A 97652-nucleotide genomic window follows, 5' to 3' on the forward strand; every position below is an offset into this window, starting at 1 on the left:
GGTGGCGCTCGCCGATGCCGAAGGCATGGCCCTGGACCTGAGCCTGACGGTGTCGGCTTACCAGCATCAACTGCGCGACCTGATACCCGCCGAGCGACTGGAACACCTGAAGCCCGCACAAGAGCCCGAACAGGAACGCGTGCCGGCATGCTTCAAGCTGGATGCCCAACAGCTGAGCGTGCAAAGCCGCGACTTCCACCATCGCAACCTGGTGGCCATGCTGCTGAACAAGACCCTGGAAAGCCTGTACCCGGCCGATGCGCCTGCCGTGGAGCTGGCCGAATTCCGGCTGGGCACCGAGCGCCGCGGCCCCGCCCTGTCGCCGTCCGAGTCACGCTTCCAGGCCCTCACCCACGAAGACTACTCCCCCAACGGCGCCCGCCTGGCACAGCGACTCGACCTCGCCAAGTACCTGCGCTTCAACAGTGAACGCGATGAACTGGAACGGCGGATCATTGCGATGCGCAACCAGGCCCTGCAAGCCAGCAACGACCATGACGCCTGGCTCCGGACTGCCGAACCCCAGCATGTCGACAACTACTACAGCCTCGCGGCGGCCCTGGCCTGTTACGACCGCAACGAAATCGCCTCCGCCCGCGGGCTGGAAATTTCACTGGCGCTGTTGATTCAACCGATGGGCCAGCCGGCGCCCGGTACCGAAGAACAGGATCAGCGCTTCAAACGCCTTGAACAGTGGCTGGATCAACACGACAGCCCGCTGTACACCGCCCTGGCACCGTTCAACCCGTTCAAGGACAAAGCGGACGCGATCGGTAGCCTGTTCGGCGCCAGCGACAACGTGATCGAAGGCCTGGCCGGCCGCTTCCCGGCTATGGCCGGCATCACCGACCTCACCGCCCAGACGGTAAGCACCGTGATGCTCAAGCGCCTACGCGGGCAGACAAGGTGGGATGCCAGCCATGGCCTGCGTCAGCAGGTGTTGCTGGCAGCGCGCGAGGGTAATGCCGAGAAAGCTTTGGGGCTGCTGGCGGCGCGCTACCGGATCACCGGCCAGGCCATCGCGGAGAATCCCTTCAGCGAAGAGGTACAGAAGTACCTGAAAAGTGGCATGGCGCAGGTTGAAGAGATGAAACAAATCCGCATCTCGGGAAGCCGGACGGTGTCCATCGAAATCACCACCACTGCGCGCGCGAAACCCAACTTTCTCGGGTTGCTTACCACGGGGGTTGGTGGTGGTTTGAACGCGGGGATGCTGTGGTTCAACGTGATTTCGCTCAAGGCGGCTTACAACAGCCTGCAGCAGAGCGATTCACCGGAATACACGATGGGTTTTGCTTCTTCGATTTTTGGGGTAATTGGTGCAGCATCGGCGACGCTGGTTAGCGTGCGGGCAACGCAGAAAGCCTTAATGTTGAGATTGAGTTCAACTGCACCTGGGATGGCTTTTGGTAACGGTATCATTAATTTTTTAACGAGTAATCTCTTTGCGCGAGTTTCAGCCTACCCAGCGATAGCAGCGGGCTTTTTCTCTGATGGATATAAAGCGTTACGCCAGTGGCAGAACGGCAATCTTACCTCGGGGATATATACAGCGACTGGCGGTAGTTTAACGGGTTTGGGTTCTGTTCTAACTCTAGAAGGAACCCTTGCCATCGCAGGTAAGACGGTTGTTATTCCTTTTGCAGGCTGGACCGCAGCGGGGCTTGTATTGGTAGGAGCCGCTTTGATCGGAGCAGGTCTATTTTTCCACTCAAAGGCACATTCCCGCCTTCACAGCCCTATGGAACTATGGGCATGCAGAAGCATTTTTGGCACGAGGAAAAATGACGGTGAGGTACGAGAAAATATACATCTTGACTTCGAGAGAAAATTACCGCCCTTTCAAAATCTCCACGAAGAAGTCAAAGCATGGCAGATAGGATTTTTTTCACCAATAACTTTATCAGCATTGCAATCCGAGCAGCTCGGCATAACCGGTCTCACGACTGGATTTAACACACATAGCGATTGGTCGACGCCTGATTGGACAACAATAGTACACACACACGTCACTAATGAAAGCTCAACTGCTGAACTCACTCTTCTTTTACCAGGCTTTGCACTGGGCCAAAGTGAATGGTCGGGAACGCTTATAAGTCACAGCTTCGAAAAACACGAAAGCCGCTCTCCTGCAACACCGAAATGCCACATGACACCCGCTGGTTTAGTACTTCACTACAAGGTTGAATCCAGAGGTATCAGAGCTTTCACGCTCACGCTTGATTACGATAAAGACAGAGGCCTGGATAACGACACATATTCTACTACCAAATTTTATCTGGAGCGCTAAGTCCATGGCGACCACTTGGCTTTTCAATCCATCGCATAAATCAGGGATCCCCCCTAAAATCTCTGGACAACTTGTTCAGGCATACAAATCAAGCTTATGCTTGCGAAACCCCTGGGTCTCTGACTCTGTATTCATGGGGAAGATCTACATCGCAATGTTTTTGTCTACTTGTATATTCTCTTTCTCCAACCTCACGGATAGCAATATAGATTACTCACTCGACGGCGGTTCGATTTTCATTGCCATGCTAATTTTAGCGCCTTTCATTTTCACCCCTTTTTTAGTATATAGGATACTTTTCATAAAAAATCTTTCACACATTTTCCTGAATCGGCTAACAAAAAAAATCTATTACAAACGAATGAACAAACTCATAGTCTTCGATTGGAACAACATTGGAGGCGGTGTATTCAAGCGTACTGAATTCAGTGGTTCTGCCTTCACCACCAGCTACGCCCTCGCCTTCGCCCCACGCCGCGAGGACGGCAGCCTCCACCAAAAAGACTGCCTATGGGTCGACAGCAATGAACCCACCGATCCCGACACCCGACACGTCGCCGAAGTCTGGGAATACCTCCGCCACTTCATGGACCACGGCCCGGACAAGCTCCCACCGCCCGGCGAACCCAATTGGTGGCACAGGCCACTGCACGCCATCTGCCTCACTCCAGCAGAAGCCTGGCGCCACTACGCCCCTTGGCGCACCGGTGAACCGGGTGAAATGCAGGGCAAGAAGAACTGGCAACTGCCGTTCTGGGCAGTACTGTTCCCGTACAACATGACGGTCGCCATCGCTTGGTACTTCGTCTGCAAGCTTTTCAATGTCCGTGCAGCGCCACCACCCGCCGAGGCTTTCGAAGGAGCGCCTGTTAGCCCCGAATAACCACCACCTCCAGGTACTCACTCGGCACCACCAACGAAGAAGGGCCTGCGATGTTGCTCTCATCCAGCAACTGGGTCAGGTCCCTTTCCAGCGCACCGGCGGCCTCCGGCTCCAGCGAAGCAAATGCCTTGTGCACCGGCCCATACCAGGTGCGGAACACGTCGATGAAGTGCGCCGCTGAGCGGTAGCGGAAGTTGAACTGCTGGCGGCTGACATGCAGTTCACCAAGCGTGCCGTCGAACATTAGCCGCAACTGTTCCTCATCACCCCAGCGTGATGGCGGCAAGGCGCCGGCTGGCGGCGGCACGTGCCGCCCGAGGGTCTTGAACATCTGCCCGACGAAGCCTTGCGGGGTCCAATTGGCCAGGCCAATGCGGCCGCCGGGCCGGCATACCCGGGCCAATTCACGCGCAGCCTGTGGCTGGTTGGGGGCGAACATTACGCCAAAGGTGGAGAGCACCGCATCGAAGGTGCCATCAGCAAACGGCAGCGCTTCGGCATCGGCGGCCTGAAACAGCACGCTCAGGTGTTCGGCCCGGGCACGTTCCTCGCCGCGCTTGAGCAATTCAGGTACATAGTCCGTGGAGGTGACGCGGCAGCCGCGCCGGGCAGCAGCCAGGGTGGCGTTGCCATTGCCGGCAGCTACATCCAGCACCTGCTCGTCCCAGCGCAGGTCACAGGCTTCGGCCAGCCGTTCGCCTACCAGTTGCAGGGTGGTGCCGATTACCGCGTAGTCGCCGCTGGCCCAGGCGGCTTGCTGGCGGGCTTTGAGGGCATTGGTGTCCAAAGGGGTGCTCATGGTCTGCGCCTTCTTGTCGTGCGCGGCCGAGGTCCTTCTGGCGGTGTTCGCGCCGTGGGTTCAGGGATGGGTGCAACACAATACGCGCTCGGCGGGCGAAGCGGCAAGACCCAATGGGGATAGGGGCAAAAGCGAAGTGATATATAAAGACGGCCGGCCTCATCGCCGGCAAGCCAGCTCCCACAGGTATTGTGTGGTTTTCAAGCTCACACGGTAACCTCTGGGAGCGGGCAAGCCCGCTGCCTCAGAGGCCTGTATCGCGCAGCCGCTATCAGGCAAACTTGGCCCGGGCCGCGTGCAGCTTCTTGTAGCTCTCGATCAAACGCAGATGCCGGTCGAGGCCTTCGAGTTTCAGGCTGGTCGGGGTCAGGCCATGGAAGCGCACGCTGCCGTCCACCGAACCCAACACCGCGTCCATGCGCGCGTTGCCGAACATGCGGCGGAAGTTGGCTTCGTAGTCTTCCAGCTCCAGCTCGTCATCCAGCTGCACTTCCAGCACCACGTTCAACGCCTGATAGAACAGGCCACGCTCGACGGTGTTGTCGTTGAATTGCAGGAACGCTTCGACCAGCTCCTTGGCCTCCTCAAAGCGCTGCACGGCCAGGCAGATCAACAACTTCAGCTCAAGAATGGTCAACTGGCCCCACACCGTGTTCTCGTCGAACTCGACGCCGATCAGTGTGCTGATGGTGGTGTAGTCATCCACATCGCAGTTGTCCAGGCGCTTGAGCAGCAGCTTGAGCGGCCGGCTTTCAAGGTTGTGCAGGTTAAGGATGTCGGCACGGAAGGACAACGCACGGTTGGTGTTGTCCCAGATCAGGTCCTCGACCGGGTAGATTTCCGAGTAGCCCGGCACCAGGATGCGGCAGGCGGTGGCGCCGAGGTTGTCGTAGACCGCCATGTACACTTCCTTGCCCAGATCTTCGAGGATGCCGAACAGGGTCGCGGCTTCCTGCTGGTTGGAGTCCTCGCCGTGGCCGGAGAAGTCCCATTCGACGAACTCGAAGTCGGCCTTGGTGCTGAAGAAGCGCCACGACACCACGCCGCTGGAGTCGATGAAGTGCTCGACGAAGTTGTTCGGCTCGGTCAGCGCGTGGCTTTCGAAGGTGGGTTGTGGCAGGTCGTTCAGGCCTTCGAAGCTGCGGCCCTGCAGCAGTTCGGTGAGGCTGCGCTCCAGCGCCACTTCAAAGCTTGGATGGGCGCCGAACGAAGCGAACACGCCACCAGTGCGCGGGTTCATCAGGGTCACGCACATGACCGGGAACTCGCCCCCCAGCGAAGCATCCTTGACCAGCACCGGGAACCCTTGCTCTTCCAGGCCCTGAATACCGGCAACAATCGCCGGGTATTTGGCCAGCACGTCCTGCGGTACGTCCGGCAGGCACAGTTCGCCCTCGAGAATTTCGCGCTTCACCGCGCGCTCGAAGATTTCCGACAGGCACTGCACCTGCGCTTCGGCCAGGGTGTTGCCAGCGCTCATGCCGTTGCTGAGAAACAGGTTTTCGATCAGGTTGGACGGGAAGTACACCACCTGCTGGTCGGACTGACGCACGAACGGCAGCGAGCAGATACCGCGTGCCGTGTTGCCTGAGTTGGTGTCATACAGGTGCGAGCCGCGCAGCTCGCCGTCCGGGTTGTAGATTTCCAGGCAGTGTTCGTCGAGGATTTCGGCTGGCAGCGCATCGCGCGGGCCGGGCTTGAACCACTGCTCGTTCGGGTAGTGCACGAACGCCGCGTTGGCCAGGTCCTCGCCCCAGAACTGGTCGTTATAGAAGAAGTTGCAGTTCAGGCGCTCGATGAACTCGCCCAGTGCCGAGGCCAGCGCGGCCTCCTTGGTGGCGCCCTTGCCGTTGGTGAAACACATCGGCGACTGCGCGTCGCGCACGTGCAGCGACCACACGTTGGGCACGATGTTGCGCCACGAGGCGATCTCGATCTTCATCCCCAGCCCGGCGAGGATGCCCGACATGTTGGCGATGGTCTGCTCCAGCGGCAGGTCCTTGCCAGCGATGTAGGTGCTGGTGTCCGACACCGGCATCAGCAGGCCCTGGGCATCGGCGTCGAGGTTGTCAACCACTTCGATGACGAACTCGGGGCCGGTTTGCACCACTTTCTTGACCGTGCAGCGGTCGATGGAACGCAGGATGCCCTGGCGGTCCTTTTCGGAAATGTCCTCGGGCAGCTCGACCTGGATCTTGAAGATCTGGTTGTAGCGGTTCTCGGGGTCGACGATGTTGTTCTGCGACAGGCGGATGTTTTCTGTGGGGATGTCGCGGGTCTGGCAGTACAGCTTGACGAAGTAAGCCGCGCACAAGGCCGAAGACGCCAGGAAATAGTCAAACGGGCCTGGGGCCGAACCATCGCCTTTGTAACGGATCGGTTGGTCGGCGATCACCGTAAAGTCGTCGAACTTGGCCTCGAGACGGAGATTGTCGAGAAAATTGACCTTGATTTCCATGCGGGATTACCGTGATTTAAACGTGCAAAACGAAATTGGCCGGCATTATCCGGGTTTTTAAGCCAGAAGTCCTGTTTGCCTCACTGGCCCTATCGCCGGCAAGCCAGCTCCCACAGGTACCCCACAGTTTCTCAGGACTATGCAGTACCTGTGGGAGCTGGCTTGCCGGCGATGAGGCCTGGACTGACTTGCGCATTCCACCGGATTACTTGCCCGATCCTCTTAACCTGCACCCGCCAGCAGACCGGCGGTCGCCCCCCTGTGCTAGCGTTTCCAGATTGGGGAACAACGTATTCCTCACACGAGAATACACAGCGACAGCAACCGATGACTGGCAGGTGAACCATGGAACTACGCATCAACCAGAAGACCTATCAGGTCGAGGCGGACGCCGACACGCCCTTGCTGTGGGTGATCCGCGACGACCTCGGTTTGACCGGCACCAAGTATGGCTGTGGCCTGGCCCAGTGCGGCGCCTGCTCGGTGCTGGTGGATGGCAACGTGGTACGCGCCTGCGTCACCCCGGTAGCCGGCGTGGTCGGGCGCGAGGTCACCACCATCGAGGCGATCGAGGCCGATGCCGTCGGCAAACGGGTGGTCGCGGCCTGGGTGGAGCACCAGGTAGCCCAGTGCGGCTACTGCCAGTCCGGCCAGGTAATGGCCGCCACGGCGCTGCTCAAGCACACGCCCAAGCCCAGTGATGCGCAGATCGACGCCGCCATGGTCAACCTGTGCCGCTGCGGTACCTACAACGCGATCCATGCCGCTGTGCATGACCTGGCGCAAGGGGAGCAGGCCTGATGAATACGCCCGTCGATAGCCCTGCCGAACTGCTCAAACTGCAGCTGGGCGAAACGGTCAACCTGTCGCGCCGGCGCTTTCTGGCCGGCACCGCTGTCGGCGCCCTGGTGCTGGGCTTCGGCCTGCCCCTGGGTTCGGCGCGTGTGCAGGCAGCGGCCGCAGCAACGCCAGCGCGTGGCACACAGGTACCGGCATTCTTGGAGATCCGCCCGGACGGTACGGTGCGCCTGCTCAGCCCGTTCATGGAAGGCGGGCAAGGCCCGTTCACGGCCATGGCGCAGATCGTCGGTGAAGAACTGGACGTCGACCCGGCCCATTTCGTGGTCGACAGCGCACCACCAGGCGAAGCCTATGTGGTGATGGAAAACGGCATGCGTATCACCGGCGGCAGCATGTCGGTGCGCATGAGCTACCCGACCATGCGCCGCCTGGGCGCCCTCGCCCGGGCCATGCTGCTGCAGGCGGGCGCCGAACAGCTGGGCGTGCCGGTCGAGGAACTGACCACCACGCCGGGCAACGTAGTACATGCCACGACAGGGCGCTCCGTACCCTACGGCGAGCTGGCCGGGCGTGCCATGGACCTGCCAGTGCCCGACCCGGCCAGCGTCAAGTTGCGCGACCCCAGCCAGTTTCGCTGGATCGGCAAACCCGTACGGCGCCTGGATGCCTACGACAAATCCACCGGCAAAGCCCAGTACTGCATCGACATCAAGGTCGACGGCATGCTCCACGCCGCCGTGCAGCACGCGCCGCGCCTGGGCATGGCCGTGGGTAGCCTGCGCAACGAAGAACAGGTAAAGGCCATGCAAGGCGTGCACTCGGTGCATCAGTTGCCGGGCGCCGTGGCCGTGGTCGCTGAACGCTGGTGGCATGCCAAGCGCGCGGTAGAAGCCATTCAGGTGGACTGGAATGAGCCAGCCGCCGATAGCCCGCTACGGCCGATGCCGGCGGACTTCTCCAGCGACGGCTGGCGCCAGCACCTGGCCTCGGTCGACGGGCCGGCGCGTGACGAAGAGAACGACGGCGATGTCGCAGGTGCCTTGGCCAATGCCAAGACCAAGGTCGAGGCCAGCTACCACAACCAGTACCTCAACCACGCACAGCTGGAACCACCTTCTGCCCTCGCCCGCTTCAACCCGGACGGCACCCTCGACGTGTGGCTGCCCAACCAGGCACCGGACATGTTCCGTGACGACATTGCCAAGCGCACCGGCCTGGAAACCAGGCAAATCAACCTGCATTCGCCCCTGCTGGGCGGTTTCTTCGGCCGCCACTTCCTCTACGACTCGGCCAACCCTTACCCGCAGGCGATTGCCCTGGCCAAGGCGGTTGGCCGACCGGTCAAGCTGATCTGGAGCCGTGAGGAGGAATTCCTGCGCGATGTGCTGCGCCCGGTCGCCGTGGTGAAGTTCCGCGCCGGGCTGGATGCCGACGGCATGCCGGTGGCCATCGAAGCGGTGAGCGCCACCGAAGGGCCGACCGAGGCCCTCGCCGGCAAGCAAGGGGACAAGATCGACCCGACCGCGCTTGAGGGGCTGTCGGGCAAGTCGTACGCCATCGCCAACAAGCGCATCGCGCAGATCTACGTCAAGGGCCCGGCCATGCTCGGCTACTGGCGCTCGGTGGGTAACTCGCTGAACGACTTCTTCTACGAATCCTTCCTCGACGAGCTGGCTGACAAGGGCGGCAAGGACCCGTTCGAACTGCGCTTGCACCTGCTGCGCGATAACCCGCGCCTGACCAACCTGCTGAACGCCGTCGCCGAGTTGTCCGGTGGCTGGAAACGCGGGCCGTTCACCGCCGAAGACGGCAGCAAGCGTGCACGCGGCGTGGCGATGGCGTCTCCGTTCGGCTCGGAGGCGGCTGTCATCGCAGAAGTGTCGATAGAGAACGGCGAGGTCAAGGTGCACGACATCTGGCAGGCCATCGACCCGGGCAGCATCGTCAACCCGGCGATCATCGAACACCAGGTCAACGGTGCGGTCGCCCTGGGCCTGTCGCAGACGCTGGTGGAGGAAGCGGTGTACGTGGATGGCAAGCCGCGCGCGCGCAACTACGACCTGTACCCGATCCTGCCGCCTGCGCGCATGGCCCGGGTACATGTGCGCATTGTCGAAAGCGGGGCGAAGATGGGTGGCATCGGTGAGCCACCGCTACCCGCGGTGGCTCCAGCCGTGGCCAACGCGGTCGCGCAGCTCACCGGCCAGCGCGTACGCAGCTTGCCAATGAGCCGCCACACCTTCAGCTAGCGCACAAGGAATGCCCCATGACCCATCGTTTCGCAAGAACCGCGGGCTGGCTGGCGCTGCCGTGCCTGGTCGCGGCTGGCCTGCTGGCCTGGTATGTCACCCGCGAGCCCGCCTCGCCGTTTCCCGATGTGCAGGCCAGTGCTGCCGACCCGGCGCTGGTCAGCCGTGGCGAGTATGTAGCGCGGCTCAGTGACTGCGTGGCCTGCCACAGCGTGCCGGACGGCAAACCGTTCGCCGGCGGGTTGCAAATGGCCACCCCGCTGGGGGCGATCTACGCCACCAATATCACTCCCGACCAGGGCACGGGTATCGGCAGCTACAGCCTGGCCGACTTCGACCGCGCCGTGCGTCACGGTGTTGCGCCCGCCGGCCGGCGGCTGTACCCGGCCATGCCCTACCCGTCCTACGCCAAGCTCAGCGATGACGATGTCAAGGCGCTGTATGCGTTCTTCACACACGGCGTGCAGCCGGTCAAGCAGGCCAACCGGGCCAGCGACATCCCTTGGCCGCTGAACCTACGCTGGCCCGTCGCAATGTGGAACGGCCTGTTTGCAGCGACCACGCCCTACGCCGCTCAAACCGGCCAGGACGCGCAGTGGAACCGGGGTGCCTACATTGTCCAGGGCCCCGGCCACTGCGGCAGCTGCCATACGCCACGCGGCCTGGCCTTCAACGAGAAAGCCCTGGATGACAGCGACAAGCCGTTCCTCGCCGGTGCATTGCTCGATGGCTGGTACGCACCCAGCCTGCGCGGCGACCACAACACCGGGCTGGGGCGCTGGAGCGAGGCTGACATCGCCCAGTTCCTGAAGACCGGGCGCAACCGCCATGCGGTGGTGTTCGGTTCGATGACCGAAGCGTTCAATAACTCCACGCAGTTCATGAGTGACGATGACCTGGCTGCCATTGCCCACTACCTGAAATCACTGCCCGGCGACCCGCAACGTGATAGCGCACCCTGGCAGTATCAGGCGCAGTCGGCAGCGGCACAGCTTGATAGCCCCGGCGCGCATACCTACGTGACCCGCTGCGCGTCATGCCATGGCCTGGACGGCAAAGGCCAGGCCGAGTGGATGCCGCCATTGGCCGGCGCCACTTCGGTACTGGCCAAAGAGGACGCCTCGGCGATCAACATCACCCTTAACGGGTCGCAGCGGGTAGTGACTGCCGGGGTGCCGGATGCCTACCGCATGCCGTCGTTCCGCGAACAGCTGGGGGACCAGGAGATTGCCGAGGTGCTGAGCTTTGTGCGTTCGGCGTGGGGTAATCACGGCGGCGCGGTGAGTGCGCAGGCGGTGGGTAAGTTGCGTGGCCATACCGACCCGGCCAGTAGCAGCCCGATCATCTTGCACATGCGCTGAAGCACTGGGTGCCTGTGCTGGCCTCTTCGCGGCTAAAGCCCACAGGTTCACTCCCGGTGGGAGCATCTGTCTTGTGTTGCCTGCTCAGGCCTCATCGCTGGCAAGCCAGGCTCCCACAGGCATTGCACAAGGCTTGAGTCAATGCAATCGATGTGGGAGCGGCTTTAGCGGCGAAGAGGCCGGTACAGCCACCACTGAACATCAGGATCAATGGAGCCCTCAATGGAAAGCATCGACCTGCTGGTCCTGCGCACCACCCGCGACTGGCTAGCCGCCGGCCACCGCGCCCTGCTCGCCACGGTCGCCCGCACCTGGGGCTCCTCGCCGCGCCCGGTCGGCTCGATGATGGCCCTGCGCAGCGATGGCCGGGTGGTGGGCAGTGTCTCTGGTGGCTGTATCGAGGGCGACCTCATCCACCGCTACACCCGTGCCTACGGCGGCCCCGGCATGCCTGCCGGCCTGCCCCAGGTGGTGCGCTATGGCGTCAGTGCCGACGAAGCCCACCGTTTCGGCCTGCCCTGCGGCGGTACCCTCGAGCTGGTGCTGGAGTTCTCCCCCTCGCTGGCGCACCTGGAACAACTGCTGGCCTGCCTGGACAGCGGTAGCCTGGTACGCCGCAATCTCGACCTGCGCAGCGGCGCAGCCAGCCTGACCGCCACCGCCACACCTGAACTGTTCAGTTTCGATGGCCAGCGCCTGCTTAGCACCCTCGGCCCTGGTTACCGTCTGCTGCTGATCGGTGCCGGGGCACTGGCCGAGTACCTGGCCATCATGGCCCTGTTCAACGGCTTCAGCGTCTCATTGTGCGACCCGCGCCCAGAATACACAGCGGGCTGGAGTATCGCCGGGGTTACGCTGCTGCCGGGCATGCCGGACGACGTGGTCCGCGCCTTCCGCGCGGACGTTCGCAGCGCCATCGTCGCCGTCAGCCACGACCCCAAGCTGGACGACCTGGCCCTGCTCGAAGCCTTGCACAGCCCGGCCTTCTACATTGGCGCCATCGGCTCGCGGCGCAACAGCCAGCTGCGCCGCGAACGGTTGATTGAACATTTTGGTGAAAGCGAAGCGTCGCTGCAGCGCCTGCACGGGCCGATTGGCATCTATATCGGCAGCAAGACCCCGGCCGAAATTGCCGTCAGTGTCATGGCCGAGATCCTCGCTGCGAAGAATGACGTCCGTTTGCCCAGCGCAGTCAACGTGACACGTGCCAAGGAAGCCGAACAGCTCGCGCGGACCGAGTAGCAGCGGGTTTACCCGCGAATACAGATTATGCAAAGGCCGCAGGCATCAGCAGTAGCCGCAGCGCCTTTGCTCAACCCACCGACTTCAATGGCACACGCCCGCTTAACCGTTCCAGCATGGTCACGCAGTACCAGTCATCGAACTGGCACACACCGTTCTCGGCATTTTCCGAAAATGGCCCCGGTTCATAGGCCGGTGAAGAAACGCCCGCATGGGTGCCCTCCACCAGGCGTCGATCCTGGTCGTTGGTCGCCAGCCACACCTTGGTCAGGCGATCGAGGTCGTAATCCACCCCCTCCACTGCCGACTCCGGCACCAGCCATTTGGTGGTCACCAGCGTTTCACCAGGGCCAATCGGCAACACGCGGAAGCTCAGCGCATGGTCACCCAAGAAGTGGTTCCAGGTAGACGGGTAGTTGAAGTACAGCAACGCACCGATGTCCGCTTCGCCACTGTTGTCCAGCCGCCCATTCACCGCAGGCTTGCCGTCCATGGTGTAGCTGACCGCACCCGCCGACAACGGGATGCGGGTCATACGGAAGCGCCCCAGCGGGTCCATGACCAGGCGGCTGGGCATGCCGGCAGTTTCGCAGCGGGTCCAGTGAGCAACCAGATCGGGGTCGTCATCGCCACCCACGCCGGCCACCGACAGGTTCTCGACGAACGAGTTGAGCAGCTCTGGGTGGGTGCCGTCGCAGTGATAGCACTCGCGGTTGTTCTCGAACACGAGCTTCCAGTTGCCCTTTTCGATCAGGTTGGATTCGAAGGCGACCTTGCAGTTTTCCAGGCCGTGCGGGGCAATAAACGGGCTGACCGCAGCACGGAAACTGGCAAAGTCTGGCGCTTGCTGCGCGACGCACACGTAGATGTAGGTGTGCACGACTTGCACATGCACGGGCTTGAGGTTGTGTTGCGTCTTGTCGAAGTCCGCACCCATGTTACCGGCATAGATCAGGTTGCCGTCCAGCTCGAAGGTCCACTTGTGGTAGGGGCAAACCAGCTTGGCCACTTTGCCACTGGCGTGTTCGCACACTTTGGCGCCACGGTGGCGGCAGGCATTGTGGAACGCGCGCACTTCGCCATCCTTGCCCCGCACCACGGCTACCGGGTAGTCACCGATCTGCAAGGTGAAGTACTGGCCCGCCTTGGGGAGTTCAAAGGTATGGCCGGCGAACACCCAGTCCTTGTGCCAGATCTGTTCCAGGTCCTGACGGTAAACTTCGGGGTCCAGGTATAACTCGCGGGGTAATACATGCCGTGGTTTACGCTGCTTGATCAGACTCATGACGGATTCATTGCTATTCATTATTATCCTCCAGCCACACGGTGCGCTCGACGACCGCGGACAATTACCAGACCTTTATTCTTTTTGAACAACGCGTTGCCACTTCTTAGCAACTTAAGCCACTGCCTTCCTCGCTACAAACGACATTTTCAAAGGCCATTGCATAAGGCGTCGTTATGCATTGATCAGTTCAAACTCTCCAGCCGCTAAACTTTGAAAGCACCCAGTCGCGCACTCGCCCACACGCGTCATGCTCGGTATTTTCCCTGCACGCCAGGTAATGCAGGCTATTACGCAAGGTCACTTGCTCACGCACCGGCCTGGCCAGACGACCCTGCTCCACCAGTCCCTCCACCAACTGGTTCCAACCCAAAGCCACGCCTTGGTCGGCCAGCACCATGTTGATGATCAGGCTGTAGTCATTGGCGTGAAACAGCGGAGGGCTGCCGGCGTTACGCTCATCGATGTCAACGTTGTAGAACGCCAGCCACACGCTCCAGTCCACATGTTCGGCCACACCGGCCCGGCCGAACGGGCTCAGGTCGAGCAGCGCGCTGCTGCGCAGGCCCTCCAGGGTGCCGATCTCGGGGTGGCGTGCAAGGTATTGCGGCGAGCACACCGGGTAGATCACGTCATGGCACAGCGGGTAGATCGTGTAGGCCTCGCCCACATTGGCAAACTTGGAAATGATCACATCCGGCTCAACCCCTGGCTCACGCGTCAGAAAGTTATGCGTGGTGATCAGGTTGAGTTCGATATCCGGGTTGTTGGCACGAAACTCATTAAGGTGAAGCGATAACCAGAACGCCGAAAACGCCGGCGAGCAACAAATAGTCAGGACGTGCTTGTCCTGTGGGGTATGACGAATGCGCTCTGCCGCCTGGGCAATATTGACGAACGACAACTGCGAGGCCTCGAAAAACACCGAACCCGCGGGTGTTAGCGAAACGCTACGCCCCACGCGTTCGAACAACCGCGCCCTCAAGTAAGTTTCCAGTTCGCGAATCTGCCGGCTGATAGCCGCCTGCGAAACACACAATGCCTCCGCCGCCCGGGTAAAACTCTGGTACTTGGCGGCGGCTACAAAAGCTTTGACGGCACGTAACGACGGCATGCGAAGTAACAAGGTATCGGGGTCAACTTGCCGCTGCAACATCCTGGTCTGTTCTCCTCGTTCCGCGTACTTGACAATTGAATCGTACACGGAACACCGAAAAACACATCGGCACTAAAATTACTTTACGCATAACCCAGGGTTATACGAAAAAGCGGCCCGCTCACCGATAACACTGGGTTATTGAAGAATGCATTGAAATGTCGTTGGACTTGCCACTGTTACACACTTACATTGAGCCCCGTCCCGTACACCGTAGCCCTCTTCGGAAGGCCTGAACACTGTTCGTCAGCCGAGCCTCAGGTATCGGCCTTGGGTGCCCCATGACAATAACTACAAGAGCGTTCAGCCACACCTTCAAGGAGCGCAACCTGGGCTTCATGGCCCAATCGGTTGCCCGCCCCCAACCTTCCCGGGTGGGTTTTCTGTTGCTGGAAAACTTCTCCCTGCCCAGTTTCACCCAGGCGCTTGACGTGCTGGTCACGGCCAACCTGATTGCCCCCGGTTCGATCCGCGTGCACACCTTCAGCCACAACCACAACGAAGTGATGAGCGACCTGGCGATCCCCATCAGGCCAGACACGCCACTGACCGACGTGCGCCTGTGTGACCTCGACATCATGGTGGTCTGCGGCGGCCTGCGGGCTGCGCGTACCGTACCGGGCTGGTTGACCGCGCTGCTGAAGCGGCTGGCCAGGTTCCCGGTGGCGCTCGGCGGCTTGTGGAACGGTGCCTGGTACCTGGGCAGCGCCGGGCTGCTGGACGGCTACCGCTGCGCCATCCACCCGGAACAACGCATTGCCCTGGCCGAGCGCGTGCCGCACGCCCAAGTCACCCATGATGCCCTGGTGCTCGACCGCGACCGCCTGACCGCCGCCTCGCCGGCAGGCGCCTTCGAAATGATGCTGCAGTGGCTGAACATCGGCTGCAACCAGGCGCTGGCCGATGCCGTGCTCGACACCCTGGACCATGACCAGAGCAAGTTCCGCAGTTTTCAGAAGCCACTGCAACCCAAGGTCAGCCGGCCCCTGCGCGAGATCATCAAGCTGATGGAGGCCAACCTTGAGGAGCCGCTGTCGCCCGGTCAGTTGTGCCAGGCCATTGGCCTGTCGGTGCGCCAGGTGCAGCGGCTGTTCAAGGACCAGCTCGATACCACGCCACAGAAGTACTACTTCCAGCTACGCATTACCGAGGCGCGGCGCCTGATCCAGAACTCCAACGCATCGATCTTCGATGTCTCCATTGCCTGCGGGTTCGTCTCGTGCACCCACTTCAGCAGGTCTTACAGTGCGTTCTTCGGCCACCCGCCATCGAAAGAAGTACGTTATGAAATCTGAGCGACAAGGCGCTCACTGTTCACGCTATCACCGGCACCGAAAATAACAATAACCGTATAGCCATCGATCACTGAAATTTCGAGATGGCTTCACGGCTCCGTCTTGGGAGTCGCGCTGCCCCTTTGCCTCGAAAACCCTATCGGGAGACAACAATGACAAGTCCTAATATCTCAGTCGAAGATCTACCGCTTAACAGCTTTCACAAACTGCTCACCCTGCGTTCTGGCGGCGGCTCGTTCGTCGATGGCTATGTGTTGAGCATTATCGGTGTCGCTTTGGCGCACATCAGCATGGCCTTGTCACTGGACAGTTTCTGGCAAGGCTTGATCGCCGCCTCGGCGCTGATCGGCATTTTCTTCGGCGGCTTTCTGGGCGGCTGGCTGACCGATCGGCTTGGCCGCAAGCGTTTGTTCTTCGTCGGGCCTACGCTGTTCATCGTCGCTTCGCTTGGGCAGTTCTGGGCCGACTCGGCACTGGCCATCTTCCTGTTGCGCCTGGTAATCGGTATTGCGGTGGGTATCGAGTACCCGGTGGCCACCTCGTTGCTGGTCGAGTTCATGCCGAAAAAGTACCGTGGCCCACGCCTGGCCATGCTTACCATTTTATGGTTTGCCGGTGCCGCAGCCGCCTACATCGTTGGCGAACTGCTGCTGCGTAGCGGCGACGAGGATGCCTGGCGCTTGGTGCTGGCGAGCTCCGCCATCATTGGCCTGGCACTTTTCGTGGTTCGTATCGGTACACCCGAGTCGCCTCGCTGGCTAATCAGCAAAGGCCGTCGCGCCGAAGCGGAACACGTGATCAAGGCGGTATACGGCAAGGACTTTTCCCTGCGCAACCTGCCCGAGCAAAGCGTCAGCCACAAGGTGAACATCTGGAGCCTGCTGTATGCCGGCTATGGCAAGCGTATGCTGTTTGTCATCGTGTTCTGGACCTGCTGCATTATCCCGCTGTTCTCGGTGTATGCATTTGCGCCCAAGGTGCTGGCGGCGCTGAACGTGAAAGGTGACAGCGCCTCGATCGGCTCGGTGCTGATCACGCTGTTCTTCGTGGTCGGCTGCATACTTGCTACCCGCCTGATCAACGTGATCGGCCGCCGCAACCTGCTGCTGTACAGCTTCCTGGTCTCGGGCCTGGCCTTGCTGTGCCTGGGCGCGTTGCACAGCAGTGCGGGCATCTGGATCCTGCTGTTCTTCGCCATGTATGCGTTGTTCATCGGCGGCGCGCAGGTGTTGACGCTGGTGTACCCGAACGAGATCTTTCCTACCGAGATCCGCGCTTTCGCCGTCGGCATAGGCACCTCCATCTCACGCATCGGTGCAGCGGTGGGCACCTACCTGGTGCCGATGTCGCTGGACGTACTGGGCATTGCGCAGACCATGTACGTGGCCGCTGCCATCACGTTCTTCGGCCTGCTACTGTCCTGGCTGCTGGCCCCGGAAACCCGCTCGCTGAACCTGCAACAGGCGGCTGCCCTGGGGTAGATCGCCATGTGTGGTGCTTGCTGCATGCCAGGGATGGCAAGCATGATGGGCACATTGCCCTTACGCCATGGATATGCCGATGACCGCTGCACCCTTCACCCTTACGGAGCCAGGCCGCTGTAAACGCTTGAAAGCGGCCAGCAGCCGGGACCACGACAGCGTCGATCAACTGGTGATGGCGGCCCGGCCTTTCGAGAGCCGCGAACGCTATGGCCGGTTCCTGCAGGTGCAGCACCGGTTTCATGGCAGCTTGTTGACGTTGTATCAGGATCGGCAACTGAATCTGCAGCTGCCGGGGCTGCTGGCGCTGTCACGCTTTGCGGCGGTCGAGGCCGATCTGCGTGCCCTGGGCTGGCCCTTACCGCCGCGCCCCCAACCGGTTTGCGCCAGCCCGGCCCAGGCCCTGGGCTGGCTGTACTGCAGTGAAGGGTCGAACCTGGGGGCGGCGTTTCTGTTCAAGCTCACCCAGCGCCTTGGCCTGGATGGCACCCTGGGCGCCAGCCACCTGGCAGCGCACCCGGATGGCCGCGCGCTGCATTGGCGCGAGTTCGTTGCCAAGGTGGATGGTTTGCGGCTGGATGAGTGGCAAGAGGCAGAAGCGGTGGCTGGGGCCATAGCTGCGTTCGACAGCTATCGGGGCCACCTGCGCGAGGTGTTTGCAGACGGATGATTGCGCGCATGGCACCGGGTTTGCCGGTGTTCGCGGCTTAAGCCCCACAGGGGCGGCCCTTTGCACCGAGCAAAGTTCTACAAGTTATTGCTGCCGCGAACTTTTTCCCGATTGCCGGTCTATGTGAAAGGCACAGACAGGTCGCGGCATGCGAGGCAAGGTTCGCTCCACACCTGCTGGCCAGATGGCTCAATGGTTATCAGAGGTTGGCTTCGCTCATGAAAATACATGTCGCAAGGTTGATGCTGCTCGGCCTGTTCTCGTTCGCGGCGGTGGGCACAGCATCAGCAACACAAATGAAGGCGCCTGGGCCAGTAGCGCCGGCCGTTCAAGCACCGTTGCAAGCGGCCGGCAACCCTTGGTCGAGGGTGGCCAACGTGGCCGTTGAACAGCCAGCCACGCTGCTGGCCCACGATGACGACCGCTGGCACGACCACAGAAGCGACTGGCGCCGCGAACAGTGGCGGCGTGAGCAAGCCCGGCGGGACTGGGAGCGGCGGCGCGACTGGGAACGCCGCCGGGACTGGGAGCGCCGCCATGAGCGCGCGCTGCACCAGCGGCACCATGATGAGCACCGCTACTACCGGCGCTAAAGCCGATATGCCCTTTGTAGGAGCGGCCTTGTGTCGCGATCGGGCCGCAAAGCGGCCCAGGCGATATCTGCTTGAATGCTGAAATCGAGGGGCCGCTCTGCGGCCCGATCGCGACACAAGGCCGCTCCTACAAGGTTCGCGTCAGTCGACCAGCGGCCGCGTCAGTCGGCCTGTTGTGGAACATCCCCCACCGCCTCGGCCTCCAGCTTCAACCGGTCAGCCTTGCAAATATACTTGGGCTTGCGCGGTGCCAGTTTGGCACTGGCTTTTTTCTGATGCGCCTGCAACAGCTGCTTGATCTTCTTACGACGGTTCATGGTCCACTCGGCCTTTCAGTACGGTTTCGCTATCGCCATCATACCTTTGCTGGCCTTGCTGCCAAATACAGTGGCCATTTGGCTCGCCGCCTTGACGTTATTTTCACAGTCTGCAGATTAGCGTCTCGCCCTTCCCGGCCACGCGCACATTCGCTGGCTGCCAAGGTACGACGAGGCATACGTGTCACACACTACACCCCCTGTTGCGCACAAGCGCGTGGACTGGGCCGGCCTGGGCTGGCTGTTTCTGTTTTTCTGGTACTTCTCCGGCGTGACCCAGGCGTTGCTGCTGTTCAGTGGCACCACCGGTTTTGCCGGTTTCCGTGATGCGTTCTTCCTCAGCAGCCTGTGGCTGGTCCCGGTATTGCTGCTGCCGCGCTTTACGCGCGCCACGGCGGCCATCATCGGCCTGGCGCTGTGGGCTGCATCGCTGGTCGGCCTGAGCTACTTCGGCATCTATCGCCAGGAATTCTCGCAAAGCGTCATCTTCGTGATGTTCGAGTCCAATACGGCCGAAGCGGGTGAGTACTTCAGCCAGTATTTCAGTGTGTGGCTGGGCCTGGCGCTGCTGCTGTACAGCCTGGTGGCCGTGGTGTTGTGGCGGCGCGTGCGCCCGGTCTACCTGCCGCTGCGCGGTCGCCTGCCGGTGGTCGTGCTGTTACTGCTGGCCAACCTGGTGCTGCCCTTCTACAAGCAGATGGTCACCCAAGAGCGTAACTTTGCCGACGCCGTCGAAAAGGTGCAGCAGCGCATGGAGCCCGCCGTGCCCTGGCAATTGCTGGTCGGCTACCGGCAGTACCGCCAGCAGCTGGACAACATGCAGGAGCTGCTGGCCCAGAACGCGGCCCTGCCCCCGTTGCAGAACCTGCGTGACAGCAGCGGTTCGGCGCCCCGCACCCTGGTACTGGTGCTGGGCGAGTCCACCACCCGCGAGCACATGCACCTGTACGGCTACAACCGCGACACCACGCCCAACCTCGACGCGCTGGCCGCCAACGACAAGGGCCTGACCGTGTTTCGCGACGTGGTATCGCCACGCCCCTACACCATCGAAGTGATGCAGCAAATCCTTACCTTCGGCGATGAGCAGAACCCGGACCGCTTCCTCACCGCCCCGTCGCTGATCAACCTGATGAAACAGGCAGGCTACAAGACCTTCTGGATCACCAACCAGCAGACCATGACCAAGCGCAACACCATGCTCACCACCTTCTCGCAGCAGACGGACGCGCCGGTGTACCTGAACAACCAGCGCAACCAGAATGCCAGCCAGTACGATGACGTGGTGCTGGCACCGTTCGAGAAGGCCCTGCAAGACCCGGCACCGAACAAGTTCATCATCGTCCACCTGCTGGGCACGCACATGGACTACCGCTACCGCTACCCGGACGACTACGCGCACTTCAACGACAAGCAGGGCGCACCGGGCGCACTGACCGATGACCAGGTGGAAACCTACAACTTCTACGACAACGCAGTGCGCTACAACGACTTCGTGGTGTCGAGCCTGATCAAACGTTACTCGGCGGGTAACCCCAACGGTTTCCTGGTGTACCTGTCCGACCATGGTGAAGACGTGTACAGCTCTGGCAACCACGACCGCCTGGGGCGCAACGAAAGCGCACCGACCCGGCCGATGTACACCATCCCGTTCCTGCTGTGGACCTCGCCAAGCTGGCAGGCCGAGCACCCACGCGACTTGCAGGCGATGGCCAACCGCCCGTACAGCAGCTCGCACCTGATCCATACCCTGTCCGACCTGGCCGGGTTGAGCTATGACCGCTTCGAGCCGGCCAAGAGCCTGGTCAGCCCGCAGTTCGTGATGGCTCCGCGCTGGATTGGTGACCCGTACCGCAAGGACGGCTTGCGTGAGTTCGACCAGTTGCCGGTCGACAAGGCCGAAGCGGTGCAACAAACAGCGAGCAGTGGCGAGGAGCAGAGTGGCAAGCGCTTGAACTGACCGTTTTTGGCTTGAGATCTTTGGGGCTGCTGCGCAGCCCCTCGCCGGCAAGCCAGCTCCCACCCCGATCGCATTGACCTCAAGCCAGGTGCAGTACCTGTGGGAGCCTGGCTTGCCAGCGATGAGGCCAGAACTGACAACAAAGACAGCTGCTCCCACAGGGTATGCGGACAGCTTGCGAACTCACTCCTTCACCACATAAATTAAATTTAAATTGATTTTAGACTAAGCCTGCGCCACCCTCTGCCCATACCTTCACGCGCAGAGCCCCCGCCATGTCCACTGCCCCCCGTGAACCGCGCAAGGACGGCGCCGTCACCCGCACCCGTATCCTCGAAGCCGCCGGCGAGCTGTTCGCCGCGCTCGGCTATGCCGAAACCAGCAACAAGGCAGTCGCGGCCAAGGCCGAGGTCGACCTGGCCTCGATCAACTACCACTTCGGCAGCCGCAACGGTTTATACCTGGCGGTGCTCGACGAAGCCCGGCAACGCTTCCTCGACCTCAGCGACCTGCAACGCATTACCCAAGGCGCGCAAGCGGCCGAGGACAAACTGCGGGCGTTGGTGGAACTGGTCGTGCACAAAGCTACCTCGGCCCGCGACAACTGGCACCTGCGGGTACTGGCCGCAGAAATCCTCGCCCCCAGCCCCCATGGCCAGGCTCACCTGCAGGCGGCAGCACCGCTGCGCCTGTCGCTGCTCAAGGCGCTGTTCAGCGAAGTCAGCCAGATTCCCGCCGACGACCCTGCGCTGACCCGCTGCATCCTCTGCGTCACGGCGCCGTGGGCAATGTTGCTGATTGGCCCGCGCGGTGGCGCTGGCGCGCTGCACGAGATTCTGCAAATGCCGGTCGAGGCAGTTGCAGCGCAGTTGTACCGCTTTGCCCTGGCAGGCCTGCAGGACGCCGGCCGACAGCATGCCCAGGCCCACGCCACACATCGTTGAGGTCCGCCCCGTGCAACCGATACCCACAAATACCTCCCCTGCCGCAACGGACGCGCAAACCTCCATCCCGCTGCTGCTGGCCGCGCTGATGCTGGTGATGTTCCTGGCCGCCCTCGACCAGACCATTGTCTCGACCGCGCTGCCGACCATCGTCAGCGACCTCGGCGGGCTGCGCTGGCTGTCGTGGGTGGTCACCGCCTACCTGCTGGCCTCCACGGTGGTGGTGCCGCTGTATGGCAAGTTCGGTGACCAGTTCGGCCGCAAACGCGTGCTGCAGGTCGCCGTCGTGCTGTTTCTGCTGGGCTCGGCACTGTGTGGCGCGGCGCAGACCATGGGCCAGCTGATCGCGTTTCGTATCTTGCAGGGGTTGGGCGGTGGCGGCCTGATGGTGGTGGCGATGGCCGCCATCGGCGATGTCATCCCGCCTGCCGAACGTGGCCGCTACCAGGGCTTGTTCGGCGGCGTGTTCGGCCTCGCCACGGTGGTCGGGCCGTTGATCGGTGGTTTTCTGGTGGAACACCTGTCATGGCACTGGATCTTCTACATCAATCTGCCGCTGGGCCTGCTGGCGTTGCTGGTGATCGGCAGCGTATTCCGCCCACATGTAGCCCTGGTGCAGCATAAGGTGGATTACATCGGCGCGTTCTTCCTTACCGTGGCGCTGGGCGCAGTGGTGCTCATCACCAGCCTGGGCGGCAGCCTGCTGGCGTGGCAATCGCTGGACATGCTGTGCCTGTCGCTGTTTGCCCTGATCGGCCTGGCCGGCTTCGTCCTCGAACAACGTCGCGCCGTCGAACCGATCATGCCGCTGCACCTGTTTCGCCACCGTACCTTCGTGCTCGCCGGGTTGATCGGCTTTATCGTCGGGGTGTCGCTGTTTGGCGCAGTCACCTTTCTGCCGCTTTACATGCAGGTGGTAAAGAACGCCACGCCGACCAGTGCCGGGTTGCAGATGCTGCCGCTGATGGGCGGCCTGCTGGTGGTGTCGGCAGTTACCGGGCGGCTGATCAGCCGCTGGGGGCGCTACCGGATGTTCCCGATCCTCGGCACGTTGCTGCAGGTGGTTGCCCTCGGCCTGCTGAGTCGGCTTGACCTGGACACCCCTATGGCGTTGATGAACCTGTACATGGGCCTGCTCGGTGCCGGCCTGGGCATGGTCATGCAGGTGCTGATCCTGGCCGTGCAGAACAGCGTCGAGCCGCGCCACATGGGCGTGGCCACATCCGGGGCAACCTTGTTCCGCTCGATTGGCGGCGCCATCGGCGTGTCTCTGTTTGGCGCATTGTTTTCACATGCCCTGCTCGGTGGCCTGGCCAGCGACTTCAGCGCCAGCGCCGGTGGCCCGGCGAGCCTGTCGCCAGCCGCCGTGCACGCGTTGCCTGCGGCCCTGCAGCATAGCTACCTGGTCGCGTTTTCTAGCGCCATGCAAGGGGTGTTCCTGCTGGCCGGCGGTATTACCAGTGTGGCCTTCGCGCTGTCCTGGCTGTTGCGCGAAGTGCCGCTGCGCCGGGCCACGCAGGCGTGAACAGAGGTTTGGGCTTTTGGGGTGCTTCGCCACAGATGGCTTGCCGATTCTCAGAACTTGGCCAGCTCTTCCCGGCAAAAGTCGACGAACAACTGCGCCGGTTTGGTCAGTTGCACCCGCTTCAACCACGCCGCAGCCAACCCCGACAGGGCTACCGGCTCGGCGATATCCAGCATGACCAAGCGCTGGCCGTCGTAGGTGTATTCCGTATGCGGGCGTGTGACCAATAGCGAGAACCCGAAGCCTTGCCCGACCATGCCGCGCACCATCTCGATCGACGGCGAGCTGAAGACGATGTTCGGCGTCAGCCCCATTTCGTTGAACAGGCTGACGAAGTAGGTGCGGCTGGGCGCCACGTCCAGGAGGATCATCGGCTCCGGGCACAAGTCGCGCAGTGAAACCTGGGACTGGCCGGCAAAGCGGTGGTTCTCCGGCAGCAGCACGTAGGGCTTCTGCGGCGGCATCAGCGGTTCGGCCTCGATGGTACCATCCAGGTCATGGTCGTAGAGAAACGCCAGGTCGAAGGTGCCCGCCGTCAGGCCCTGAATCAGGTCCTGCTGCTCACCATCGCGCAGGCGGATATCCACGCCCGGATAACGCTGGCGAAAGCCGGCGATCAGCCGCGGCAGGTACAACGGCGCCACGGTTTCGAAGCAGCCGATGTCTATCTGCCCGGCCACGGTGTCGTTGTCGGCCAGCGCGTTCTGTTCAAATTCATGGGCCATCTGCAGCAGTGACTTGGTCTTGGCATAGAAGCGCTTGCCACTGGGCGTCAACGACACGCCTTGGGCGTGATGGCGGATGAACAGCTGCACACCGAAGCTTTCTTCCAGGCTTTTGATTGCCGTGGAAATGGACGGCTGGGCGATGTACAACTGGCGCGAAGCCTCGGCAACGCTGCCGGCCTCCACGGTAGTGACGAAGTACTTGAGTTGTCGCAAGGTATAGGCAGCCACGGGTACCTCTGGGTCGCCGCTATCGGCGCACGGGGATCATGCCTGACACTTTACCCCTGGCAGCGGCTCGAGGGGGGCCGGCTAATGAAGGATTTACCTATGGCGTGAGCAGCTTTTTTGTTGGCGCACACCTTACTGGTCAAATACGCCCGAACGTCTTTACTGATACACATCGGCCCCAGGCATACGGTGTGAGCTTATGAAGATCGTGGTCACCAGCATCCTCGTCGACGACCAGGCCAAGGCCCTGGCATTCTACCATTACGTTCTCGGTTTCGAGCCCAGGCACGATATCCCCATGGGCCGGCACCGCTGGTTAACCTTGACCTCGCCCAACGACCCCAATGGCGTCGAGCTGTTGCTGGAGCCGGACGCCCACCCGGCGGCCAAGGTGTACAAGGCTGCGCTCAGGCAGGATGGCATCCCCGCCACGTCCTTTGGCGTACGTGACATCCAGGCCGAATACACCCGGCTGTGTGCAGCGGGTGTTCAATTCACCCAGCCGCCCACGCCCATGGGCCCCGTTACCGTGGCCGTCTTCGATGACACCTGCGGCAACCTGATCCAGATCGCCCAGAAACATTAGCCGGTTGCCCTTTCCCAAAATGCGCACCAATAAGGAAAACAAATGCGCCACGAATTCAGCGAAGTGCTAAACGACCTGGTCGACTACTTTCTGCTCGGCGATATCCAACTGCTCGAGCGCTTCAAACAGGACCATCAACTGCCCGACGACCTGGCCTATGCGTTCACCCACGACGACTGCGGCGACCAGGCCGTGCGCGAAGGCGTGGTGCTGCCGCTGGCCGGGGTCGACAACCTGCCCTACCGCATCCTGTTTACCCTCGATGGCTACACCCCGGCCCTGCGCGAAGCGGGCAGCCGCCTGAAGCACCGGCGCAATGGTTATGTACTACGGGTCGAGCATGGGGCGCTGATGCTGTACACCTGGCGCATCCTGCAGCACTTCACGCCCAAGACCCTGGGTGACTTGATGGCGCGCTACCAGGTGCCGGGGCGGCCGGTCATCGAGCTGGACAATGGCTGGTATGACGTGGAGGTACTGGCGGGGGCGCTGGTGCGTGACGGGTTGTACGAGCCGGCGTTCGAGTTCGTGCTGAAGAAGCGCTGGAGCCGGGGTGAGGCGGCGGAGGTTGATACGGGGTATGCCTTTGGGCTGCGTGGGTATTTTGATTGATGAGCTGCCTGTGCCGGCTATTCGCGGCGGTTCGACGCCTCGATGAACCCGCTCCTACAAGGGGCCAGCGTTCCTTGTAGGAGCGGGTTAATCGAGGCGTCGAACCGCCGCGAAGAGGTCCGCAGAGGCAACCCCAATCTTCAGGTGTGATTGATATCCCGATCCTTGGTCTCCGGCAGGAAGAAAATCCCCAGCACCGCCGTCATCACGGCAATCACGATCGGATACCACAAGCCGTAATAGATATCCCCGGTCGCCGCCACCATGGCAAACGCCACGGTTGGCAGGAAACCGCCGAACCAGCCGTTACCGATGTGGTAAGGCAGCGACATCGAGGTGTAGCGGATACGCGCCGGGAACAGCTCCACCAGCCAGGCGGCAATCGGCCCGTAGACCATGGTCACGTAGATCACCAAAATGGTCAGCAGCAACAGCACCATCGGGTAGTGGATCTTGGCCGGGTCGGCCTTCTCGGGGTAGCCCGCCTCTTTCAACGCACCGCCCAGGGTTGCGGTAAAGGCGTCGTTCTGCGCCTTGAAGTCTGCCGCCGCCAGGCTGCTGCCGTCGAAGCTCGGCAACACCCGCTCACCGATGCGGATCTGCGTCACGCTGCCAGGCTCTGCCGCTTCGTTGGTATAGGGGATGGCGCGCTTGGCCAGCAGGCTCTTGGCGATGTCGCAGGAGCTGGTGAATTTGGCCTTGCCCACCGGGTCGAACTGAAACGCGCACTGGCCAGGGTCGGCCACCACCACCACCGGGTTCTGCTCCTGGGCAACGAATACATCCGGGTTGCCGTACTCGGTCAGCGCCTTGAAGATCGGGAAGTAGGTCAACGCGGCGATGATGCAGCCGGCCATGACGATCTTCTTGCGGCCAATGCGGTCGGACAGGCTGCCAAAGAAGATGAAGAACGGCGTGCCGATCAGCAGCGAGCCGGCAATCAGCAGGTTGGCGGTTTGTGGCTCGATCTTGAGCATCTGCAACAGGAAGAACAACGCATAGAACTGCCCGGTGTACCAGACCACGGCCTGGCCGGCGGTGCCGCCGAGCAGCGACATGATCACCACTTTGAGATTGTCCCAGCGGGCAAACGATTCGGTCAGTGGCGCCTTGGATGCCTTACCTTCGGCCTTCATCTTCATGAACACTGGCGACTCGTTCAGTTGCAGGCGGATATACACCGAAATCGCCAGCAACAGGATCGACAGCAGGAACGGTATGCGCCAGCCCCAGGCTTCGAACACCTCCGTGCCCATGGCCGTGCGGCAGGCCATGATCACCAGCAGCGACAGGAACAGCCCCAGTGTGGCGGTGGTCTGGATCCAGGCGGTGAAGAAGCCGCGACGGCCCTTGGGCGCGTGCTCGGCCACGTAGGTGGCAGCGCCACCGTACTCACCGCCCAAGGCCAGGCCCTGCAGCAGGCGCAGGGTAATCAGGATGATTGGCGCGGCCACGCCGATCGAGCTGTAACTGGGTAGCAGGCCCACTACTGCGGTGGACAGGCCCATGATGATGATGGTGATGAGGAAGGTGTGCTTGCGCCCGATCATGTCACCCAGGCGGCCGAACACGATGGCGCCGAAGGGCCGCACGGCGAAGCCGGCGGCAAAGGCCAGCAAGGCGAAGATGAACGAAGTGGTTTCATTGACCCCGGCAAAGAAATGCTTGGCGATGATCGCGGCCAGGGAGCCGTACAGGTAGAAGTCGTACCATTCGAACACCGTGCCCAGGGATGAAGCGAAGATGACCTTGCGCTCCTCCTTGGTGATGCCGCGTTGGGGCGCGCTACTGCCCGTGGATGCGCTGTCGAGAACCGCCATGGGTAACCTCCGTCATGTCTTCATGCAGGCCGGAGTACCTCATAACATTTCACCGTCGCACCCAGGCCCTAGGGCTTGCTTTGGTTGCGCGAAGCACGACGAGGCGGGCCGCCTCGGATCGCAGCAAGGTAACTGAAGCATAATTGGCTTTGCCGGGATATCCACTCCAACCCGGCCCTCCTGCTTTTGCTCCTGCTTTTGCTCCTGCTTTTGACTTTGCTTCTAAGCGCGCGATAGCCCAGGCGACACAGAGTGCGACTTCAGGAGGCCGAGCGAAGGGCTTGCGGAGGGAGGTGACGGGCATGGATGCCCGTCAAGCGCTGAGGCCCCATGGATGGGGCCTGCAGCGCGTACTCCCGGGAGCAAGCCCGTAGCGAGGGAACCCCGGAGCGAAGCGCAGGGGCCGGATGATGGGAGCGCAGCGTTTTTTGGTTACTTTTTGCCGCGTTTGGCAAAAAGTGACTCGCCGTAAGGGCGAAAAGGTGAGTACGCGTCGCCATCGCAAATGGAGTTATCGCTTTATCAAAACAGGCGCTTAAGCTTTTGAGGGTGGGCATTCACACCGAGTAGACATTCATTCGCGCTGGTGGCGCCAAGTCACCCTTCCGCCCTTACGGCGGGTTACTTTGGTCTTGCCCAAAGTAACCAAAGGCGCCCGCTCCCATCATCCGGCCCCTACGCTTCGCTCCGGGGTCCCCTCGCTACGGGCTTGCTCCCGGGAGTACGCGCTGCAGGCCCCATCCATGGGGCCTCAGCGCTTGACGGGCATCCATGCCCGTCACCTCCCTCCGCAAGCCCTTCGCTCGGCCTCCTGAAGTCGCAATTTGTGTCGCCTGAACTATCGCGCGCTTAGAAGCAAAAGCAAAAGCAAAAGCACGGCACGCGCTGGCACCCACTCCTGTGCGAACAGCTTGCCTTGTGCGGTATCGACCCAGTGTTCGCGGCTGTGCAGGTTGCTCATGCCACCCCCGCAGTCGGTATCGGCCCTTTCAACTCGACCTGGTTGCCATCCGGGTCATAGCAGTACAACGACAGCCCCTCGCCTTCGGCGCCATAGCGCTTCTCGGCAGGCTCCACTTTCACCCCGGCAGCTTGCAGGTAGGCGGTCAACGCCGGCTCATCGAACGGCTCGATGCGCAGGCAAAAATGATGCAGGTTGCGCCCCTCGGTGCCTGGCGCCGCACCGCCGGGCTTGCCCAGCGGGCCATCGAGGGTGACCAGGTCGATCATTGCCGTGCCCGTGGCCAAATGAACCATACCCAGATCTTCGCGCACGCGGCTAACCGAGCAGCCGAGTAATTCGGTGTAAAAGGCAACGCTGCGCGGCAGGTCACTGACCCGCAGTACAAGGTGGTCGATGTGCTTGATGGCGAACGGTCGCATGTCGGGGCTCCTGTGGATACGCGTACCCTGGGTGTTCGCGGCTAAAGCCGCGCCCACAGAGGTTGGGGTTTGCGCAGCCACCATAGCCCAGGTGCGCAAGGCGTGACCAGAATCAGCTACTCGTTCACCAAGCGTTGCAGAACACCCCCTTCATGCCGCGCGAGGAGGCGCAGCAATTGATCGACCAGTGCCCGGTCCGGCGCATCCAGGTGGAAGTGGTGCCCACCCGGGTGCCAGGAAATTTTCGCCTGCCTGGGCAAGGCGGCTTGGCGCCGGGTGAAGCCTTCGCCGGTAAATGCACCCTGGCGGCCAAGCAGCAGATAAAGCGGGCAGTGAATCTGGCTGAGCAGGTCGCAGGCTTCGCGCTCGGTCAGCGGCATCGGTTCGGGCAGCACCAGGCGCGGGTCGTGGCGCCAGCAATAACCATCGCCCAACTGCAGCAGGTCGCGCAGCGCCAGCAGCCGTGCGGCACCTTCCGAAAGCTCGGTATCCAGGCGTTCGCGGCGCTGGGCCAAGGCAGTGTCGAGGTCGTCGAAGCGGCCGACGTCCGGCTCGGCAAAACCTTGCAACTGGCTGCGCTGGACCATGCGCTTGAGTCGGTAGGCCCGCGCCAGATGCTGCACGCGGTCATCCTCTGCCACGGTGAACGGTGCGCCCATGCCGTCGAGGAAGGTCATGCTGGCGATGCCGCTGGTCATCGCCGCCAGCAGCGACGCTACGCCGGTGCCCATGCCATGGGCCAGCACATGAAACTGCCCCAGGCCCAGGCTTTCGGCCACCGCCAGCATGTCCTCGGCGTGCTCCCACAGGTAGTAGCCACTGTCGTGGCGGCGGTGGTCGGAACGACCGTGACCGACCAGATCGGGGGCCACCACGAAACAGCCATCGAGCATCGGTGCCAAGCGCTCGAACGAAGCGGCATTATCCAGCCAGCCATGCAGGGCCAGCACCGGGATGCCGTCTTCCGGCCCCCAGCAACGCACGGCAATTTCAATGCCGTTCAGGTCTAGCAGATGATCCTTGGGTGTCGATGCAGAACGCATGGGTACGCTTCCTGACTTGCAGCCTGGTACGACCACACCAGGCCAAATACGCCGCCGGCCCCTTCGCCTGCTGTCGCCAGCGGCAACCCTTGCGCCGGGCCGCAAGGGGCTCCGACACGTTACCTTGGCGTAACGTCAGGCATCCCACTGGCCCGTCACCGACCGTGACTTAACCGTCACCGACCCTCACTGCCCGCGCAGGTCATCGAAAAAGGCCTGCTTGCCATCCACCTGGCCCGACGCCCGTGGGGCCGCTGCGGGTTCGCCATTGGCGGCCTCAACATGCCAGTAGCAATGCTGCACCGCACGGGTCACCGCCACGTAGGCCAGGCGCTGCACTTCTTCTTTCTGCGCGGTATCGAACGGTTGGGCATCACCGGCCTTGCCCAACCCGGCCTGGCGGTACACCTGGTTCTTGTACGGCGAGCTGGTCAGGTACTGGCAGTCACCGAGCATGAACACCGCGTCGGCCTGCAAACCCTTGGCACTGTGGTAGGTCAACTGGCGCAGGCGGCGCTGCTCGGCCGGCAGTGCCGCTTCGGCATGCAGCACGCTTTGCAGGTGCTCGGCCATCAGCGCCCGGTCGCCCCCTTTGCGGTACAACATCATCACCGTCTCGCCGCGCTGGTAATGCTCGATCAGCGTTTCACCCAGGACCGCCTCATCACGGTCGAAGACCTTGACCGGCGAGCCCGGCAGCTCGGCTGCTGGGCCACTGGCCCGGGCTTTCTTGCCGGCAATCGCCGGGGTGCCCTTGACCAGGTGCTCGGCAGCGTCGATCACCTGCTGTTGGCAACGGTAGTTGTCGACCAGCATCACCCGGGTGTTGGCCGGCGACAGGAAGGCTTTGCTGAACTCCATGAAGTACTTCGGCGAGCTGCCGCGCCAACCATAGATCGACTGCCAGTCATCACCCACGCACAGCAGCGACGAGTGCTGGGCATGGCGACCGGTGTGCATGGCCGGGCCACGCCGGCGGATTTCCGCAAGGCTGGCGCGCAGCCAGCTGACAATCTGCGGCGACACGTCCTGGAACTCGTCGATCATCAGGTGCGCCAATGGCCGCAACAGCGGGTCAGGCAACAGGCACAGGTTTTCCGGGTTGTTCTCGCCGAACAGGGCGAACATGCGGTTGTAGCTCATTACCGGTGGCGACTGGTCCAGCAGGTGCGCCTCCAGGGCCTTCCAGTACAGGGCCAGGGCCTCGAAGAACAGCGCGTCGCTGTCGCCCGACGGAAAGCTCATTGCCGCCACCGCCGTGTTCACATCCAGGCCGAGGTTCTCGATGAAGTTGGCCGCCGCGACGAACGCATCCAGCAGCGGTGCCGGGGCCAGCTCGCCCTTGACCTTGTATTCAAAGCCGGGCCCGGCCACTGCATCACCGGCCAGCGAGGCCGCCAGGCGCCGGGCCATGGCGTAGTTGTCGAGCCAGATCAGCGGCCTGTCGCAGAACGCCTGCAACAAGGTGCGCTTGACCGCCCATTCACCACGCACCGCCAGCTTGGCGCCGGGGCGCTGGTACTGCGCGCTTTCGGCAGGGTCAAAGCCCAGCACCACCAACGGCCCGTTCCCCGCCAGGCGCCCATGCACATGGAAACGGCTGCCACGGATTTCGACGGTTTCGCGGCACGGTTCGATGCCCTTGATCGGCCAGGCGCCGGCGGCGAACCACAGGTCCTCGATCACGTCGCACAGTTCTTCGTCGCGCTGGGCAGCCAGCTGGGTCACCTGGGCGCGCTTCTGCACGTCGGGGTTATTCGGGTCCAGGGGTTTGAGTTGCAAGGCTTCGCTGCGCAACTGGCCAACCAGCTCGGCAAAGCGCGGGTTTTCGCCCAACAGGCTGCTGTAGCACAGGTTCAGTTGCTGGCGCTGGGCATCGTTGAGGCGCAGGTCAAATGGGTTGCTGTCGGCCTCGGCTTCACGCCCGGCAGGCATCTCGTTGCCCAGCGTTTCGAAGGCACGCACCTGGTCGAACCCCGGCAGGCTGCGCACCAGCGGCAGGATGCGCGAATGGAACGTGCGCACCAGCTCGCGGGCCTGCGGCGCTTGCAGGTTGATCTGCCACAGGGCGAACACTTGCAGCAGGCGCTTGATGAAGTCCTTGCGCGACTCGCGGGTGAAGGTAACCACGGTCATCGCGTCCAGCTCGTAGCCCAGGTAGTGGCGCAACAACAGGATGCGCAGCACCAGCGAGGTGGACTTGCCCGCCCCGGCCCCGGCCACCACGCAGGTCGATGGCGTGTCGCTGAATATCAACTTCCACTGTGCGGCGCTGGGCTGTGCTTCGGCCGGCAGGCGCGCGGCGACATCGGCCTTGAAGCGCTTTTTCAACTCGGCGGTCAGCGGCAGGCGCCAGTCGTCGAACAGGTTGTCGTCCTGCCCGGGCACGGCGGCGGTGTCCGGGCGGGTATCGCGGATCACCAGCACCTGGCGCCCGGCCTCATAGCCCTCCACCCGCCCACGTTCGAAGCCGTCACGCAAACCGTCGGCATGGCCACTGCGCTGGCCCGTGGCATGGCCAAGGAACCAGGAATCACGGTGCTGCGCCTGCAGACGGGTCAGGCCACGCCCTAACAGGCGAGCGGCCAAGCGGCGCAACCAGGGCAGTTGGGCGGGCGGGGTAAGGTCGGCGGGGGCCAGGGGTTGCTCGTGGGCCACGGTCACTCCGTTGAAAAACAAAATCAGCCGGCATGTTCGCCCCATCGACAGAAAATCGCCAGCGAATGCTTGCAGATCAGTGCATTAGGCGATGAAGCGGGTAAATGCATGCGTTAAAAACATTCAACATACTGATTGTTTTAAGCCGATATTTACGCTTATTTTCGATGTTTCTTTAGCGCATCATGGCCTCATTCCACTGATTCAAGGAGCACGACCATGCTGCAACTGCGACCGTTCGACAGCCTCGGCCACGCCAACCACGGCTGGCTCGACGCCCACCACCATTTCTCGTTTGCCGAGTACTACGACCCGGCGCGTATGCACTGGGGCAACCTGCGGGTCTGGAACGACGACCTGATCGCAGCCGGCAGCGGCTTCCCGCCGCACCCGCACCGCGACATGGAAATCATCACCTATGTGCGTGAAGGCGCGATTACCCATCAGGACAGCCTGGGCAACAAGGGCCGTACCGAAGCCGGTGACGTGCAGGTGATGAGCGCCGGTACCGGCATCGTGCACAGCGAGTACAACCAGGAAGACGTCGATACCCGTATCTTCCAGATCTGGATCGTGCCGGAGCGCACCGGTGAAGCACCGCAGTGGGGCACCCGGCCGTTTCCCAAAGGTGAGCGTGGCGAAGGCTTTGTGACCCTGGCCAGTGGCCGTGCCGATGACGAAGACAGCCTGCAGATCCGCGCCGATGCGCGGTTGGTAGCCGCCACTTTGAAGGCGGGCGAAACCGCCGAGTACCGCTTCGATGCCGCCCGCCGGGGCTACCTGGTTCCGGCCAAGGGCCTGGTCGAAGTCAACGGGCTGCGAGCCAAGGCACGTGATGGCGTGGCGATCGAGCAGGAACAAGTGCTGCGGGTAACCGCCATTGAAGACAGCGAGATCGTGCTGGTGGATGTGGCCTGATCACCGTTGGCCTTCAGAGCGCAATACCTGTACAGGCTGTGTGAAAACCCCCGTCACTTTTCGATGATCGCGCTCGTACGTGAAATCTGAAAAGAGTTGGCTGCTCAGCAGACCCAGATTTTGCGTAAGAGCGCGATTTTTAGGATGTTTTTTGAACAGCTACATCGGTCGGGAGGTTTTCACACAGCCTGTGTAGGAGCGGCCTTGTGTCGCGATCGGGCCGCACAGCGGCCCCTCGATTTCAGCCATGCTGCTGATATTGATGGGGCCGCTGTGCGGCCCGATCGCGACACAAGGCCGCTCCTACAAAAAAACCAGCCAAATGCTAAACCAGCCAAACACCGGCCCCATGTAGGAGCGGGTTTACCCGCGAAGCAGGCAACGCGGTGCCTGGCACCGGCTTTGCCGGTGTTCACGGCTAAAGCCGCGCCTACGATTGGCGTCATCGCCCTCCCTGCACTAGCGTTGTGCTACCAGCCAGCCCCAACGTTCATGCGGAGCCTTCACCCATCATGCCAGACCTGCGCCCGAACCCGACGCTGTGCCTGGAATACCGTGCCGAGCAGCCGATTCATCAGGCCTTCCTGCAACAGGCCCAGCGCTGCCCAGACGCCAGTGCAATCATTACCCCGCACGCCACGTGCAGTTACACCCAGCTGGCACAGATCAGCCAGGGTATTGCTGCCCATCTGCTGGAACATACCGGCAGCAGCACTGATCGTGTATTGATCGTCGCCGAGCGCTGCGCCGCGATGGTCTACGCCATGCTCGGCTGCCTGCGTGCCGGGCGGGCGTTCAGCGTGGCCGACGCCGCCTACCCCGCCGCGCGTATCCAGCTATTGGCCAGCACCTTGGCGCCTGCCGTAATCCTGCGCTGTGGCCAGGCAACCGTCGAAGCCGGGCAGACCCTGGTTGTGACGGTGCCGGAGGCACCCGCCGAGGCACTGCAGGCCTTCCCCCGGCAAGCTGCGACACTGCCCGCCGTCAGCCCCGAACAACCGGCCTACATCACCTTTACCTCGGGCAGTACTGGCGAACCCAAGGGCATCGTCACTCACCACGCGCCGCTGGTGCACTTCGTCGACTGGCATGTGCACCAGCACGGTTTCACCCAGGCCGACACCTTCTCGTTGCTGTCCGGCTTGGGCCACGACCCGGTGTACCGCGATGTATTCACGCCACTGTCACTGGGTGCGACCATCGCCTGCCCGGCCCAGTCGACCCTGACCGACCCTGCACGGCTGGCCGACTGGATACACCAGCATGACGTGAATGTAATCCACCTCACCCCACCGCTGGGCAAGCTGATCGAAACCGGCGCGCAGATGATTGGCCAACGGTTCGAGCAACTGCGCTACCTGTTCTGGGGCGGCGATGCGCTCAGCCAGGCGTTGTTCCAGCAAATCCGCACCATTGCGCCAAACGCCGTCAACGTAAACTTCTACGGCACCACTGAAACCCCGCAAGCCATGGCCTTCCACAGGCTCGACCCAGACGCGGACAACACCCGGGTGCCGCTGGGCAAAGGCATCGCTGAAGCCCAGTTGCTGGTGGTCAACCCGGCCAACCAGCTGGTCAGCGTGGGTGAAACTGGCGAAATCCTGATCCGCAGCCCTTACCTGTCGCGCGGCTACTGGGGCGACCCGGCGCTGACCGAGGCCAAATTCATCGCCAACCCGTTCAACGCGGACGCAACCGACCGTTGCTACCGTACAGGTGACCTGGGCACCTACCTGGCCAATGGCAGCGTCAGCTTCCTCGGCCGCGCTGACGGCCAGGTGAAGATCCGCGGCCATCGCATCGAACTGGCAGAAATCGAAAACGCCATCTGCCGCCACCCGCACATCGGGCAGTGCGTAGTCCTGGCCAACCACGACAGCGCAACGCCCCGTCTGATTGCCTACTGCGTCGTTCGCCGGGCCACCCACGCGACTGAATTGCGCCAGGCAATCGCTGGCCAGTTGCCGGACCACATGGTGCCGGCGCTGTTCGTGTTCCTCGACGCCCTACCGCTCACGCCCAACGGCAAAATCGACAAGCGCGCACTGCCTGCACCGTTTGACGACAGCGCAAGCCAACCCTTGTCACCGCTGGCTGAAAAACTGAGTACGGCCTGGGCGCGCATCCTCCAGGTACCGCGCCTGGATACCAGGTTGAGCTTTGTCGAGCTGGGCGGTGATTCGCTGTCGTTCGTACAAGCCTCACGGGTGCTGGAGGAGCTGATCGGCCACTTGCCGGAACGCTGGGAAACCCTGCCGGTGTATCAGCTGGCCGAACTGAGTGCACCGGCAAAAAGCGCATGGCGGGCCATGGAGATGCCGGTGTTCATGCGTATGCTCGCCATCATCCTGATTGTCGTCGGCCACCTGAGCGAGTTCGACCACTGGCTGATCGTCGGCGAAACCTCGGTGCTGTTTCTGGTTTCTGGCATCAGCCTGGCACGCTTCCAGCTCAAGGCCATCGAAGCACGGGGTGATGCACGCACGCTGCTGCCGTCACTGGCCGCCATCGTGGTACCGACCCTGTTGTACACCGCCCTGCTGCAACTGGTGTTCGACCGGCTGCACTGGCAGTCACTGCTGCTGGTGTCCAACTGGTTCCCGGCCAGCGAGGTCAGCCTGTTCAATTACTGGTACATCGAAGTGCTGGTGCAGCTGATCGTGATCATTGGGCTGCTGCTGTCGATCAGGCGCGTGCGCCAAGCCGTCAGCGCCGACCCGTTCCGCTGGCTGATCCTGGCTACCTGCACGCTGGTAGCGCTGGATGTGCTGCTCAACCGTTTCGTGTTTGACGCCAGCCCCCTGCTCCACCGGGTGCCGCAACACTTCCTGGCGGTGATGGTGCTGGGCATGGCCGTTCATCACGCCGATACCACCGCGCGCAAATGGGTTGCCAGTGCAGTGGCCGTACTGGTGGTTGGCGAACTGGACCTGATGGCGGTCGCCGGTATCGGCTGGGAGGCATTCACGCGCTATGTCGACATTGCCTTGCCGGCGATGCTGGCACTTATCTGGTTCCGCTCGGTACCCGTGCCTGCGCTGGTCGCACGGGCGGGTGCAGTGATCGCCTCGTCGACCTTGTATATCTACCTGACGCATTTCCAGTTCCAGTCAGTGGCAGTCCCTATTTTCCATCACCCGCTGTTCGAAGTGGCCCTCGCCCTCGCCGGTGGGGTGGCGGTGAGCTATTGCTGGAATACCGTGCTGCGTCTGTTGTTCTCCCGCTGGCGCAAGCGCAATCAGGCAGCCGATGCGGATGCTGACGCGCGGGCCAGCTCCGTGTGAGCCGATTTGCCCTGCAGGAGCAATGACGAACGCCTCGACGCGTTCGTCAGCAACCTCTCACCCTACCGGCCAGGCTGGCTGCGTTGCGCACCTGGCGTAGCCGGGCTGCGCATCAGCGGCACCTTCAGGCTCGCTGATACCGAGCAGATACTGCGGGCCCTGACCACGTCACTGCCGGTTCAGGTACATACCCGTACCCGTTACTGGGTAACGATCACCGCGGCGTAAATCTTTTTAAATAAATGGGCGACACCTGATCACTTTGGCGCGGCTTATCCGACTCATAGGTAACCCGACACTTACCTACAAGAGATATCGCATACATGACCCGCCGCTTCAACACCAGGCCTCTCACTGCGCCAGGCCTGCGCACCTGCCTGATGCTGGCTGCCCACAAAGGACGTTTACTACGGCATTGTCGAATGCCGACCTGAAGCCCGATACCCTGCTGACCTTCGGCATCAACAACCAGGCCACCACCCCGCGCGGCTCGTCCTGGACTGGTAACCCGACGTACTTCTCCGACGGCAGCCGCACCGACTTCTCGCGCTCGAATAAATGTAGGAGCCACTGTCCTGCATGAGCCATATCGCGCGTACGAGAGGTCAACTTCGAAGCACAGCAACTGACATTTTTGCCAGGTGACAAACTTTCAGATCTGCATGAAGCTAAAGGCTCAAAAGCATTCTACTTGCAATACCGGCCATTCCACATGTCTATCCCAGCGCCTAGGCTCTGGGTGAAAAGTATGGAGACGCAGGTCTGGCCAGGCGAAAACAAACCAGGAACGGCCGGGGTTGCGCCCGACTCTACGGGTTTTAAGTGAGCATTTCTAGGCTGTTTTCAAAGCAGCAATATCGAGTATCAAGGCTTTTCACCCAGCGCCTAACACCCTTTTACCAACGGTGATCACCAAGGACAGCTCAATGGGACGTTTCTCAGAAACATTCAAAACAGGCTACAACAAAGAAGTCATCGAAAAAGCCAAACTAAAAAAAGGCGACGAAGTCACAATTGAAGCCCTGTATACAAACGCCAGTGCTTTTTGGAGCGTAGAGAGCGACGGAATTACAGCCGCTCAGGACTCCCAACGAAAATACCCCAAACGTTTTGTCTTTGACGAATCCGCATTGGGCCCAGCGCACACGGAGCTTCTAAAGGGCATCGATGGCATTGGACCCGAGATCATCACGCTCTATAGCAGCAACCCTGAATTTTACAAAAGTCAGGAAGCTGTTTACGACGTATACGTATCGACAATGATTGAAGCGGGCGCTTCGATAAAAACAATTGCCGACCTCCCACTGCTCGCCCTCAGCCACACACCCGTACTGATTGAACTTAAACACCCTGTCGAACACGTGGCAGCACAGCATGAACGTATCGACGAGCGCAATTATGTGCACAACCAATTTAGCTCCCTTGCTCATCGAGCGCTGAAAAACTATAGCTTACTTGGCTATCTTGATAATAACCCTCCTTCCCTGCCAAGCACACCACACATCACCGTATCGACAGACAAAATACTCCGAGACGTCAAAACAAAATTGGCGGGGCAATATCCTCTACTGAATTACTTCACTGCACCTCACATCGACTACGACTACGACTATGACTATGACTATGACTATGACTATGACAACGACAACGACAACGACAACGACAACGACAACGACATTGAAATCTCTGTTCAGGACATCCGCACAATCTATTCACTCGCGGCCGTAGAAGGTTTCAAATCAGTAACGGATGCCCGCGCAACAAAAAAAACATTGATTGTTGTGCCTTCAGACGCGCAGGCATTTGAACCATGGCCCCCGACTGCACAGCAGGATCTTTCCGCCAGCGCATTAAATAACGACATGTTGCCCGACATGACAGGCTTCGATTACAGTGCATTAGGCACAGGTGATTGCGTTTGGGCAAGCCCCTGCCATGTGCTGGCGGACCGGGACCTGCAGTTGAACGAAAGCATTCACGTCTGGGCGATCGACCCCATCGACGGGCGCGTGCTGAAAACCGTCTCGCTCAAAGCGACCGAAGCCAACAAGGCCCGCGTGGCCTGGCCGGTTGCGTTGGTCAAGGCAATCCAGGCCGACGACACGCTGGTCGACGGTTCGGTGCTGCTCCAGGCCGGGCACCTGTCGGACGACGCCGAACTTACCGAAAACGCCGATGCCCCCACCTCGCTAACCTTCACTGGCTACAACAACGTCCAGAAAAGCCAAGTCGACCGTTTGTGGGCGTTTGATTCGCATTGCAAGCTGCTCAGCAACCTGCCGTTCAAGGCTAATCAGGTCTGTGCACTCACGCTTCCAGATGCAGCGCCGCCTTTGGAAGAGCGTGCTTGCATCCAAGTACGCCACAGGACCAGCCAGCACCTGTACGAATCCCATTTTTTCCAGCCCGACGGGAACAGCACCGGCGGGAGCTGGAGCAAACAGATGTGCGAGTTTCTCAACCAGCACAGTGCGATGCTTCGGGCCGGCAAGCGCCAGGACGATGGCATCAGCATCACCCCTGCGCAGCAGGGTAACCAGCTCTGGATACCGCAACTGTCTGACCTTTCTGTTCAACTTGAATCCGTCAATTGGCTTGAACATGCGTCATTCACCGTGAACGCGGACCTGGCCTTGGGTAGCAAGGTGATGATTGCGGTACACGATGATGTAACGGGCGCACCGCTGCCGGGATCACCGTTCACGTTCAGCCCAAGTGTTGCAACGCAGGCGCAGAAACAATGGCCCAGCGCGTTGGCCAGCCAGTTGGCTGTCAGCCCCTTGGCACCCTACATCAGACTGGAACAGGCAAGCGGCAGCGGCACGGCCCCTGCTTCGACATGGCGTTGCCTGCGTGCAGCGGTGCCACTTCGCATCTGGATGAGCGAACCCTTGGCGTCACCTGCATGGTCAAGCCGCTCCAGCGAGGACATTGATGATGTGCTTGACGCCTGTATTGGCGACAAAAGTATTCAGTTGCTTATTGAGAGCCGTGATACGCGCACTGGGTACCTCTGCCACGCTTCAACCATTACCTTGTGGGCGACGGCATTTTCGATAGATCAAGCAGAAGAGCGGGCCAAGCGAGCAAAAACGCTTGAAGATCACTTGAAACAAAACGGAGTTGTCTGGCTTGAACTCAGCATCGACGCCAATGTTTCTGGGACCTTTCTAAACAATTGGGAAGTGCGCGAGGCAGCTATTCTCCAGCTACAAACAACACTGAAAAAAAATATTTCAACCCCTGTGGATACTAGCAACCAAGACATTATCCCCTTACCCTTTCACATCGATAAACGCACTGTGAAAGGACCCATTCAGACATACGGAACCCGCCATCTCCGCATCGACATCGACACGAACAACATAAATCACATGTATTCTGCATTTCTTGAAATGACTGCACGATCACCCGAAGCCGACAGCGCGTTTGAGTTGCTGAGAGAATTACTCCAAAAAAATTACACACAGCTCAATGTACACCTATCAGAATCATCATTACACAAAAACTCCACAAACTCGATTGATATCTCTAACGCCAACAAATTCTCCAAGCTTATAATCTCAACTGACACCTACGGAATAGCAAACTTACGCCTTATCTCCGACGACATGAAATCCGCCACACATGCGGACTACGTTGATATTTCCCATGATCTTAGGCACGCACTGATTCACTTGCAGTCCAGTAATTACAAACTACTTCATGCCATCCTTAAGGAGTTCAAATATAACAGATATCTTATCAAACAGACCCTGTCAAACATAACAACCACCCAATGCCACCTCGCGACTATCGACATCCAGACCTCCTCATCACGCGAGCAACTCTGCATTGTGCTTAATGCTCAAACCATCGATAGACGCTTTTCTCTAATCTCCTGTAACCGAAATGACTACGGATTTTCACTCGACCTCAACAATCCTTTCGAACCAGACGAACATAGCGCTTCTGCAACAATCCTGATCGGCATCTTATCGCCTAATTTTCTTTGGGAAAAAATTCAAAGCTGCATCACAAAAAAAGAAGCAAACAGGGAACTACCTGCGATCGACACACTGTGTGCCGACATGGGAAATACCGACGGGTCCGAGCTTTTTGCCTCTAGCGGCTCGCAGCTTCATGGCGTCTCGCCCCAGACCGGCCTGTTCCACTTCCATCACCCAATTGCAATGCTCTCCAGCCTCTCCGGAAACACGCCTGCGATTCCACTGGCGTTCAACTATTCGCCGTTACGTGCCAACGAAAGCGCCCTCGGCGATGGCTTCGCGTTCACCGGCTTTTCAAGTTACGACAACCGAAAGCGGCGCCTAGTACTGGGCAACGGGACCGTGGCTAAGCTCAGCATTGAGGATATCAAGAAACTGATTAATGGTGAGCCGATAGTAGGCCTTGGCTATACCCTCAAAGCGGGCCAAGGGACTACTCATGAGCTGAGCGCTGAAGGTAGTAAACGAAAGGTCTATCACTTGACGGCCTTCACGATCGAATATCTGAACGGCCACGAGGAAATACTTGGCTTGCCCCAGACTCATGACAACTTAGAAAGTGGCGGGGCGTTTAAAGATAACACTAAAAGCCAGATCAATGAAGTTATCGCGAAGGTCGATAACGCACTGGAAGAGCTGAAAACGCCCTCAAAAGATAAACCGCCGATATGGACCATTATCGGTGGCTTGTTGGCTGGAAGCGTAGGTCTTTTGCCTGGCGCAAAAATGGACGAATACGAAAAAACCCGAGGCATACAACTCTCTTCCATTGTCGCTGGCTGTGTCAGCACCTTATGGGGCGCCGACTTAGTAGGTAAGGATTTGGAAAAACTCAAACAGGTCCCCGCGAATAAAACAGAACTGGACAAACTGAAAGCCGAAATGACGCTGGCACTCGCCGAAGCCGAACGCAATGCGTTGATCCTGGTCCCCCTGCAACTCAAGGCCGACAGCCGAGCGCTGCAACTGGCCTGGCAAGGCGTGAAGGGCCATGTCCGCTTGAATAGCATAAAGGATGGTGTCAACGTTCTGCTCAAGGCAGAACACTCCGCCGAGCCGATGCTAAAGGGTAGCGTAAAGAGCGTTTTCACCCTCTGGCCAGAGACTGATGAGCGCTGCTGCATCACCCTGGACATCAGGGACTGCCTGCTCAGGCGTTTGACTCGATCCAGCGCCCCCCAGACGGACAAACCCGACCAGCGCCTGCGCTTCCAGTACACCAAGACGCCAGTGCTGGATAATATATTGTGCTGCGTTGCCGAGGACGATGGTTCACGGGAAGTGGTCGCCTACGACTCGCTACCTTTCCATTCATTACCTCGCGTCGCTCTCCACACCTTCGTCCCCGGTGGCCAGCAACCCAATACCCACCACGCCTGGGCCTGGGAAGGTGGTTGGAAGCAAATCACCGCAGCCACCCGCTACGCGCACGCCCCTGTCGGCAGCGACCTGGCACAGGTCCCCTCCACCCGCTGGGAGTGGTCCCACAGCGCCGACGGTGCCACGCAACTTGCGCGCCTGATCGAGAAGGTCCCCGGCGAGCAGCAGCGCATCACGCGCCATGTCTATCAGACCGACGACACCGTGCCCAGGCCGCTGCGCCAGCCGCGGCAAACAGAGCAGCACATCACCGTCGAAGATCTCCGCGTCGCCGCCACTACCGAGGAGCAGCAGCCATGACCAGCACGGATCAGACCACCTCCAGCCCCGCGCCCACCGTTCCAGCGACTTCGCTTACGGAAACCGCGCTTACCCGTTACCGCCCAGGCGGCCTTGAGCCTATAAAGTTCATCACTGACGATGGCTTGCACACACGGCTCTGGTACTACGAAGCCGACGCCCATCCACTGGCTATCAGCAAGCTGGTTGCAGGGCTGACCTTGGCCAAGACCACCGCCGGTACCAACGCGACCCTGGGCAGCACCGGCAGGACGCTGGCCGATGCCGCCCAGCTCACCTGCACCCAGCGCCCAACGGCGGGTAAAGGCCTGCTGCCATTGTGCGCGCAATACCAGTACCTGCTACTGCCCGACGGTACCCGCCAGGCCCCGGTACTGACCCTGTTCGGCTACGCCCTGAACCAGCGTGACGAGCACGGCACCCTGCTGCCCAACACCGTGCTGACCTTCGAAGGCTTCGAAGCGTTTGCCGACAGTGACACGCTGGAATTGAAGGACGTGAAGCTGGCCAAACCGACGGGGCTGTCGGTCTCCCTGGTACAGGCCAACTACCAGCACCAGGCCGGCGCGGTCCGCAGCAGCGAACGCATCGCCACCCAGTGGTACCAGAACGACAATGTCCGCAGCACCCAGACCGTGACCGAGGTGGTGAGCACCGGCCAACAAGCCGCCACTTACCAACTGCTGCGCACCACGCCCTACGGGACCGCAACGGCCATTCTGCAACGCCAGATCGTGTCGGCGCGCACTGGCCGCCTGCTGCGAGAAACCCAGCAAGACAGTGAGGGCAAGGCCATAGCGTTCACCTGCCATCGGTACGATAGCCTGGGCCGAGGCCTGCGCAGTGACACCTATGCGTTCGATGAAAAAGCCTTTACCACTGGCGTGGTGACCTCGCTAGCATCTACCCACTCGCAATCCATCCACTACGCGCAAGACGGCAAGGGCAACTGGGTCAGGAGTTGCGACGCCCAGGGGCGTCACCAGCAGTGCTATTACGATGGTCAGCAACGCCTCGTGCGCCGTGAGCTGCAACGCGTGCCAGGGCTCGACCACGGTGCCGCCAATTACTGCACGGTGGAAACAACAGTCTGGGACAGCGATGGGCAAATGGCCAGCCAGGTGATGCTCGACTACCTGCCGGGTGGCCTGCGCATCGACAACGTCAAAGCACTGCCCGAGCGGAGCAAGGACTGGTTCTGGCAGGCCCACGGGCATGACCCGGTGGTTACCGACGCACACCAGAATGTATCGTTGGCCACCCGCTCCACCCTGGGGCTGATCTCGCAAGGCGCACTGACCACACAACAAACCACCCAGCGCAACCTGGCGGATGGGTCGGTCACTCTGACGCACGAAGCGTGGAAAGGCCTGGAAAAACCTGCCGCCGGTGCTGCCATCACGACCACCCAGACCCTCAACCAGAAAGGCCAGCGCACCCAGGTGACCGAGGACATTCCCGGCTATGCCAAGCAAGCCAGAACCTGGGATATCAGCTACGACGGCCTGGGGCGCCCAGAGAAACTGACCCAACCGGACAAATCGATCATTGCCTGGGCCTATGAAGGCTTGAACGACGCCCCCATCCGCATGAGCGTGAAAAAGTCGGCGACCGCGCCGGAACGGGTACTGGCCAGCCGCACGTTCAAAGAGGGCGCCGTGTCAACGCTGGTGAGGGGCAGCGATACCAGTCAAACGCTGCGAACCCGACCAGACGGTTACGTGAAGCCAGACGGCACCAACCTTTACCATGCGCGCAACGACGATGGCAGCCGGTCCTGGTATGCACAAAAAGGCAACAGTACCGCTAGCAGGGTACCTTTGGTGACCTTCAAGTTGAACACCGTCACACAGACCTTGCAGGCCGAACGCCCGGTGCAGGGTGATCATCAAAGCCTGGTCACCAGCGAAACCTTGCAGCCGCTGCTGCTGGGCACCTGGCGCTTCAACCGGACGGTGCACGGACAACAGCAGCGCGATGAGGCCTCAGCCACCCTGCGCGGCGCCTTGACTGGCACATGGAACAACAATGCCCTGCCCCTGCAGGCCTGGGAGAATGCCCAAGGCTACCGCAGCCGGTTGCGCCGCGGATCCCTCGAATACCATTACACGTACACGGCACTGGGCCAGTTGGCCTGCCTGACGGTGCAAGACCTGCGCAGCGGCCAACACTTGCAGGTGCTGCACGACTACGATGCCTTCGGCCGCGAAACCACGCTCCGTTATTCGCTGAACGGCCAGGAAAAGGTGCGCTACGAGCAAACTTGGTCACCGGCCAGCCAGTTGCTGAGCAAAACGCTATACCGTGACGGCAAGCGGGCAAGAACCGAGACATTCGTCTACTACACCAGCGTGACCGGCACCAGCGATGAACTGCAGCAGTGGACGGTGGACGCACTGGATGGCGAGCAGGTCAAGGATGAAGAAGGGCATGCCATCAAGAAAGAGACGTATCAATACGACGAACTGGGCAGCATGACCCAATGCGCGACCACACGTAGCAACAACGACACGCGGGTACGCAACTATGCCTACAACGATGCGCTGCATCCCACTCGGCGTACCGCGATGACCTGCATCACGACCCTTGCCGGCAAGGCCATTACCCGCACAGTCACCCTGACGTACGACGCCAACGGCAACCTGGCAACCAACGAGCAGGAACAGTCCCTGGCCTACACCGACAGCGGTCGCCTGCGGTCAGTGACTGACAAGGGTTGCACAACGCCGCTGACCTATTACGAGTACGACGAACATGACCGGCTGATCGCCCAGTGTGATGTCGTCAACAACCAGCGGCGAATCCTCAATTATGGCCCCAATGGCCTGAGTGGGGAAACCTGGTTGGATGGTGCAGGCAAGGTGCTCAAGCGCCTCACGCTGGATGACCAGGCAGGCCTTGCGGTGGCCTTGGACGGTCAATGGCTGTTCGTACTCGGCGACCCGCAGACCGGTGGGGGTGATGAATACCAGTTCAAAGACGGCGTCTGGGTTCGCCATTCGGTCACGTTCACGCCCTGGGGCGTCACCCATCTGGCCACCCTCAATGCTCAATCGGTGGGCGTCGGTTACAACCGCCAGCGGGTGGATCGGGTGACGGGTGGTTTCCATCTGGGCGACGGTTACCGCTGCTACGACGCCCAGCAAAAAGTATTCTGCCAGCCCGACGACTGGAGCCCCTTGGGTGCAGCCGGCCCGAATGACCGTGCCTACTGCCCGAAAGCCGACCCGGTCAATTTCGCGGACCCCAGTGGCCACATCATGCTCAACCGCCAGGCCCAGGCAGCCAGCCTGGCAAGGTTCGATAACATTATTGCCGCGCTGACGCCCAGCACGGAGACGGCCCCGCCCCAGGCTGCCAGCGTGGGGGATTGGCTGTTGTTCGCTGGCGTAACGATTTTTGGCGCACTGATGATCACAGCTTCAGCGGGCACCCTCAGTGCGCCGGTGATCGCAGGCCTGATGATCGCCTACACAGCGGGTGCCGCAGTCACGGCGACGGGGATGGCATTGCGGCAGTCGGACCCGGAGCTGTCGCAGATATTGGAACCTGTGGGGCACGTGATGATGGCACTGGCCAGTGCACCGGCATTCGGCTCGCAGATGGCCGGCGTGGCGAAGGCGGTGATGTATGGATCGACGCTCGCGTATGCCGGTTTGACCATCGCTCAGGTATCGGTGCAACAGACCAACCCTGAACTGGCAGAGAAACTGGGATGGGCGGCGATGGCTGCTGGCCTGATAGGCTTGGCTCATAGCGGAGCCAGATATCTGGGACGCACACTTGGGAAATTGGGTTCAAAAGCGTTGACCACCGTACGCACCCTGCGCCTGTCAATTCAGTCCAATAGCATGAGTAGAATACTGGGGCGCTCGCGTAGCTGGATGTACGCGCCGGGTGCTATAGCTCGCCCCAGCCTTAACCAAAGAATGGGAGCATCCCTAATGAAAAAACTGGGAATGCGCATGCCGCAAAGAGTCAACGGCAAGATTGGCTATCCTGCGGGGGGAAGTGGAAAACCCCTACCCGGTGGCTCCGGCCAAGTTCCCCCTGCTGCGACTCCACCCTCGAACGATTCATCTTGGTTTTCCGGTGCATTTACTACCGCCAAAAAATCACTCATGCCCGGCACTCAAAAGCCGCCGATGGAGGCGATCCCAAACCGCACTGCGCTTGCCGAACAGCTGATAAATGCCGAAAGCAACAGACCTTTCAGCCAAGCAGTCAATTTGGTGAACTCAAACTTGGCTTCCAACGGAGCTGCCGATATTTCAACAGCGAAGCTAGCGCAGTACGTACAACTCACGCAGGACGTAGATGCCGGAAAAATCAGTAACACTACAGCATTCTTCGAGTCAGCCGGTGGATGGGTAGGCGATAAGACTTCGTCGGTCCCTGACCGAGTGGTCGGCGCATTTTTAAACTTTGGAGCCGGCATATTTTCAGGTCCACAAGATGCTGGCAACCTGAAGAAAGGACTCATTTTCACAAGCCCTCCGAAATAGTGTTCATAGCTTTTCTCGCTCTGGCGCCGGCACCGGCCTTATCGCGGAAAAATCCGCGATAAGGCTCTGTACGAAAAGAGTTACCGCAAACACCGCATGGAACAAGCCAGTGAAACCGTAGCGGCATAGCTTTTCGCAAGCTTGTCGAAGCGTGTCACGATCCTGCGATTCTCTTTCAGCCAGCCAAACATGTGCTCAAGGAAGCGCAACGGTGTCCCGTTGGCGTCGCAGAGCATGTGGATTTTGGTTGTCAGGCCGCCTCGGCTGCGGCCTAGAGCGTGATCGGCAGGTTCGTCAGGCCCCTTTTTTCCCGGCGCCAGATGAGGCTCGGGTTGCGCGTACTGCGGTTGAGTCGATCATCCAGGTTTACAAATCGATCAAGCCTTGCTCATTCAATCTCAGGGGCAAGCGTTTGAGCCCTCCCGGGCTGCGCTGTCGCGCAGCAAACATGGGGTGCATGACTTCAGATCTGCAGCGACGCTGACATTTTGAAAAAGAAAAGGCAGCTGGCCCGATAGGGCCAGCTGCCTTTTGCTTTGTTAGTGTTCGTGTGCGCGGGACAGAGAGCGTAGCCCGCACTGGTGTGTGTCCGCACACCCGCGTAGGAGAGTGATCCGCACGGTATCGGCGTGAAGTCCCTGTAGGCATTAGCTGAATCAGCTAATGACCACGTATGACAGAGTGAACCCTTTCGCCACCGTGTGCCCCGCGCGCGCCTATCCTCCGAGGATTCATCATGTCGCGCAAGTTTTCCAAGCAACGCTTCACCGTCGTTCACCCCGATTGCGCTGCAATTGACCTCGGCGGCCGCGAACACTTTGTCGCGGTCGATCCCCGCCATGACGACCCTGTTCAATCGTTCACATCTTTCACTGATGACCTGCAGAAGATGGCCGACTGGCTTGAAAGGCTGAGCATCAAAGTGGTCGCCATGGAGTCCACAGGCGTGTACTGGATTCCGATTTACGAAATTCTCAGCGAGCGCGGCTTCGACGTTTACCTCGTCAATGCCCGAGCCACACGGCAGATCACCGGCCGCAAATCAGATGTGCTGGATTGCCAGCAATAAAGCCTTACGCAGCCCGCATCGAAGCGGCGTCCAGCAGGCAGCCTTACACCAAGCACTGTGGAAAATTCTGGGGATCGACCTAACTGCAATTCCAACCATTGGGGTGGACACCGCATTGGTACTGGCGGGCGAGATCGGATCGGATCTGTCACGGTTCCCCTCATCGCAGCACTTCTGTTCTTGGTTAGGGCTGGCGCCACCTACGCGTATTTCTGGCGGTCATCGGTTGGCAGGGGGCGGGCCCAAAATAGGCACCGGCTGCGCCGGTGTTCGCGGCTAAAGCCGCTCCTACACAGGCTGTGTGGGAGCTGGCTTGCCGGCGATGGGCTGCGTAGCAGCCCCAGTAACGTGCGGTCAACCCGCCTGCACAATAATCTGGCTCTGCAGATCGCGAATCATCGCCTCCAGCGCCGGCTTCATGGCGCTGAAGTCGTCAGGCGTGCACACCACGTTGGCCGGGCTGAACTTGAAGTGCCGTTCCACCACCACGGCATTACCGTCCTGGGTTTAGCGCGCGCTGTAGTCGACATCGCCGTCATGCAACTTCACGGGTTTGGGGATCGCCAGCACGTTGACCTGGGCCGGGAACTCGAAGCGCGAGGTTTCCACCGTGTCGTTGCCAATGCACACGAAACTCTGGCTGCGTTCCTTCTCCAGGGTAAAGCTGTACACGTTCTGCGAGATACCACCGGCCAGGCTGGTAAGCGTCGCTACGCCAACCGGCCCGGGCAGGTTGGCCAGGTTTTTCGTGCGCCCATCCACGGTGCTGACAAAGTCGCCGTCGGCAGCAGGCGGCACAATCTTGAACGAGCCGCTGCCACGCTGACCGTAAGCCGCCAGCACTTTTTCCACCAACATGTCGCGGTCTGCCGGTTTCATCAGTTTCAGGCTGAAGCGGCTGATCTCGCTTGCCCAGCCTTTCACTGTGGAAACATGGGGTGAAGTCGGCGCCACCATCGGCCTTGACCTTGAACAGCAAGTCACTGGACACCTGGTTCAACTGCATGGCCGGGGTTTTGCCGAACTCGCCAGTGGCAGTCAGCAGCACCCGCTTGTTCAAAACGGTCAACGGCAGGTACCCCGCGGCAATCGACGGGTCAGTCGAGTCCAGGTACAAATCCAGGCTCGGCACATAAGTGATCACATGGTTCAGCACACCTAGGGTCGGCACCTTGGGGAACACATAGGCATTGCCCTGGTTGACCATCGCCGGCGTGCTCTTGATGCCTGCCGCACTCTGCAGCGCTACCAGCAACGCAACGTGGTCCTTGCAGTCGCCGTAACGGTTGTCCAGCACGGTCTGCGCGGCATGCGGCACTACCCCGCCAGCGCCGACATACACCGCCACATAGCGGATGTTCTGGCGTACCCAGTCACTCAGGGTCAGGGCCTTCTCCCGCGCCGTGGGCAAACCGGCCGTCAGGCGCTGTGCCAGCTCGCGGATCTGCAGGGTAACTTCGACCGTGGCCCTGGCATGGTAGGCCTGGGCGAAGTCTTGAAGCCTGAGAACGTCGACACCGCCAGGTAGTGGCCGTAATCCAGGTACGACACCGCCCCGGTCTCGATCCGCGCCCGCGCCGCGGGTTGGTAGACCCAGCGATATACCGTGCGGCCATCAACCGTGGCAGGCGGCGGGGCCTTGAAGCTGCGGGCATCGGCCTGCAGCGGCATGCCCTGCGGCAGGTCGTAGGTCAGCGAGAACTGCCCGACCGGGTGGAATCTCGGTACGGTGATGTCTTCAAACTGCCCGGGGAACAACGGCGCAAAGCGCTTGCGCTGGTAACGCAGCACCAACCGGTCGCCCACCGCCACCTCGGGGAAGATGACTGTTCAGCGAGTCCTGGAACATCGGCGCCTGGGCCGACGCGTGCTCCTGCTGCTCCTTGATGTGCGCGGCATCGACCGGCACCTTGCGGCCATCGGGCTTCTGCGTGTACGCCTGCAGCACGTCCAGCGTTTCCAGCGAACGGTTGTAGCCAAGCGGCTGCTCGGCATTGGCCTTGATGGCGCGCTCTTCATTGATCAGCAGCACGCTGTCGACATCAACGCGATAGCTACCATCCTTCTGCACGACAAAAGCCTGTTCGATCTCTTCCAAGGTGACGGAACCGTCGGTGCCATCGGTAAAGGCATGGGCAAGGCCACACCAGGTGATTGTGACCGGCAGCAGAACAGCTGCCAGGCGAGGCATTTTCAGCATGGAGATCCTTCTCGATCAGCGGACAACAATCGACAATGATATGCATTGGCGCCGCTTGATGGCAAAGTGATTACATGCGTTAGCGGTCCTCGGCAAGTTCCGCCAGCACCTCGGCCGAGGTGGCGACCTGGCGAAAGTGGTGCTGCCACAGTTGGATGCCCAGTTTGCCCGAGCGGTCCAGCGAAGAGCCTACCGTCATGTCGGTGACCAGGGTCGGCGTCAGCCCGGCATCGAACAGCGCAAAGCCGGCAGCCAGCACGCAGGTTTCGGTCTGCAGCCCACACACCAGTACCCGCTCCACGCCCAGCTGGCGGATGTACGCGATCGCCTCGGCGCTCTGCCCGTAGCCATGCTTGACGAATACCTGGTCGGCCTCGACCAGGCTCTCGTCTTCGGCCGCCGGGTGCCAGCCCAGCTGGCGCTCAAAGGGCGTGACCTGTTCGTCATGCAACTCGACCGAGGCAACGGTGGGGATGTTCGCCGACAACCGGCGCAGGCCATCAACCAGCCACTCGGGAGGGCTGAAGGTGGACTGGACATCGACGATGAGCAAAACCTGGCGCATGAGCGGATTCCGGCAGGGGCAAAAGGCGCGGAGTATAACGCGGGGCCAATGCCGTGGTCGCCCGGCACGCTAGGGCACGATACTTCTAGCCAGCCCTGCAGCCCATGCAGCGGCCATTTTCGCGCCCACTTCATCAAACGCTGGATGGCTGCGCCGGTAGGCCGACATTTCTGCCATTGCCTGCGTCATGCCAGCCTGCACCCTGCCCAGCAACTCATTGCAGCGAGCTTCAGTAAGGTTGCAGGCGGTACGCCCGAATTGCACCAGCAACTTGCGCTTGGGCCAGGCTTTCGAGCCCCCCAGCAGCAGCCCCATGATATCGTGGCTGCTGTACACCGTGGTGGTCACCAAGTCATAGGCAGGTGCGAGCCAGATGTCTGCGTCTTCGGCGCAATGCTCATAGAGCAGGCCGAAGTTCTTCAAATGCGCATCACCGTTCTGGATGCCCGCACACAACGCTACCAGGGTGAAAAAGTCTTCCAGCGCGCGTGGTACTCGGCTGGGCGTGACATACAGCTTGATCAATTGCGCACAGCCTTGGTAGCTGCCGTCGTACTTCTTGCGTGTGCCCCACCCCGACAGCACGCACATGTCCTCAAACCCGAGGTAGGCGTTTTCGCCGATGTCAAAGCGCTGAACCACCAGAAACCTACCCTGCTGGCTGAGCTGGAATTCAGGCACTTCAAGGCCACAATGCAACGCCGCCCGCATGCAGAAAAATTCGTTGGCCGCCAACTGCGGAAAGTCTGATTCGTTGAATGCCTTCACCAGGTGCGTGGCGCCACGGTGGGTAAGCCGGTCAACAGCATGGGCGGCAGCATCGACATCCCGCACCAGCACTTTGGGCTGAACGCCCGACACGCCGGAGTATGCCGCATAGGTGCCTAACAACTCGGCGAACAGGCCTTCGGCACCGTCGTGAACCAACAGGTTGGACAGCGTTATCCCCGGCATCGGGTCGTCGCCTGCCTGCTGGGCGACGCTGATTCGACCCAGCTGGTGGGGGCCGACGATGCCCAGCAGCGCGAAATCATCAAACCCGCGCACCGACTTGCTGAAGCGCCGCATGAGCTCTTCTTTCAGGTGCCCTTCAGGCAGGTTCATCTCGAACAAGGGGTGTATCCCATACTCCCACTTGTAGCTCTCCAGTCGCGTCGGCATGGTCAACGAGACGGCTTGAGCTCCTTCAGCTGCGGGGTTATAGGTGAAGACCGTGTCACGCGGGTTCTCGTCACTGCGCCCCAACGTGCCGACAGTGCTGCCGCCTGCACCGATGTACAGGCGATCATTCGGCCTGATCATGGATACCCCCGGCTTTCAGTTCATCCAGTGTCCTGCGCCGGCGCTTGGGCGTAGCGGTCAGTTCATAGCCCAGGCCCTCCAGGATCGCGACAACCTTGCGAATGCCGACTTCGGGGATCGAATTGTTTTCGATCCCCGAAATGGTTGCCCGGCTCATGCCGTGACGTTGCGCGAGCTGGGCCTGAGAAAGCCCGGCGTCTTTACGCAGTCTCTTGATCAATGCGCCCAAATCATTCATACACCACTGCACCATATACGATGCATTTCTGGTAAAAACCACATAAGTGCATCGTATTTGATTCAATAAAGGCTGTATAGGTGTTTCTCGAAGCAAGGTGTTCGGCGTGATTCTCGCTTGCATAGGCGCCCAACATAGGTCAGGTCGGCGTTGATGCGGATCTTGCCGCGGCGGTGCGCCCAGCAACCGGTGGATACCGCAACACCAATGGTCGAGGGGTGGCGTGCCGAAGACTCTATGTTCACGCCCATCACGCTGCTATTGCCAGTCAGGCCCTGCGGGCCGATGCCGATTTCGTTCAGGCCGTCTTCCAGCAGCTTTTCCATCATCGCCGCGCTTTCGTTCGGGTGGCTGGAGTCCACTTCGCACATCCTCTCCCACGAAGGGGTGATCCTGTGAAGAGCTCTGTGAACAGCCCTGTGAAAAAGATCATCAGCACCCCCATCAGCGACGAAGACCTGGCCAGCCTCAACGTGGGCGATGTGGTTTACCTGACCGGCCAGTTGGTCACCTGTCGTGACGTTGCCCACCGCCGGCTCATCGAGCTGGGCCGCGAGTTGCCGGTGGACCTGCGTGGCGGCGCAATTTTCCACGCCGGCCCCATCGTCAAGAAGAAAGAGGATGGCAGCTTCGAAATGGTTTCCATCGGCCCGACGACCAGCATGCGCATGGAAAAGTTCGAAAAGCAGTTCATTGAACAGACCGGTGTGAAGCTGATTGTCGGCAAGGGCGGTATGGGCCCGGAAACCACCACGGGCTGCCTGGAGAACAAGGCCGTGCATGCGGTATTCCCCGGCGGCTGCGCGGTGCTGGCGGCGACCCAGGTGGAAGAGATCGAACGCGCCGAATGGCAGGACCTGGGCATGCCGGAAACCCTGTGGGTGAACCGCGTGCGCGAGTTCGGGCCGCTGATCATCTCCATCGATACCAAGGGCAACAACCTGTTCGAGCAGAACAAGGCCCGTTTCAATGAGCGCAAAGGGGCAGTGATCGAGAAGATCAACAGCCAGGTGCGGTTTATCAAGTAACCGAACCCTACGCGGTCATTTGTAGGAGCGGCCTTGCGTCGCGATAGGGCCGCATAGCGGCCCCAGCATTTCAGCGTTAACACATGAATTGCTGGGGCCGCTACGCGGCCCTATCGCGACGCAAGGCCGCTCCTACAAAGACCGCGTAGCCGCTCATGCTTTTGTCAGCTCACCAATCTTCTCCAGCCGTGCCCGCACGATGTTGCGGCTGATGTTGAGCAACCGCCCTGTCTGCAACTGGTTCCCATGGCAGTACCGATACGCTGCCCTGAACACCGTCTCCTCGATATGCTCATACAAATTCGGCACATTCTGCTCGAACAATGCCAGCAACGCGCCTTCCAGATCAGGCGCCGCCACGCCGGGCGCCGGCAGGTGCGGATGCGCAGCTTGCGCGGCTACGGCAGGCCGCATATCCACCAGGTGCAGGTCCGCCGGCGCCACCACCTGGTAGCGGCACACCAGCAACGCATGGTGGATGGCATTCTCCAGCTCACGGATGTTGCCCGGCCAACTGTGCGCCAGCAACTTGCGCTCGGCATCCGGGCTCAGCGACGCACGTTCGTAACCCAGGCGCCGGCAATGTTCCTCGATGAAGAACTCCGCCAACGGCAGGATATCGCCCGGTCGCTCGCGCAGCGGTGGCAGGCGGATGGTCGCCACATGCAGGCGGTAGAACAAGTCTTCACGGAAATGCCCCGCCACCACCGCATCGGCCAGGTTGACGTTGGTCGCCGCCACCAGCCGCACATTGATCGGGATCGGTGTACGTGACCCCAGGCGTACCACTTCGCGCTCCTGCAGCACCCGCAGCAACTTCACCTGCATGTTCAGTGGCAAATCGCCAATCTCGTCGAGGAACAGCGTGCCGCCATTGGCCGCCTCGAACCAGCCGACCTTGTTGGCCGTGGCGCCGGTGAACGCGCCTTTCTCATGGCCGAACAGCTCGCTCTCCACCAGGGTTTCGGCAAAGGCCCCGCAGTTGACTGCCACGAAAGGCTCACGCCCTCGGCGGCTGAGGTGATGGATATGCCGGGCGACCAGTTCTTTGCCGGTGCCGGTTTCGCCAATGATCAGGGTGTTGGCCTCGCTGGGCGCCAGGCGCTCGATACGGCTGAGCAGTTCCTGCGAGCGCGGGTCCTTGAACACGAGCACGGTGGCACGCACCGACTTGGTCAGCTCGCGGGCATTGGGGTGGGTGATCAGCGACATAGGGGCATTCCTGGCAGTTGACGCGCTGGCCCATAGTGCATGAAACAAATTAGATCAAAAAATTATTAATTAATATTTAGATATTCCAAATTAGGAATATTTGATTTTTCAGCAGCGCCCTGCTGCTCCAGCAGCAACCCGCCAACACTCACCTGCCCGCCGATCAGCAGGCCCGCCTTGTCTCATCCCCGCCGCCGTTGACTGAAAGCCACGTAAACAAAGGCCTACAGCCAGTTTTGAAGGGGCTGGCATGCATTTCGCTCCTGGCCTGTAGAACCTTTTCCTGGAGCTGCACATGAACAATCCCTGGCGTCATGCCCTCGCCCTGCTGGGCGGCCTGTTCCTCAGCCTGGCTGCGCTGGCAGCCGAGCCACCGGCGGCGGTGCGCATCGCCATCGTCGCCTTCACCCAGGGCGGTGCGCCGGTATTCGGCGGTATCCCCGGCCGGGTGATCGAAGAAGGCTGGCTGGAACAGCAACTGGCCGCCCGCGGCGTAAAACTGCAATGGACCGCCTTGCCACATGCCGGCGCCGGGCCGCAGATCAACGAAGGCTTCAGCAACGACAACCTGGACTTTGCCGTGCGCGGCGACCTGCCCTCGGTGATCGCAGGCGCCGGCCAGGTGCCGGGCAAGCTGGTGGTGCCAGGCGGCAGCGGCAACAACATCTACCTGGTCGTACCCAGTGACTCCACCGTGCGCAGCATCCACGACCTCAAGGGCAAGCGCCTGGCTATCCACCGTGGCCGGCCCTGGGAGTTCGCCTTCAGCAACTTCCTGCAAAGCCAAGGCCTGCAGTTGAGCGATTTCAAGATAGCCAACCTCAACCCGCAAGTGGGCGCCGCAGCGGTGTCCGCCGGCAAGGTCGATGCCGCCGTGCTGCTCAACGAAGCTTATGCCCTGGAAGACAAAGGCGTGGCACGCATTCTCTGGTCAAGCAAACAGGGCGCCAACGACTGGCGGCTGGTCTCGGACCTGTGGGGCACCGACCGCTTCGTGCAGCAGCACGCCGACCTCACGCAACTGGTGGCCACCGCCTGGGTGCGCGCGGCCTGGTGGATCTCCCAGGAACAGCACCGCGACGCGTACTACGCGCTGTCATCGCGTGCCGGCGTTAGCGAAAGCGTGCTGCGTCGCGACGACCAGGACGACCCGGTGGCGTGGCAGGCGCGCTGGGCGCCGAAAAGCGATGCCCAGCTCAAGGCCCACTACGACGCCCTTGGCCAGTACGCCCTGGCCAATCGGCTGATCCGCACGCCTTACGACATCACCCACGACCTGGCCACCGGCTTTACCCGCCAGGCGCTGATCGACCTGCAACTGACCCACTACTGGCCGTCCCTCGACGCCCAGATCAGCCAACAACCTTGAGAGCCTTACCCATGAAACTGCCTGCTTCGCTCGTCTTCGGTCTCAGTGCCCTGGCCCTGTCCATCGGTGCCATGGCCGCCGAAACCTATGCCCCCAAACCTGACACGCAGCAGGGCGATGGCCGCGTCTCGGCCTTCTACACCTGGAGCAAGGCCATCCCCGCCACGCCCGGCAAGCTGCTGCGCAGCGAACCGCTGGAGCAGGCGCTGAGCCTGCCCCACGCGGCCAGTGCGCAACGCATTCTCTACACCTCGCTGGACGGCATCGACGGCAAGACGCCGATCGTGGTCTCCGGCGCGCTATTCATTCCCAAGGGCAAGGCACCGGCTGGCGGCTGGCCGGTCGCCAGCTGGGGCCATGGCACCGTCGGCGTGGCAGACATCTGCGCACCGTCGTGGGCCGGCCGCAGTTACCGCGATGTGCAGTACCTCAACCGCTGGCTGGACGAGGGCTATGCCATTGTCGCCACCGACTACCAGGGCCTGGGCGTGCCCGGTGGCCACCCGCTGCTGAACAACCGCATGGCCGCCTACGGCATTCTCGATGCCGCCAAGGCCGTGGTCGCCGGCGTGCCGGGGCTGGCCGACAAGGTGTTGATCATCGGCCAGTCTCAAGGCGGTGCCGGCGCCTTTGCCGCCGGAGCTTATGCGGCCACTTATGCACCAAAACTGGGGGTCAAGGGCAGCATCGGCACCGGGGTGATCTACACCGTGGGTTCGAAGAACGTCGGCGAGCAGGACCAGAACAAGGTCGACCCGGCCCTCGCCTACGGCTTCTACACCCTGCTTGCTGCTCAGCAGTACGACCCGAGCATCGACCCACGCGATTTCTACACCGACCAGGCCCTGCCGCTGTTCGAACAGGCGCGCAGCAGCTGCCTGTCGTCGCTGGTCAGTGATGTGGTCGGCACCGGCCTGACCCCGGCCAACGCCAAGAAGGACTACCAGGGCGACCAGCTCAAGCCATGGCTGGCACAGGTGTCGTACCCGACCCTGAAACTGGCGCAGCCGATCTTCATCGGCACCGGCGCCGAGGACAAGACCCCAGCTGCCGCCACCCAGGTGGCGCTGATGCAGGACGCCTGCAAGGCCGGCTCGGTGGTACAGGGCCACTTGTACAAGGGCCTGGGCCACAGCGAAACAGTGAATGCCTCGCTCAAGGACTCGATCCCCTTCGCCCGCCAGGTCATCAGCGGCCAGCCGGTTACACCCAACTGCAGCCCAAGCGTTCAGTAAGGAGCACACGCCATGAGCATCGAATTTTTCACACGCCTGCCCTTGCACGGCGAAACCCAGTTCCTGCCCGGCGACCCGCGCAACCGTGGCGACTGGCACGCCGGAGGCCCCAGTACCGGCGCAGTATCCGGCTTTGCCGTCGGGGATCATTTCACTTACATCGACTACCTCGGGCAAATCGCCCGTGCCGCTGAAATCAACGGCTTCGGCGGCGCGCTGATGGTCAACGCACCCACCGGAGAAGAGCCCTGGACAGTGTGCTCGCTGCTGGCCCGGGAAACCCGCACGCTGAAGTTCGTCACCGCCTTCCAGCCCTACCACTACACGCCTTGGGTGGCCGTGCAACAGGCCGCGACCTACCAGCGCGCCACCGGCAACCGCCTGGTGTGGAACATCATCAATGGCGGCTCGGATGCCATCCAGCGCCAGGTCGGCGACGTTGAGGACCACGACCAGCGCTACGCCCGCGCTACCGAGTTCATGGACGTGGTGCGCGGCTATTGGCACAACGAGCAGTTCCACTATGAAGGCGCCTATTACCGGGCCGAAGGCGGCGGCCTGCGCGGCCCGCTGAAAAAGGCCGAATTGCCGCTGATCTGCACGGCCGGCTCGTCGGTGGCGGCGCGCGAGTTCGCCGCCAAGCATGCCGACTTCTACCTGATGCGCGCCGAGCACCCGGACGAGATCGCCGCGCTGATCGCCGATATCCGCGCTCGCGCACTGAAGTGGGGGCGCAGCGACATCCGCTTTGGCCTGTCCATCGACATAATCGCCCGCGACAGCGAAGAAGCGGCGCGGGCAGAGGCCAAGCGTTTCTTCGACGAAGGCGTGGCCAAGGGCACGGTCAAGGCCCGCGCCGCCCACGCCGGCCTGCGCACCGCGCGCAAGCTGAGCTACGAGCACGGCTACAGCGACCAGGGCGAGGCAAAGGCCTTCGACGACTTCTTCATCCACCCCAATGTGTGGACCGGTTTCGGCTACATCGGCATCCCGCCGGGCTGCGCGCTGGTGGGCAGCTACGCCAACGTGGTGGCGCGCATCCGCGAGTACCACGGCATCGGTGTCGACCTGTTCTTCCTGGCGGGCTACCCGCACCTGGAAGAAGCCTACCGGATTGGCGAGCACATCCTGCCGCACTTTCGCGAGCAGCGTGCGCCCTTGGCCCGCCAGCCCGTCGCCCCCGTGCAACTGCACGCCAGCAACGGGGCCTGACGCCATGGCCCGGGACGGTTACCCACTGAGCCGGCGCAGCTTTCTCGGCCACGCCGGCGTACTGGCCGGCGGGGTGCTGGCCGGCTGCGGCCCGGCCGACAGCCCGACCCACGGCGCAGCCGACCAACCGCGCCATGGCGGACGCTTGCGCCTGGGCATCATCGCCGGCAACCAGAGCGGCAACCTCGATGCCCACAAACCGATCGGCAGCGGCATCGTCCGTGGCTTTGCCCTGTACAGCAAGCTGTGGGAATGGGACGAGCAGATGCAACCGCGCCTGGCCTTGGCCGAGTTCGCCGAGCCCAATGCCGATGCCAGCAGCTGGACCCTGCGGCTGCAGCCCGGGCTTGAGTTCCACCACGGCAAGACCATCGACGCCGACGACCTGATTTTCTCCATCCGCCGCCTGACCGACCCGCAACTGGCCTCGCCCTACGCGGCACTGCTGCATTGGGTCGACCGCGACAACCTGGTCAAGCTCGACGCACGTACCGTGCGCCTGGGCTTCCGTGACGGGCGCAGCTACCTGCCCCTGCCGGAAACCTGGGTCAACTTCGGCGGCATCGTGCCGGTGGACTACCACCCGGTGACCAACCCGGTCGGTGCCGGGCCCTATAAACTGAAAAGCTTCACCCCCGGCCAGCGTTCGCTGTTCACCCGCTTCGACAACTACTACAAACCCGGCAAGCCCTATGCCGATGAACTGGAAATCATCGATTTCAAGGGCCAGACCGGCCGCCTGGCGGCGCTGCGGGCCGGGCAGATCGACATGGCCAATGTGATGTCCACCGAGCACCTGCAAGTGCTGCAGGCCGACCCTCGGTTGCGCCTGCTTAAGTCGGTGAGCGGCAACTGGCTGTCGTTCGACATGAACACTGCCAAGCCGCCGTTCAACGACCCACGGGTGCGTGAGGCGTTTCGCCTGCTGGCCGACCGCGACGAGCTGGTGCGCCGTGCGCTGAACGGCCAGGGCCGGGTGGCCAACGAGCTGTACGCACCGTTCGACCCCACCTTTGACCACAGCATCGGCCCGCGCCCGCATGACCCGCAGCGTGCTGCGCAATTGCTGCGCGAAGCCGGTCACGCGCAGTTGCAGGTGGAGTTGGTGACCACCCCAGGGCCGGGGCTGGCTTCCGCCCTGGTGCTGGCCGAACAGGCGCGGCGCATCGGCGTCACCGTTAACGTGCGCCAGGTCGACCTGGCGACCTTCCAGGGCCCGCAGCGTGATGACTGGACCTTGAGTACCGGGGGCAGCATCGGTGCCCCGTTCCTGGCCAGTGCCATCCATACCGACGCGCCGTTTGCCGTGGCCAACAAAACCCATTTCAACGACCGCGAATTCAGCGACGCCTTCCTTGCCGCCATGGCCCAACCGGACCTGGAGCAACGCAAGGCGCTGGTGCACCGTGCGCAACGTATCCAGTACGAACGTGGCGGCATGCTGATCTGGGGCTTTGCCGACCTGCTCGACAGCGTCAGCACCCGCGTGGGTGGCGCACAGGCCGAGCAGTCGCTGTTCAGTACCTGGCGGTTCGAGAGTTTGTGGCTCAGAAGTTGACCTGCAAGCCTTGCATCGCCTGTCCTGGCCTATCGCCGGCAAGCCAGCTCCCACAAGGATAGTGCAAGCCTTCGGGCCTGTGCAGTGAGCGCGTACCAGGTGCAGGGCACGGACGACATCTTCGACAACCGCTTCGAGTTTGCCCTAACAGCGACCGGTTAAGCAATTTGGGGCTGCACAGCAACTCCAGTAGCCTTAACTGACTGACATTAGGGCTTGTCCCGCAAAGCGCCGCGTGGGCGGCGCTCGATCGCACAGGCAATGCAGATGTCACGGCAGGCGACGTCGCTCACATCGTGCCAGGCAGGCATAACCCAGGCCAAGCAGGCCAAGCGCCAGTACCCCCAGCAACACCATCAGCTCGCGGCTGTAGCGGGCCACTGTTGCCGGGAAACCGATGACCTCGCGGTACACCTGCACATTGGCCGCACCGTCGGCATGCCGGATGCCGACCCCACCCTGACGGATCTGCGTAAAATCAGCGTCGAAATACACCCACACCTTGCAGGCGCCACCTGGCTCGATGGCCGGGATCTCCACTTGCGCAGTGGCATGCTCCAGTAGCGTGTCATTGCCGGCAGCGTCGCGCACCTGCACCAGGCCCTTGGCTGGCAGGCGGATCTGCACCTGGCGTACCTGCGCGTCACCGCTGTTGCGCAACTCGATGAGCAAGCCGGTTCGGTGGTCGACCAACCCGGCCTCGAACGGTTTGGCGAACAGCTGGGCATACGGCGCCTGGGCCATTTCGATCAAGCGCTCGACCTGGTCGTGGCCCAGCTCACCCTGGCTGATACTGTTTATGCGCCCCTGCAGCTGCTCGTACTTGAGCTGCTCGCTGGCCTTGCTGATGCGCTCGCTGAACTGGCCGGGGTAAGTGAGGTAAGCATAGGTCAAGGACGCTTCCAGGCGCGGGTTGCCCCTGAACAACGCGTAAGCAGCCAACAGGACCATCAGGCCAATCAGCACGGTGACCAGAAGCTTCCCCACCTTGTCCCAGCTCAATGCGTACTTCCTTCTGACGTGGTACAGACGATTAAAACCGCTAAAGGGTGCCAACTTCGCGCCCCCCAGGCAACCCTGTCTAGGGTTTGTACGAAAAGTGCCTGCGCGACGATCATGCTGCGTTGAAAACAGGCTCGGAATGCTCATTTACAACCCGTAAAGTCGGGCGCGACCCCGGCCGTTCCTCGCCTGTTTTCGCCTTGCCTGATCGCCGCTCGGCGACTTTTCGTACAAATCCTAGGCTTCGCCCTCGCCTTCGCGCGCCTGACGCATCTGCTGCAATTGGCCATCGATCAGGGCCTTGGCCATGCCGGCCAGGTAGAACGTGGCCTTCATCATCACCTTGCGGTCGCCAGGCCTGTCAATGGCCTTGCGGGTGATTTCGGTGATGCAGCCCATGATGCCCGATGCTTCCATCAGCGCTGTACGCATTGGCAACTGCGGCCGCATTTGCACCAGTTCGGCATCGGGGTTGCCAAACCGGCTGGCGGCACGCACGACATTGAGTTTGCTGTTGTCTTTCGGGGTGTCGTTTTCCATGTCCATTCCTCGAGGGTTGAGCGTGCCGAGACTAGGCGCCAACCTGCCTCACCACAATGACCTATGGAGTGGAGTGGGTTACTTTCGGAAATGGACTACAAGATTCCTACAAAGCGCACGCTGATCCATTGATCGGCCCCTTGACCGGCACCCGGCAGTGGCGGACGATCAACCACCCCCACATCAGGACGAACACCATGCTACGGATACTCGGCAGAGCCTCATCCATCAATGTGCGAAAAGTCCTGTGGGCCTGCGCTGAGTTCGAGGTAGCGTTCGAGCGCGAAGACTGGGGCTCGGGCTTCCAGCCCACCGACAGCGCCGAATTCATGGCACTGAACCCCAACGCCATGGTCCCGGTGATCCAGGATGGCGACTTCACGTTGTGGGAGTCCAACAGCATCATCCGCTACCTGGCCAACCGCTACGGCGCCACCGCGTTCTACCCGGGCGAGGCGCAGGCGCGGGCCAGGATCGACCAGTGGATCGACTGGCAGGCTTCGGACCTCAACCGCTCCTGGAGCTACGCCTTCATGTCGCTGGTCAGGCACTCGCCCGCTCACCAGGACCCGCAGGCGCTCGCCGCCGGTTGCGCAGACTGGTCGCATTACATGCACATCCTCGACCGCCAACTGGCCAGCACCGGTGCCTATGTGGCGGGCAGCCAGTTCACCCTGGCCGACATCCCGATCGGCCTGTCAGTCAACCGCTGGTTCGAAACACCGTTCGACCACCCGCACTTGCCCGCCGTGCGCGATTACTACGAACGCCTGAGCGAGCGCCCGGCCTATCACCTGCATGGCCGTAACGGTACGCCGTAAACTAAAAAAGGGGGCGCTAAGCGCCCCCCGATACCTCAACCCGTTACACCGCAAGCTGCCCCGCCGCCGCTCGCCCACGCCAGGCAAACAGCAGCACCATCACCAGCCCCACCGTCGCCATCGCCGCTCCCGCCTGGGAAATTGCCGGGTAGCCCAGGCCTGCGTTGATCACCGCGCCACCCAGCGCCGCGCCAATCGCATTCCCCAGGTTGAACGCGCCAATGTTCACTGCCGACGCCAGGTTGGGCGCATCCTTGGCCGCCTCCATCACGCGCATCTGCAGCGGCGGCACCAGGGCAAAGCTGGCAGCGCCCCAGACCAGGATCGCCAGCGCCGTCGGCAGCGGCCAGTCCAGCACCAATGGGAAGACCAACAACACGGCAATCAGTACCGCCAACGACAGGATCAAGGTGCGATCGATCGAGCGGTCAGCGGCTTTGCCGCCCCACACGTTGCCCAAGGTCAGGCCGACACCGAACAGCACCAGCATGGCCGTGACGAAAGTAGTGGACGCCGCCGCTTCGCTCTGCAGGATTGGCGCAATGTAGGTGAATACCGTGAACATCGCACTGGAGCCCACCACGGTCAGCAGCAAGGCTGCCAGCACCGGCCCGCGGCCAAGCACGCGGATTTCGGCCATGGCGCCATCGCCTTTGGGCGTCGGCACATTGGGCAGTGCGTACCAGAGCGTGGTCATTGCGATCAGACCAAGCCCGGCAATGCCCCAGAACGCCGTGCGCCAGCCGAGCATTTCACCAAACCAGGTTGCCAGCGGCACCCCGCCGATGGTGGCCAGGGTCAGGCCCATGAACATCGCCGCCACCGCCCCGGCGCGCTTCTCGGGCGGCACCACACTGGCTGCGACGATCGCGCCAATGCCAAAGAACGCACCGTGGTTGAGTGAGGTGACCACGCGAGCCACCAGCAGGCTGGTGTAATCGCTGGCCAGGGCCGACATCAGGTTGCCCAGGGTAAAGATGGCCATCAGCCCGATCAGCAGGTAACGCCGCGGGATCTTCACCGTGGCCAGGGTCATCAGCGGTGCGCCGATCAGCACACCGATGGCATAGGCGCTGACCAGCAGCCCGGCAGCGGGAATGGAAACGCCAAGGTCAGTGGCGATACTGGGCAACATGCCCATGGGGGCGAACTCGGTGACACCGATGCCGAAGGCACCGATGGCAAGTGCGACAAGAGGTGGATTGATACGCATGGCAAGCTCCTTATCTATGCCGCAAATGCTACGATCCGTTTCAAAATCGCACTAGACTGCATTTTTGCGAACCACCTTTGCTGATGAGGCACAAATGGACTTCAGTGGAAGATCCGGCGAGATGGAGATATTTGCCCGGGTGGCGCAGGAGGGCAGCCTGTCTGCTGCCGCCCGGGCGCTGGGCCTGACGCCCTCGGCAGTCAGCCGCATTCTCGCCCGCACCGAACAGCGCCTGGGCACGCGCCTGCTGCTGCGTACCACCCGGGCGCTTACCCTTACCCCCGAGGGCGAGGCGTACCTGCGTGGCGCGCGGCGGGTGCTGGCCGACATGCAGGAGGTTGAAGAGGCGATTACCGACCAGGGCGTGCCACGCGGGCGCTTGCGGGTCAGCGCGGCACTGGGCCATGCGCGGCTTACCGTGGTGCCGCTGCTGGCAGCGTTCAGTGCGCGCTACCCACAGGTGCTGGTGGACCTGGCCCTCAGCGACGAAGTAGCCGACATTCTCGGCGGCCAGGCCGACGTCGCGCTGCGCTTCGGCCACCTGCCGGACAGCTCACTCAATGCCCGCGCCATTGGCGAAACCGGCCAGGTGGTGGTGGCCTCGCCAGAGTACCTGGCGCGCTGTGGTACGCCACAGGTGCCGGAAGACCTGGCCAGGCACAACTGCCTGCGCTTCAACTTCCGCCGTGCAGCGCCGGACTGGCCGTTTCGCCGTGACGGGCAAGTGTTCTCGTTGAAAGTGGCAGGGAACATTGAATGCAGCAGCGGCGAAGCGCTGGCGCAACTGGCCAGGCTTGGCGCGGGCATCGCGCGTATCGGCACCTTCACCGTGGCCGATGACCTGGCCAGCGGGCGGTTGCTGCCATTGCTGGAAGCGTACAACCCCGACGACCGCGAGCCGATCCATGCAGTGTTCGTCGGTGGCCAGGCGATGCCGGCGCGGGTGCGGCTGTTTGTGGATTTTCTGGTGGAGCATTTGTCAGGCAATACGTAGGTGGCACTGGGCTGGCGGGTTGCTGGTTCGCCATGTCTTTTGCATCGCCTGTGAGATCGAGCGCCGCCCGCGCGGCGCTTCGCGGCACAAGGCCGCTCCCACAGTCTGTTTCGGGCCAGTTACTCCTGTGAGATCACCTCTAGCCGCCTTGTTTGTTCCATTCGATATCGGCTGCGCCTCAGCTCCTATTCAATCTCCAGCCATGCACACAGGGTGCGCGCGCCAAAGGCACAGGAACAATTGGCCCGAAACAAATGTGGGAGCGGCCTTGTGCCGCGAAGCGCCGCGCGGGCGGCGCTCGATCTCACAGGCGCCCAACATCTCAAGGCAAGCACCTGTAAGCCCCTACTGCTCACCTGCCAGCCCCTACTGCTTAACTGACGGGCCGCCAGCTGGGTTATCTTTGGTGTCTCACCGTAAAACCAGGGCCAGGCCACCATGCACATTGTCATTCCCGACGATTACCAAAATGTGATCCGCACGCTCGACTGCTTCAGCCGCCTGAACGCACACACTGTCAGCGTCTTGCATGAACGCCAGCCGGCAACGCTGGAGCAATTGGCAGCACGCTTCGCCGATGCCGATGCGCTGGTCCTCACCCGTGAACGCACGCGCATCGACGCCGCCTTGCTCGACTGTCTGCCCAAACTGAAACTGATCAGCCAGACCGGCAAGGTGTCCAGCCACCTCGACCTGGCTGCCTGCACCGCACGTGGCATTGTCGTGACCGAGGGGCGCGGCTCGCCGGTAGCCCCTGCAGAGCTGGCCTGGGCGCTGATTCTCAATGCCCGCCGGCAACTGGTACCGGCCATCGATGGCTTTCGCCAAGGCCACTGGCAAGTCAACATGGGCCAGGCGCTGGCCGGCCAGGTGCTGGGCATCTGGGGCTACGGCAAGATCGGCCAACGCCTGGCGCGCTATGCGCAGGCCTTCGATATGCCGGTACTGGTGTGGGGCAGCGACGGCAGCCGCGCCGCCGCCGAGGCAGACGGCCACCGGGCGGCAACCTCGCGTGAGGCGTTTTTTGCTGAAGCGGATATTGTCAGCCTGAACTTGCGCTTGTCGGGGCAGACGCGCCATAGGGTTACCTTCGATGACCTGTCGCGCATGAAGACCGACGCTTTGCTAGTCAATGTCAGCCGCGCTGAACTGATTGCACCGGGGGCGTTGCTGCAGGCACTGGATGCGGGGCGGCCGGGTTACGCTGCGGTGGATGTGTACGAGGACGAGCCCGTGCTCGACCCCGGCCATCCGCTGCTGCGCCACCCCCGAGCGCTCTGTACGCCGCACTTGGGTTATGTGGAGAAAAATGGCTACGAGCTGTACTTCGGCGACGCCTTTGACAATGTGCTGGCGTTCTTCGACGGCGTGCCGCAAAACGTCGCCAACCCGCAAGCGCTGCCTGCCCGAACATGATCCAGCGGAAGGCTCGCCTACTCTGACAAACCCAGCCACTTGCAGGAGCAGCTTCATGCCCTACCCCATTGAAGAAAAGCTGGTGATCGGTGTCGCTTCCAGTGCCTTGTTCGACCTCAGCATCTCCGACGACATCTACCAGACCGAGGGCGTCGAGGCTTACCGTCAGCATCAGCAGCAGAACCTGGACGACCCCTTCCCCAAAGGCGTGGCGTTCCCGTTCATTCGCCGCTTCCTGAGCATCAACCAGGCCTTCCCCGCTCAGTTGCCGGTGGAAGTGGTGCTGCTCTCGCGCAATTCGCCGGAAACCGGCCTGCGCGTATTTCGCTCGATCAGCCATTACCAGCTGGACATTACCCGCGCAGCCTTCATGTCGGGCCGCTCGCCCTACGAATACATCCCGGCGTTCAATGCCTCGCTGTTTCTCAGTGCCAACGAGGAAGATGTGCAAAAGGCGATCGACGCCAACTATCCGGCCGGGCGGGTACTGCCAACGCGCATCTACGACGATGAAATCGACACCGAGCTGCGGGTGGCCTTTGACTTCGATGGCGTGATTGCCGACGACGAAGCAGAGAGCGTGTTCAAGCGCGACAACAACCTGGACGACTTCCAGGAGCACGAGCGTGTGCACATGGGTACCCCGCATTCGCCGGGGCCGTTGGCAGACCTGTACCGCAAGCTTTCGCTGATTCGCATGCTTGAAGACCGTAGGCTGGCCGAGGACCCGACATACAAGCGTATCCTGCGGATTGCCATTGTGACGGCGCGCAATGCACCCTCGCATGAACGGGTGGTGACGACCTTGAAGAATTGGGGCGTGTCGCCGGACGAGTGCTTCTTTCTGGGCGGGATGGAAAAGCCCAGGGTGCTGTCGATCCTCAAGCCGCACGTGTTTTTTGACGACCAGCGCAGCCACCTGCAGTCGCCGGCAGGGGATTTGCCGATGGTGCATGTGCCGTTCGGAGTGGCGAACCGGGGTCTCTCGGTGTAGGAGATCACCCAGCCCTTCAGGCTACGCTGTCTCGCAGGAATCGTTGGCAATTGTGGGAGCGGGCTTGTCCCGCGAAGCAGGCAACGCGGTGTCTGGCACCGGCTTTGCCGGTGTTCGCGGGACAAGCCCGCTCCCACAAGTTATCGCCAAATCAATCAAGAAGGCCCCTCATGAACCTTATCCCTGGATTGTCCGGCAAAGCCAATGTACTGATATGCGGTGCCAGCCAAGGCATCGGCCTGGCAACGTGCCGCGCGTTACTGGCACGTGATGACATACACCGCGTCTGGGGCGTGTCGAGACGGGCCAGTACCCATGAGCCTCTGCTGGCACTTACCCGGCAATATGGCGAACGCCTGCGGCTGGCAGACTGTGATGCGCGCAATGAAACAGCACTCGCTGCGCTGGCGAACCAGGTGGGAGGTGCAGATGCCCACCTGCATCTGGTCATCTGCACCTTGGGCATCCTCCACCAGCAAGGCGCCAAAGCCGAGAAGTCGCTGGGCCAACTGGACCTCGCCGGCTTGCAGGCCAGCTTCGCCACCAATGCATTTGCCCCCATCCTGCTGCTCAAACACCTGCTACCGCTGCTGCGCAAACAGCCCGCAACATTCGCAGCCCTGTCGGCCCGGGTCGGTTCGATCAGCGACAATCACCTGGGCGGCTGGTACAGCTATCGGGCGAGCAAGGCGGCGCTGAACCAGCTGTTGCATACCGCAAGCATCGAACTGAAACGCCTGAACCCGGCCGCTACCGTGTTGGCGTTACACCCGGGGACCACTGACACCGAGCTGTCACGCCCCTTTCAAGGCAACGTGCCAGAAGGCAAGCTCTTCGAGCCGGCGTTTTCCGCGCAGTGTTTGATCGAACAGATCGGCCGGTCAGGACCGGCGGAAAGTGGCAGCTTCTGGGGATGGGATGGCCAACGTATAGCGTGGTGACAGCGTTGCCTCGTGCCGGGTACGCTGTTGCAGCCCGGCCGAGGCAGTGCGCTCCATCGCGGGGCGGCTTAGCGCGGGCCGCCGCCCTGATGGCCACCAAAGCCACCCCCACCGCCATGGCCACCACCGCCGTGACCACCGCCACCACCTGGCGGCATGAACATCCAGCAACCCGACAACGCGGATACCAACGCAGCCACCAGCGCTGCGCGGAAAAGGTGTTTCGACTTCATTGCAACGCTCCACAAGGCTAGATCGGCTGCCCACCGTTGGCCGGTTCGGCAGCGGGCGGATTTTAGGGCTGAGGGGTGATGGCACGGTGAAACTTTGCACATCTTTACCGTTGCTGCCGACAGTTCGCGTAACCTGTGGGAGCGGGCGTGCCCGCGAAGCGTTCAACACGGTGTATGGCGCCGGCTTTGCCGCAGGGCGCACGCCAACACAGTAGGGATACTGCGCGATGACCTTGTTCTACCTGAAACTCCTCATCACTCCCCTGCTGATGTGGGCCATCTCCCTCGCCTCGCGCCGCTGGGGCGGCCTGCTCGGCGGGCTGCTGTCCGGCATGCCGATCACTTCGGGGCTGGTGATGACCTTCCTGTGTCTGGAGCAAGGTACGGCCTTTGCCTTGGGCGCTTTGCCCGGCGCCCTGGGTGGCTTGGCGGCTGTGCAGGCTACTTACGCTTTCTATCTGATGGTTACGCGCAGGCTCGGCATCGCTCCGTCCGTGCTGCTGGCGTTGCTGTTCTATGGCCTGATTGCCTATGCATTTACCCATTGGGGCAACCTGTACCTTTCAATTGCCGTAACGCTGGTGCTGATCGCAGTGCTGATACGCGCCAGCGGCCGCGAGCCCAAACCAGGCACTCTGGCTCGCCCCAGGCAACGATTCTGGGAGATCCCCCTGCGCATGGTGTCTGCCACGGGCTTGCTGATGATCATCACCAGCCTGGCCAGCTGGCTGGGCCCGGCGACCAGCGGGATGCTCGCGCCGATACCGGTGATTGCCTGGCCGCTGGTGGTGTTTGCCCATGTGCAGAATGGCCGGGCCGGCATGGCGGCAATGGTGCGGGGCAATGCGATCGGCGCGGTGGGGGTGATTGCGTTTTACCTGGTGTTGGCGGGGCTACTTGAAGCGTGGGGCGTGGGCATTACCATCAGCCTGGCCATGCTTTGCGCGGTGGTGCTGACGGTTGGGCTGGCCACTGTGTTGCGGCGGCGTTGAGTAGTTCGCAGGGCTTTTAGCATCGCCTATGCGATCGAGCGCCGCCCGCGCGGCGCTTGATGGTGGGCTGACTGACCCGGGCTGGCATACCCGCCCCCTACCAATCGGCGCTCGCCCCGACCTCATCCATGAAGCCTGCAAGAAACACTTCCAGCCGCGCATGGCGTTCGCCAGCCAGGCGCGCCCCTTCTCGGGTTTTAAAGCCTGACGCCAGCTTGAGCAGCTTGGTGTGGAAATGCTCGATGGCATACGCCGTATCCTGAAACCCCCTGCCCCGCGCAGCAGGATTCTCGAAGTCATAAAGCGCCGAGCCCATCCGCCCGGACACGTAAAAGCACCGGGCAATCCCCACCGCACCGATCGCGTCCAGGCGGTCACTGTCTTGCAAAATCCTGGCCTCAAGCGTCTGCGGCTCAAACCCGGCCGAGTAACTGTGAGCTTTCACCGCGTGCGCTACCTGCTGCACACGCATCAACGGCCAGCCCATGTCAGCGAGGATCGCTGTGGCCTTGTCCGCCGACAGCGTCGACGCCTGGCCACGCAACGGCGAGTTTTTTTCCACCGCCACGCAGTCATGCAGCACCGTCGCCGCAAGCAGTACCTGCAGGTTACCACCCTCCGCCCGCTGGATGCGCTGCGCATTCGCCCATACACGATGAATGTGGGCCAAGTTGTGGGAGCCATCATTCAGGTCAGGCGGCAGGTGTTTCAGCAGCTCAGCGGCAAGGCGCTGAAAAGGAGCAAAAGCTTCGCTGGTCATGTTTTCCTGTTTTTGAGTTTGCTTCCAGGCGCACGGAAGCAAAGCACTTTTTACTGGCTAAGATCGGCGATCGGCCGCTCGACAAAGCGAATACTGTCACGCCCTCCCCGTTTGGACTGATACAACGCCACATCCCCCTGCTCGATCAGCGCCGCCAGGCTCGCGGGCGGCTGGTCGAACAGGTTGGCGCCAATGCTCAAGGTAACCGCCGCAGGCGTCGGCACCGTCTTGCCAGCAAACTGCTGAAACTGCTCACGCAACAACCCGCCCAGTTCAACCACCCGCTCGCTGCTGGCCCCACCCAGCAAGATGACAAACTCGTCCCCGCCCAAGCGCGCCGCCAACGAGCGCTCGGGCAGCACCGAGCGAATCATCTCGCTCAAGGCTATCAGCAACCGGTCGCCAGCAATATGCCCATGCAGGTCATTGACCAGCTTGAAGTTGTCGATGTCGATCAATAGCAACGCCCCGGGCTGGGTCGGGCTCACGTCCTTGAAGAAATGCGCAGCCCGCACCTCCAGCGCCCGCCGGTTGTACAGCGCGGTCAACGGGTCCCGCGCCGCCAGCCGGGCAATACGTTCCTCACGCCGGTAGCGAACGGTACCGGTCATCGACAAGGCAATCAGCATGATCGCCATCGCCCCTTCAACCAGTGAAACCTGAATGATCAGCCCGCCAAAGGTGGCCAGGTCAATCAAGGTGCCCGGCGCGATGGCAATGATTGCCTTGATTACATAAAACAGCCCATGGATCAGCAATACATAGCGCAACTGCACCGCACCAACGCTCAGCGATTTGCCATGCGGGCGCAGCAGAAAACTGGCCTTGAGCGTCAGCGCGGCCACCAGCAACGAGTTGACCATCAGCATCAGCTTCGACCACTGCGGCCCTACGGGCAACAGCAGCAAGGCGAACCAGACCAGCACGATCATCAGCCAAGCACGCGACAAGCGCTCTTGGGTAAAGCGCAGCACGCCCATCAGGAAGAATGCGTGGGCAACCACCAGCAAGCCATTGGCGAACCAGATGCCGATGAACAGCAAACCGCTCCCGCGCAACAACGCCAGGATGCAACCAACAGTAATAGTGGCGAAACCTGCGCTCCAGAACAGCAAAGAGGGTTCGCGGACACTGCGCCATTCAATTGCCAGGTACAGCGCAGCAGCCGCTGCCAGGGCAACCGAAATGGTCAGCATCGTGGGTGGATCTAACGCCATATACGCATTGGCCTATCTGGTTAACGTGGAAAAGGCCGGATTGTATGCGCTCGTGATGACTTTTCAGAGGGCGCTTGGTCCGGTTGCCTGCAATTGCCAGTTCGGCCCCTGCAGATGCCCGCGCGAGCGAAATATCATATTGCCACTACCGAGCCATTCAAACCACTGCCGCAACATGCCGTTGGCCGGATAAAAAGCTCACCAGGTACCGCCCGTGTGAACTCAGGCGCTCCCAATCGCGAAAGCACAAGCGCAACTCCAGGGTGGCCCAGCTTTCTGCCAGCGCCACGCGACGCACCGGCAGCTCCTGTTCGGCGCGTAAGGCAGCTGTTTCCGGCAGCATGGCCACCCCTGCGCGCTGCGCCACGAGCTGCGCGATGGCCTCGAAGCTAGGCGCCCGCACACGCACCTTGAGCGGCATGGCCAAATTCATCGCCAGCTCTTCGACAAAACGCTGCATCGGCCGCCCACCCGGCAGGCAGATGAACGCATAGCCCAGCGCATCGACCAGGCGCAACTGCTCGCGCCCGGCCAACGGGTGGTCGGCGGGTACCAGCATCACCAGGCGCTCGGTGCGAAACGGCAGCGATACCACGCCCTCGCTGGGCAGAATGCCGTCGTACACACCGATCTCGCACTCGTTGGCCAGCACTACCCGTAACACATCCACACTCTTGTGCTCCATCAGTTGCAGGTCGACTTCGGGGTAATCGGCCAGGAACGGCCCCAATATCGCCGGCAACAGCGTACTGTTGGACACCGTGGAGGCTGCCAGGCGCAGGGTGATGCGCTGCTCGCCAGCCAGCTCCTGCAGGGTACCCTGCAGTTTCTGCGCCTCGGCCAGCACACTGCGCGCCCCCTCCAGCACCAGGCGGCCGGCAGGCGTGAGCTGCATGCCAGCAGCATTGCGGGTGAACAACGCCAGGCCACAACGCTCTTCCAGCAGACGCAGGCGATTGCTGGCAGCCGATACCGCCACCGGGAAGCTGGCAGCGGCCTTGCTCAGGCTCCCTGAGGCTGCAATGGCCAGCAGCAGGCGTAAATCGGTCAGGTCGAACGGCATGCCCCTTCCCCTTATGCAAAAACGAACACGGCGTTCGATAAAAAGCGATTCTAGCGCATACTCCTTCTGTTCAGAATAAGCCCTGACTTTCCTCTGCCATGAGTACTCCATGAACGCGTTACGCAGCCTGATCCAGCGCCAACTGCAAAGCGGCGCCCTGTACGCCGTACTGGCGGCCTTGGGCTTCAGCTTCAAGGCCATTTTCGTCAAGCTTGCCTACGCCGCTGGGCCGGTGGACGCCATCAGCCTGCTGGCCATGCGCATGGGGCTGTCGCTGCCGCTGTTTGCCTGGCTGGTCTGGGCTAGCCGCAGCCAGGGCAGCACGGCGCTCAACCTCGGTGACGGCTTGCGCGTGGCCATGCTCGGGTTGCTGGGCTATTACCTGGCCAGCCTGTTCGACTTCTATGGCCTGCAGTACATCAGCGCCGGGCTTGAGCGTTTGATCCTGTTCACCTACCCCACCCTGGTGCTGGTGTTCCAGGCGGTGGCCCTGCGCGATCGGCCAAGCCTGCGCACCTTGTCGGCCATGGGCCTGTGCTACCTGGGGCTGGGCATTGCCTTTGTCCACGACGTCAGCGTGGCCGGAGCCGGCCAACAGGTGGTGCTGGGTTCGCTGTGGGTGTTCGCCAGTGCGGTCACCTATGCGCTGTACTACTCCGGCACCGGGGTGATGCTAAAGCGCATGAACTCGATGCGCCTGGCCGGGCTGTGCGGGACTGCATCGTCGCTGATGGTGCTGGCGCACTACCTGCTGGTGGCGCCAGACGGGCAACTGTGGCAACTGCCGAGTGCGGTGTGGGTCAATGCCGGCTTGATGGCGGTATTTTCCACGGTGCTACCGATCTACTGGGTCGCGCTGGCGATCCAGCGCCTGGGGCCGACCCACACGGCGGCGGTGGGCAACCTTGGGCCAGTGCTGACTGTGCTGGCGTCGTGGGCGCTGTTGAGCGAGGAGATTTCGTTGTACCAGGTGATTGGGCTGGCGGTGGTGCTGTTTGCTGTTTCGCGGCTCAAGCCGAAGGGCAACCAGGTAACCAAAGCGGCACAGCCCGGCGCAGTCAGTGTAGGAGCGGCCTTGTGTCGCGATCGGGCTGCAAAGCAGCCCCAGCAATAGTGGCGGTGACGCTAAAATCGAGGGGCCGCTTTGCGGCCCAATCGCGACGCAAGGCCGCTCCTACAAAAAGCGCACCTGGCGGGGTCACAGCACCCGCTTGATTAGCGGCTCCAGCCGGCTATAACGCAACCGCCGCAAGAACTTGCGCACTTCCTTGGGGTGCTCGGCCTTGACCCCCAGCGCCTCTGCTGAGCCAATTTGCGGGGCAAACCGGCGCAGCTCGTTCAACTCCGCCTCGCGCGGACCCAACCATTGCCCTCGCGGGTCGTCGATCAGCAGGCCGTTTTCCAGGTCCAGGTTGAACCCGCGCGGGTTGAGGTTGTTGCCGGTCAACAGCGAATAGCGCTGGTCAACCCACACCCCCTTGGCGTGGAAGGTATGCCCGGGATCGTTCCAGATCCGCACTTCAAGCTGGCCACTGGCGATTGCGGCATGCCGACGCCGGACGAAGGCGCGCAGGTTGTCTTCATACAGGTAAGGCAACGCACCACTGGCACTGAACGGCTCGCCAGGTGCGATATAGAAGTCGTTGGCCGTACGATCACCGACAATCAGTTCAACGCGCACCCCCCGTTGCAAGGCATGATCAAGCTCGCGCATCACCACCCGCGGCGGGTTGAAGTATGGCGTGCTGATGATGATCTGCGTGCGCGCCGCCGCCAGCAAGGCGCACAGCGCCCGGTTCAGCGGATTGCCACGGCCCACGCCCAGTAGGGGAATCACCCGCAGGCCCTGCCCTGCAACGCTGGCCGGTGCCTCGTAGGCCATGCGCCGCAAGCGCGCACGTAAGCGCCGGATATCGCCGCGCAGGCTGCGAGTCGATGGTGGCGCCGGGAGGTCGAGGCGCGGTGTGGCGGTGTGGTGCAGCAAACGCTGCACCAGCTCGGCCATGGCATCGGCCAGTGCCGGTGACTGGAACAGGTGATAGCGGTCCAGACGGTAGCGGTCGAAACGGTGCAGGTACACGTTGTTCAGGCTGGCGCCGGTATAGATCACGCAGTCGTCGATGATGCTACCCTTCAAATGCAACACCCCGAACAGCTCGCGGGTCTGCACCGGCACCCCGTGGATGGCGATATCCAGCCCGCGCATCTGCCGTTGGGCCTGGTACCAGACCGCATTGCCCGGTTGGCGCCCGGCCCCCAGCAGGCCGCGGCGGGCGCGGAACCAGTCGACCACGATGGTGATTTGCAGGCCAGGCCGTGCGGCTTTGGCCTGGTACAAGGCATCCAGTACCTCCTGGCCGGCCTCGTCTTCCTGCAGGTACAGGGCGACGATGACGATGCGCCGGGTGGCCGTGCGGATGCGCTCGAGCAGGCAGGTGCGGTAGGCCTTGGCATCGGGTAGCACCTGGATCGATTCGGGCGCGATGGCGTAGCCTGGCAAGCCAGCCAGCAAGGATTCGGGGTTCACTGACGATCACCTTCTCTGTGCAATCACTGTCGGCCCTGCCAACCGGCGGGGCCATTCCTGGCCGTTATGCCCGGGGTGTAAGATCGACCCGGCAACGACCTATAACAACAAGAACCACGCGAGGCCCGGTTTCTCACTGCCCCTGAACAACATGCCTCAGCTTGCACAGGAACAGCGCAATGGTCCACCCCACTTCTGCAAACCTATCGCCTTCTATTGTAAAGAGTTGTTCGGTAAAGACCTTCGGTTTCCTGATTCTGCCCAATTTCACCACCATCGGCCTGGCATCGGCAGTAGAAACCCTGCGCATGGCCAACCTGGCTGCACGCAAGCCACTGTTTCGCAGCGTGCTGATCGCGGCGGACGACGCGCCGGTGGCGGCCAGCAACGGCATGCGCGTACTGCCCGACTACAGCATCGCCAACGCCCCCGCTCTGGATGCGCTATTGGTGGTCGGCGCCAACCCGATCGATCGCGGCCGAGGCAACCGCCCGCTGATCGACTGGTTACGCCAATTGGCCGGGCAGCGCTTGCCGCTGGGCGGCATCTGCACCGGCAGCTACCTGCTGGCCAAGGCCGAACTGCTCAAGGGCTACCGCTGCACCATCCACTGGGAAGACCTGCCGACGCTGCAGGCGCACTTCCCCGGCATCGTCATTTCCAGCCAACTGTTCGAGCTGGACCGCGACCGTTACACCTGCTCGGGTGGGGTGGCGGCGATGGACATGATGCTGCAACTGGTCGCCCGCGAACCCGGCGGCCAGGACATCGCGGCCAAGGCTGCCGAATTGCTGCTGTGTGACCGCGTGCGTGGCGAGCGCGATCGCCAGCGGGTGCCGCTGCGCACCCTGCTCGGCAGCGCCCAGCCCAAGTTGAGCCAGGTGGTGGCAATCATGGAGGCCAACCTGGAAGAGCCACTGGCGCTGGAGGAACTGGCCAGCCTCAACGAGGTGACGGTGCGCCAGCTGGAGCGGCTGTTCCACAAGTACCTGCAGCGCACCCCCAGTCAATATTACCTTGAGCTGCGCCTGTCGCGGGCACGAGAGCTGCTGCTACGCAGTGATGTGCAGGTGCGCGAGGTGGCGCTGGCCTGCGGGTTCAGTTCACCGGCGCATTTTTCCAAGAGCTATAGCCGGTTCTTTGGTTTGTCGCCGTTGGGGGAGCGGCGGCAGGCTTCTTTGCATTGATTGAAATGTTGTGTCGGCTTTGCTGGTCTCTTCGCGGGTAAACCCGCTCCTACAACGATCGCGTCGTGATCGCCTTCTTTGTAGGGGCGGGTTTACCCGCGAGGTTAACTAATCTTCAAGGGCCATATGCGCGGTCTCCCGGCACATCAGCATGGCCACCAGCGCCACCAGTGCCGCCGCCAGCAAATACCCCGCCGGCGCCAGCTTGCTGCCGGTCACGTGGATTAACCAGGTGGCAATGAACGGCGCCGTACCGCCAAAAAACGCGTTGGCCACATTGAAACTCAGGGCAAAACCGCTAAAGCGCACCCGCGTCGGAAAAATTTCCGCCAGCAGGCACGGTAACGTCCCGTCGTTCATCGCCAGCATTGCACCAAAGAAAATCTGGATCGCCAGGATTACCAGCAGCGGCTGCCCGTCCAGCAGGCGGAACAACGGCACGGTCAACCCGAGAAACAACAGCGAGGCCACCACCAGCATGGTCTTGCGCCCAAAATGGTCAGACAGCCGCCCCATGAGGAAAATCAAGCCGATATAGGTGGCCAGCGACACCGTCGAGGCAATGAACGAATCGCGCTCGCTCATACCCATTTCATTGGACAGATAGGTGGGCATGTAGCTGAGCAACAGGTAGAACGCAACCGCATTCAGGCAGGTGACCCCAATGCCGATGGCCAGGCTGCGACGGTGCTGGCCCAGCAGTTCGCGTAGCGGCGTCGGGCCCATGCCTGCCTTGTGCTCCAGGCGCTGCTCCATCTCCAGAAACTTGGGCGTGTCCTGCAGGCTCATGCGGATATAGCGCCCCACCAGGCCAAACGGCGCGGCCAGCAGGAACGGCAGGCGCCAGCCCCACTCATGCAGGGCTTCGCTGCTGAGCAGTTCGTGCAGCACTGCGACAAACGCCGCACCAAACAGCAAACCCGCCGCCGTGCTGGCCGGCACGATGCTGGTGTACAAGCCACGCCGTCCAGGCGGCGCATATTCGGCCAGGAACGCAGCAGCACCGGCGTACTCGCCTGAGGCGGAAAACCCCTGCACCAGGCGGATCAGCAACAGCAGCGCCGGTGCCCACAGGCCGATTTGCGCATAGCCGGGCAACAGGCCGATGCAAAAGGTGGATACCGACATGATCAGAATCGACCACGACAGTGCGTTGCGCCGACCATGGCGGTCGCCGAAATGGCCCCAGACAATGCCGCCCAGCGGGCGCACCAGGAACGACAGGGCGAACACCGCGAAAGTGGCCAGCAGCCCGGTGGTCTTGTCGGTTTGCGGGAAGAAGGTAGCGGCGATAATGGTGGCCAGGTAGCCGTAGGCGGCGTAGTCGAACCACTCGACGAAGTTGCCCATGAAACTGGCCCGGGCGGCCTTGCGCAAGGCCTGGCGCTCTGCGTTGTGCGCGGGGCCGGCGACAGCGGATGGGTCAAGGGTGGTGCTGGACATGACGGGTACCCTCTGGTTCTTTTAATTGGAGGCAGGGTCTGGTGGTCATACAGTGATTTTTTTGTTGTCTGGGCTGGCCTCTTCGCGGGTAAACCCGCTCCTACAACAGCAGTGAAATGCCTGTAGGAGCGGCTTTAGCCGCGAAGCAGGCGACGCCGATGCTTATTTGCGAATGATGTTGTGCTCCGGCCCATACGGGAACCGGGTGATGTTCTCGGCGCCGCTGTCGTTGACGATCAGGATGTCATGCTCGCGATAGCCGCCCGCCCCCGGCCGCCCTTCGGGCAGCATGATCATCGGTTCGATCGACACCACCATGCCCGGCTCCAGCACCGTGTCGATGTCTTCGCGCAGCTCAAGGCCCGCCTCACGGCCGTAATAGTGGCTCAAGGTGCCGAACGAATGGCCGTAACCGAAGGTGCGGTACTGCAGCAGGTCGTGGCGCAGGAAGATTTCGTTCAGTTCGCGGGCAATGTCGCTGCAACGCATGCCCGGGCGTACCAGCTTCAGCCCGGCTTCATGCACTTCGACGTTGGCCTGCCACAGGCGCAGGTACTCGTCCGGGCAGTGGTCGAGGAACAGCGTGCGCTCCAGCGCGGTGTAATAGCCGGCGATCATCGGGAAGCAGTTGAGGCTGAGGATCTCGCCCTTGCCCACCCGGCGGCTGGTCACCGGGTTGTGTGCGCCATCGGTATTGAGCCCGGACTGGAACCAGGTCCAGGTGTCCATCAGCTCGGCATCCGGAAAGCGCTTGGCAATTTCGCGGACCATCGCCTGGGTAGCATGCAGCGCCACTTCGTACTCCGGCACATGCTCGCGCAGCGCCTCGACCACCGCTGCCCCGCCAATATCGGCCACCTGAGCACCGTGACGGATCAACGCCTGCTCCTCGACCGACTTGATCATGCGCATGCGCATGCACGGTGCGCCGATGTCCACCAGCTCGGCCTTGGGGTAGCAGGCGGCAAGCTTGCTGTGGTTCTGCAGGTTGAGGTGATCATGCTCCACGCCGATGCGTGAAGCCAGCGGCAGCGCCTGCTGGATGGCAACGAAGTAGTTGTCGCGCTGCCAGTCGGTATAGACGATGTTGTCGGTGCTGACCGTGCGCCGCCAGGGTTGACCACCATCGATGTTGGCACTGATCGAGACCACCTTGTCCTGGGTTATCACCAGCGCATACGGGCGGCCGAACGAGCAGTAGAGGAAATCGCTGTAGTAGTTGACATTGTGGTAAGAGGTGAAAATCGCCGCCTCGATGTCCTGCTCGGCCATGTAGGCCCGCAGCCGGGCATGACGGGCGGCGTATTCCTGGGCAGAGAACGTTGGCTGCACCTTGTCGCCGTTGCGAATTTTCAGGGTCTTGGGCATTTTCATGGTCGGGGTTCCTTGTCGTTGTTAGCACGCTGTTCAGGCCGGCCGCCTGAGAAGCATTGCAACAGAACCGACGAGGGGGCTTTTGTATCTATCCGACCTCAAATTGGCGTTACCACCACTGCCCTCGGGGCTGCTTTGCAGCCCATCGCGACACAAGGCCGCTCCTACACAGGTATCGCGCAAGCCGAGAGGCTATGCAGTACCTCTGTAGGCGCGGCCTTGTGCCGCGAATGGGGCGCAAAGCGCCCCGGTTTTCAACGCTGCTATTTCAGGTCAAAACGGTCCAGCTCCATGACCTTCTCCCAAGCCGCAACAAAGTCGCGCACGAACTTGTCGCCACCGTCGCCACTGCCATACACCTCGCTCAACGCCCGCAGCTGCGCATGCGAACCAAACACCAGGTCAACCCGGCTACCGGTCCACTTCACCTGCCCGGTCTTGCGGTCGCGGCCTTCGAAGGCTTCGTTATCCGCCGAGGTCGGCTTCCATTCCACGCCCATGTCCAACAGGTTGCGGAAGAAGTCGTTGGTCAGCGTGCCGACCTTGTCGGTGAATACACCCTGCGTGTTGCCGCCATGGTTGGCGCCCAGCACCCGCAGGCCACCGATCAGTACGGTCAGCTCGGGTGCGGTCAAGGTCAGCAGCTGAGCTTTATCCAGCAGCAGTTTCTCGGCCTTGACGCTGTAGCGGCTTTTGCTGAAGTTGCGGAAGCCATCGCTCAGCGGCTCCAGCACGGCGAACGACTCGACGTCGGTCTGTTCCTGCGAGGCATCGGCACGGCCTGGCTGGAACCCCACGCGCAGGTTATGCCCGGCGTCCTTGGCGGCTTTTTCCACTGCTGCGGCACCGGCGAGGACGATCAGGTCGGCCAGCGAGATCCGCTTGCCGCCGGCATTGAACTCGGCCTGTACCTTTTCCAGTGTCGCCAGCACCTTGCCGGTGCCCTGGTTGGCCGCCCAGTCTTTCTGCGGCGCCAGGCGCAGGCGGCCACCGTTGGCCCCGCCACGCTTGTCCGAGCCACGGAAGGTCGATGCCGCCGCCCATGCCGTAGCCACCAGCTCGCCAACACTCAGGCCGGTTGCCAGCACTTTGGCCTTGAGCGCAGCAATGTCCTGCTCACCCACCAGCGGGTGCTCGACTTTCGGCATCGGGTCTTGCCACAGCAGCTCTTCGTTGGGCATTTCCGGCCCCAGATAGCGTGCCAGCGGGCCCATGTCGCGGTGAATCAGCTTGTACCAGGCACGGGCGAAGGCATCCGCCAGCTGGTCGGGGTTATCCTTGAAGCGACGGGCGATCGGCTCGTAGATCGGGTCGAAACGCAGCGCCAGGTCAGAGGTGAGCATCGACGGCGCATGGCGCTTGGCCGGGTCATGGGCATCCGGCACGCTGCCCGCGCCCTTGCCGTGCTTCGGCGTCCACTGGTGCGCACCGGCGGGGCTCTTGGTCAGCTCCCAGTCGAAGTTGAACAGGTTGTTGAGGTACTCGTTGCTCCATTGGGTGGGGGTCGAGGTCCAGGTCACTTCCAGGCCGCTGGTAATGGTATCGCCGCCCTTGCCGGTGCCGAACTTGTTGGGCCAGCCCAGGCCTTGCAGTTCCAGGCCTGCTGCTTCCGGCTCGGGGCCGACGTTGTCGGCAGGGCCGGCACCGTGGGTTTTGCCGAACGCGTGACCGCCGGCAATCAGCGCCACGGTTTCTTCGTCGTTCATGGCCATGCGGCCAAAGGTGTCACGGATGTCCTTGCCCGAAGCCACCGGGTCGGGGTTGCCTTCCGGGCCTTCCGGGTTCACGTAGATCAGCCCCATCTGCACGGCGGCCAGCGGGTTTTCAAGGTTGCGCTCACCGCTCAGGTCACGGCTTTCTTCTTCCGGGCGCTTGGCAGGTTCGGCCACCAGGTCCCCCTGCCCCGGCGGCTGGGCCTTGACCTGCTCCTTGCCGTAGCGGGTATCGCCGCCCAGCCAGACCTTTTCCGAACCCCAGTACACATCCTCGTCGGGCTCCCACACATCGGCGCGGCCGCCAGAGAAGCCGAAGGTCTTGAAGCCCATGGATTCCAAGGCGACGTTGCCGGTGAGCACGATCAGGTCGGCCCAGGAAATCTTGTTGCCGTACTTCTGCTTGATCGGCCACAGCAGGCGCCGGGCCTTGTCCAGGCTGACGTTGTCCGGCCAGCTGTTGAGCGGGGCGAAGCGTTGCTGGCCAGAGCCCGCACCGCCGCGACCATCGCCAATGCGGTAGGTGCCAGCGCTGTGCCAGGCCATGCGGATGAACAGCGGGCCGTAGTGGCCGAAGTCGGCTGGCCACCAGTCCTGCGAATCGGTCATAAGGGCGGTCAGGTCTTGCTTCAGGGCCTGGAAGTCGAGGCTCTTGAACGCCTTGGCGTAGTCGAAATCTGCGTCCATCGGGTCGGACTTCGACGAGTGCTGATGAAGGATTCTGAGGTTGAGCTGGTCAGGCCACCAGTCACGGTTGGTGGTGCCGCCACCTGCGGTTTGATGGAACGGGCATTTCGATTCGTTCGACATCTGCGGGTACCTTTGGGTCGGTTATCCAGATTTCCGGTCTATGCCAGGTGTTCTTTCAGCCGAGCGTGTGGGCTCGTGCTACCCCTCATCAGGTGTATACGGGGCTTGCGAAACTGCCACGGCGGGTGAGCGCGGTCTTGCACGCAGGTGCTGGAACGCCGCCCGCACGCGGAATTCGCGGGGCCAGGGGAAAGACTAGCCGAGCTTGGGCAGAGTTCTAATAGAGTGGGTATTGGAGGGTGATAGGTTGGCTCTGTCAGCTTTCCTGTACCGGCCTCTTCGCGGGTGACCCGCTCCTACAGGACTCCATAACACGCCAAACCTGTGGTGTTCCTGTGGGAGATTACCCAGCCCTTGCGGGCTGCGCTGTCTCGCAGAGAACAATGGCCATTGTGGGAGCGGGCTTGTCCCGCGAAGCAGGCAACGCGGTGTCTGGCACCGGCTTTGCCGGTGTTCGCGGGACAAGCCCGCTCCCACAAGTTTCACCAAATCAATAAGTTAGAGTTTGTTCTATGAGAGCTGGCTTGCCGGCGACAGGGCCGGCACATCCATACAAGGCAACCAGGCCTGCCACATGCTTCAATACACCGCCAAGCCTTCTACTCCGGAACCCGAGCCCCATGAACCGCAACGACCTGCGCCGCGTCGACATGAACCTGCTGGTGCTGTTCGAAGCCCTGATGATCGAACGCAACCTGACCCGCGTCGGTGAAAAGCTGTTCATCACCCAGTCCACCGTCAGCGCCGCCCTCGCCCGCCTGCGCGAGCTGTTCGACGACCCGCTGCTGATCCGCAGTGGCCGGGCCATGGAGCCCACGCCAAGAGCCATGCAGATCTTCGCCGAACTGGGCCCGGCCATGGACGTGATTTCCGCTGCCATCAGCCGTGCCCGCGAATTCGAGCCGGCCAACAGTTGCAACGTGTTCCGCCTGGGCCTGTCGGACGATGCCGAGTTCGGCCTGTTCCCGGCCCTGCTGCAAGCCCTGCGCGAAGAGGCCCCGGACATTAGCGTGGTCGTGCGCCGGGCCAACTTCCTGCTGATGCCGGGCCTGCTGGCCAGCGGTGAAATCTCGGTCGGGGTGAGCTACACCACGGACCTGCCGGCCACTGCCAAGCGCCGTAAGCTGCGTGACATCGGCGTGCGCGTGCTGCGCGCCGACGACCGCCCCGGCCCGCTGACACTCGACGAATACTGCGCCCGCCCACATGTCATGGTGTCGTTCTCCGGCGACATGAGCGGCAACATCGACCTCGACCTGGCGCGCATCGGCCGCTGCCGCAAGGTGGTGCTGGCCGTGCCGCAGTTCGGCAGCCTGCGCGCCCTGCTGCGCAACACCGAACTGATCGCCACGGTGCCGGACTACGCTGCCTGCGCCCTGGCCGACGATGGCAGCCTGCGCGCCGACCCGGCACCGTTCGACATCACCGAAGCCGAGCTGTCGATGGTCTGGAGCGGCGCGCAGGACAACGACCCGGCCGAACGCTGGCTGCGGGAACGCATCCTGCAGTTCATGGCACGGTAGATTGGCTTTGTCGGGGGCGGCTGTGGATCGAGTAACGGCTGCCTGGTGATCGCCATAAGAGGTTTGGTGCCTGTGAGATCGAGCGCCGCCCGTGCGGCGCTTCGCGGGACAAGCCCGCTCCCACAGCTGTTTCGGGCCAATGACTCCTGCGCCAGGTGGGTTGCAGCCTTGGTGCATGGCTGGTGATCGCTGAAGAGCAACTGCGCCCCCTTCGATATCGAATGGAACAAACAAGGCGGCCAGCGGTGCCCCCACAGAAGTGACTGGCCCGAAACAGACAGTGGGAGCGGGCTTGTCCCGCGAAGCGCCGCGCGGGCGGCGCTCGATCTCACAGGCGCAAAAAAAATTTAGCCATGCGCCTCTTCGCACCAACGCAAAACTTCACTTACCCCGCTGCATCCACGCCGCCCCCAGCCCACTGAGGCAGATCACCGAAATCCCCACCAGGCTCAAGGTATCCGGCACCTGGCTATACACCACCAGCCCAAGCAACCCGGCAAACACGATCTGGCAATAGCTGAACGGCGCCAGCAATGCCGGCGCCGCATGGCGGAAGGCCTGGGTCAGCAGCAGGTGCGCGGTCATGCCGAAGCCACCCAGCGCCAGCATCAGCAAGGCGTGGTCCCAGCGCGGCACTTCCCAGAAGAACGGCACCAGCGCACTCATCGCCAGGGTGTTGCACAGCCCTGCATAAAAGTTGCTGGTGGTCGGGCTGTCATGCGCAGCCAGGATGCGCGTCAGCAACTGGTAGAAACAGAAGCCCAATGCCGAACCGAACGGGTACAGGATCGCCGGGGTGAACATTGCCCCACCCGGGTGCACCACTATCAGCACGCCGATAAAGCCCAGCACCACCGCCACCCACTGCCCGACCGTCACCCGCTCTTTCAACAGCGGCGCCGACAACGCGGTGACCAGCACCGGCGCCAGGAAGTTGACCGCCGTGGCCTCGGCCAGCGGCAGGTATTGCAGGCCAGTGGTGAACAGCAGGCTGGTGCTCAACAGGCTCAGGGCGCGCAAGGTCTGCAACAGCGGACGGCGGGTGCGCAGTACGTTGAGGCCGGACTTGGGCAGGAAGATGCCGGCCATCAGCAGCGTATGCACTACATAACGCGCCCACACCACCATGACGATCGGGTACAGGCCGCCAAGGAATTTGGACAAGGCGTCGTGGCTGGCAAACAGGAACGTCGCCACTACCACCAGGGCGATGCCGCGCAAGGGTTGGTTGACGCCGGACAGCGGTGTGCTGGAACTCATGGCTCTCTCGATGACGGCGCGGCGGCACGCTACGCCCAGGGAAGGCCGCACAGGCCTGGCCTGGCGGATGCAACAGCTCGGATTCTAGAAGAGATGCCGCAGGATAAGGAAGTTCATTTGCCGTTTGTCCAGGTTGAACGCAATTTGTGTTCGCTGATCGACCACTTTGTGCCTCGCACGCATGGCCCGTGTCGTGCTGATGATCGACCATCGACCGCCAACCCTGCCCACCGTACAAGGAATTTACATGCAAAGGCTTACCACCCGTAACGGCCTGGACCTGCCTGCAATCGGCCTCGGCACCTGGCCAATGACCGGCAGCGAGTGCACCGCGGCCGTACACCAGGCCCTGGACGTGGGTTACCGGCACATCGACACCGCCACCGCCTACGACAACGAAGCGGCCGTCGGCCAGGCCCTGCGCGACAGCGATGTGCCGCGCGAACAGATCCACCTGACCACCAAGGTGTGGTGGGATCGCCTGGAGCCCAAGGCCATGCGCCAGTCGCTGGAAGACAGCCTGCGCGCCCTGGGTACCGAGCAGGTCGACCTGTTCCATATCCACTGGCCTGGCCAGGACTGGGACCTGGCCCGCAGCATCGACACCCTGGTGGCCCTGCGTGACGAGGGCAAGGCGCGCCACATCGGCGTGGCCAACTTCCCGCTGGGGCTGCTGCGCCAGGTGGTGGAAACGCTGGGCGCGCCGCTGTCGGCGATCCAGGTGGAATACCACGTACTGCTCAGCCAGCAACCGCTGCTCGACTACGCCCGCAGCCGTGACCTGCTGCTCACCGCCTACACCCCGCTGGCCCGGGGCCAGGCGGCGGCGCAGCCGGTGATCCAGGACATCGCCCGCAAGCACGGCGTACTGCCTAGCCAGGTGGCGCTGAAGTGGCTGCTGGACCAGGACGGTGTGGCAGCGATACCCAAGGCCAGCAGCCGTGAAAACCAGCTGGCCAACTTGGCAGCATTGACCGTGCACCTGGATGACGAAGACCGCGCAGCGATAGCCGCGCTGCCGAAGGACCAACGCGTAGTCAGCCCGGCATTTGCGCCGGACTGGAATAGCTGAGCCTTGCTCAAGCCCTGAAAGCTTGCGCGGCCCATTGCGGGAGCGGGTTCACCCGCAAAGGAGGCCGGTACCCCAATCAAGGCTGCCCAGTCAGTGTGTCAGCGCCTCGCGGAAGCGTCGGGTGCTGGCCATTGCCAGCAGCAATCCGACCACCGCCACGCTACCGCCCACCAGCCCGATATCCGCCACATCCATCTGGCTGCTGACGATACTGCCCAGCAACGCACCACCACCAATGCCAATGTTGTAGATGCCCGAGAACAGCGCCATGGCCACGTCGGTAGCGTCAGACGCCAGTTTCAGCGTCTTGGACTGCAGCGACAGGCTGAAGCTGAGAATCGCCACACCCCAGAACATGCTCAACACCGCGAAGAGGTAGAAGTTGCCCGACAGCGGCAACAGCAGCAGCAGACATGCCGCCAGCACGCCGATCGAGCCCACCAGAAAGCCATGCGGAAAGCGTTCGCTGTAGCGGCTGAACAACAGCGAGCCAAACACCCCGGCGCCGCCGAACAGCAGCAACAACAGCGTGGTGCGCTCGCCGCCGATCTGTGCCACGTGCAGGGCGAACGGCTCGATGTAGCTGTACGCGGTGAACTGCGCCGTGATCACCAGCGTCACCAGCAGGTAGGTAATGACCAACGCCGGGCGCTTGAACAGGATCGGCAAGCTGCGCAGCGAGCCGGAGTTCTGGCTGGGCAGCAGCGGCAGCGATTTCATCAGGCACAGCATGGTGGCCAGCGCCACCCCGGCAATGCTCAGGAAGGTGATGCGCCAGCCCAGCGCCTCGCCCACCACGCGGCCCAATGGGATACCCAGGACCATGGCCAGGGTGGTGCCGGTGGCCAGCAGGCCCAGCGCCTTGGCCTGCTGACCTGGCGGCGCCACGCGCACGGCCAGCGAGGCGGTGATGGCCCAGAACACCGCATGCGCCAGGGCAATGCCGATACGGCTGACCAGCAACATGGCAAAGCTTTGCGACAGCCACGACAACAAGTGGCTGACGATGAACACCAGGAACACGAACAGCAGCAGGCGCCGCCGTTCGATATTGCGGGTCAGCAGCATCATCGGCAACGAGGCCAGCGCCACCACCCAGGCGTAGATGGTCAGCATCAGGCCGACCTGGGCGGTGCTCATGTCGAAGCTGCGGCCAATGTCGCTGAGCAACGCCACCGGAACAAATTCGGTGGTGTTGAAGATGAAGGCCGCCAAGGCCAGGGCAATAACGCTCAGCCAGCTGCCGCCGCCCGTCGTGGGCGGCATGTGGGTGGGAGTGGGTCCGTTCATGGGTGAAAAATGCTTCTCCGCAGACAAGGCAACAGGTCGCACGCCAGCCCCCCCGCTTGCAAGGCTGCCGACGTACGCTTTGTTATGAATAGGAATGCCCGGCATGGTACGCGTCAAGCCGGGGCCTCACAACCGCAAGTCAGGCAGAAGGAGTACCATGCGCGCTTTGTATGAAACGCATGTAACAAGGAGCCCGATCCGCTCATGGACAAGCAGCACCCCCAGCAGCAATGGCAACAGGCGGTTACCGCCTATGCCCAGGCCGTCAACGACTACATCGCGCAAGGCCGTGCGCAAGGCTGGGACAGCCTCGAAGAGCCACCGGTGCCAGCCACCGGGCACCTGCTCGACGCCTGGCTGGCAGCCCTGCAGGTGGCCAACCTCCCAGGTGCCGACGAGCAACAACGCCAGGCCTTCCGCGCCGCCTGGCCCCCTGCGCATCAACCCCTGCTGCCGTTGCTCGATGACCACGGCCAAGGTATCAGCAATGTCTTGCTGCTGGATGACAACAGCCTGCTGGCCCGCATCGGCATGCCCTACGACAAGGGCCAGGTGGTGCGTATCGACCACCATGGGGTGACCCCGGTGATCGGCATCGAGCACTTCGGTCGCTGCCCGGCGCGGCGCTACTTCGCCCTGGCCAATGCCGAAGGTGTGCGCGTGACCGATGGCTGGGGCGGCCCGCAGGTGCAGCGCCTGGCCTGGCCGACCGGGTTGGAGGGGTTGCCAGCGGGTTACCCGTTCGAACCATTCGACCTGCCGCCCACGCCGACCACGCTGACGCCCTTCCCCGATGGCCAGCGCGTGCTGCTGGTAAGTGCCGAAGGCACCTTTGTATTGGCCACCGAGGGCGCGACTCGCCTGCTGCCAAACCAGACGCGAATTTTCGATGAGTTGGCTGAAGGTACCGAGCCGGAAGACATCAACCTTGGGCTGAGCATGGAGCATGGCGCAGTGTCGGCGGATGGCCGCTGGATCGTGGTGGGTGAGCAAGGCAGCCGGCATCGGGTGCTGGACGACCAGCTCAGGCTTGTGGCCGAGATCGGCCCCGGCAGCGAATACCCGCACTTTGCGCTGTTCAACCGGGCCGGCGACCAATTGATCCTGAACGCCTGCCACTTCTACAGCGGTGCCACGCTGGCAGCCCGGGTGGCTGATCTGCCAGGGCTGCAAACCGACTACTACAGCCAGGACCCGCGTACCCCGCTGGTGCAGGACGGCGCGCGGGTGTACGCCGTGGTGGCACGCGCTGGCGAGTACATCGTGGGGGATGCCTATGGCTACCTGCGGGCGTTTGGCGAAGACGGTAGGGAGCATTGGGAGCACTACCTGGGGTCGACCATCAGTGCCATGGATATCAGTGTCGACGGGCGTACGCTAGTGGCGGCGAGCCATGCGGGGATTGTGTCGGTGATTGCCCTGGACAGCGGGCGGCCAGCATGGCAGATCGGGACCGGGGCGCATGGCGAAGTGCGGCGGTGGTTGTTCTGGAAAGGCTGGGACAGGGCGATGGTCTGGTAACCGGTCCAGCATCTTTGTTGCCTGGGCTGGCCTATTCGCGGGTAAACCCGCTCCTACAAGGACTGCACAGATTCTGAACTTTGTTACGTCCCCTGTAGGAGCGGGTTTACCCGCGAAGAGGCCGGCCCTGGCAACCGATCAATCAACCCTGCAAAGTGGCCATATCGATCACAAACCGGTACTTCACATCCCCCGCAATCATGCGCTCATACGCCTGGTTGATGTTGCGAATATCCAGCATCTCGATATCGCAACGGATATCGTGCTCGGCGCAGAAATCCAGCACTTCCTGAGTTTCCGCAATGCCGCCAATCAACGACCCCGCCAGCACCCGGCGCTTGAGTACCAGGTTGGCCGCGTGCACCGCCGGGTCGATCGGCTCGATCAGGCCGACCAGAATGTGCACACCGTCGAACTTCAGGGTTTCCAGGTACGGGTTCAGGTCGTGCTGCACCGGAATGGTGTCGAGCAGGAAATCGAAACGTTCGGCTGCAGCGCGCATCTGCTCGGCATCGGTGGACACGATCACATGGTCGGCCCCCTGGCGCCGGGCTTCCTCGGCTTTGGCCTGGGAGCGGGTGAACAGGGTCACTTCCGCGCCCAAGGCCTTGGCCAGTTTGATGCCCATGTGGCCCAGGCCGCCCATGCCGAGGATGCCGACCTTGTGGCCCGGGCCGACGCCGTGGTGCTTCAGCGGCGAATAGGTGGTGATGCCGGCGCACAGGATGGGCGCGGCGCTGGGCAGGTCCATGCCGGCCGGGATGCGTACCACGAAGTGCTCGCTGACCACGATGCTGCTGGAGTAACCGCCCATGGTGTTGCTGCCGTCGACCCGGTCCGGGGTGGCGTAGGTCATGGTCGGGCCTTCCAGGCAGTATTGCTCCAGGTCCTTGGCGCAGGCCTCGCAGTGACGGCAGGAGTCGACCATGCAGCCAACGCCGACCAGGTCACCGACTTTGTGCGTGGTGACCTGATCGCCCACCGCCGTGACCCGGCCGATGATCTCGTGGCCTGGCATCAGCGGGTACACGGCAATGCCCCATTCATTGCGCGCCTGGTGGATGTCGGAGTGGCACACGCCGCAGTACAGGATCTCGATGGCGACATCGTCCGGCCGCGGGCTACGGCGCTCGAACGTCATGGGGGCCAGTGGGCTGGTGGGGGTTTGGGCGGCGTAACCGATGGCGGTGTACATGCAGGGCCTCGCAAGAAAGTGAAACGATTCAGGCGGCGCATTCTGCGCGCCGTTTGTTGCTTCGCCCACGGCTGATTCTCCGGCATGCATGCCTGATTCTCCGAACATGCCAAGCGCCATCTGGCGCTACGCAGTCAATCTGCGATGATTAGGCTGTCTGATTCTCTGCCCTCTGGTTGACCATGCAACTGACCCGCCACGTCGACGCCAACGCGCCGCTTTGCGCACTGATCCGCTGCCTCGCCGTACGGCCAGGCTTCGTACCCACCCACCTGCCCCAGGTACAGGTACTGAGCTGGGACCACTACGTGGCCAGCAGCCCGCAGATCTACGAACCCAGCCTGATGATCCTGGCCCAGGGCAGCAAGCTGGCGCGTTTGGGGCCGCGCACCCTGGAATACGGTGCCGGGCATTACCTGGTGCAGGCGCTGTCGGTACCGTTCATGTGCGAAACCTTCGCCACCCGCGAAGCGCCCCTGCTGGGCGTGGCGGTGGACATTGACCGTGGCGTGCTGGGTGAGTTGGTGCAGAGCATGGACCTGGCGCCAGACGCTGCGGTGCAGGCGCAAACCCCGCAATCGATGACCTCGGCAGCGCTGGATGCGCCGATGCGCGAAAGCGTGGAGCGGCTGCTGCATTGCCTGCAGGACCCGCTGGATGCCAAAGTACTGGGCCCGGCGCGCGTGCGCGAGGTGTTGTACACCGCCCTGCGCGGCCCGCAGGCTGGCGTGTTGCGGGCGCTGGTGGAACAGCAAGGGCACTTCGCCCGCATTGGCGCAGCCCTCGCCCACTTGCGTGAGCACTACAGCGAGCCATTGAGCGTGGAAGCCCTGGCCGCGCGCGCCAACATGAGCGTTTCGACCTTTCACGAGCACTTCAAGCGCTGCACCGACATGGCGCCGATGCAGTACCTCAAGCGCCTGCGGCTACTCAAGGCGCAGCAGATGCTGATTGGCGAAGGCCTGGGCGTGGCGCAGGCGGCGCACCGGGTGGGCTACCAGAGCACGTCGCAGTTCAGCCGCGAGTACAAGCGCCAGTTCGAGCGCAGCCCGGGGGATGAGCTGCCGTATCAGAGTTTGCCGGTGTAACGAAGCCGATTCCCAAAGCCTATGTGTTCGCCGTGCCTTTGGCATCGCCTATGCGATCGAGCGCCGCCCGCGCGGCGCTTCGCGGCACAAGGCCGCTCCCACATCTGTTTCGGGCCAATCACTCCTGTGGGTTCACCGCTGGCCGCCTTGTTTGTTCCATTCGATACCGGCGGCGCCACTGCTCTTCAGCATTCTGCAGCCATGCACCCAGGGTGCGCGCGCCAAAAGCACAGGAGTAACTGGCCCGAAACAGATGTGGGAGCGGCCTTGCGCCGCGAAGCGCCGCGCGGGCGGCGCTCGATCGCATAGGCACCCAGCATCTCAAGGCAAGCACCTGTCAGCCCTCACTGCTTAACTGACGCCCCATTGCAGGACATCAAACGACCCGGCTACTATTGAGAACGATTTTCACTCACGACGGATGCCAGGCGTTGGACAGCACATCAACCCGAAAACTGGGCTTCTTCTTCAGCGACCATCATCGCTGGTTGCTCCAGCACATCCACAAACGCCTGCGCAACCACGCCGATGCCGAAGACACCGCGGCCGAAACGTTCTGCCAAATGCTCGGCGCACGGGTCGACCCGGACAGCCTCCAGCAGCCGCGCGCCTACCTGACAGTCATCGCCCGCCGGCTGATCTTCGACCGCCATCGCCGCCGCCAACTCGAACAGGCCTACCTGGAACATCTGGCCCGGCTGCCCGAGGCTGTCGCCCCCTCCGCCGAGGAGCAGTTGCTGCTGATCGAGGCCTTGGTAACAATCGACCAAGTGCTGGATGGCTTGCCAACGGTGGTTAAAGCCACTTTCCTGTACAGCCAGCTGGACGGTATGACTTACGCCGACATCGCCGTAAGACTGCAGATCAGCGAGCGCTCCGTCAGCCGCTACATGAAGCAGGCGTTGCGCCAATGCTACCTGTGCGAGCTTGAGGTATGAGCAGGCCTGACCTGGACCGCGTCAGCGAGCAGGCCATCGACTGGATGGTCGCGCTGCGCGCCGCCACACCTGACCAGGCATTGCTGCAACGTCTGGAAATGTGGCTGCAGCAACACCCTGCCCACCAGCAAGCCTGGCAGCGCCTGGAGCAACGCCTCGGCTATTCGTTCGCCACCTTGCACCGCCTGGAGCAACGCGCCCCTGGCCAAGCCGCAGAAGCACGCCGCTTGCTGCTGCAACCGACCCGCTCACGCCGTGAAATGCTGGGCGCCATGGCCAGCCTCGGCCTGTTCGGCTCGGCCCTGTGGGGCGGATGGCGCAGCGACACGGCCCAAGGCTGGCTGGCCGACCTGCACACCGGCCGCGGCGAGCGGCGCAGCTTTACACTGGCCGACGGCAGCCGCCTGAGCCTGAACAGCGCCAGCGCCGTGGATGTGCAGTTCGATGGCGGACAACGGCTGTTGCTGCTGCGCCACGGTGAGTTGTTGATCCAGGTGGCGCGCGACCCACAGCGGCCACTGCGGGTGCGCACGGCACAGGGGTACGTGCAGGCGCTGGGTACGCGTTTTCTGGTCAGCCAGGAAGCCAATGCCACCCGCGTGGTGGTGCTGCAACACAGTGTCCGCGTCAGCCTGGTCGATGGCCAGTGGGCAGAGCTGCAACAAAGTCAGGCAGCCTTGCTGCACAACCACGGCATCGAGCGCCTGAGCGGCGAGCAACTGCAACGGGCCGCTTGGCTGGACGGCCGCCTGGAGGTGCTCGACCAGCCACTGCGTGCCGTGGTCGAAGCACTGCGCCCCTATCAGCGTGGCTACATCCGGCTTGCCCCCGCCGCACGTGACCTGCGTGTGCAAGGTGTGTTCCCGCTGGACCAACCGCAACAGGCCCTCTCGGCATTGGCTGAAGCGTTGCCGATCACCGTAGAACGCTACGGCCCCTGGCTGACCTTGATTGATCGAAAAACCAACCAATGAAAATATTTCTGAAAATCATTCGCAAAGCTGGCAAGTTTTCGGTGCTCGTCCCACATACCTCCTGAAAGCCACTTCATTCGGGAGTAATCCGTGTACAACCCCTGGCCCCGCGCCCTGCCTCTTGTCGCCGCCTTTGCCAGCTTCAATGTGCTAGCCCAGGCGCAAACCCTGGCATTCGACCTGCCGCCCGCCAGCCTTGCCCATACGCTCAACCGTATCGCCAGCCAGAGCGGGCACATCATCGCCCTGGAACCTGGGCTGGTGCACGACAAGCAGGCGCCTGCCGTGGTTGGCCAGATGAGCGCCGAACAGGCGATGCAGGCCGCGCTGGCCGGCAGTGGCCTGCAGTTGCGAGTGTCCGCCGAGGGCCACTTCAGCGTGGCCCCTGCCAGCCTGGGGGATGACGTAATGGAGCTGGGCACCACCAGCATCAACGACAACTACCTGGGCGCCACCAGCGAAGGCAGCGGCTCGTATGCCGCGCGTGCGGTGACCGTGGGCAAAGGCAGCCACACGCTCAAGGAAATCCCCCAGTCAGTCACCGTCATCACCCGCAAGCAACTGGATGACCAAGCCATCACTGACTTGCAGGACGCACTCAACCACACCACTGGCATTGTCGGCGCACAGGGCATTGGCCCAGGCGTGGTGGTGACTTCGCGCGGCTTTCAGATCGACGACTGGCAGTACGACGGCGTGCCGATCCCGCGCAACAACTACTCGCTGGGCAACTGGGCGACCCAGGACCTGGTGTTCTTCGACCGCGTCGAAGTGCTGCGCGGGGCTTCGGGCCTGCTGCAAGGCACCGGCAGCCCAGGTGGCGCGATCAACCTGGTGCGCAAGCGCGGCCAGGCAGCACCGACCGTCACCCTCACCGGCAAGGCCGGTTCCTGGGACCATTACGGCCTGCAACTGGATGCCGGCGGCCCGCTGACCAGCGACGGCCGAGTGCGCGGGCGGTTTGTCGCCGACGAAGACCAGAGCGACAGCTTCATCGATTATGTGTGGACCAAGAACCACTCGCTGTACGGTGCGCTGGACATTGACCTCAGCGATGCAACCACCGTAGGCGGCGGTATCAGCTACAGCCGACAGCAGTCCAGGCCGATGCTGCGTGGCCTGCCGCGTTACGCCACCGGCCAGGCCATCGACTTGCCGCGCTCCACCTACACCGGCGCGCGCTGGAGCCGCGCAGAGAACGACGTCACCACCTACTACCTGGACCTGGAACACCGCTTCAACGATGACTGGGCGTTCAAGGCCGCGGCCGTGCGTATGGACGAAGTGAACACGTCCACTCACCAGCGCGTGCAGAGCACCGGCGTAGGCGTTGAACCCGACGGTAGCGGCATCACTTACGCCGACTGGCTCACTGATTTTCACTCGACCAAACTCGGCCTGGACATGAACGTGGTCGGCCACTTCGACACTGGCCCCTTGGCCCACGAAATCACCTTGGGCGGCAACTACTCCAAGCTGACCTCGGACGACGCCTACTGGCGCAACTTTGATGCGGGCGGCAACATCTTCACCATCGACCATGATCGCCCGGAGCCCAGCCGTGACAGCGTCTTCGACGGCGACCTGGCACGCTCCAACCGGGCCAGCTACGACATCCGCCAGAAGGGCCTGTATGGTGCCTGGCGCGTCAAACCGACCCAGGACCTTACGCTGATTCTCGGCTCGCGTGTCAGCTGGTTCGACTACAGCTGGGACTCGATCGACTTCAATAACCTGACCGACCCGGGTACCCGCTACCCGACCAGCCGCATGACCGAATCGGGGCAAGTCACCCCCTATGCCGGCTTCATCTACGACCTGACCCGCGAATGGGCCTGGTACGCCAGCTACACCGATGTGTTTGTCCCGCAAACCGAACGCGCGGTGGGCAATACGCCACTCAAACCGATCATCGGCAGCAACTACGAAACGGGCCTGAAGGGTGAGCTGCTCGACGGCCGGGTCAACGCCTCGCTTGCCCTGTTCCGCTATGACCAGGAAAACCGCGCAGTCACCGATGTGGCCTCGGGCTTCGCCTGCGACGACTGGTACTGCTCTACCGCTGCCGGCAAGGTGCGCAGCCAGGGTGTTGAGGCAGAGATCAGCGGCGAAGTGCTGAGCGGCCTGCAACTGTTTGCCGGCTACACCTACAACACCACCAAGTTCCTGGACGACCCAGACGAAAAAGGCCGCACCTTCAGCCAGTGGACCCCAAAGCACATGCTGCGTGCATGGGCCGACTACACCTTGCCGCTGGACAGCCAACGCTGGAGCACCGGCCTGGGTTTCACCACCCAGAGCCACACCTTGGGCTACGAGCGTACCTACACCGTGCCCGGCTACACGGTGTGGAGTGCACGCCTGGCCTACCAGCTGACGCCTGAAGTGAACGTTGCCGTCAACGCCAACAACCTGTTCGACAAGAAGTACTGGGTCGCAGGCTTCAACCAGCTCAATGGCAGCAACAACTACGGCGAGCCGCGCAACTTCCTGTTGACGGTCAAATACACCCCCGAGTTGTAAGCCACGGTCATTGCGCCAGCGGCCACTGAGCCAAGGGCCAGTAGGCGCCTTTGCGTGACTCGTACAGGCCGAAGTGACGGGCGCCGAGGAAAAATTCCGGCGCACTGGCAGCCTCTGGCGGCTGGCCGCGGTAATCCCTGGACAGGGTCAGGTGCGGGCGATAATCGCGGCTGGCCGCTTCCACCCCCAACGGCAGCAGCGCCTGCTGCAGGCCGTACACCAGTTGCAGCAGTGCCGGCGGTACCTGCTGCGCCTCCAGCACCAGGGCGCCGACCCGCGGCCACACCTGCAGGCGGTCGAGCAGCAAGCGTGGCGCCGAGCCTGGTAGCGTCAACTGGTCGACCGCCGCACAGATTGCAGGCACCTGAGCGGCATCCACGTCACCCAGGAACAGCAACGTCACATGGAAGTTGGCAGCCGGCACCGGCTTGCCACTGCGCAGGTTCAGGTTGCGCCGCCACTGGGCCAACGCCCGGCGCTGGGCATCGCTGACCGGCAAGGCGAAGAACAGCCGCTTGAACGGGCTGCCACTGGGGCGTAGATCCTGAACCATACGAACTCCTGAACCTGAAACGTTTGCGCAAGACTGTAGGGTATTACACCAATGTCGCCCTGCAGTTTCGCAACAATAAGTGCAAATAACCCTCATGATTGTTTATGCTGGCGGGCTAATGCCATCAAGCATGGCCATTTTTCGACAAGTAAACGTCCATGAAAATTGCACTCGTACTTATCTTCGTCCTCTCGATCGCCTATGTTCACCTGCGCGGTCGGGTGCGCCACAAGCTGACCCGTCAGCTGGGCGACCACTCCAGTTTCCTGGCCCCGGTCAACAGCTTCCTGTACCTGTTTTCCAAGCATCCGGCCAAGCCCTATCTGCCGGTCGAGGCATTCCCCGAGTTGAAACCGTTGCAGGACCACTGGCAGGAAATCCGCGAGGAGGGCCGCCAGTTGCTGCAAGTGGGCGAAATCAAGAAGTCCGAGAATTACGATGACGTCGGTTTCAATTCATTCTTCAAGACCGGCTGGAAGCGTTTTTACCTGAAGTGGTACGGCGAGAGCCACCCATCGGCGATGGCCCTGTGTCCCCGTACCACCGAGCTGCTGCAAGGCATTGGTACGGTCAAGGCGGCCATGTTCGCCACCCTGCCACCGGGCGCCAAGCTGGTGCGTCACCGTGACCCGTATGCCGGTTCGTACCGCTACCACCTGGGCCTGGACACGCCGAACGATGACGGTTGCTACATCGACGTAGACGGTGAAAAGTATTCGTGGCGCGATGGCGAGGGGGTGGTCTTCGACGAAACCTTCATCCACTACGCGGCCAACAACACCGAACACAACCGCATCATCCTTTTCTGCGATGTCGAGCGCCCGCTCAAGTACCGCTGGGCAACCGCGTTCAACCGCTGGTTCAGCCGCAACGTCATGGCCGCTGCCGCCGCGCCGAACACTGCCGGCGACAAGACCGGCGGCATCAACCGCCTGTTCACCCGCATCTACAAGATCCGTGAGCGCGGCAAGGCGCTGAAGAAGCGTAATCGCATGCGCTACTACCTGGAGAAGTGGGCCGTGGTTGCGGCATTGGTGCTGGTGTTTATCTACATCTGAGTGAAGTGAGAGCGTTCACCGCGCCTTTTGCATCGCCTGTGTGATCGAGCGCCGCCCGCGCGGCGCTTCGCGGCACAAGGCCGCTCCCACATCTGTTTCGGGCCAGTCAATCCTGTGAGATCACCTCTGCCCGCCTTGTTTGTTCCATTCGATGTCGGCTGCGCCCCTGCTCTTCATCAATTTCCAGCCATGCACCCACGGTACGCACGCCAACGACACAGGCATGATTGGCCCGAAACAGATGTGGGCGGCCTTGTGCCGCGAAGCGCCGCGCGGGCGGCGCTCGATCTCACTGGCACCCAACACCTCAAGGCAAGCACCTGTCAGCCGCTACTGTTTAACTGACTGACATCAGAGCAATCCCACTCCCATAGTGCGCAGCCTAACGGCTCATTTCGCTTGCACCAAAGTACAAGCCTCACACCTGCCACGCTTCGGCTAGCCTGAAAGCTCCACTCGCAACCACCCCAAGGTGACGACGATGAGCATGATGGACTGGGACGCCTACCGTAAGCAGTTGATGGCCGGCATCGGCGATCTCAAGCAACTGTCCCCCGACACCGTGGCCGGCTACATGACCGCCAGCGGTGCCGGGGCCAAGACCAACCACCTGGACGCCAAGACCCGCGAGCTGATCTCGTTGGCCGTGGCCGTGACCACCCGCTGCGACGGCTGCATCGCCGTGCACTCGCAGCAGGCGGTCAAGCATGGCGCCAGCCGCGAGGAAATTGCCGAGGCACTCGGCGTGGCCGTGGCAATGAACGCCGGTGCCGCGCTGGTCTACTCGGCGCGGGCCATGGATGCCGTGGGCAAGGCCAGCAGCTGAGCCCGAACGGCGCCGTCGCCCTTGCACGACGGCGCCGAGCCCTCCAGACTGGGCCCCTTAGCCCGCGCAGGAACCCGCATGATCCACATCCGCCCCATGATGGCCGAAGACTTCGAGCGCTTCTGGCCCACCTTTCAGGCCGTTGTCCAGGCCCGTGAAACCTACGCTTTCGACCCCGCCCTGAACGTCGAACAGGCCCGCCAACTGTGGCTGGAGCTGCCCTTGCACACGCTGCTGGCCGAAGAGGACGGCGCACTGCTCGGCTCGTACTACCTCAAGGCCAATGCGGCCGGGCCTGGCGCGCATGTGGGCAATTGCGGCTACATGGTCTGCGAACAGGCACGGGGGCGCGGCGTGGCCCGGTTGCTGTGCGAGCACTCGCAGAAGCTGGCCCGCCAGGAAGGTTTTCTGGCCCTGCAGTTCAACTCGGTGGTCGCCAGCAATGAAGTGGCCGTGGCGCTGTGGCACAAGCTGGGCTTCGAGACCGTTGGCCGCTTGCCCAAGGCCTATCGCCATGCCCGCCTGGGGCTGGTGGACTGCCTGGTGATGTACAAGTGGCTGGCCGATGAGCCAGTGGTGGAGAAGCCGCCGCTGCTGATCGGGCGCAAGAATATCGAGGCGCGGGTGTCGCGGCGACGCGGGCGCTGATCTTCACTCGCAGGTTCGGCCTCTTCGCGGGCTTGCCCGCTCTCATAGAACAAACTCTAACTTATTGATTTAACGAAACTTGTGGGAGCGGGCTTGTCCCGCGAACACCGGCAAAGCCGGTGCCAGACACCGGGTTGCCTTCTTCGCGGGACAAGCCCGCTCCCACAAAGGCCAATGTTCTCTGCGAGACAGCGCAGCCCGGAAGGGCTGGGT

At 62.2% G+C, this 97652-nt stretch carries 71 protein-coding genes and 5 pseudogenes; 44 read left to right on the plus strand and 32 right to left on the minus strand.

All coding sequences use genetic code 11. The features are described 5' to 3' along the window. Positions 1-2290: T6SS effector BTH_I2691 family protein (locus tag ACI2KG_RS19985; protein ID WP_404662997.1), on the plus strand; the 2290-nt coding region annotated here is incomplete at its 5' end. A 4-nt stretch (positions 2291-2294) separates the two neighbouring features. Beyond that, a complete protein-coding gene (locus ACI2KG_RS19990) occupies positions 2295-3173 on the plus strand; it encodes a DUF6708 domain-containing protein (RefSeq protein WP_404662998.1) in 879 nt (292 codons plus the stop codon). Here the strand turns inward: ACI2KG_RS19990 and ACI2KG_RS19995 are convergent. Continuing rightward, positions 3160-3972 carry a class I SAM-dependent methyltransferase gene (locus ACI2KG_RS19995; protein WP_404662999.1) on the minus strand — a complete coding sequence of 271 codons (813 nt, stop codon included), beginning with the start codon at positions 3970-3972 and terminating at the stop codon, positions 3160-3162. The genes ACI2KG_RS19990 and ACI2KG_RS19995 overlap by 14 nt on opposite strands. A 271-nt stretch (positions 3973-4243) precedes the next feature. Continuing rightward, positions 4244-6430: an OsmC domain/YcaO domain-containing protein gene (locus ACI2KG_RS20000; RefSeq protein ID WP_404663000.1), complete on the minus strand. Its 2187-nt coding sequence runs from the start codon at positions 6428-6430 to the stop codon at positions 4244-4246. 345 nt (positions 6431-6775) lie between these two features. On the opposite strand from ACI2KG_RS20000, the gene ACI2KG_RS20005 reads away from it, so the two are divergent. The 4 genes from ACI2KG_RS20005 (at position 6776) to ACI2KG_RS20020 (ending at position 12083) form a co-directional block, all read left to right on the plus strand. Beyond that, the gene (locus ACI2KG_RS20005) at positions 6776-7231 is read left to right on the plus strand and encodes a (2Fe-2S)-binding protein (RefSeq protein ID WP_012271943.1); all 456 of its coding nucleotides are present in this window, start codon (positions 6776-6778) and stop codon (positions 7229-7231) included. Further along, on the plus strand, positions 7231-9480 hold the full coding sequence (locus tag ACI2KG_RS20010; protein ID WP_404663001.1) for a molybdopterin cofactor-binding domain-containing protein: 2250 nt from the start codon (positions 7231-7233) through the stop codon (positions 9478-9480). The genes ACI2KG_RS20005 and ACI2KG_RS20010 overlap by 1 nt, the downstream gene beginning before the upstream one ends. A 17-nt stretch (positions 9481-9497) precedes the next feature. Next, a complete protein-coding gene (locus ACI2KG_RS20015; RefSeq protein WP_404663002.1) occupies positions 9498-10841 on the plus strand; it encodes a c-type cytochrome in 1344 nt (447 codons plus the stop codon). A gap of 222 nt (positions 10842-11063) precedes the next feature. Further along, entirely contained in the window at positions 11064-12083 is a 1020-nt protein-coding gene (locus ACI2KG_RS20020) for an XdhC family protein (RefSeq protein ID WP_404663003.1), read from the plus strand. 70 nt (positions 12084-12153) lie between these two features. Here the strand turns inward: ACI2KG_RS20020 and ACI2KG_RS20025 are convergent, their stop codons facing one another. Further along, complete coding sequence (locus ACI2KG_RS20025; protein WP_404663004.1) at positions 12154-13389, minus strand: SRPBCC family protein; 1236 nt, start codon at positions 13387-13389, stop codon at positions 12154-12156. A gap of 169 nt (positions 13390-13558) precedes the next feature. Beyond that, positions 13559-14521 (minus strand): LysR family transcriptional regulator, encoded by a 963-nt coding sequence (locus ACI2KG_RS20030; RefSeq protein ID WP_404663051.1) that lies wholly within the window; start codon positions 14519-14521, stop codon positions 13559-13561. A gap of 284 nt (positions 14522-14805) precedes the next feature. Here ACI2KG_RS20030 and ACI2KG_RS20035 point away from each other — a divergent pair, with 284 nt between their 5' ends. The 4 genes from ACI2KG_RS20035 to ACI2KG_RS20050 all read left to right on the plus strand — a co-directional run bounded on the left by ACI2KG_RS20035 (position 14806) and on the right by ACI2KG_RS20050 (position 18563). Continuing rightward, entirely contained in the window at positions 14806-15819 is a 1014-nt protein-coding gene (locus ACI2KG_RS20035; protein ID WP_404663005.1) for a GlxA family transcriptional regulator, read from the plus strand. A gap of 152 nt (positions 15820-15971) precedes the next feature. Then, entirely contained in the window at positions 15972-17300 is a 1329-nt protein-coding gene (locus ACI2KG_RS20040) for an MFS transporter (protein WP_404663006.1), read from the plus strand. Between the two features lie 79 nt (positions 17301-17379). Further along, positions 17380-17970 (plus strand): biliverdin-producing heme oxygenase, encoded by a 591-nt coding sequence (locus ACI2KG_RS20045; protein WP_404663007.1) that lies wholly within the window; start codon positions 17380-17382, stop codon positions 17968-17970. 218 nt (positions 17971-18188) lie between these two features. Further along, positions 18189-18563: a hypothetical protein gene (locus tag ACI2KG_RS20050; protein WP_404663008.1), complete on the plus strand. Its 375-nt coding sequence runs from the start codon at positions 18189-18191 to the stop codon at positions 18561-18563. A 161-nt stretch (positions 18564-18724) separates the two neighbouring features. Here ACI2KG_RS20050 and ACI2KG_RS20055 read toward each other — a convergent pair whose 3' ends face one another. Further along, positions 18725-18880, minus strand: a complete 156-nt coding sequence (locus ACI2KG_RS20055) for a DUF2986 domain-containing protein (RefSeq protein ID WP_404663009.1) — start codon at positions 18878-18880, stop codon at positions 18725-18727. A 181-nt stretch (positions 18881-19061) separates the two neighbouring features. On the opposite strand from ACI2KG_RS20055, the gene ACI2KG_RS20060 reads away from it, so the two are divergent. The 3 genes from ACI2KG_RS20060 (at position 19062) to ACI2KG_RS20070 (ending at position 23309) form a co-directional block, all read left to right on the plus strand. Continuing rightward, positions 19062-20840: a phosphoethanolamine transferase CptA gene (locus ACI2KG_RS20060; RefSeq protein WP_404663010.1), complete on the plus strand. Its 1779-nt coding sequence runs from the start codon at positions 19062-19064 to the stop codon at positions 20838-20840. Positions 20841-21115: 275 nt separating this feature from the next. Next, positions 21116-21784, plus strand: coding sequence for a TetR/AcrR family transcriptional regulator (locus ACI2KG_RS20065; protein WP_404663011.1), 669 nt, complete (start codon positions 21116-21118; stop codon positions 21782-21784). Positions 21785-21794: 10 nt separating this feature from the next. Then, positions 21795-23309 (plus strand): MDR family MFS transporter, encoded by a 1515-nt coding sequence (locus ACI2KG_RS20070; protein ID WP_404663012.1) that lies wholly within the window; start codon positions 21795-21797, stop codon positions 23307-23309. 50 nt (positions 23310-23359) lie between these two features. Here ACI2KG_RS20070 and ACI2KG_RS20075 read toward each other — a convergent pair whose 3' ends face one another. Beyond that, the gene (locus ACI2KG_RS20075; RefSeq protein ID WP_400622902.1) at positions 23360-24265 is read right to left on the minus strand and encodes a LysR family transcriptional regulator; all 906 of its coding nucleotides are present in this window, start codon (positions 24263-24265) and stop codon (positions 23360-23362) included. Positions 24266-24464: 199 nt separating this feature from the next. Here ACI2KG_RS20075 and ACI2KG_RS20080 point away from each other — a divergent pair, with 199 nt between their 5' ends. Together ACI2KG_RS20080 and ACI2KG_RS20085 are read left to right on the plus strand one after the other, a co-directional pair. Further along, on the plus strand, positions 24465-24851 hold the full coding sequence (locus ACI2KG_RS20080; protein ID WP_404663013.1) for a VOC family protein: 387 nt from the start codon (positions 24465-24467) through the stop codon (positions 24849-24851). 42 nt (positions 24852-24893) lie between these two features. Further along, complete coding sequence (locus tag ACI2KG_RS20085; RefSeq protein WP_201201098.1) at positions 24894-25463, plus strand: hypothetical protein; 570 nt, start codon at positions 24894-24896, stop codon at positions 25461-25463. 140 nt (positions 25464-25603) lie between these two features. Here ACI2KG_RS20085 and ACI2KG_RS20090 read toward each other — a convergent pair whose 3' ends face one another. From ACI2KG_RS20090 to ACI2KG_RS20105, 4 genes are all read right to left on the minus strand, one after another. Continuing rightward, complete coding sequence (locus ACI2KG_RS20090) at positions 25604-27283, minus strand: MFS transporter (protein ID WP_400622906.1); 1680 nt, start codon at positions 27281-27283, stop codon at positions 25604-25606. Positions 27284-28240: 957 nt separating this feature from the next. Next, on the minus strand, positions 28241-28666 hold the full coding sequence (locus ACI2KG_RS20095) for a VOC family protein (protein ID WP_400621277.1): 426 nt from the start codon (positions 28664-28666) through the stop codon (positions 28241-28243). Between the two features lie 116 nt (positions 28667-28782). Beyond that, a complete protein-coding gene (locus ACI2KG_RS20100) occupies positions 28783-29709 on the minus strand; it encodes an alpha/beta fold hydrolase (protein WP_404663014.1) in 927 nt (308 codons plus the stop codon). A 186-nt stretch (positions 29710-29895) separates the two neighbouring features. After that, the gene (locus tag ACI2KG_RS20105) at positions 29896-32412 is read right to left on the minus strand and encodes a UvrD-helicase domain-containing protein (protein ID WP_404663015.1); all 2517 of its coding nucleotides are present in this window, start codon (positions 32410-32412) and stop codon (positions 29896-29898) included. 174 nt (positions 32413-32586) lie between these two features. On the opposite strand from ACI2KG_RS20105, the gene ACI2KG_RS20110 reads away from it, so the two are divergent. The 5 genes and pseudogenes from ACI2KG_RS20110 to ACI2KG_RS20130 all read left to right on the plus strand — a co-directional run bounded on the left by ACI2KG_RS20110 (position 32587) and on the right by ACI2KG_RS20130 (position 46743). Beyond that, complete coding sequence (locus tag ACI2KG_RS20110) at positions 32587-33285, plus strand: pirin family protein (protein ID WP_404663016.1); 699 nt, start codon at positions 32587-32589, stop codon at positions 33283-33285. Between the two features lie 512 nt (positions 33286-33797). Then, positions 33798-36569 (plus strand): amino acid adenylation domain-containing protein, encoded by a 2772-nt coding sequence (locus ACI2KG_RS20115; RefSeq protein ID WP_404663017.1) that lies wholly within the window; start codon positions 33798-33800, stop codon positions 36567-36569. A 33-nt stretch (positions 36570-36602) separates the two neighbouring features. Continuing rightward, a pseudogene (locus ACI2KG_RS20120) lies at positions 36603-36797 on the plus strand (iron dicitrate transport regulator FecR); the annotation flags it as partial. Between the two features lie 698 nt (positions 36798-37495). After that, positions 37496-42238, plus strand: a complete 4743-nt coding sequence (locus tag ACI2KG_RS20125; protein WP_404663018.1) for a hypothetical protein — start codon at positions 37496-37498, stop codon at positions 42236-42238. Then, the gene (locus ACI2KG_RS20130) at positions 42235-46743 is read left to right on the plus strand and encodes an RHS repeat-associated core domain-containing protein (protein ID WP_404663019.1); all 4509 of its coding nucleotides are present in this window, start codon (positions 42235-42237) and stop codon (positions 46741-46743) included. The genes ACI2KG_RS20125 and ACI2KG_RS20130 overlap by 4 nt, the downstream gene beginning before the upstream one ends. Positions 46744-46823: 80 nt before the next feature. On the opposite strand, the pseudogene ACI2KG_RS20135 reads toward ACI2KG_RS20130, so the two are convergent. After that, positions 46824-47160, minus strand: a pseudogene (locus tag ACI2KG_RS20135) (IS5/IS1182 family transposase); the annotation flags it as partial. A 319-nt stretch (positions 47161-47479) separates the two neighbouring features. On the opposite strand from ACI2KG_RS20135, the pseudogene ACI2KG_RS20140 reads away from it, so the two are divergent. After that, positions 47480-48259: pseudogene (locus ACI2KG_RS20140) on the plus strand (transposase); the annotation flags it as partial. On the opposite strand, the pseudogene ACI2KG_RS20145 reads toward ACI2KG_RS20140, so the two are convergent. The 5 genes and pseudogenes from ACI2KG_RS20145 to ACI2KG_RS20165 form a co-directional block, all read right to left on the minus strand. After that, positions 48167-50012, minus strand: a pseudogene (locus ACI2KG_RS20145) (DUF3857 domain-containing transglutaminase family protein). The pseudogenes ACI2KG_RS20140 and ACI2KG_RS20145 sit on opposite strands and share 93 nt — an antisense overlap. Before the next feature lie 79 nt (positions 50013-50091). Further along, positions 50092-50577, minus strand: a complete 486-nt coding sequence (locus ACI2KG_RS20150; protein WP_404663020.1) for an isochorismatase family protein — start codon at positions 50575-50577, stop codon at positions 50092-50094. 69 nt (positions 50578-50646) lie between these two features. Continuing rightward, a complete protein-coding gene (locus tag ACI2KG_RS20155) occupies positions 50647-51879 on the minus strand; it encodes a type II toxin-antitoxin system HipA family toxin (RefSeq protein WP_404663021.1) in 1233 nt (410 codons plus the stop codon). Next, a complete protein-coding gene (locus ACI2KG_RS20160) occupies positions 51863-52117 on the minus strand; it encodes a helix-turn-helix transcriptional regulator (RefSeq protein WP_215521491.1) in 255 nt (84 codons plus the stop codon). Before ACI2KG_RS20160 ends, ACI2KG_RS20155 begins: the two co-directional genes overlap by 17 nt. A gap of 62 nt (positions 52118-52179) precedes the next feature. Beyond that, positions 52180-52479, minus strand: a pseudogene (locus ACI2KG_RS20165) (fumarate hydratase); the annotation flags it as partial. A gap of 57 nt (positions 52480-52536) precedes the next feature. Between ACI2KG_RS20165 and ttdB the strand changes: the two are divergent. Then, positions 52537-53145 (plus strand): L(+)-tartrate dehydratase subunit beta, encoded by a 609-nt coding sequence (ttdB, locus tag ACI2KG_RS20170; RefSeq protein WP_085678993.1) that lies wholly within the window; start codon positions 52537-52539, stop codon positions 53143-53145. 153 nt (positions 53146-53298) lie between these two features. Here the strand turns inward: ttdB and ACI2KG_RS20175 are convergent, their stop codons facing one another. Then, complete coding sequence (locus ACI2KG_RS20175; RefSeq protein WP_404663022.1) at positions 53299-54357, minus strand: sigma-54 interaction domain-containing protein; 1059 nt, start codon at positions 54355-54357, stop codon at positions 53299-53301. 295 nt (positions 54358-54652) lie between these two features. On the opposite strand from ACI2KG_RS20175, the gene ACI2KG_RS20180 reads away from it, so the two are divergent. From ACI2KG_RS20180 to ACI2KG_RS20195, 4 genes are read left to right on the plus strand one after another with little or no spacing between them, the layout of a single operon-like run. Further along, positions 54653-55726 carry an ABC transporter substrate-binding protein gene (locus tag ACI2KG_RS20180; RefSeq protein ID WP_404663023.1) on the plus strand — a complete coding sequence of 358 codons (1074 nt, stop codon included), beginning with the start codon at positions 54653-54655 and terminating at the stop codon, positions 55724-55726. A gap of 11 nt (positions 55727-55737) precedes the next feature. Continuing rightward, the gene (locus ACI2KG_RS20185) at positions 55738-56961 is read left to right on the plus strand and encodes a lipase family protein (protein WP_404663024.1); all 1224 of its coding nucleotides are present in this window, start codon (positions 55738-55740) and stop codon (positions 56959-56961) included. A gap of 12 nt (positions 56962-56973) precedes the next feature. Further along, entirely contained in the window at positions 56974-58173 is a 1200-nt protein-coding gene (locus tag ACI2KG_RS20190) for an LLM class flavin-dependent oxidoreductase (RefSeq protein ID WP_404663025.1), read from the plus strand. A 4-nt stretch (positions 58174-58177) separates the two neighbouring features. Continuing rightward, on the plus strand, positions 58178-59731 hold the full coding sequence (locus tag ACI2KG_RS20195) for an ABC transporter substrate-binding protein (protein ID WP_404663026.1): 1554 nt from the start codon (positions 58178-58180) through the stop codon (positions 59729-59731). 270 nt (positions 59732-60001) lie between these two features. Here ACI2KG_RS20195 and ACI2KG_RS20200 read toward each other — a convergent pair whose 3' ends face one another. Further along, positions 60002-60733, minus strand: coding sequence for a hypothetical protein (locus ACI2KG_RS20200; protein ID WP_400621334.1), 732 nt, complete (start codon positions 60731-60733; stop codon positions 60002-60004). Between the two features lie 237 nt (positions 60734-60970). Continuing rightward, positions 60971-61273, minus strand: a complete 303-nt coding sequence (locus tag ACI2KG_RS20205; RefSeq protein WP_201201019.1) for a DUF3077 domain-containing protein — start codon at positions 61271-61273, stop codon at positions 60971-60973. 197 nt (positions 61274-61470) lie between these two features. On the opposite strand from ACI2KG_RS20205, the gene ACI2KG_RS20210 reads away from it, so the two are divergent. Next, positions 61471-62094: a glutathione S-transferase family protein gene (locus ACI2KG_RS20210; RefSeq protein ID WP_400621338.1), complete on the plus strand. Its 624-nt coding sequence runs from the start codon at positions 61471-61473 to the stop codon at positions 62092-62094. Positions 62095-62137: 43 nt separating this feature from the next. Here ACI2KG_RS20210 and ACI2KG_RS20215 read toward each other — a convergent pair whose 3' ends face one another. Continuing rightward, positions 62138-63307, minus strand: a complete 1170-nt coding sequence (locus ACI2KG_RS20215) for an MFS transporter (RefSeq protein WP_400621340.1) — start codon at positions 63305-63307, stop codon at positions 62138-62140. A gap of 94 nt (positions 63308-63401) precedes the next feature. On the opposite strand from ACI2KG_RS20215, the gene ACI2KG_RS20220 reads away from it, so the two are divergent. The 4 genes from ACI2KG_RS20220 (at position 63402) to ACI2KG_RS20235 (ending at position 67652) form a co-directional block, all read left to right on the plus strand. After that, a complete protein-coding gene (locus ACI2KG_RS20220) occupies positions 63402-64301 on the plus strand; it encodes a LysR family transcriptional regulator (protein WP_404663027.1) in 900 nt (299 codons plus the stop codon). Between the two features lie 438 nt (positions 64302-64739). Then, a complete protein-coding gene (locus ACI2KG_RS20225) occupies positions 64740-65717 on the plus strand; it encodes a D-2-hydroxyacid dehydrogenase family protein (protein WP_404663028.1) in 978 nt (325 codons plus the stop codon). Positions 65718-65772: 55 nt separating this feature from the next. Further along, positions 65773-66711 carry a 5'-nucleotidase gene (locus tag ACI2KG_RS20230; protein ID WP_400621348.1) on the plus strand — a complete coding sequence of 313 codons (939 nt, stop codon included), beginning with the start codon at positions 65773-65775 and terminating at the stop codon, positions 66709-66711. A gap of 170 nt (positions 66712-66881) precedes the next feature. Beyond that, the gene (locus tag ACI2KG_RS20235; RefSeq protein ID WP_404663029.1) at positions 66882-67652 is read left to right on the plus strand and encodes an SDR family NAD(P)-dependent oxidoreductase; all 771 of its coding nucleotides are present in this window, start codon (positions 66882-66884) and stop codon (positions 67650-67652) included. A gap of 68 nt (positions 67653-67720) precedes the next feature. Here ACI2KG_RS20235 and ACI2KG_RS20240 read toward each other — a convergent pair whose 3' ends face one another. Further along, positions 67721-67885, minus strand: a complete 165-nt coding sequence (locus ACI2KG_RS20240) for a hypothetical protein (protein ID WP_177410275.1) — start codon at positions 67883-67885, stop codon at positions 67721-67723. A 227-nt stretch (positions 67886-68112) separates the two neighbouring features. On the opposite strand from ACI2KG_RS20240, the gene ACI2KG_RS20245 reads away from it, so the two are divergent. Then, the gene (locus ACI2KG_RS20245) at positions 68113-68877 is read left to right on the plus strand and encodes a hypothetical protein (RefSeq protein WP_404663030.1); all 765 of its coding nucleotides are present in this window, start codon (positions 68113-68115) and stop codon (positions 68875-68877) included. 97 nt (positions 68878-68974) lie between these two features. Here ACI2KG_RS20245 and ACI2KG_RS20250 read toward each other — a convergent pair whose 3' ends face one another. The 3 genes from ACI2KG_RS20250 to ACI2KG_RS20260 form a co-directional block, all read right to left on the minus strand. Continuing rightward, complete coding sequence (locus ACI2KG_RS20250) at positions 68975-69637, minus strand: HD domain-containing protein (protein WP_404663031.1); 663 nt, start codon at positions 69635-69637, stop codon at positions 68975-68977. 50 nt (positions 69638-69687) lie between these two features. Then, positions 69688-70833: a GGDEF domain-containing protein gene (locus ACI2KG_RS20255; RefSeq protein ID WP_404663032.1), complete on the minus strand. Its 1146-nt coding sequence runs from the start codon at positions 70831-70833 to the stop codon at positions 69688-69690. Between the two features lie 178 nt (positions 70834-71011). Next, positions 71012-71917 carry a LysR substrate-binding domain-containing protein gene (locus tag ACI2KG_RS20260; RefSeq protein WP_404663033.1) on the minus strand — a complete coding sequence of 302 codons (906 nt, stop codon included), beginning with the start codon at positions 71915-71917 and terminating at the stop codon, positions 71012-71014. Between the two features lie 109 nt (positions 71918-72026). Here ACI2KG_RS20260 and ACI2KG_RS20265 point away from each other — a divergent pair, with 109 nt between their 5' ends. Further along, complete coding sequence (locus ACI2KG_RS20265) at positions 72027-73031, plus strand: DMT family transporter (RefSeq protein ID WP_404663034.1); 1005 nt, start codon at positions 72027-72029, stop codon at positions 73029-73031. Between the two features lie 84 nt (positions 73032-73115). Here ACI2KG_RS20265 and pssA read toward each other — a convergent pair whose 3' ends face one another. Beyond that, the gene (gene pssA / locus ACI2KG_RS20270; RefSeq protein ID WP_404663035.1) at positions 73116-74444 is read right to left on the minus strand and encodes a CDP-diacylglycerol--serine O-phosphatidyltransferase; all 1329 of its coding nucleotides are present in this window, start codon (positions 74442-74444) and stop codon (positions 73116-73118) included. Positions 74445-74623: 179 nt separating this feature from the next. Here pssA and ACI2KG_RS20275 point away from each other — a divergent pair, with 179 nt between their 5' ends. Continuing rightward, entirely contained in the window at positions 74624-75631 is a 1008-nt protein-coding gene (locus ACI2KG_RS20275) for a GlxA family transcriptional regulator (protein WP_404663036.1), read from the plus strand. Positions 75632-75739: 108 nt separating this feature from the next. Here the strand turns inward: ACI2KG_RS20275 and ACI2KG_RS20280 are convergent, their stop codons facing one another. The 3 genes from ACI2KG_RS20280 to katG all read right to left on the minus strand — a co-directional run bounded on the left by ACI2KG_RS20280 (position 75740) and on the right by katG (position 80970). Next, on the minus strand, positions 75740-77074 hold the full coding sequence (locus tag ACI2KG_RS20280; RefSeq protein WP_404663037.1) for an MFS transporter: 1335 nt from the start codon (positions 77072-77074) through the stop codon (positions 75740-75742). 162 nt (positions 77075-77236) lie between these two features. Continuing rightward, complete coding sequence (locus ACI2KG_RS20285; RefSeq protein WP_404663038.1) at positions 77237-78448, minus strand: M24 family metallopeptidase; 1212 nt, start codon at positions 78446-78448, stop codon at positions 77237-77239. Between the two features lie 263 nt (positions 78449-78711). Next, on the minus strand, positions 78712-80970 hold the full coding sequence (katG, locus tag ACI2KG_RS20290) for a catalase/peroxidase HPI (RefSeq protein ID WP_404663039.1): 2259 nt from the start codon (positions 80968-80970) through the stop codon (positions 78712-78714). A gap of 620 nt (positions 80971-81590) precedes the next feature. Between katG and ACI2KG_RS20295 the strand changes: the two genes are divergently transcribed. Next, entirely contained in the window at positions 81591-82493 is a 903-nt protein-coding gene (locus tag ACI2KG_RS20295; protein ID WP_404663040.1) for a LysR substrate-binding domain-containing protein, read from the plus strand. 381 nt (positions 82494-82874) lie between these two features. Here the strand turns inward: ACI2KG_RS20295 and ACI2KG_RS20300 are convergent, their stop codons facing one another. Further along, positions 82875-83753, minus strand: coding sequence for a DMT family transporter (locus tag ACI2KG_RS20300; protein ID WP_400621382.1), 879 nt, complete (start codon positions 83751-83753; stop codon positions 82875-82877). Positions 83754-84000: 247 nt separating this feature from the next. Here ACI2KG_RS20300 and ACI2KG_RS20305 point away from each other — a divergent pair, with 247 nt between their 5' ends. Next, the gene (locus tag ACI2KG_RS20305) at positions 84001-84825 is read left to right on the plus strand and encodes an aldo/keto reductase (RefSeq protein WP_404663041.1); all 825 of its coding nucleotides are present in this window, start codon (positions 84001-84003) and stop codon (positions 84823-84825) included. Positions 84826-84915: 90 nt separating this feature from the next. Here the strand turns inward: ACI2KG_RS20305 and ACI2KG_RS20310 are convergent, their stop codons facing one another. Then, positions 84916-86115 (minus strand): sugar transporter, encoded by a 1200-nt coding sequence (locus ACI2KG_RS20310; RefSeq protein WP_404663042.1) that lies wholly within the window; start codon positions 86113-86115, stop codon positions 84916-84918. 204 nt (positions 86116-86319) lie between these two features. Here ACI2KG_RS20310 and ACI2KG_RS20315 point away from each other — a divergent pair, with 204 nt between their 5' ends. Further along, positions 86320-87636 (plus strand): hypothetical protein, encoded by a 1317-nt coding sequence (locus ACI2KG_RS20315; RefSeq protein ID WP_404663043.1) that lies wholly within the window; start codon positions 86320-86322, stop codon positions 87634-87636. Between the two features lie 142 nt (positions 87637-87778). Here the strand turns inward: ACI2KG_RS20315 and calA are convergent, their stop codons facing one another. Further along, positions 87779-88831: a vanillin reductase gene (calA, locus tag ACI2KG_RS20320; RefSeq protein WP_404663044.1), complete on the minus strand. Its 1053-nt coding sequence runs from the start codon at positions 88829-88831 to the stop codon at positions 87779-87781. 182 nt (positions 88832-89013) lie between these two features. Here calA and ACI2KG_RS20325 point away from each other — a divergent pair, with 182 nt between their 5' ends. The 4 genes from ACI2KG_RS20325 to ACI2KG_RS20340 all read left to right on the plus strand — a co-directional run bounded on the left by ACI2KG_RS20325 (position 89014) and on the right by ACI2KG_RS20340 (position 94354). Then, complete coding sequence (locus ACI2KG_RS20325; RefSeq protein ID WP_400621396.1) at positions 89014-89919, plus strand: AraC family transcriptional regulator N-terminal domain-containing protein; 906 nt, start codon at positions 89014-89016, stop codon at positions 89917-89919. A 431-nt stretch (positions 89920-90350) separates the two neighbouring features. Beyond that, positions 90351-90857, plus strand: coding sequence for a sigma-70 family RNA polymerase sigma factor (locus ACI2KG_RS20330; RefSeq protein ID WP_404663045.1), 507 nt, complete (start codon positions 90351-90353; stop codon positions 90855-90857). Then, positions 90854-91831, plus strand: a complete 978-nt coding sequence (locus ACI2KG_RS20335; RefSeq protein ID WP_404663046.1) for a FecR domain-containing protein — start codon at positions 90854-90856, stop codon at positions 91829-91831. The genes ACI2KG_RS20330 and ACI2KG_RS20335 overlap by 4 nt, the downstream gene beginning before the upstream one ends. 90 nt (positions 91832-91921) lie before the next feature. Beyond that, positions 91922-94354, plus strand: coding sequence for a TonB-dependent siderophore receptor (locus ACI2KG_RS20340; RefSeq protein WP_404663047.1), 2433 nt, complete (start codon positions 91922-91924; stop codon positions 94352-94354). A 7-nt stretch (positions 94355-94361) separates the two neighbouring features. On the opposite strand, the gene thpR is transcribed toward ACI2KG_RS20340, so the two are convergent. Then, positions 94362-94907, minus strand: coding sequence for an RNA 2',3'-cyclic phosphodiesterase (gene thpR / locus ACI2KG_RS20345; protein ID WP_400621408.1), 546 nt, complete (start codon positions 94905-94907; stop codon positions 94362-94364). A gap of 158 nt (positions 94908-95065) precedes the next feature. Between thpR and lpxO the strand changes: the two genes are divergently transcribed. The 3 genes from lpxO (at position 95066) to ACI2KG_RS20360 (ending at position 97439) form a co-directional block, all read left to right on the plus strand. After that, positions 95066-95965 (plus strand): lipid A hydroxylase LpxO, encoded by a 900-nt coding sequence (lpxO, locus tag ACI2KG_RS20350; protein WP_404663048.1) that lies wholly within the window; start codon positions 95066-95068, stop codon positions 95963-95965. 481 nt (positions 95966-96446) lie between these two features. Next, on the plus strand, positions 96447-96791 hold the full coding sequence (locus ACI2KG_RS20355; protein WP_404663049.1) for a carboxymuconolactone decarboxylase family protein: 345 nt from the start codon (positions 96447-96449) through the stop codon (positions 96789-96791). Between the two features lie 78 nt (positions 96792-96869). Beyond that, positions 96870-97439, plus strand: coding sequence for a GNAT family N-acetyltransferase (locus ACI2KG_RS20360; protein WP_404663050.1), 570 nt, complete (start codon positions 96870-96872; stop codon positions 97437-97439). The last annotated feature ends 213 nt before the right edge of the window (positions 97440-97652 follow it).

This window comes from Pseudomonas sp. NPDC089407 (assembly GCF_044900445.1).
Lineage (GTDB): Bacteria > Pseudomonadota > Gammaproteobacteria > Pseudomonadales > Pseudomonadaceae > Aquipseudomonas.

What these genes read in the sequence shown, in the direction of transcription:
- ACI2KG_RS19990 (WP_404662998.1), top strand. Translation starts at nt 2,295, where the DNA reads ATGGCGACCACTTGGCTTTTCAATCCATCGCATAAATCAGGGATCCCC.
- ACI2KG_RS19995 (WP_404662999.1), bottom strand. Translation starts at nt 3,972, where the DNA reads ATGAGCACCCCTTTGGACACCAATGCCCTCAAAGCCCGCCAGCAAGCC.
- ACI2KG_RS20000 (WP_404663000.1), bottom strand. Translation starts at nt 6,430, where the DNA reads ATGGAAATCAAGGTCAATTTTCTCGACAATCTCCGTCTCGAGGCCAAG.
- ACI2KG_RS20005 (WP_012271943.1), top strand. Translation starts at nt 6,776, where the DNA reads ATGGAACTACGCATCAACCAGAAGACCTATCAGGTCGAGGCGGACGCC.
- ACI2KG_RS20010 (WP_404663001.1), top strand. Translation starts at nt 7,231, where the DNA reads ATGAATACGCCCGTCGATAGCCCTGCCGAACTGCTCAAACTGCAGCTG.
- ACI2KG_RS20015 (WP_404663002.1), top strand. Translation starts at nt 9,498, where the DNA reads ATGACCCATCGTTTCGCAAGAACCGCGGGCTGGCTGGCGCTGCCGTGC.
- ACI2KG_RS20020 (WP_404663003.1), top strand. Translation starts at nt 11,064, where the DNA reads ATGGAAAGCATCGACCTGCTGGTCCTGCGCACCACCCGCGACTGGCTA.
- ACI2KG_RS20025 (WP_404663004.1), bottom strand. Translation starts at nt 13,389, where the DNA reads ATGAATAGCAATGAATCCGTCATGAGTCTGATCAAGCAGCGTAAACCA.
- ACI2KG_RS20035 (WP_404663005.1), top strand. Translation starts at nt 14,806, where the DNA reads ATGACAATAACTACAAGAGCGTTCAGCCACACCTTCAAGGAGCGCAAC.
- ACI2KG_RS20040 (WP_404663006.1), top strand. Translation starts at nt 15,972, where the DNA reads ATGACAAGTCCTAATATCTCAGTCGAAGATCTACCGCTTAACAGCTTT.
- ACI2KG_RS20045 (WP_404663007.1), top strand. Translation starts at nt 17,380, where the DNA reads ATGACCGCTGCACCCTTCACCCTTACGGAGCCAGGCCGCTGTAAACGC.
- ACI2KG_RS20050 (WP_404663008.1), top strand. Translation starts at nt 18,189, where the DNA reads ATGAAAATACATGTCGCAAGGTTGATGCTGCTCGGCCTGTTCTCGTTC.
- ACI2KG_RS20055 (WP_404663009.1), bottom strand. Translation starts at nt 18,880, where the DNA reads ATGAACCGTCGTAAGAAGATCAAGCAGCTGTTGCAGGCGCATCAGAAA.
- ACI2KG_RS20065 (WP_404663011.1), top strand. Translation starts at nt 21,116, where the DNA reads ATGTCCACTGCCCCCCGTGAACCGCGCAAGGACGGCGCCGTCACCCGC.
- ACI2KG_RS20080 (WP_404663013.1), top strand. Translation starts at nt 24,465, where the DNA reads ATGAAGATCGTGGTCACCAGCATCCTCGTCGACGACCAGGCCAAGGCC.
- ACI2KG_RS20085 (WP_201201098.1), top strand. Translation starts at nt 24,894, where the DNA reads ATGCGCCACGAATTCAGCGAAGTGCTAAACGACCTGGTCGACTACTTT.
- ACI2KG_RS20090 (WP_400622906.1), bottom strand. Translation starts at nt 27,283, where the DNA reads ATGGCGGTTCTCGACAGCGCATCCACGGGCAGTAGCGCGCCCCAACGC.
- ACI2KG_RS20095 (WP_400621277.1), bottom strand. Translation starts at nt 28,666, where the DNA reads ATGCGACCGTTCGCCATCAAGCACATCGACCACCTTGTACTGCGGGTC.
- ACI2KG_RS20100 (WP_404663014.1), bottom strand. Translation starts at nt 29,709, where the DNA reads ATGCGTTCTGCATCGACACCCAAGGATCATCTGCTAGACCTGAACGGC.
- ACI2KG_RS20105 (WP_404663015.1), bottom strand. Translation starts at nt 32,412, where the DNA reads ATGGGGCGAACATGCCGGCTGATTTTGTTTTTCAACGGAGTGACCGTG.
- ACI2KG_RS20110 (WP_404663016.1), top strand. Translation starts at nt 32,587, where the DNA reads ATGCTGCAACTGCGACCGTTCGACAGCCTCGGCCACGCCAACCACGGC.
- ACI2KG_RS20115 (WP_404663017.1), top strand. Translation starts at nt 33,798, where the DNA reads ATGCCAGACCTGCGCCCGAACCCGACGCTGTGCCTGGAATACCGTGCC.
- ACI2KG_RS20125 (WP_404663018.1), top strand. Translation starts at nt 37,496, where the DNA reads ATGGGACGTTTCTCAGAAACATTCAAAACAGGCTACAACAAAGAAGTC.
- ACI2KG_RS20130 (WP_404663019.1), top strand. Translation starts at nt 42,235, where the DNA reads ATGACCAGCACGGATCAGACCACCTCCAGCCCCGCGCCCACCGTTCCA.
- ACI2KG_RS20150 (WP_404663020.1), bottom strand. Translation starts at nt 50,577, where the DNA reads ATGCGCCAGGTTTTGCTCATCGTCGATGTCCAGTCCACCTTCAGCCCT.
- ACI2KG_RS20155 (WP_404663021.1), bottom strand. Translation starts at nt 51,879, where the DNA reads ATGATCAGGCCGAATGATCGCCTGTACATCGGTGCAGGCGGCAGCACT.
- ACI2KG_RS20160 (WP_215521491.1), bottom strand. Translation starts at nt 52,117, where the DNA reads ATGAATGATTTGGGCGCATTGATCAAGAGACTGCGTAAAGACGCCGGG.
- ACI2KG_RS20175 (WP_404663022.1), bottom strand. Translation starts at nt 54,357, where the DNA reads ATGTCGCTGATCACCCACCCCAATGCCCGCGAGCTGACCAAGTCGGTG.
- ACI2KG_RS20180 (WP_404663023.1), top strand. Translation starts at nt 54,653, where the DNA reads ATGAACAATCCCTGGCGTCATGCCCTCGCCCTGCTGGGCGGCCTGTTC.
- ACI2KG_RS20185 (WP_404663024.1), top strand. Translation starts at nt 55,738, where the DNA reads ATGAAACTGCCTGCTTCGCTCGTCTTCGGTCTCAGTGCCCTGGCCCTG.
- ACI2KG_RS20190 (WP_404663025.1), top strand. Translation starts at nt 56,974, where the DNA reads ATGAGCATCGAATTTTTCACACGCCTGCCCTTGCACGGCGAAACCCAG.
- ACI2KG_RS20195 (WP_404663026.1), top strand. Translation starts at nt 58,178, where the DNA reads ATGGCCCGGGACGGTTACCCACTGAGCCGGCGCAGCTTTCTCGGCCAC.
- ACI2KG_RS20205 (WP_201201019.1), bottom strand. Translation starts at nt 61,273, where the DNA reads ATGGAAAACGACACCCCGAAAGACAACAGCAAACTCAATGTCGTGCGT.
- ACI2KG_RS20210 (WP_400621338.1), top strand. Translation starts at nt 61,471, where the DNA reads ATGCTACGGATACTCGGCAGAGCCTCATCCATCAATGTGCGAAAAGTC.
- ACI2KG_RS20215 (WP_400621340.1), bottom strand. Translation starts at nt 63,307, where the DNA reads ATGCGTATCAATCCACCTCTTGTCGCACTTGCCATCGGTGCCTTCGGC.
- ACI2KG_RS20220 (WP_404663027.1), top strand. Translation starts at nt 63,402, where the DNA reads ATGGACTTCAGTGGAAGATCCGGCGAGATGGAGATATTTGCCCGGGTG.
- ACI2KG_RS20225 (WP_404663028.1), top strand. Translation starts at nt 64,740, where the DNA reads ATGCACATTGTCATTCCCGACGATTACCAAAATGTGATCCGCACGCTC.
- ACI2KG_RS20230 (WP_400621348.1), top strand. Translation starts at nt 65,773, where the DNA reads ATGCCCTACCCCATTGAAGAAAAGCTGGTGATCGGTGTCGCTTCCAGT.
- ACI2KG_RS20235 (WP_404663029.1), top strand. Translation starts at nt 66,882, where the DNA reads ATGAACCTTATCCCTGGATTGTCCGGCAAAGCCAATGTACTGATATGC.
- ACI2KG_RS20240 (WP_177410275.1), bottom strand. Translation starts at nt 67,885, where the DNA reads ATGAAGTCGAAACACCTTTTCCGCGCAGCGCTGGTGGCTGCGTTGGTA.
- ACI2KG_RS20245 (WP_404663030.1), top strand. Translation starts at nt 68,113, where the DNA reads ATGACCTTGTTCTACCTGAAACTCCTCATCACTCCCCTGCTGATGTGG.
- ACI2KG_RS20250 (WP_404663031.1), bottom strand. Translation starts at nt 69,637, where the DNA reads ATGACCAGCGAAGCTTTTGCTCCTTTTCAGCGCCTTGCCGCTGAGCTG.
- ACI2KG_RS20255 (WP_404663032.1), bottom strand. Translation starts at nt 70,833, where the DNA reads ATGCTGACCATTTCGGTTGCCCTGGCAGCGGCTGCTGCGCTGTACCTG.
- ACI2KG_RS20260 (WP_404663033.1), bottom strand. Translation starts at nt 71,917, where the DNA reads ATGCCGTTCGACCTGACCGATTTACGCCTGCTGCTGGCCATTGCAGCC.
- ACI2KG_RS20265 (WP_404663034.1), top strand. Translation starts at nt 72,027, where the DNA reads ATGAACGCGTTACGCAGCCTGATCCAGCGCCAACTGCAAAGCGGCGCC.
- ACI2KG_RS20275 (WP_404663036.1), top strand. Translation starts at nt 74,624, where the DNA reads ATGGTCCACCCCACTTCTGCAAACCTATCGCCTTCTATTGTAAAGAGT.
- ACI2KG_RS20280 (WP_404663037.1), bottom strand. Translation starts at nt 77,074, where the DNA reads ATGTCCAGCACCACCCTTGACCCATCCGCTGTCGCCGGCCCCGCGCAC.
- ACI2KG_RS20285 (WP_404663038.1), bottom strand. Translation starts at nt 78,448, where the DNA reads ATGAAAATGCCCAAGACCCTGAAAATTCGCAACGGCGACAAGGTGCAG.
- katG (WP_404663039.1), bottom strand. Translation starts at nt 80,970, where the DNA reads ATGTCGAACGAATCGAAATGCCCGTTCCATCAAACCGCAGGTGGCGGC.
- ACI2KG_RS20295 (WP_404663040.1), top strand. Translation starts at nt 81,591, where the DNA reads ATGAACCGCAACGACCTGCGCCGCGTCGACATGAACCTGCTGGTGCTG.
- ACI2KG_RS20300 (WP_400621382.1), bottom strand. Translation starts at nt 83,753, where the DNA reads ATGAGTTCCAGCACACCGCTGTCCGGCGTCAACCAACCCTTGCGCGGC.
- ACI2KG_RS20305 (WP_404663041.1), top strand. Translation starts at nt 84,001, where the DNA reads ATGCAAAGGCTTACCACCCGTAACGGCCTGGACCTGCCTGCAATCGGC.
- ACI2KG_RS20310 (WP_404663042.1), bottom strand. Translation starts at nt 86,115, where the DNA reads ATGAACGGACCCACTCCCACCCACATGCCGCCCACGACGGGCGGCGGC.
- ACI2KG_RS20315 (WP_404663043.1), top strand. Translation starts at nt 86,320, where the DNA reads ATGGACAAGCAGCACCCCCAGCAGCAATGGCAACAGGCGGTTACCGCC.
- calA (WP_404663044.1), bottom strand. Translation starts at nt 88,831, where the DNA reads ATGTACACCGCCATCGGTTACGCCGCCCAAACCCCCACCAGCCCACTG.
- ACI2KG_RS20325 (WP_400621396.1), top strand. Translation starts at nt 89,014, where the DNA reads ATGCAACTGACCCGCCACGTCGACGCCAACGCGCCGCTTTGCGCACTG.
- ACI2KG_RS20335 (WP_404663046.1), top strand. Translation starts at nt 90,854, where the DNA reads ATGAGCAGGCCTGACCTGGACCGCGTCAGCGAGCAGGCCATCGACTGG.
- thpR (WP_400621408.1), bottom strand. Translation starts at nt 94,907, where the DNA reads ATGGTTCAGGATCTACGCCCCAGTGGCAGCCCGTTCAAGCGGCTGTTC.
- lpxO (WP_404663048.1), top strand. Translation starts at nt 95,066, where the DNA reads ATGAAAATTGCACTCGTACTTATCTTCGTCCTCTCGATCGCCTATGTT.
- ACI2KG_RS20355 (WP_404663049.1), top strand. Translation starts at nt 96,447, where the DNA reads ATGAGCATGATGGACTGGGACGCCTACCGTAAGCAGTTGATGGCCGGC.
- ACI2KG_RS20360 (WP_404663050.1), top strand. Translation starts at nt 96,870, where the DNA reads ATGATCCACATCCGCCCCATGATGGCCGAAGACTTCGAGCGCTTCTGG.